Below are 115,343 nucleotides of genomic sequence, written 5' to 3' on the forward strand. Positions count from 1 at the left end.
GCGTGCAGCCAGTTGCCCATGTCGCGCTGGTCCGGCTCGGCCGCGAGTTCGGGCGCATCGACCAGCCGCAACTGGCGCAGGGCGAAAAAGCGGTACGGGCAATCGCGCAGATCCTGGTAGGCGCTGGCCGACAGCGCGCCGGGCAACACGTCGCCGGCGGACGGTGAGGGGCGCGCGGACGGTGCAGATACCAGGGTGGTCGGTGTGCGTGGGTCGATGCCGTTGCGGCCGTGCGCAGCTTGCAGTGCCAACACCCAGGCGCTGGGCATGACGGGCTCGCCGAGCTCCTGCGTTCGCCACAGCACATCCAGGCGCGGCATGCACAGCAGCGCCTGCCAGGCACTGGCCGCTGCCTGTGCCAGGGTCTCGCGGGAGGGCAGGCCCAACAGCTCGCGCTGCGCTGCGGTCCACGAGCCGGGTGGCTCCGGGCTGGGGTTGAGATGCACCTCGTCGCAACCGGGCACCACCGCAGCCGCGAACGAACGGCCGAGCAATTGCGCCATCGGCAGGATCACCACCGACGCGTCGCCGGTGCCATGTGGCATGAAGGTCGCGCCCTCCAGCACGTCGCGCACCCAGGATGTCAATGCCGCGAGTGATCTGCGCCCGGCTGCACGCTGCGCGGCCGGATCGGGCAAGGTCTCGCCGATGTCAGAGAGCTCGCGCGACGCACCATCCTCCAGGCGCAGCACCTGCAAGACCTGCTGCCCCGCCGCGTCCCGTTGCAGCGCATCCCAAAGACCGATGGCCTTCAAGGCCTGCGCCAACGCGTCCAGCCAGGGCACCAGGCCGCGAGGCGACTGCAAGCCTTCCAGAATCGCGCTCAGGCCGTCGGGCAAGGCGTGCTCCAGACTGGCCGTGCGCGCAGCCGCGCGCCATTGCGACACACCGGCTTCGCGGGCGAGCTGCTCCAGCGTCAGCACGGTTTCCTCAGACCAACGCGTGGCCTGCTTGAGCAGGTCCAGCACATCGTCCATGGAGGCATGCGGCGAGGCGGCGCGCAACAAACTCATGAGTTGCGCGGCCGCGTGGGTGGTGGAGAGCTTCCAGCCGGTCTCGTCGCGCACGGCCACACCAGCGCCGTGCAGCAGGGCGCTCACGCGCCGCGTCAGCAGCCGGTCGATGGTCACCAGCGCCACAGGCTGATGACCCTGGTTGATCCGAGCAATCACACAGGCCGCCGCGCGTTGCGCTTCGTCTTCGGCGTCGTCGCAGGCATGCAAGGTCCGGCCCGAGGCTTCGGCGCTCGACGGCTGACCCACGTCCCACGACAGGTTCAGCGCGCGCTCGCCCCAGTGCGCCACCAGAGCGGCGGCCAGCGGATCGGTCTGAAAACCTTGCAGTATCACCAAAGCCTGTGCGCCCGCGCCGGGACTGGCCTGCGGGCTCCACAACACGTCGGTGGCGTACGTGGATGTGCTGGCCCAGGTCAGCGCCAGCGTGGCCACCAGCCCTTCCCATTGCAGCGAGGCCGGGCCAGGCAACAGGTCCAGGCGCACCGATTCGGCCCACGCCATGCGCTGCTCGGGTGGCACGGCCGCAGCCAGGGGTGCGAGTTGTCGCGCGGCCTCCACGAGGCGGACCACCATCACGGAGCGCAACTCGGCGTCGGCCCGGGCAGGCGCGACACGGTCGATGAAGGCGGCGGCCACGAGGCTGTCGCGCGCCATGTCCATGCTCAGGTCGGTGGCGCCGGGCATGAAAGGTTGCAGCGATGCCGCCCAGTTGCGACTCGACTCGAAGCGCGGCGCAAAGCCGTCGGGATGGTGAGTCGACCAGGCACGCCGTCCAACGTCCATGAGTTGCGCGTAGGGCACCAACACCACCGCGCTGCCCGCATCCAGGCCGCGCTCGGCCAGCGCCCGCGACAGGGTCTCGATCAACAAAGACCAATCGCTAGCGCCGCCTTCGATTTCTTGCCCGGGCAAGGCGGGAAGACCGGATTCGGAAGGCGGGTTGGCAGGCGTCATGGAATGGGGGTTTCTGTCACAATTGCTCGGACTGGTTGGCCCAGCGGTGACCTTCAAGCTCTTGAAGCCCGCGCAAGTGCCCAAACTTTAACCTCCCCGTTCAACGTTTTTTAGGATGAATCATGGCGAGCGACCTGATCAAACATGTTTCCGATGCAAGCTTCCAGGCCGACGTGCTGGATGCGCAGGCGCCCGTCCTGGTCGACTTCTGGGCCGAATGGTGCGGCCCCTGCAAGATGATTGCCCCCATCCTCGATGAAGTGGCCGGCTCCTACGACGGCAAGCTCAAGATCGCCAAGCTCAATGTGGACGACAACCGCGACGTGCCGGCCAAGTTCGGTATCCGTGGCATCCCCACGCTGATGCTGTTCAAGGACGGCCAGCTGGCAGCCACCAAGGTCGGCGCCATGAGCAAGGCTCAGCTCACCGCATTCATCGATCAACAGCTCGCCTGATGCGGTGTTGAGGTGTGCCTGGGTGCAATGCCCGGGCACCCTTCTCAGCGGCTTTCTTTTCCTGTCATAATTTCCCGCAGGCGGATCCGACAGACCCCGCCTCTCAATTGCGTACCGTCCGACATCCGGACGCCAGCGCCCCCTCCCCCGGTTCCCGACTCAACTCCCTCCCGGAGTGAATTCCATGCACCTCAACGAACTCAAGGCACTGCACGTGTCTGAAGTCCTCAAGCAGGCTGAAGCGCTTGAGATCGAAAACACCGGCCGCATGCGCAAGCAGGAGCTGATGTTCGCCATCATCAAGAAGCGCGCCAAGGGCGGCGAACTGGTGTACGCCGACGGCGTGCTGGAAGTGCTGCCCGACGGCTTTGGCTTCCTGCGTGCGCCGGACACCAGCTACACCGCCAGCACCGACGACATCTACATCTCACCCAGTCAGATCCGCCGCTTCAACCTGCACACCGGCGACATGATCGAGGGCGAGGTTCGCATCCCGAAGGACGGCGAACGCTACTTCGCGCTCAACAAGCTCGACAAGATCAACGGCCTGCCCCCCGAGGACAACAAGCACAAGATCATGTTCGAGAACCTGACGCCACTGTTCCCCAAGGAACAGATGCGTCTGGAGCGCGACATCAAGAGCGAAGAGAACATCACCGGCCGCGTGATCGACATCATCGCGCCCATCGGTCGCGGACAGCGCGCCCTGATCGTGGCTCCACCCAAGAGCGGCAAGACGGTCATGATGCAGCACATCTGCCACGCCATTTCGGCCAACCACCCCGAGGTGGTGCTCATGGTGCTGCTGGTGGACGAGCGCCCTGAAGAAGTGACCGAGATGCAGCGCACCGTGCGCGGCGAGGTGATCGCGTCCACCTTTGACGAACCCGCCGCGCGCCACGTGCATGTGGCCGAAATGGTGATCGAGCGCGCCAAACGCCTGGTCGAACTCGGCAAGGACGTGGTGATCATGCTCGACTCGATCACCCGCCTGGCCCGTGCCTACAACAACGTGCTGCCCTCCAGCGGCAAGGTGCTCACCGGCGGCGTGGACGCCAACGCCCTGCAGCGCCCCAAGCGCTTCTTCGGTGCGGCCCGCAAGATCGAGGAAGGCGGCTCGCTCACCATCATCGCCACTGCCCTGGTCGACACCGGTTCGCGCATGGACGAGGTGATCTTTGAAGAGTTCAAGGGCACGGGCAACTGCGAAATCCACCTGGATCGCCGCCTGTACGAAAAGCGCGTCTTCCCCTCGATTCAGCTCAACCGCAGCGGCACCCGCCGCGAAGAGTTGCTGCTGCAGCCCGAGATCCTGCAGAAGACCCGCATCCTGCGCCAGTTCATGTACAACATGGACGAAATCGAGGCGATGGAAATGGTGCTCAAGAGCATGAAGTCGACGAAGAACAACTCCGAATTCTTCGACATGATGCGCCGCGGCGGCTGATTTGGACATTCCTGCTAAAATCGCAGGCTTTGCTAATTGCGACAAGTACAGGGAAATGGTTTTCCTGCGGCTGCCGCACCTGAACCTCAAGGACACGTCATGAAAGACGGCATTCACCCCAACTACCGCGAAGTCTGCTTCCAGGACCTCTCCAATGGCTTCAAATTCGTGACCCGCTCCTGCGCGAACACGAAAGAGATGATCAAGATGGAAGACGGCCGCGAGCTGCCGCTGTACAAGCTGGACACCTCCAGCGAATCGCACCCCTTCTACACCGGCACGCAGAAGAGCGTGGACAACATGGGTGGTCGTGTGGAGCGTTTCCGCAACCGCTACGGCAAGGCAACGCCTGCCGCCAAGTAAGCGACTGGCTGGTCAGCGTCCCGCGGGGCGCTGGGTCCTGCACAAGAATGGCAGCTGGTTTCCCGGCTGCTTTTTTTTCGTCTTCAGCTTCCCCACCGTCGGCCACGGGCCCCTTGTATATTCCCCGCAGTGAACCAGCCCACCCCCGCCATCGTCACCCAGTCAGCCGTGCGCCGGTTCCCCCGGATCGCCCTGTTCCTGTTTTGCGCGGCCTACGTGCTGCCGGGATTCCTGGGGCGGGAACCCTGGAAGAACGCCGATGTGTCCGCCTTCGGCGTGATGCTGGAGATGGCCGCTGGCCACAGCGGGTGGTGGAACCCGCAGGTGCTGGGTGTGGCGGTGGAAGAAACCGGGCCCCTGCCCTACTGGCTCGGCGCGATCTTCATCAAGCTGCTTCCTTTCTTCTCCCCCGAGTTCGCGGTGCGCGTGCCCTTCGCGCTGCTGCTGGCCATCGCCCTGACCTGCACCTGGTACACGGTTTACCACCTGGCTCGTCAGCCCGCCGCGCAGCCGGTGCAGTTTGCCTTCGGGGGTGAGGCGCAGCCAACCGACTACGCGCGCGCGCTCGCCGATGCCGGCTTGCTGGCGCTAATGGCCTGTCTGGGTCTGGCCCAGCTGTCTCACGAGACCACTCCCGATCTGGCGCGGCTCGCATTGGTGTCGCTGATGCTCCTGATGGCCTCACGCATGGCGCACACGGGTTACCGGCAGCCTTGGCGAAGCGTGGCCATCTGGGGCGTGGCCGTCGTGTCTCTGGTGTTCAGCGGGGCGCCGTGGATCGCTGTCACGCTCGGTGGTGGCCTGCTGCTGATTCTGTGGCTCTCACGCCGCAGCCAGGACGAGCCCGACACCTCGTGGCTGACCAGCGAAGCGCCGTCACAACGCGATCCCGTGATCTGGTCGGCGGCGTTGCTGGGGCTGGCCGTGGCCGCCTCAGCCCTCAGCGGACAAGTCCCTGTCCCCGGCCTGCAAACCGCGCTGAATCAAGTGGAATGGCAGAGCTGGGGCAAGCTGCTGGTGTGGTTCACCTGGCCCGCTTGGCCACTGGTGTTGTGGACGCTCTGGCGCTGGCGCCACCAGTTGTTGCGCCCCCATGTCGCCTTGCCCCTGTGGGCGGCGCTGGTGAGCGTGGTGGACAGCGCACTCTCACCCGAACGCGACCGGGCCCTGCTGCTGGCCTTGCCCGCGCTTGCCGCGCTGGCGGCCTTTGCCTTGCCCACACTGCGTCGCAGCGTCTCGGCCCTGGTCGACTGGTTCACGCTGATCTTCTTCTCGGGTTGCGCCCTGGTCATCTGGGTCATCTGGTTCGCCATGCAGACCGGCATACCCGCCAAGCCGGCGGCCAACGTGGCCAAACTGGCTCCCGGATTCGTGTCCGAGTTTTCCTGGATGCTGTTTCTGGCGGGGGCTGTGGCCACCGGCGCATGGCTTTGGCTGGTGTCCTGGCGCGTCGGAAAACACCGGCAGGCGCTGTGGAAAAGCCTCGTGTTGCCTGCGGCGGGCAGCACCTTGTGCTGGTTGTTGCTCATGACGCTCTGGCTGCCTTTGCTGGACTTCGGCCGCAGCTATGGCCCGATTTCACGGCGCATTGCGACCTTGGTCCCAACCGAGGGCTGCGTGCTGGCCGACGGGCTGACTCAGGCCCAGATTGCTGCCCTGCAGTACCACGGATCGCTGAAGCTGGTGCGCACCTCGCACCGTGGCGCTGGAGCCGATTGCCAGAGCCTGGTTGTGGCTCCGGCGAGCCAGGCCACGCTGCACCAACGCGTCGAACTCACCCATTGGGCATTCAAGTCCACCGTGAGACGGCTCACCGATACCAAAGAGAGCTTGCTGATCTACCAGCGCGTGGGCAACTGAGAACGGCTCACCCGGTAACGCGCTCTCGCACCCTATTGGGCGGCAAGGCAATCGCAAACCGGGAGCCTTCTCCGACCACGCTTTCGGCATCGATATGACCACCGTGGCGCTGCGCCACGTGCTTCACGATCGCCAGACCCAGACCGGTGCCGCCGGTTTCCCGCGAGCGGCTGCGGTCCACCCGGTAGAAGCGCTCGGTCAGGCGCGGCAGGTGCTCGGCCGCGATGCCCGGCCCGGTGTCCTTCACGAAGAACTCGCCCCAGCCGTCGGATCGCAAGCGCCAGCCCGTCTGGATGAGGCCTCCACCCGGTGTGTAGCGCACGGCGTTGCTGAGCAGGTTGGACATGGCGCTGAGCAGCTCGGTCTTCGCGCCTGACACCCACATGGATGGCCCTGCCAGGGGATCGATCTGGTGCGGTGTGGCGGAAATTGCCTGCGTCAGGCCTCGGGCCTCCTGCACAACGTGCGTGAGCAGTTCTTCGCTGTCGATCCACTCACCCGGTCCGGGTGCGGGGCTGCCTTCAAGACGCGATAGCGTGAGAAGGTCGCTCACCAGCGTCTGCATGCGGTGGGCCTGCTGGCTCATGAGCCCCAAGTAACGTGTGCGGTCGGCCTCTTCCAGCGGGATGCTCTGCATGGTTTCGACAAAGCCGCTGAGCACTGTCAGGGGCGTTCGGATCTCGTGCGACACGTTGGCCACAAAATCGCGCCGCATGGTCTCGGCCAGCTGCACAGCGGTGACGTCGCGGGTGAGCATGAGCTTGCGCTTCTTGCCGTAGGGGTGGATCTGCAGCGATATCTTGGAAGGCTGGGAGGGGCGTGGCCCGATCCCGTCGATCTGGATCTCCTGGTTGAACTCTCCACCCGCCAGATAAGCGGTGAACGCCGGATTGCGCACCATGTTGCGCACGTACTGGCCCAGGTCGCGCTGCGGATCGAAGCCCAGGTGGTTGGCTGCAGTGAGGTTGGACCATTCGATCCGGCCAGCGGAGTCCAGCAGCACCACGCCATTGGGCGAGGCCTGGATGGCGGCGAGAAAGTCTTCCAGGCGGGCATCGCTGCTTTGCGCCTTCTTCTCCAGCTTCTTGACCAGTTTGCGTGCCCGGTCCACCATCTCGCCCCAGGTGCCCGAGAGGCGGGGCTGGCGGGTCACGTCGGCCTTGTTGAGCCAATGCAGAAAGCTGCGGGCGCGCAGTCCGTCAATGACCGACCAGAACAGCGCACCGACCAATGCGCCAGCAAATGTCCAGCCGGGAGAATCCTGCGTCCAGCCCAGCACAGCCCCAAATGCGACCAGGAGCAGGAGCTCTATCGCGCGCCGGGTCATGCCGCGGAAATGGGGGTGCCTTGCGCCGGTCGCCCGGTGTTGTTCATCGAGGTGAGCCGGTAGCCGGCGCCACGGACCGTTTCGATCATGCCGGAGGCTTCACCCAGTGATTCCCTCAATCGTTTGACATGCACGTCCACGGTTCGCTCCTCGATGAAAACATGGTCTCCCCAGACCTTGTCGAGCAGCGTACCACGGGTATGTACCCTCTCTGCGTGCTTCATGAGGTAGTGCAGCAGCTTGAACTCGGTGGGCCCGACCTTGAGCTCGGCACCGCGGAAAGTGATGCGGTAGGTGGCCGCATCCAGCGCCAGTTCGCCCACCTGCACCGAGTCGTTGACGATCTCGGGCGCACGCCGACGCAGGACCGCGCGGATGCGTGCGAGCAGTTCCTGGGTCGAGAACGGTTTGGTGATGTAGTCGTCGGCACCGGCGTCCAGGCCCTGCACCTTGTCGCTCTCGTCGCTGCGCGCGGTGAGCATGAGGATGGGCACGGTCTTCGTGCGTTCGTTCTTGCGCCATGCTCGAGCCAGCGAAGCGCCGCTTTCGCCGGGCAGCATCCAGTCGAGCAGGATCACATCGGGCAGCACTGCGTCCACTTCGCGCTGCGCGGCAACGCCGTCAAACACCACCGTGGGCGCAAATCCGTTGTGGCGCAGGTTGACCGCGATCAGCTCGGCAATGGAGGGTTCGTCCTCGACCACGAGGACTCTTGGAAGCTTCCTCATCCGACCACCGACTCTACCTGAGACATGGGGGTGTGGCGAACGTCCTCACCCTTCACGATGAAGATGATCTGCTCGGCAATGTTCTTGGCGTGGTCGCCCACGCGCTCGATCGACTTGGCCAGGAACAGCAGGTCCAGGCTGGGCGAGATGGTGCGTGGGTCTTCCATCATGTAGGTGATGAGTTTGCGCAGGAAGCCGTTGTATTCGTTGTCGATGGCGTTGTCGCCCTTGATGATGGCCACGGCCATGGTGGTGTCCAGGCGCGCGAACGAGTCGAGTGTCTTGCGCAGCAAGGCAGAAGCCAGGTCGGCGGCCATGCGCAGCTCGGAACTGGGCAGGTTGCGCGGTGAGCCATTTTCAATGATGGACTTGACCATGCGGGCAATGCGGGCGACCTCGTCGCCGGCGCGCTCCAGGTTTTGCGTGGTGCGCGAGATGGCCATCAGGAAGCGCAGGTCGCGCGCGGTGGGCTGACGCCGGCCGATGGTGGAGATGATCTCGTGATCGATCTGCATCTCCATCTGGTTGATGCGGTTCTCGTTCTCGATCACCTGATCGGCCGACTCCATGCTCATGTGCACCAGCGCGTACACCGCCTGGTGCAGCTGGGACTCGACCAGGCCACCCATTTCAAGGACCTGGGACGAGATGGAGTTCAACTCGGCGTCGAACTGGCTGGATATGTGTTTGTCACTCATGAAATATCTCCCGTGATGGCTTGGAACTGGTCGATTTTCAACCCGCGGCGAATCAGCCGAAACGCCCGGTGATGTAGTCCTCGGTCTCGGTCTTGGCTGGCTTGAAGAAGATCTGCTCGGTGGAGCCGAACTCCACCAGTTCGCCCAGGTACATGTAGGCGGTGTAGTCGCTGCAGCGCGCTGCCTGCTGCATGTTGTGGGTGACGATGGCGATGGTGTAGTCCTGCTTGAGCTCGTGCACCAGTTCTTCCACCTTGCCGGTGGAGATCGGGTCCAACGCCGAGGTGGGCTCATCGAGCAGCAACACCGAGGGCTTGACCGCCACGCTGCGCGCGATGCACAGGCGCTGCTGCTGACCACCCGAGAGCGACAGGCCGCTCTGGTTGAGCTTGTCCTTCACTTCGTTCCACAGCGCGGCCTTGGACAGCGCCCATTCCACACGGTCATCCATCTCGCTGCGGCCCAGGTTCTCGTACAGCTTCACGCCGAAGGCGATGTTGTCGTAGATGGACATGGGAAACGGCGTGGGCTTCTGAAACACCATGCCGATGCGCGCGCGCAGCAGGTTGATGTCTTGCTTGTCGTCCAGGATGTTCTGACCGTAGAAGTTGATCTGCCCTTCGGCGCGCTGGCCCGGGTACAGGCTGTACATGCGGTTGAGCGTGCGCAGCAGGGTCGACTTGCCGCAGCCCGAGGGACCGATGAACGCGGTGACCTTGCGCTCCTCGATGTTCATGTTGACGTTCTTCAGGCCCTGGAACTTGCCATAGAAGAAGTTGAGGTTGCGCAATTCCAGCGCGTTCTTCGCGGCGACTGCGGGTTGGGCTGCGAGGGCGGCATTCGGCATGGTCATGTCCATATCTTTGAAAACTGGGAGGATGGGGAGCGCCGGGATCAACCCAGCTTCTTCTCGCGCAGGAACACGCGGGCCACGATGTTGAGTACCAGCACCGACAGGGTGATGAGCAGCGCACCACCCCAGGCCAGGCGGATCCAGTTGTCATACGGGCTGAGCGCAAACTGGAAGATCACCACCGGCAGGTTGGCCATGGGGGCGCCCATATCGGTGCTGAAGAACTGGTTGTTGAGCGCCGTGAACAGCAGCGGCGCCGTTTCACCGCTGATGCGGGCCACGGCGAGCAGCAGGCCGGTCATGACACCGCTCTTGGCCGCGCGCAGCGTGACCAGCGTGGCCACCTTCCAGCGCGGCGCACCCAGGGCGAATGCCGCTTCGCGCAGGCTGCCCGGCACCAGACGCAGCATGTTCTCGGTGGTGCGCACGACCACCGGCACGGCGATCAGCGACAGGGCCAGACTGCCGGCCCAGCCAGAGAAGTTGCCCACCGTGGCCACGGCAATGGCGTAGACGAACAGGCCCAGCACGATGGAGGGAGCCGACAGCATGATGTCGGTCACGAAACGGGTGAGTTCGGCGGTCTTGCTCTCGTCGCCGTACTCGGCCAGGTACACCCCGGCAAAGACGCCAATGGGGGTGGACACCAGCACCGAGAAGCCGACCATCATCAGGCTGCCGACGATGGCGTTGGCCAGGCCACCGCCTTCGCTGCCCGGGGCTGGCGTGGACTGGGTGAACATGTTCCAGTCGAGCGCAGCCAGGCCATTGGTCAACAGCACGCTCAGGATCCAGAGCAACACCACCAGGCCAAGAACCATGGCACCCATGGACAGCGTGAGCCCAATGGCGTTGGCGCGCTGGCGGGCTTTATAGATTGGGTTGTTGAATTCCATGTCAGAACCCCTTGGCCTTCTCGGCGCGCATCATCATGATCTTGGCCGCCGAGAGCACCAGGAAGGTGATCACGAACAGCAGGAAGCCCAGCGCGAACAGCGTGGAGAGGTGGAAGTCCGCGGCTTCACCGAACTCGTTGGCCAGCGTGGAGGCGATTGAAGTACCCGGTGAAAACAGCGAGGTCGGCATGCGGTTGGCGTTGCCGATGACGAAGGTGACCGCCATGGTCTCGCCCAGGGCCCGGCCCAGGCCGAGCATGATGCCGCCGATGACACCCTTTTGCGTGTAGGGCAGCACCACGCGACGCACCACCTCCCAGGTCGTGCAGCCCAGACCGTAGGCCGATTCACGCAGGATGGGTGGCACGATCTCGAACACGTCGCGCATCACCGCGGCCACGAAGGGCAGCACCATGAAGGCCAGCACGATGCCGGCGGCCAGGATGCCGAAACCGTTGGTGCTGCCTCCAAACAGAAAGCCCACCAGCGGCATGCCGCCAAGCACGTTCTGCACCGGCACCTGGAAATGGTCGGCAAACAACGGGGCAAACACGAACAGGCCGAACATGCCGTAAATGATGGACGGCACGGCCGCCAGCAACTCGACCGCAGTGCCCAGCGGGCGGCGCAGCCACACGGGGCATGTTTCGGTGAGGAAGAGCGCGATGCCGAAGGCCAGCGGCACGGCAATCAGCATGGCGATGGTGGCGCTGGCGATGGTGCCCACAATGGCAATGGCGGCGCCGAATTCTTCGTTGATGATGTCCCACTCGACCCGCCAGATGAAGTTGAAACCGAACTTCTGGAAGGTGGGCCAGGCGTTGATGAACAGCGAGACGATGATGCCCAGCAGGGCGATCAGCACCAACAGCGAAAAACTCTGGGTAATGCGGTGAAACAGGACGTCCTGGAAGCGTTGCCGCTTGGCAATCGACGCCATGTTGGGGTTGTCCAGATGCACGGACACAGGTTGCGAACTCATGGTGGTTCCCAGGCTCATGGTGACTCCGATCCGGTTGAAACCGGCCCCACAAATCAACATCCGCCGGCCCGACTGAACCGACCGGCGGATGCGACTTGCAAAGCAGCCTAACTTACTTGGCGATCTGCGTCCAAACCTTGGTGCGGATCTGAGCGGTCAGCGCGTCGGGCAGTGGCACGTAGTCCAGCTCGGAAGCCAGGCCTTTGCCGTTCTTGAAGGCCCAGTCGAAGAACTTCAGCACTTCGGCGGACTGCGCCTTGTCGGCCGGGTCCTTGTACATGAGGATGAAGGACGCCGTGCTCACGGGCCAGCTGGCAGCGCCCTTGGCGTTGACCATGGAGATACCCATGCCTGGCATGCTGAACCAGTCGGCGCTGGCGGCTGCAGCTGCAAAGGCCGAGTCATCAGGGCTGACGTACTTGCCTTCTGCGTTCTGCAGTTGCAGGAAGTTCATCTTGTTCTTCTTGACGTAGGCGTACTCGACGTAGCCCAGCGCGCCCTTGACGCGGTTCACGTTGGCTGCAACACCTTCGTTGCCCTTGCCACCGACGGAGGACGGTGCAGGCCATTTGACGGCAGCGCCCTTGCCCACGGTGTCGGCCCAGTCTTTGCTGACCACGGTCAGGTAGTCCGTCCAGTTGTAGGTCGTGCCCGAACCGTCAGCGCGGTGCACCACGGTGATGTTGGCGTCAGGCAATGCCTTGCCAGGGTTCAGGGCGGTCAGCTTGGGGTCGTTCCACTTCGCAATCTTGCCCAGGAACATTTCGGCCAGCACGGGGCCCGTCACGCGCAGCTCGCCAGGAGCGAAGCCTTCCAGGTTGATCACCGGGACCGTGCCGCCGATGATGGCGGGGAACTGGACCATGCCGTCCTTGTCGAGGTCGGCGCCGGGCACGGGCGCGTCGGAAGCACCGAATGCCACGGTCTTGGCGCGAATCTGGCGAATGCCGCCAGACGAACCGATCGACTGGTAGTTCAAACCGGTGCCGGTTTCCTTCTTGTAAGCCTCGGCCCACTTGGCGTAGATCGGGAAGGGGAAGGTGGCGCCGGCGCCGGTGATGTCGGCGGCGATGGCGGAGCCCATGCCGGCGGTTGCCATGGCGGCAGCGGCCACGGCCTGAAGGAAGATGCGTTTGTTGATCATGTCGAGACTCCTTGCGGTTGGTAAGAGGAACAAGAGCGACTCTAGGTAGCCAATGTGACAACCCCGTGACAACTCGCAAATGTCACAGAGCCTGCGGTGCAGGGGCGCCCTCCGATTCGGGGTACTGGCCCGGGCATGCGTCACAATCCGGGCTCGCCCCGCCGTCCTCGTTTCCCCTGAGCCGTCCAGGCTCACCGCTCCCCCTTCGCATGCAAAACGGAACCCTCCTCGCCGCCATCGACCTCGGCTCCAACAGTTTCCGGCTGGAAATCGGTCGGTACCACTCGGGCCACATCGAGCGCATCGAATACCTCAAAGAGACCGTGCGCCAGGGCAACGGGCTGGACGAAGAAAAAAACCTCAGTCAGGCGGCGATGGAACGCGGCTGGGAGTGTCTGGCCCGCTTTGCCGAGCGGCTGCACGGCTTCAAGCGCCAGCAGGTGCGCGCCGTGGCCACGCAAACCCTGCGCGAGGCCAAAAACCGCGACGAATTTGTGCGCCAGGCCCAGGCGATCCTGGGATTCCCGATTGACGTGGTGTCCGGCTACGAAGAAGCGCGCCTGATCTACCAGGGCGTCTCGCGCCTGCTGCCACACTCCGACGAAAAGCGCCTCGTGGTCGACATTGGTGGGCGCTCCACCGAGATGATCCTGGGCCAGGGCTACTCGGCCCGCACCATGGAGTCGTACCGCCTGGGCAGCGTGGCCTGGTCCACGCGCTATTTCTCACGTGGCCAGCTCACCGCCGCCGCCTTCAAGACGGCCGAAGTGGCGGCCAAGGCCGTGATCGACGAAGCGCTGGACAGATTTCCCCCGGCCGACTGGACCGTGGCCTACGGCTCTTCCGGCACGGTGGGCGCCGTGGCCGACATGCTGGCCGCCAACGGCTGGGCCTCCGGCGTGGTGACCCGCTCAGGACTGGACTGGCTCACCGATCGCATGATCAAGGCCGGCAACGTTGACCAGTTGCGCATCGAAGGCCTGAAGGACGACCGCCGCCCCGTGGTGGGCGGAGGCGTGAGCGTTTTGCGCGCGATCTTCGACCTGTTCGGCATCGAGCAGATGTTGCCCGCCCAGGGCGCGTTGCGCCACGGCGCGCTGTACGACCTGATCGACCGCGACACCGACGGCGGCGACGTGCGCGAACGCACCGTGAACTGGCTGACCCACCGCTTCTCGGCAGATGAAGCCCAGGGCAAACGCGTCAGTGCGGTGAGCACCGCCCTCTTCTCGCAGATTGCCGCGCTGGATGCACAGAACGAGCGCTACTCGCAGAAGCTGGCCTGGGCCGCGCGGCTGCACGAGATCGGCACCCACATCTCGCACGAACGCTCGCACCACCACGGCGCTTACATCCTGGACAACGTTGACGCACGCGGTTTTTCGCTGCCCGAACTGCACCGCATGAGCCAGCTGGTGCTCGGCCAACGCGGCAAGCTGCGCAAGCTCGAAGAAGCGCTGCAGGACGAACTGTTCGCCAAACAGCTCATGGCCCTGCGCCTGGCGGTGCTGCTGTGCCACGCACGGCAGATGCCCGAGCACGAGTCGGTCAAGCTGAGCTACAAGCCGCGTGCTTTCAAGCTGGCCACCAACCCGGGTTGGGCCAAGCGCTACCCGCAGTCGGCCTGGTTGCTGGGCGAAGAGGTGGTGGCCTGGCAGAAATCGTCGTGGAAGTTCACTGCTGATATCAGATAGGGAACACCCCCGTCGCTTGCTCACTGCGTGTAGCCGCATCCCCCCTCAAGGGGGCAATGCCTGTGCCCCGGCAAAGCCGGTTGCACGGCATTTCTGGCTTGCGTTACGTCACGCGCCTGTCATCATACTGTCATAACCGTATAAACGATTTATACGGTTTATACTGCCCTTCCTTTTTTCCACCAACGGAGTGCATTCATGGCCAGTCAGAGCAGCAAGATCAGCAGCAAGAAACCCAAGCTCGTGCGCGACAGCTTCACCATCCCAAAGACGGAGTTTGCCGCCATTGAAACGCTGAAGACGCGCGCCATCGCGCTGGGCACCAGTGTGAAGAAGAGCGAGCTGCTGCGCGCTGGCCTCATGGCCTTGCAAGGTCTGAACGACGCGGCCTACAAAGCTGCGCTGTCCGCCGTGCCCACGCTCAAGACCGGCCGTCCCACCGGCACCGACAAGAAGCCCGAAGCACCAAAAAAGCCCGTGAGCAAGCCAGTGGTCAAGGTTGCGGCCAAGGCTCCTGTGAAGGCTCCAGTGAAGGTTGCCGTGAAGACAACCGCCAAGCCAGTGGCCAAACCAGCCGCCAAGAAGCTTGCTGCCAAGCCAGCAGCCAAAAAGGCCGCTCCAGCCAAGAAGGCAGCGGCAGCCTGAAGCCCACGCGCAGCGCCGTGTGCGGCGGCTCCGTTCAGATCAATTCCGGTGTCTGAACGGTCACCACGACGGTCTGGCTGCCACTGGCGCGCTCGCGGTGGCGCAGCCACCACAGCGCTCCCTTCTTCACCGAGCAGTCGTCTTCGGCCAGATTGAGCAGGCGCGCGATCACCCGGCCCAGCGTGGGCTGGTGGCCAACCACCACCACCGGTGACTTGCCATGCGGCCACTGCACCAGCTCCAGCAGGGCCAGCGGATCGCCCTCGGGCAACAGATCTTCGCGCATCTTGAACTTGCGACCCAGGGCCAGCGCGGTCTGCTCGCACCGCAAGGCGGGGCTGCACCAGATGCGAGCTCCCTCGGGCAATTGCCGGTCCAGCCAGGCGGCCATGCGCGCGGCCTGCTTCTCGCCGCGTGGGGTGAGGCGTCGCGCCAGGTCTTTGGCGTCGCCCGGCACACCGGTCAGGAGATCGGGATGCTCATGCGCCTCGGCATGTCGCCAGAGAATCAGGTCCATGCTGCGGCTTTCCATTGCGCCCCTTCCTATCCCTTGCTGCCGTAGCGAGCCATCAAGCTGGCTTGCGCCGAATGCATCACCGCGCGGGTGCGACCACTGCCGGTGATGCTGGCCCGCACATAGCGGCCATCGGGCTGCAACAGCCAGGCGTCCTTGGTGTCGTACAGGTAGGCCGACAGGCACTCGTCCATGATGCGGTGGCGCAGCACGTTGTCGGTCACGGGCCAGGCCAGTTCGATGCGGCGCAGCATGTTGCGGTTCATCCAGTCGGCACTTGAGAGCCACAGCTCCTCAGCCTCTCCCATGCGGAAATAAAACACCCTGGAGTGCTCCAGCAGGCGTCCGATCACCGAGCGCACGCGCACGTTGTCGGTGAAGCCCGGCACCTGCGCGGGCAGGATGCAGGCCCCGCGCACGATCAGATCGATCTTCACGCCCTGCTGCGATGCCGTGGCCAGCGCACGCGCCAGTTGCTCGTCGGTGAGGGCGTTCATCTTCACGATCACGCGCGCGTCTTGCCCCGCCTTGGCCGCAGCGCCTGCGGCTTCGAGCTTGTCGAGCATGGCCTTGTGCAAGTGGAACGGTGCGATCAGCGCCTTGTTGAGTTTGGGCAGCCGGTTCTGGCTGGCCAGGTGCAGGAATATCTGCTCCAGGTCGCCGGTGAGCGCGTCGTCGGCGGTGAGGTAGCTCAGGTCGGTGTAGAGCCGGGCCGTGCCCGGGTTGTAGTTGCCGGTGGACAAGTGCGCATAGCGCTTGAGCCCACTCTCCTCGCGGCGGGTGACGAGCAACATCTTGGCGTGGGTCTTGAGGCCCACCACACCGTAGACCACCTGGGCACCCACCGATTCCAGCCGCTCGGCGTAATTGATGTTGGCCTCTTCGTCGAAGCGCGCCTTGAGCTCCACCACGGCGGTCACTTCCTTGCCGCGTCGCACCGCCTCACGCAGCAGGTTCATCAGTTCCGACTTGGCACCGGTGCGGTAGATGGTCTGCTTGATGGCCAGCACGTCGGGGTCTTCCACCGCCTCGCGCAGAAAGGCCAGCACGGCATCGAAGCTTTCGTATGGCTGGTGGATCAGGACATCACCCTGCTGCAAGCGCTCGAAGTACGACTGCCCGGGTGTCAGCTGCGCCGGCCAGCCAGCGTTGTAGGCTTCGAAGCGCAGCGCGGGCGCGTCCACCTTGTCGATCAGCTGGTTCAGGCGCACCAGGTTCACCGGCCCGGGCACGCGGTACAGCGCCTTGTAGGGCAAGGCAAACTGCTCGAGCAAGAAGTTGGACAGGAACTCCGAGCAACCCGCCGACACCTCCAGGCGCAGGGCCTGGCCGTAGTGGCGCTGCTGCAGGCCCTTGCGCAGCGCGGTGCGCAGGTTCTTCACCTCCTCCTCGTCCACCGCCAGATCGGAATGCCGCGTGATGCGGAACTGTGAAAACTCGGTGACCTGGCGGCCCGGGAACAGATCACCCAGGTGGGAGCGGATCAGGCTGGAGATGGAAACGAAATGCGTCTGCCTGGAACCCTTGATGGGGGGCATGCGGAAAAACCGCGGCAGGATGCGCGGGATCTTCACGATGGCGATCTCGTTCTCGCGCCCGAAGGCGTCCTTGCCCGCCAGGCGCACGATGAAGTTGAGCGATTTGTTCGCCACCTGCGGGAACGGGTGCGCCGGGTCCAGCCCCACCGGCATCAGCAGGGGCTGCACTTCGTTGACGAAAAACTCCTTGACCCACCGGCGCTGGCGCGGATTGCGCTCGCCGTGCGAGATGAGCTTGATGCCCTTTTTCTCCAGCAGCGGCAGCAACTCGTTGTTGTAGATGGCGTACTGCTGCGCAACGAGTTCGTGGACCTTTTCGGACAACCTCTCGAAGGTCTGCGCGGTGTATTGGCCCCGCTGCTCGTTGGCCTGCGCAGCCGTCAGGTGGGGGGCGACGCGGACCTCGAAGAATTCGTCGAGGTTGCTGGAGACGATGCTGAGATAGCGCAGGCGCTCCAGCAGCGGAACGTCGGGGCGACGCGCCCAGTCCATGACGCGTTCATTGAAAGCCAGGATGCTGTGATCGCGATCCAGGAAAGGAAACTTGCTGTTGGAGTTGTTGCCGCTCATGTCTGTTGTCGTTGTTGTCGCCGGGTGCGTCTGCCCAGTGGCGCAGGACGCCGTGCCTTGCCCAGTGTGCCCGGCCGTCACCCCCTGCCTTGTGACGATTATTCAACGACAGGATGACGTTTGTGTGACAGTTTCGTGATGCCCCCGAGTTCGTGACTCTGCATGCCAAAGCCCGATCGCAGTCGCTGCCGCCGGTGCCTCGGCAAGACCACCAGATGCGACAGAAACGACGCACTCGAGCGACCCCAGCCGAACAGCAACGCGCGGTCGCGCGCCTGGTGTCGTTGCACCTTGAGCGCTTCGAACCAGGCCTCACGCAAATCGCCGTGCAGCGCGCCTGCGCGGCTCTGCCCCACCAATTGCAGCGGCCCGTCCACCGGGTAGGCCGCCACCGGTACGCCGCAGGCCATGGCCTCCAGCATGGCCTGGCCCTGGGTTTCTCCGCGACAAGGAAACACAAACACGTCGGCCGATGCGTACACCTGCGCGAGTTCGTGCCTCGGCAGCTCGCCGAGCCAGTGCACGTTGGGGTAGCGTGCGCGCAGGCTCGATGCCATGGGGCCTGCGCCACACACCACCTTGCTGCCGGGCACATCGAGCGACAGAAAGGCTTCGACGTTCTTCTCGGCCGAGAGCCTTCCGACATACAGGCTGACCGGGTGGGCCAGCGGGCCGAGCGAGGCGAACGACCGGGTGCTATCGCTCAGCGCAAACAGGTGCGTGTCCACGCCCGGCGTCCACAGACGCAGGTGCGGAAAGCCGCGCGCTTGCAACCGGTCGAGCAAACCCTGGTTGGGCACCATCACGCCGCTGGCCGGTCGGTGAAACCAGCGCAGCAAGGCATAACCCCAGGACAGCGGCAGCTTGAACGAGGTTTGCAGCGTCTCGGGAAGCCGGCTGTGAAACGCGGTGGTGAATGGCAGACCGCGTTTCAAGCAGTGCCGCCGAGCCGCCCACCCCAGCGGGCCCTCGGTGGCAATGTGGATCGCATCGGGATCGGCCGCATCCATCAGCGAGCGCAGCCGCGCACCGGGAAACAAGGCGACCTCCAGGCCAGGATGGCCCGGACAAGGCCGTGTGCGGAACTGCCCGGGCTGGATCACCACCACCTCGTGGCCACTCACCTGCAACTGGCGCACCAGCGCCACCAGGGTGGAGACCAACCCATGAACCTGCGGCTGCCAGGCGTCGGTGACGATGAGGATCTTCATGCGCGCATCAGGCCCTCAGGAAGTGCTTGCGGTAGCGCGCGGGCAGGTCGGAGATGCGCATGAGCATGGGCAGGTCGGCGGCGTTGAAATCCGGATCCCAGGCCGGCGGGCCCAGCACCTTGGCGCCCAGTCGCAAATAGCCTTTGATCAGCGCGGGTGGCTCCACGTCGAGCGTGTCGTCCAGCCGCTCCACCGGCAGTGGCAGGCGCGGGCGCACGTGGAAGTCGATCGGCGCGAGGTGCGTCTGCCGCACCTGGCGCCAGATGCTCGCCGCGGCGTGGCCGCCGCCCACCACACCGTGCGGGCCTTCGTGCTGCATCGGAATGCTGGCGCAGCCGATCATGGTGTCGAGCTGATTGCGCTCCATGAACTCGGCCAGCGCGCCCCACAGCGCCATGATCACGCCACCATGACGGTGGTCGCGATGCACGCAGCTGCGGCCCAGCTCCACCATGCGTTCGCGCACGCCGCGCAGGCGGGTGAGGTCGAATTCGGTGTCGCTGTAGGTGCTGCCCACACGCAGGGCCTGGGCGGGGGTGAGCACGCGGTAGGTACCGATCACCTGGCGGCTCGCGCTGTCGCGCACCAGCAAGTGCTCGCAGAAGTCGTCGAACAGGTCCACGTCGTAGCCCGGCACCGTGTTGGGCAGGCGGGCACCCATCTCGGTGGCAAACACGCTGTAACGCAGCTTCTGTGCCTCGCGCACTTCGCTCTGGTGCCGGGCCCAGGAAACCTCGATGCCGTGCGCGATCGGTTGCGCTGGCACAGGGACGAACGCCGTCGCTGACGGAATGGCGTGAGAGATGAAGGCTGTGGTCATGACCATGCAGTGTGAAAACCGGTCATGACCCATTCAAGGCAGTCGCATGAAGTTTTGGTGACACGCCTTGGCCGCCCATTATTTCTATATTTCAACTATCATTGAACTATATGAAGGGCATTTGAAAGACATGAACCTCGCCGACACCCTCAACCTGGGCTGCGCCTGCCAGACGCTGTCCCTGCCCCGCTTGCGCGAACAGCTCGAAACCGGTCCGGCGCTCGACGGCCTCGCCGCGCGGCTGAGCGTCAGCCACCCGCACCTGTTCTCGGCCAGCGCCGTGTTCCTGGACAGCGGCGTGGCGCAGCAGATCCGCGAAGCGGTGGCGGCGATCGAACGCGTGATCGCCCTGCCCGCCTGGCGCGATCAGGCGCTGGCGAGGGCGCCAAGCATCGCCGCACGGGACCACGGCCCGGTGGGCGCGTTCATGGGCTACGACTTCCACCTCAGCGACGCGGGACCGCGGCTGATCGAGATCAACAGCAACGCCGGCGGTGCGGTGCTCAACGCCGCGCTGGCCCGCGCGCACAGCGCCTGTTGCAACGCTTTCGGCCAGGTGCTGGACCCGCACGATGCGCTTCGGTCGCTCGACACGGTCTTCGTCGACATGTTCCGATCCGAGTGGGCATTGCAGCGTGGCGATGCACCGCTGCGCACCGTGCTCATCGTGGACGACGCGCCCAGGCAGCAGTACCTCGCGCCCGAGTTCGACATGGTTCGGGAACTGTTCGCTGCGCACGGCCTGACCGCCCTGGTGGCCGACGCGGCCGAGCTGCAGTGGCGAGACGGCCAGTTGCACCACCCGGCCCTGCCTGTGGGCACGGCGGTGGATCTGGTCTACAACCGGCTGACCGACTTCTACCTGCAGGACGACACCCACCAGGCATTGCGACTGGCTCACGAAGCCGGTGCGGTCGTGTTGACACCGCACCCGCGCACCCATGCCCTGTACGCCGACAAACGCAACCTCATTGCGCTCTCCGACACCGATCTGCTGGCCCGTTGGGGCGTGAGCGAGTCAGACCGCGCGCTGTTGCGGGCAGTGGTGCCCACCACGCAACGCGTGGGCATCGACAACGCGGACGCACTCTGGGCGGGACGCCGGGGCCTGTTCTTCAAGCCGGCCGCTGGCTTCGGCGCACGCGCGGCCTACCGCGGCGACAAGCTCACGCGCCGCGTGTGGGGCGAGATCATGGCCGGTGACTACGTGGCGCAAGCCCTGGTGCCACCGAGCGAACGGCTGGTGCGGGTGCAAGACGACACGCACCTCCTCAAGCTGGACCTGCGCGCCTACACCTACCGCGGTGAGGTGCAATTGATGGCCGCGCGCACCTGGACCGGCCAGACCACCAACTTTCGCACCGAAGGCGGCGGCTTCTCGCCGGTGGTGGTGTTGCCCACCGTGCCCGCGCCACTGTCACAGGTCGGTCACGAAGCTGCGCAACAATTCAACACACATTGAATTATTGGGGCGTGCCGCGCCCCCACCCCACAGGACGACCCACATGAAAGTTGGCATCAACGGCATGGGCCGCATCGGCCGCCTGGCCCTGCGCGCCGCCCTCGGCGCAGCCGAACGAGAAACCACCGACCCGCGATCCGGCAACCGGCTGCAGGTGGTGCACCTCAACGAACTCAAGGGCGGCGCTGCGGCCACGGCCCATCTGCTGGCCTTTGACAGCGTGCAAGGCAAGTGGCGGGCCGACATCGCCGCCGAGGGCGAAGACGCCATCCGCATCGACCAGCAGCGTTTGTCGTTCAGCTCGCACGCCACCGCTGGCGATATCCCATGGGGCGACCTGGGCGTGGACCTGGTGCTGGAATGCACCGGCAGGTTCCTCACACCCGAAACCCTCCTGGGCCACCTGGACCGTGGCGCGAAACGCGTGATCGTGGCCGCACCGGTGAAGGTGGGCGGTGTGCTCAACATCGTGGTGGGCGTGAACCACACGCTGTACGAGCCGGCGCGCGACCGCATCGTGACCGCCGCCTCGTGCACCACCAATTGCCTGGCGCCGGTGGTGAAGGTGGTGCATGAAGCCATCGGCATCCGCCATGGCCAGATCACCACGCTGCACAACCCGACCAACACCAACCTGGTGGTGGACGCGCCGCACAAGGACCTGCGCCGTGCGCGCAGCGCGCTGATGAGCCTGGCGCCCACCACCACCGGCAGCGCTACCGCCATCGCGCTGATCTACCCCGAACTCAAGGGAAAGCTCAACGGCCACGCGGTGCGCGTGCCGGCGCTCAATGCTTCACTCACCGACTGCGTGTTCGAGCTGCAGCGTGAAACCACGGTCGATGAAGTCAACGCCTTGTTTGCCACTGCGGCACAGGGCCCGCTGGCCGGCATTCTGGGCTACGAGACACGCCCCTTGGTCAGCGCGGACTACGCGCGCGACACGCGGTCGAGCATCGTGGACGCGCCCTCGACCATGGTGACCGACGGCACGCTGCTCAAGGTCTACGCCTGGTACGACAACGAGATGGGTTACGCCTGCCGCATGGTCGACCTGGCCTGCCACATGCAATCCGTCGGTATCTGACCTCACCGTTCGGGCTGAGCCCCCACCGTTCGGGCTGAGCCTGTCGAAGCCCTCGCACACACATGAACACCGCCGAACGCAACTACGCCATCGTCACCGCCGCCTACTGGGGCTTCACGCTCACCGACGGCGCGCTGCGCATGCTGGTGCTGCTGCACTTCTACCGCTTGGGCTATTCACCGTTCACGCTGGCCTTCCTGTTCCTGCTGTACGAAGCCGCGGGCATCGTGGCCAACTTCGTCGGTGGCTGGCTGGCCACGCGCTACGGCATCACGCGCATGCTCACGGTGGGCCTGGTCACGCAGATCATCGGCTTCACCGTGCTGTCGTTCCTCGACCCGGGCTGGAGCGCGGCGATGTCGGTGGCCTGGGTGGTGCTGGCGCAAGGCATCTGCGGCGTGGCGAAAGACCTCACCAAGACCGCCAGCAAGTCGGCCATCAAGGTCACGGCCGACCAGGCGAAGCACCAGGGCTCGGGCCAGCTCTTCAAGTGGGTGGCCTGGTTCACCGGCAGCAAGAACGCCATGAAGGGCATCGGCTTTTTCCTCGGCGGCCTGCTGCTGCAGACGCTGGGCTTCCAGCACGCGCTGTGGGCCATGGCTGCGCTGCTCGCGCTGGTGCTGTTGGGTGTGGTGAGCGCGCTGCCGCGAATGATGGGCAAGAGCAAGGCGTCGAAGTCGGCGAAGGAACTGTTTGCCAAGAACACAGGCGTGAACGTGCTGGCCGCCGCGCGCGTGGTGCTGTTCGGTGCCCGCGACGTGTGGTTCGTGGTGGGCGTGCCGGTGTACCTGTATTCGCAGGGCTGGACCTTCACCATGGTCGGCACCTTCCTCGCCGTCTGGACCATCGGCTACGGCGCGGTGCAGGCCATGGCGCCGGCCTTTGTGAAACGCAGCACCGACGGCCTGAGCACTGAAGTGCCCGCGGCCCGGCTGTGGTCGGCCTTGCTGGCGCTGGTGCCCATGGCCTTGGCGCTGGCCGTGGCGCTGGACGTGCCGCACCTGCCCTGGGTGGTGGTGGGTGGGTTGGGCGTGTTCGGCTTCGCGTTCGCGGTGAACTCGTCCGTGCACTCCTACCTGGTGCTGGCCTATGCCGGCTCGGAAAAGGCGGCCGAAGACGTGGGCTTCTACTACGCCGCCAACGCGCTGGGCCGCTTCAGCGGCACGCTGCTCTCGGGCCTGCTGTACCAGTGGGGCGGGCTGCTCCATGCGCTGCTGGGCTCCGCGCTCATGTTGGTGGTGTGCTGGTTGGCCACCCTCAGGTTGCCCAGCCAACCGTCCTTGCAACACACACCTGTCTGAAGGAGATCCCATGGATGAAACCCAAGCCGTCAAAGCCCTCGGCGCCCTGGCGCAGGAGACGCGCCTGCGCATCTTCCGCGCGCTGGTGGCACAGGGCCCGCAAGGCCTCAACCCGGGCCACCTCAGCGAAACACTGGGCGTGGCGGGCACGGCGCTGTCCTTCCACCTCAAGGAGCTCAGCCACGCGGGGCTGGTGTCGCAAGAGCGTGATGGCCGCCACCTGATCTACCGCGCGGAGTTCGGCGCCATGAACGACTTGCTGCAATTCCTCACCGCCCACTGTTGTCAGGGTGAGCCCTGCGAAGTGACGGTCCCGGTTTCTGCCTGCACCACCTGCTGAAAGGTCTTCCATGACACCTCACTCATACAACGTCCTGTTCATCTGCACCGGCAATTCGGCGCGCAGCATCATGGCCGAGTCCATCCTCAACCAACAAGGCGCGGGCCGCTTCCGCGCCTGGAGCGCGGGCAGCCACCCTGCCGGTACGGTCAACCCGCACGCCATCGAACTGCTGGAACGCAACCGCTTCAAGACCACCGGCCTGCGCAGCAAGAACTGGGAAGAATTCGCCGCGTCGGATGCGCCGCGCATGGACTTCGTGCTGACCGTGTGCGACAAGGCCGCCGGCGAGGTGTGCCCGGTCTGGCCGGGGCAGCCCATGTCGGCCCACTGGGGCGTTGAAGATCCCGCTGCGATCAAAGGCAGCGAAGAAGTCGTCCAGCGCGCCTTCAACGACTGCTTCATCCTGCTGAACCGGCGCATCGCGCTGCTGACGGTGCTGCCGATTGAAAAGCTCGACAAACTCGCGCTCAAACACGAGCTCGCCGGTATCGGACGGGTCAAAGTCTGATGGGACTCTTTGAACGGTATCTGACGGTGTGGGTGGCGCTGGGCATCGCGGCCGGCGTGGGTCTGGGGCTGGTCGTGCCGTCGGTCTTTCAGGCGGTGGCTGCGATGGAATACGCGCAGGTCAACCTGATCGTGGCCGTCTTCATCTGGGTGATGATTTACCCGATGATGATCCAGATCGACTGGCACGCCGTGCGCGACGTGGGCAAGAAGCCGCAGGGGCTGGTGCTCACGCTGGTGGTCAACTGGCTGATCAAGCCCTTCACCATGGCCGCGCTGGGCGTGCTGTTCTTCCAGCACATCTTTGCGCCCTGGGTCGATCCACAGTCGGCCAGCGAGTACATCGCCGGCATGATCTTGCTGGGTGTAGCGCCGTGCACCGCCATGGTGTTTGTGTGGAGCCAGCTTGTCAACGGCGACGCCAATTACACGCTGGTGCAGGTGTCGATCAACGACCTCATCATGGTGGTGGCCTTCGCCCCCATCGCGGCCTTTCTGCTCGGCGTGACCAACGTGACCGTGCCGTGGGAAACGCTGCTGCTGTCCACGCTGCTGTACGTCGTGCTGCCCCTGGTGGCCGGCATGCTCACGCGCCAGCTACTGCTGCGGCGTGGACCGGCGGCGGTGCCGGCTTTTGTGGCCGCGCTCAAGCCGTGGTCGGTGGTCGGGTTGATCGCCACGGTGGTGCTGCTGTTCGGTTTTCAGGCCGAGACCATCGTGCGCCAGCCGCTGGTGATCCTGTTGATCGCGGTGCCGCTGGTGCTGCAGAGCTACGGCATCTTCTTCATTGCATGGTGGGGCGCACGTTGGCTCAAGCTGCCGCACAACGTGGCCGGCCCGGCCTGTCTGATCGGCACCTCCAACTTCTTCGAGCTGGCGGTGGCCGTGGCCATTTCGCTCTTCGGATTGAATTCCGGCGCCGCACTGGCCACCGTGGTCGGCGTGCTGGTGGAGGTGCCGGTGATGCTGTCGCTGGTGGCCTTGGTCAACGCCTGGCGCCCCGCTGACACGCCCCTTCGAGCGTGACCCTGGACGCGGCAGAGTTTGGGCCGCTCTTGATCCGGCTCAAGAAGAACGCACGTTGCTGTGCCTGACCCCTTCACACCGCCCACTGGTTTTCGATAATGAAACAAGTGAAAGGGCGTGCTTGGTATGGAACTGCTCCTGAAGATGATCCACGGTGGGGCCGGCAGTCTGGCGGCTTACCTGGCGGCGCACGTCCTGTTGTGCCTGCTGCCTGCGTTTTTCATCGCCGGGGCCATGGCCGCCCTGATTCCCAAGGCCAGCATCACGCGGTGGCTGGGGCGCAACGTGCCCGCCTTTGTTTCCTACCCGGCAGCGGCGGCGGCCGGGTCGCTGCTGGCGGTGTGCTCCTGCACCATCGTTCCTTTGTTCGCCGGCATTTACCGCAAGGGTGCCGGCATTGGCCCGGCCATGACCTTCCTGTTCTTCGCGCCGGCGGGAAACATCATGGCGCTGGCCTACACGGGCAGCATCCTCGGGCCGGAGTTCGCGGTGGCCCGCTTGGTGCTGTGCCTCGTGTTCGGCATCGGCATCGGCCTGCTGATGGCGCTGATCTTCTGGCGCGACGACGCAGCCCACGACGCCCAGACCGACCAGCTGTTTGCCGACCGCGCCAGCATCTCACCGGCCGCGCTGGGCGTCCTGGTGTCGCTGGTGGCGCTGCTCATCGCGGGCACATTGAAGCTGTGGCCTCTGACCGCCTCGCTGGGTTCGTTCGTGCTGCCAGGCTCGTGGGCGCAGAGCTGGCAGACCACGTTGTTCGGCTGGGTACCGTTTGACCCAGCCAAAGGCGAAGAAGGCGTGAGCTTGCACGGCTCGCTGCTCATCGTGCTGCTGTTGCTGGTGGCAGCCACCGCGGGCAGGGGCCTGGAGAACATCATCGAGGGGGCCAACCGCTGGACCTGGCTTGTGCTGGGCCTGGCGGCGAGCACGCTGCTGGTGGCTTCGATGAGCTTGACGCCCGGTGCCAACGGGCTGGAGATCGCGATCACCGGCCGCGCTGTCGGCGTGGCGCTGGCCATGGGATCGGTCTGGTACCACGCAAGGCAATTGCCCGCCGACGACTGGCGCTCGTGGCTGTGGGAAACCTGGCGCTTCGTGAAGCAGATCTTTCTCGTGCTGGTGATCGGCGTTTTCATCGTCGGCATGGTGCGCCAGGTGATACGGCCCGAGTGGATCGAATCCCTGGCGGGCAGCAACACGGTGCAGGCCAACGCGGTGGCGGTCGGCTTCGGCGTCTTCATGTACTTCCCGACGCTGGTGGAAGTGCCGGTGGCGCGCATGTTCTTCGACCTGGGCATGCACCCGGGCCCCTTGCTGGCCTATCTCATGGCCGACCCCGAACTCAGCCTGCAGAGCATGTTGATGGTGGCAGCGGTCATCGGCTGGACCAAGACCGCGACCTACGTCGCCTGGGTGGCGGCCTTCAGCGTGTGCGCCGGACTGATCTTCGGCGCCTGGTCCGATGGCGCCGGCCTGCCCTCGCTGGCGGCTGTGATGGCGATCCTGCTGGGCGCACTGTCCCTTGGTGTGGGCAGGCTGAGGCGGCGCCAGCGCGCCATCGTGCCCATTTGAGCCCATGCATTCCCCACAGGAGAAAACCCATGTTGACCGTGAAGATCCTCGGCTCCGGCTGTGCCAACTGCAAGAAGCTCGAGGCGGTGGCACGTGAAGCCGCCAGCGCAGCCCGGGTCGAGGCGGAGTTCGTGAAGGTGACTGACGTGACACAGATCATTGCCTACGACCTGATGTCCACGCCGGGACTCGTCATCAACGAGAAGCTGGTGAGCAGCGGCCGCATTCCGACCGTGGCCGAGGTGCAAGGCTGGCTGGTGTCGACCGCCGTCACCTGAGCCTGAAAGGGCACAGGGGCCTGAGAGAATACGGCCCTGTGAACCTTGACGCGCGCCCCAACCTTCACTCACTGAAATGCCATCCCGCCACACCGGCGGGCTTGCCGCTGGATGTGTCGGTGTCGGTGAGCTTGAACCACGAAGGTTTGCGACTGGTGTACACGGTGAGTGGCGACACTGCCGGGCTGCGCATTCCGCCTGCCACCGAACCAGGCCCGGCCGATGGCCTGTGGCAACACACCTGCCTTGAGGCTTTTGTGGCGGCGCAGGGCGATGTGGCCTACCGCGAATTCAACTTCTCGCCCTCGGGCCAATGGGCGGCCTACCGCTTTGCCGGCGAGCGGCAACGGGACACCGCCAACGAAGGCCCGTCTGTCCCGCCTGCGATGCAATCGATCGTCACGCCGACCCGACTGACGCTGGACGTCCACCTGCCCACAGTGGCCCTGCCCTCGCCCGCCGAACTGTTTCACTTCGCGCTGAGCGCCGTCATCGAAGAACACGACGGGCGCCTGAGCTACTGGGCACTGCAGCATCCACAAGAACGCCCCGATTTCCACCACCCCGCCGGGCGCACACTGCGTCTGGCCCTGCCCCAGAACTGAATCTCATGCAATTCGGCCTCGATCGCTTCCTGCAAGATCCCGCCCTGCGCGCGCCGCTCAAGGGCCGCCGCGTGGCCCTGCTGGCCCACCCAGCCTCGGTCACGCGCGACCTCACCCACGCGCTCGATGCGCTGGCCGCTCGGCCCGATGTGACGCTGTCGGCAGCCTTTGGCCCGCAACACGGCCTGCGCGGTGACAAGCAGGACAACATGGTCGAGTCGCCCGACTACCTCGATCCCCGCCTGGGCATCCCGGTGTTCAGCCTCTACGGCGAGGTGCGCCGCCCAACCGACGCCATGATGGCCAGCTTCGACGTGTTACTGGTCGATCTGCAAGATCTCGGCTGCCGCATCTACACCTTCATCACCACGCTGCGCTATGTGCTGGAGGCGGCCGCACAGCACGGCAAGGCGGTGTGGGTGCTGGACCGGCCCAACCCGGCCGGCCGACCCATTGAAGGCCTCACGCTGCGCGAGGGCTGGGAGAGTTTTGTGGGCGCGGGCCCCATGCCCATGCGACACGGCATGACCATGGGTGAACTTGGCCACTGGTTCATCGCCACGCTGGGCCTGAGCGTGGACTACCGCGTGATCACCATGGCGGGCTGGCAGCCCGACTCGGCCCCCGGCTTTGGCTGGCCGACCGAGCGCAGCTGGGTCAACCCCAGCCCCAACGCCGCCAACCTGAGCATGGCGCGCGCCTATGCCGGCACGGTGATGCTGGAGGGAACGACCTTGTCGGAAGGGCGCGGCACCACACGTGCGCTGGAGTTGTTCGGCGCGCCCGACATCGACGTGCCCCGCCTGCTGGCAGACATGCGCCGCATCGCACCGCAATGGCTGCTGGGCTGCGTGCTGCGCCCGTGTTTCTTCGAGCCCACTTTCCACAAGCACCAGGGGCAGTTGTGCGCTGGCGTTCAGATTCATGTGGAAGACCCGACCCACTACGACCACGCCGCCTTCAAACCCTGGCGGCTGCAGGCCCTGGCGTTTCGCGCGCTGCGTCTGCAGGCACCCGACTACCCGCTGTGGCGCGATTTCGCTTACGAGTACGAACACGAGCGGTTGGCCATCGACCTCATCAACGGTGGGCCACTGCTGCGGGAGTGGGTGGACGATGTGTCGGCAGACCCCGACGTGCTGGAAGCGGCGGCTGCCGCCGACGAAGCGGCCTGGGCAGAGGCGCGCAAACCCTATCTGTTGTATTGAGGGGGAGTCGTCTCATCGAGGGCCACCGCGGAACCGGCTTTGCCGGGCCCATGGTGGCGCCTCCTTGAGGGGGTGACGGGCGCGTCAGCGCCCGGCGCGGGGGTGCTTCCTGTTCATAACCACTTCTGGAAGAACCGGGCGGTGCCCATAGCCGGGTCCAACTGGTAACCGGCATAACCGATGCGCTCGTACAGGCGGACCGCGCCATGGTTGCCCGACAGCACTTCCAACGTCATCTTCACCGCCCCACGCTCCTTGGCGATGATTTCGGCCAGGGCCAACATCTGCTCCGCAATGCCGCGCCCCCGGTGGCTGGCCAGCACGGCCACGTCGTGCACGTTCACCAGCGGCTTGCAGGCGAAGGTGGAGAAGCCTTCGATGCAGTTCACCAGCCCCACCGGCTGCGTGCCATCAAACGCCAGCACGCTGTAGGCCTGCGGCCGCGCCGCGAGTTCACGCACCAGGTGCTGTTTCGCGAAGTCCGACAGACCATCGCCACCGCCCGCCGGATCGCTCGCATACGCGTCAAGCAGGGCCACCAGAGCGGCTGCGTGGCTGGCGTCGGTGTAGTCCGCGCGAAAGATGGCAACACCGCTCACGCGGGCACCTGCGCTCGCACAGCGGCCACCAAACGTTCGGCGCAGGCCAGCGCCTTCTGCGCGTCACGCGCCTCCACCATCACGCGCAGCAATGGCTCGGTGCCGCTGGCACGGATGAGCACGCGGCCAGTCTCGCCCAGCTCGGCCTCCACCGCCTGCGTCTGCTGCGCCAGGAAGGTGTTGGTCTTCCAGTCCTGGCCGGGTTGCAGGCGCACGTTGATCAGCGTCTGAGGAAACAGCGTCACGTCGGCGAGCTGCTGCGCCATGGTCTTGCCACTGTCCACGCAGGCGTGCAGCACCTGCAGGGCCGACACCAGGCCGTCGCCCGTGGTGTGGCGATCGAGCACCAGCAAATGCCCGGAGCCCTCGCCACCCAGGATCCAGCCATTCTTTTCCAACTCTTCGAGCACATAGCGGTCGCCCACCTTGGCGCGCACGAACTTCACGCCGCGCGCCTTGAGCGCCACCTCCACCGCCATGTTGGTCATGAGCGTGCCCACCACGCCCGGCACGTCGTGGTCGCGCGCCAGGCGATCGGCCACGATCAGGTACAGCAGTTCATCACCGTTGAACAGGCGCCCGTCTGAATCCACCATCTGCAGGCGATCGGCATCGCCGTCGAGCGCGATGCCGTAGTGGGCGCCGTGCGCCTTCACCGCCTCCACCATGGCCTGCGGATGCGTGGCACCCACGCCGTGGTTGATGTTCAGGCCGTCGGGCGTGCAGCCGATCTTGATGACCTCGGCACCCAGCTCGTGGAACACGGCGGGTGCGATCTGGTAGGCCGCACCGTTGGCGCCATCCACCACGATCTTCAAGCCCTTGAGCGAGAGGTTGTGCGAGCAGGTGCTCTTGCAGAACTCGATGTAGCGGCCGGCCGCGTCTTCCATTCGGCGCGACTTGCCAAGTTCGGCCGATGCGGCCCACACCGGTGGCTCGTCCAGTGCAGCCTCAACCGCTTGCTCCCAGTCGTCGGGCAGTTTGGTGCCCAGGGCGCTGAAGAACTTGATGCCGTTGTCCGCAAACGGGTTGTGGCTGGCAGAAATCACCACGCCCAGGTTGGCGCGCTGGGCCCGGGTGAGGTAGGCCACGGCCGGTGTGGGCACGGGGCCGAGCAGCACCACGTCCACGCCGGCTGAGTTGAAGCCCGACTCCAGCGCCGCCTCCAGCATGTAGCCAGAGATGCGCGTGTCCTTGCCGATCAGCACCGTGGGGTGCGACTCGGTGCGGCGCAGCACGCGACCCACCGCATGGGCCAGGCGCAAGACGAAGTCGGGGGTGATGGGGGGCTGGCCGACTGTGCCGCGGATGCCGTCGGTGCCGAAGTATTTGCGGGGCATGTTGTGTTCTCTGTGTTGTTATGGATGCGGCGCTTCGCCACACCGGCTCAATGCTGGTCGGCGCGCGGCCGCAAAACGTCGATTATCGCGGTCATCCACCCACTCAAACGGGCTGGATGGCCTGCCAGACCCTCAGTGCGTCCACCGTCTCGCGCACGTCGTGCACGCGCACCACGCGGGCTCCGCGCTCCACCGCCAGCAAGGCGGCCGCCACACTGGCTGCCACCCGCTCGGCGGGCACCTCTCGCCCCGTTGCGGCTCCCAGAGACGACTTGCGTGACCACCCCGCGAGCAAGGGCCAACCAAGAGCCATCAGCTCGCTCTGGCGCGCCAGGAGGCTGAAGTTCTGCGCCACGGTCTTGCCAAAGCCCACGCCGGCATCGAGCACGATGCGCTCGTGCGCCACGCCACGGGCCATGAGCGCTCTGGCTCGCTCGCGCAGGAAAGCGCTCACCGCTGGCAACACGTCGCCCTCCATCGGTGCCACCTGCATGGTCTGGGGATCGCGGTGCATGTGCATGAGGCACACACCGCAGCGCGGATGCGCGGCAACCACGTCCAGCGCGTCGCCGCGCCGCAGTGCCCAGATGTCGTTGACGATGTCGGCGCCGGCATCGAGCACGGCACGCATCACCTCGGGTTTGTAGGTGTCCACCGACACCGGCACACCCAGCTTCACCGCCCCGCGCACCACGGGCAACACCCGAGCAAGCTCCTCGTCCAGGGGCACGGCCGGGCTGCCGGGGCGCGTCGACTCACCACCGATGTCCAGCATGCACGCGCCCTCCTGGACGAGTTGCTCGCAATGTTTGAGCGCGGCCAGGCTGCCGGCGTGCTGGCCGCCGTCGGAAAAGGAATCGGGCGTCACGTTCACGATGCCCATGACCTGCGGCGTGGCGAGGTCGATGTCAAAACGGGTGGTCTGCCAATGCATGAAGAAGATCTTGAACGGAAACAACAACGGGGCCGAAGCCCCGTGTATCCAAAAAACCCGAGTCGCTCAGGCGGCCGTGGGTGCAGGATCGGTCGCCACGGCGGGCGACCCACCGCTGCCACCGCCACCACCCACCGAGGGGTTGCGTGGCGTCCAGTCCTTGGGTGGGCGGGGTGGTTTGCCGGCCATGATGTCGTCGATCTGGTCGGCGTCGATGGTTTCCCATTCCAGCAGGGCCTTGGCCATGGCGTGCATCTTGTCGCTGTTCTCTTCGATCAGATCGCGCGCCAGCTTGTACTGCGCGTCGATGATGCGGCGCACCTCGGCGTCCACCTTCTGCATGGTGGACTCACTCATGTTGGTGGTCTTGGTCACCGAGCGGCCCAGGAACACTTCACCTTCGTTTTCGGCGTACACCATTGGGCCCAGGGCATCGGTCATGCCGTAGCGCATCACCATGTCGCGGGCAATCGTTGTGGCACGCTCGAAGTCGTTCGAAGCCCCGGTGGTCATCTGGTTCATGAACACCTCTTCGGCGATGCGGCCACCGAACAGCATGCTGATCTGGTTCAGCATGTAGTCCTTGTCGTAGCTGTAGCGGTCCTGCGCCGGCAGGCTCATGGTGACGCCCAACGCGCGGCCGCGCGGGATGATGGTGACCTTGTGCACGGGGTCGCACTTGGGCAGCAGCTTGCCGATGAGTGCGTGGCCCGACTCGTGGTACGCCGTGTTGCGGCGCTCTTCCTCGGGCATGACCATGCTCTTGCGCTCGGGGCCCATGAAAATCTTGTCCTTGGCCTTCTCGAAGTCCTGCATCTCGACCACGCGTGCGTTGCGGCGCGCGGCCATCAGGGCAGCTTCGTTGCACAGGTTGGCCAGGTCGGCACCGCTCATGCCGGGCGTGCCGCGCGCGATCACGCTCGGGTTCACGTCGGTGCCCAGCGGCACCTTGCGCATGTGCACGTTCAAGATCTGCTCGCGGCCCCGGATGTCGGGCAGCGTCACGTAGACCTGGCGGTCAAAGCGGCCCGGGCGCAGCAGGGCGGCGTCCAGGATGTCGGGGCGGTTGGTGGCCGCGACCACGATCACGCCGAGGTTGGTTTCGAAGCCGTCCATCTCGACCAGCATCTGGTTCAAGGTCTGCTCGCGCTCATCGTTGCCGCCACCAAGGCCCGCGCCACGCTGGCGGCCGACCGCGTCAATTTCATCGATGAAGATGATGCAGGGTGCGTTCTTCTTGGCATTCTCGAACATGTCGCGCACGCGAGCCGCGCCCACGCCAACGAACATTTCCACGAAGTCCGAGCCCGAGATGCTGAAGAACGGCACCTTGGCTTCGCCCGCGATGCCCTTGGCCAGCAGGGTCTTGCCGGTGCCGGGAGGGCCGACCAGCAGCAGGCCGCGCGGGATGCGCCCGCCCAGTTTCTGGAACTTGGCCGGGTCCTTCAGGAAGTCCACGACCTCCTTGACCTCTTCCTTGGCCTCGTCGCAACCCGCCACGTCGGCGAAGGTCACGGTGTTGTTGTTCTCGTCAAGCATGCGGGCTTTGCTCTTGCCGAAGCTGAACGCCCCGCCCTTGCCGCCGCCCTGCATCTGTCGCATGAAGTAGATCCACACGCCAATCAGCAGCAGCATCGGGCCCCAGCTGACCAGCAGGGTCATGAGCAGCGAGCCTTCTTCGCGCGGACGCACGTCGAACTTCACGTCGTTGTTGATCAGGTCGCCCACCAGACCGCGGTCGAGGTAGGTGGCTGTGGTGCGCACACGACGATCATCCTGCGTGACGGCCACGATCTCGGTGCCGCCCTGGCCTTCCTGGATGGTGGCACTCTTGATGCGCCGGGCCTTGACTTCGTCGAGAAACTCGGAGTAGCCCATGTAGCCCGACCCTGCGGCAGAGCGCGTGTCGAACTGCTTGAAGACAGTGAAAAGCACCATGGCGATGACCATCCACACGGCGATTTTCGAAAACCACTGATTGTTCAAGTGCAGCTCCTGGAGTCGGTATTGGCGGTTATGCGCATGTGGGAGTCATTCTAGGACTTTCAAGCGCGCGTGCCTCATGCGGGTGACGAGGCTGTGTCAGTGAAAGGGTTGGCTTTTCTCTATGAGAGGCCCCAACAGGCCGTACTCAGCCCCGTACCGTGGATTTGAGACCCAGGCCGACGAGAAAGGTTTCAGACGATTTGTCGCGCGACGCCTTGGGTTTAACGGCCTTGACGGTGCGGAATGTCTGGCGAAACAGGGCCACCATGGGGTCGTAGGCGCCGCCATGGAACAGTTTGACCACCAGCGAACCATCGACTTTGAGGTGCTTGATTGAAAAATCCACCGCCAGCTCCACCAGATCGGTGATGCGCGCGGCGTCAGTCATGCCGATGCCCGAGAGGTTGGGCGCCATGTCGGAGATCACCACATCAACCTGGTGCACGCCGCGGTCGGTCAGGGCTTTCTCCAGCTCTTCCAGCACCGCTGCCTCCCGGAAGTCGCCCAGAATGAAATGCACGCCTTCCACATCATCCATGGGCAGCATGTCCAGCGCGATGATCGTGCCATGCAGTTCGCCCACGGCCGCGCCCTGCGGACTCAGGCGACGGCGCGCGTACTGGCTCCACGCGCCAGGCGCCGAACCCAGGTCCACCACGCAGTCGCCCGGACGAATCAAGCCGAGGGTTTCGTCGAGTTCCTTGAGCTTGTAGGCGGCGCGCGCGCGGTAGCCGTCTTTCTTCGCCAGGCGAACGTACGGGTCGTTCACGTGCTGGTTGAGCCAGGCCTTGTTGACCTTTTTGCTCTGGGTTTTGACTTTCATGCCCATGAGGGTCGCCTAAGGTCTGTGTAAACGATAATTGTCCCATGCCCCAGATCACACTCACTCCCGCTCAGCGCAAAGTTCACCGCGCCGAAGCCCACCACCTCGATCCCGTCGTCCACATCGGAAACGACGGATTGAGCCCCGCCGTCAAGAAAGAGATCGCCGCTGCGCTCAAGGCGCACGGCCTGATCAAGGTCCGGGTGCTCAGCGACGACCGCGCGGCACGCGAGGCCATGCTGCACACCCTGGCCGACGAGCTGGACGCCGCTCCCATCCAGCACATCGGCAAGCTGCTGGTGCTCTGGCGCCCGTTGGTCGAAAAGGTGAAGGTGGTGGACGAAGACCGCATGCCCGGGCCACGCGACGTGAAGGTGCTGAAATTCAGCAAACGCGGCGGCCAGCGTCCAGAGGTGAAGGTGGTGCGCGTGCTGGGCAACCAGCGCCTGACCACCGGCGGGCAGATCAAGCGTGCCAAGGTCATGAAGAAGAGCGTGAAGAAGAGCGCCCAATCGCAGTCATAGCCTTCCCGACGTTCGTTCGTGGCCTCGCGGCTTGAACTTCACCCACAGCGCCACATCTGAGAACGCATGAACGACCGCACTGCCCCCTTCGACCAGAACCCGCTGCTCAACTTCGACGACCTGCCGCTGTTCGACGCCATCACACCGACGCTGGTGGGTCCGGCGATCGATCAATTGATGCAGGCTGCCAGCGTCGCGCTGGAGACCGTGACGGCCAGCAGCTTCCCGCCCGACTGGAAGCGCATCTCCGAAACCCTGGACGTACCCACCGAGCGCCTGTCGCGCGCGTGGGGCGCCGTGAGCCACCTCAACAGCGTGGCCGACACCCCCGAACTGCGCGCCGCCTACAACGAGGCCTTGCCCAAGGTCACCGAGTTCTGGACCCGACTGGGCGCGGACGAGCGCTTGTACGCCAAGTACAAGGCCATGGACCCCACCAGGCTCAACGCCGAGCAGGCCCGCGCCCACCACAACGCGATGCGCGGCTTCGTGCTGGGCGGTGCCGATCTGCAAGGCGAGGCCAAGACGCGGTTTGCCTGGCTGCAGGAGCGACAGGCCGAGCTGGGCCAGAAGTTCAGTGAAAACGCGCTCGATGCGACCGACGCTTTCGCGTTGTACGTGACCACCGAGGAACTGGCCGGTGTGCCCGACGATGTGATGCAGTCCACCGCCGCAGCGGCCGCAGCCGAGGGCAAGTCGGGCCACAAGCTCACGCTGAAGATGCCGTGTTACCTGCCGGTGATGCAGTTCGCCCACAGCAGCCCGCTGCGCGAGCAGCTCTACCGTGCCTACGCCACGCGCGCCAGCGATCAGGCCGCAGGTGACGCGATCAAGTTCGACAACGCCGCCATCATGGGCGAGCTGCTCGCCTTGCGCCATGAAGAGGCGCAGTTGCTGGGCTATCGGCACTATGCCGACGTGTCCCTGGTGCCCAAGATGGCCGAATCGCCCGAACAGGTGATGGCCTTTCTGCGCGACCTGGGCATCAAGGCCCGCCCCCATGCCGAAAAAGACCTCGCTGACCTGCGCGCTTTCGCCGCCAGCGACCTCGGCCAGACCGACCCGCAGGCATGGGACTGGCCCTATATCGGCGAGAAGCTCAAGGAGGCGCGTTACGCTTTCAGCGAGCAGGAAGTCAAACCCTACTTCACGGCGCCCAAGGTGCTGGCAGGCCTGTTCCAGATCGTCGAGACGCTGTTCGAGGTGGCCATCCGCCGCGACCAGGCGCCGGTGTGGAACCCAGGTGTCGAGTTCTACCGCATTGAACGCAGCAGCCCGAACGGTACAGAGCTCGTGGGCCAGTTCTACCTCGACCCGGCCGCGCGCAACGGCAAGCGAGGTGGCGCCTGGATGGACGACGTGCGCGCCCGCTGGCTGCGCCCCGACACGGGCTCGCTTCAAACGCCGGTGGCGCACCTGGTGTGCAACTTCGCCGAAGGCGTGAACGGCAAGGCAGCCTTGCTCACCCACGACGACGTCATCACCCTCTTCCACGAGTTCGGCCACGGCCTGCACCACATGCTCACCCAGGTGAACGAGCGCGACGTGTCGGGCATCAGCGGTGTCGAATGGGACGCGGTTGAACTGCCCAGCCAGTTCATGGAGAACTTCTGCTGGGAGTGGGACGTGCTCAAGCACATGACCGCCCATGTGGACACCGGCGAACCGCTACCGCGCGCGCTGTTCGACAAGATGCTGGCTGCCAAGAACTACCAGAGCGGGCTGCAGACGCTGCGCCAAGTGGAATTTTCGCTGTTCGACATGCTGCTGCACAGCCAGCCACAGCCCGCCACCAGCGGCGAGGCGATCCTCGCGCTGCAGCAGCAGGTGCGCGACGAGGTGGCGGTGCTGCAGCCGCCGGCCTACAGCCGCTCGCCGCACACCTTCAGTCACATCTTTGCCGGCGGTTACTCGGCCGGCTACTACAGTTACAAGTGGGCCGAAGTGCTCTCGGCCGACGCGTACGCCGCGTTTGAAGAAGCGGCGCAGCAAAATGGCCACAGCACGCTGGACGTCGCCACGGGCCGCCGCTATCGTGAAGCGATCCTTGAGGCGGGAGGCAGTCGCCCCGCCATGGAGTCGTTCAAGGCCTTCCGGGGCCGCGAACCCAGCATCGATGCCCTGCTGCGTCATCAAGGCATGGCTTGATTTGTTTTGCTGATTGCCGATAGGAGTCGACATGAACATCCCCACATCCACTTTCACCCCAGCAAGCGCGTCCTACCTGCGCTGTGCAGCCTTGGGCCTGGTGGCGGGCCTGGTGTCCGTGTCGGCCCTGGCCCAGGGCGTGTACCGAATCGTCGGACCCGATGGTCGTGTGAGCTACTCCGACCAACCACCGCCAGCCACCAACGCCCGTCCCGTGACAGCTGCGACAGGTTCTGCCAACAGCGCCAATGCCCCGTTGCCCTTCGAGCTGCGACAGGTCAGCAACCGGTACCCGGTGACGCTCTACAGCAGCAGCGAATGCGCCCCTTGCAACAGCGGGCGCAACCTGCTCAACGCGCGAGGCATCCCCTATGCCGAAAAAACCATCAACACCAACGAGGACGCCGAAGCCCTCAAACGCCTCAGTGGCCAGGCCTCCCTGCCCTTTCTGACGATCGGCAGCCAGCAGATCAAAGGCTATTCCGACAGCGAATGGACCCAGTTCCTCGATGCGGCCGGCTATCCCAAGCAGTCGGCCCTGCCCACAGCCTACCGGCGAGCCGCCCCCACGCCGTTGGTAGCCGTCCAGGCCCCGGCTACGGCTGCGGCGCCCGGGCAAACCACGGCCCAATCGCAATCCGTCGAAGCGCCTGCAGCGCCATCGGTGACACCGCCTGTCACCAACCCTGCCGGCATCCGTTTCTGATCGGGCGCCGGACGCGGGTCTAAAAGGTCAGCGTCTTCACGCCACTCGGCGTGCCCAGCAAGCACACGTGGGCTTTCTGGTGGGCGAACACACCCACCGTCACCACGCCCGGCCACTGGTTGACTTCGCTCTCGAACGCCAGCGGATCGGTGATGTGGAGACCGGTCACGTCCAGGATGTGTTGCCCGTTGTCGGTGACCAACGGAGCACCGTCCTTCACGCGCACGCTGGCGTGTCCGCCCAGGGCAGCAAACTGCCGCACCAACCGCGCGGTGGCCATGGGGATCACCTCCACCGGCAACGGAAAGGCACCCAAGGCCTTCACCAGTTTCGATTCGTCTGCGATACAGACGAATCGACGCGACTGCGCCGCCACGATCTTTTCACGCGTGAGCGCAGCACCTCCGCCCTTGACCATGTGGCCGCTGGCATCGATCTCGTCGGCGCCATCGATGTAGACCGACAGCTCGCCCACCGCGTTGGCCTCGAACACCGGGATGCCCAGCGCCTTCAGGCGCACGGTGGAGGCTTCGGAGCTGGAGACGGCACCAGCAATCTGGTCCTTGATGCTGGCCAATGCATCGATGAACTTGTTGACGGTGGAGCCGGTGCCCACCCCGACGATCTCACCGGGGGTCACATATTGCAGGGCGGCTTGGCCGACCAACGCTTTGAGTTCGTCTTGGGTCATTTGAGACAATCGGTGAAACAACAGCCCTGGATTATCCGATGTCGCTTCTCCCCTATGCCGCCGCCCGCCCCTTCCTGTTCGGCATGGACCCCGAAGCCGCCCACGATCTGACCATCAACGCCCTCGCACGGCTGCAACATTCGCCGCTGACCTGCCTGTACAGCGAACCCCGGGTCCACGATCCCTACACGCTGGCGGGCATCCAGTTCCCCAACCGCGTTGGCCTCGCGGCTGGACTCGACAAGAATGCCCGCTGCATCGACGGCCTGGCGGCCATGGGCTTCGGTTTCGTGGAGGTCGGCACGGTTACCCCCAAGGGCCAGAGCGGCAACCCGAAACCCCGCATGTTCCGCCTGCCCAAGGCCCATGCCTTGATCAACCGCCTGGGCTTCAACAACGAAGGCCTGGATGCATTTCTGATCAACGTGCAGCGTGCCCGTTTTCGAAACCAGAGCGGCGCGAGTCCCATGGTGCTGGGTCTGAACATCGGCAAGAACGCCAGCACGCCCATCGAGCGTGCCACCGACGACTACCTTGCCTGCCTGGACGGCGTGTATCCGCACGCCGACTACGTCACCGTCAATGTCTCCAGCCCCAACACGCAAAACCTGCGCAGCCTGCAGAGCGATCAGGCGCTAGACGCCCTGCTCGGCGCGGTGGCCGAGCGCCGCGAGTTGCTGGCTCAGCGTCACGGTCGACGGATCCCGATCTTTCTGAAGATCGCCCCAGATCTGGACAACACACAGATCGAGATCATCGCGGCCACGCTCATGCGCTATGGAGCCGACAGCGAAGGCCATGCGACCCAGGCTCTGGGCGTGATCGCCACCAACACGACACTCAGCCGCGAAGCTGTGAAGGGCATGGACCACGCCGCGGAGACCGGCGGGCTGTCAGGCTCACCGGTGCTGCACATGAGCAACCAGGTGATCCGCCAACTGCGCGCCTGTCTGGGCAAGAGTTTTCCCATCATCGGCGTGGGTGGCGTGCTCAGCGCGGCGGATGCGGTGAGCAAGATCCAGGCGGGTGCCAATCTGGTTCAGATCTATACCGGGCTCATCTACAAGGGCCCGTCCCTGGTGTGGGAGTCGGCCCGGGCGATCCAGGCCCAAGGCGGTTCAAAGGGTTCGTGAAACTGTAATCACCTGGTCTGCAAGAGCCAGGCAACTGGTCAGGCCGGGTGACTCGATGCCAAAGAGGTTGACCAGCCCTGGCACACCATGATCGTCGGGCCCCTGGATCCAGAAATCGGCAGCGGGCTCGTGCGGGCCACTGATCTTGGGCCGGATTCCGGCGTACCCTGGTTGCAGCGAGCCGCTGGGCAATTCGGGCCAATAGCGGCGCACCTCGGCATAAAAGACGTCTGAGCGGGAAGGATCCACCTGCAGGTCGTCGGCCGAAGAAGTCCACTCCACATCCGGGCCAAATTTGGCTTGTCCACCCAAGTCCAGGGTGAGGTGGACACCCAACCCGGCCAGATGCGCATCGGGCTCGGGTGCCGGGTAAATCAGATGGGAAAAAGGGGAATGACCCGTGAGTGTGAAGTAGCTGCCTTTGGCATACCAAGCCTTGGGGATGCTTCTCGCATCCAGACCGCGGGTCTTGCGAGCAAGATCGCAAGCGTACAGGCCCGCTGCATTGATCACGGTCCGGGCCAGCAAACGGGTCCCATCCAGGGACTCCACTTCAATCCCTCGCGATGTCACGGCGAGTTCGCGCACTCCGCTGTGACACACCACCAACCCACCTTGATTCTCCAGATCCCCCTGCAGCGCCAACATGAGCGCGTGACTGTCCACAATGCCGGTGGAGGGCGACCGAATCGCTCCCAGACACTCAAGCTCAGGCTCGAACAACTGCGCTTCATTCCGACTCAGCAGAACAAGATCGTCCACTCCGTTGGCTGCCGCCTTCGCCAGAATCGCCGGCAAGGCCGCCAACTGCGATGGCGTGTTGGCGACGATGAGCTTGCCGCACCGCCGATGAGGAATGCCGCGCTCGGCGCAGTACGCGTAAAGCGCCTCACGCCCCCGCACACACAGCGTGGCCTTGAGCGAACCAAACGGATAGTAGATACCCGCATGGATCACCTCGCTGTTGCGCGAGCTGGTGCCGGTCCCGATCGCGGCTTCACGCTCGAGCACCATCACCTCTCGACCAGTCAGGGCAAAAGCGCGTGCCACCGCCAGTCCTACAACGCCAGCCCCGATAACGAGGGCATCCACGTGCTCCATGACTCTGTTCATTGCTTGAAGATGCTCACGTGACTGACACAGACTCGATGCGCCATCAGCGGTGTCGATCCAGCAATTCCTGTATGTGCGCGCTGGGAATGGCGTATGAAATACCGGAGGGTTGGCTCAGAGCGGACTCCCGCGTGCCCTTGATCAGGACCATGTTCATCACACCCACGACCTCACCGGTATTCGGATCAAAAAGTGGCCCTCCACTGTTGCCCGGATAGGCGGTTGCATCCAACTGGAAAATCTGGAACGTACCGCCGCGCAACCCACGAATGGCCTGTTCACTCAACCGTCCTGCGGAAGGGCTCGGCAGGGCCGCAGCGGTGATGCTGGAAACTGTCGCTCGATGGGTCACTACCGAGAAGCCCAGTACACCCCCGATGGGAAATCCCATGAACGCCAAGTCCGCACCTTCCCGCACTGCTGCCGAGTTGCCCAAGCGCATGGCCGGTCCAGCGGGACCGTCCATGCGAAGCAAGGCGAGGTCTCGGGCTACGTTGGTACCCAGTACTCGAGCAGATCGCATCTGCCAGTCACCAGATGGCTGACGGATCTGAACCACCAGCGCTGGCGCATCGGAAACCGGCGGGTCGGTTGGCAAGACGTGCGCGTTGGTCACCACCATCTGCCCATCCCCGACAACGAACCCCGTGCCTCTGAGCTGGAAACGCGGACTTCCCGTGGCCTGGTATGTGCCGATCAACAGCACCGACGGCTTGAGGCTCTCGATGGTGTCGGACAGTCCTGCCCAGGCAAGGCCCGGTGAAGAGAGCACAACACCGAGGCACAAGAGCAAGGTCGCCGCGCGGCGCCTGGGGGGGTCAGGTAGGCGCATTCATGCTTTCTGTTGAAGGACAACTTCATCTTTTCCGCTATGGGGGAATTGCCGCATCCAGGCCTTGCGCAAAAGATGCGGGATCACAAGCTGCAAGGGCATTCGAAGCATGTGTGAGCGCACATACAAAAACCACCGAGCCACACCGGTCAACGGCAGATCACAACTGGGATGCATCGGCCTCAGCGCAAGCCCCAGCGACCAGGACATCAGAGCTCGCGCCAGCTGGTTGGGCCCCATCGTCTCAATGCGTGACAACAGATGGGGGGGCGCCTGGGAGCCAAACAGACGCCCAATGTGCCTCAGAGCATGAAACAAGGGTGTCTGCAGCCCAAGCTCGTCCGCACGCGCAACGAGCTCGTCCCAAAAACCAGACGTCGGGCCGAAGCGAATCAGCAAATCATTGAGGTCCAGCAAGTCCCGAAGTCCATGACCAAAGTCGCCCTCTTGAAAAAGGTGTACCGCGCTGTGCAAAACCATATCGACAGGCGCCAACACAAACAGCATCGGGTAATCCTTCACCGGAACAACTCGCTCCAGCAACTTGCGCCCATCAACGTGGAAGCGTGACGTCGGCGGCGCAATGGTGTGGTGCAGATCGATGAAGGTATTGCGCTTCACATGGCGCAGAGGCGGTATCTCGTGCATCCATTCCCGGTAGTAGCGCTGGTTGTACGCATCACGCTCTTCGCAGATCCATCCACCGCCCAACAGACAATTCTCGGCGTCTTCAAGGCGATCTTTGTCCACCAGGATGTCGATGTCCGAGAACAAGCGACCCTGGGCTTGCGGCAGCTCGTGCATCACATACGCTGCACCCTTCAACAGCACCACAGGGGTGTTCAGCTCCAACATGGTTCGAGCGATGCAATTCACCTCCCAGCGCACCTCATGTTGCTGGCGTTCGGCAAGCCTGATGGCGCCTTCCAGATGGCGACGTGGACCAGCGGGCACGTGTTCGATCCAGCCTCTGTCGATGTACAGATGTGCCAACCGGGGCAACAAAGTGGTCTGCCGTGCCTGCCCCAACATCACCGACCACTGCCGCAACGTGAGTTCGGGTTGAGCCGGGGAAGTCCAGACAGCGGACAGCAGATCAGTGTTCACCGGCTCTCCCGGCAACCAGTTCGTCGAACACCGATACCGCGTCGTCGAGCTGGCTGTATTCGAAATCGAAACAGTCGCAACAGGCGACCACATCGGCCAGTACGTCAAATCCTTGCTTGCCCAGGATGAGATAGTTGAAAGAGTTGCGCCCGAGTTCAAGCAGGCTATCGGCCTTGGAGCGCTTGGACAGCACGGGCTTCGCTCCAGCTACATAGCGCGGAAAGATCACCCAGCAAGGACGCGCGGGGTCCTTGATGCGCGCCAGGTGCTCCGAACGCACCTTCATGTGACTCACCGTACCTTTGGACGTGTCATGGACCACTCGGCTGAAGACCGCCTCCGGCACATAATTCCGAATGATGTCGATGGACTGGTTCTTGAGACTGATGGGGCGTCCGAATGGGGTGATCGAAAGGTCCTTCAGAGAAATCAAAGCCAACTCGTCTGACAGCAGCCGCCATCCGCGGTTGACAAGGCCTGCACATAAAGTGCTTTTTCCCGACCCAGGAGGCGCCGGCATGATCACCGCGCACCCCTCCCGCTCGATCACAGCTGAGTGCAGCAACAAGTAATGGTAAGTGTGCATGGATACACACCAATTCATGGCCCATTCAAGCAGCGGAAATGCATGCCGCTCTGGCAAAGGCACGAACGGCTCAAGGCCGTCAAAAGTGAAGATGGCCTGCCTTCTAAACCAGCGTCGCCACCCCTTGCCCCTGGAAATGCAAACGCTGAAGTCCACAAATTCGCCGCGATCCAGGACTGGGTAGTCGGCATAAAGACGCATAAGTGCCTCAGCTACTTGGGTCAAAGGGCATGACAACTCAAAGGAGAAGGGACCCACTCCAAGAATCAAATCCCCCTTGGACAGCCGTTCGCGCAGTTCATTGGGCTTCAGGTCAGAAAGAATCACGCTTCTGCGACCTCAACCAAGCCTGCGCCATGCAGCTCTTCGAGGATGTTGTGCACAAGCGGAGGGATTACCGTGGCATCCACCGAACCCAAGTGTTCCACCACTTGAAGGACCAAAGATGCTTCGCTATGGTGGCCTTGGGCAAGTACGTCCAGCACGAACGCCTTCAACACATCAAATCGATAAGTGATGCCAGAAAGCTGATCGAATACAACGAACTCTTCCTCAAACGAGCGCCAGTGCAAGACCACCAGTGGATTCTGAAAAAACAACTTTCCGCCCGGCATCAGCCCGCTGGCCTCAGGGAATGCGAATGCAGACGCTGGACTCAAGCCTCACCATGAGTCTCCAGGTACGTCGTCACCAGTTCGTAGAATTTGGCTCGTTTCACACTGTCCGCAGAGTTGTAGAAGCTCATGACTTCTGCGCCGCTGTAAGGAAACGGATTACCCGGAGCGCCCCCAGACAATCCGTTGAGGTAAGCCCCGATCCAGTGGCGCGTCTTGGTCGACGAGTATGTGGAATTGCTCATCACCTCGAACAAAGTCTTGTTGCTCAACGAGCGCCCCGGATCGTCTGACTCACACCGACTAAAGAGGTACTTGCATTTAACCGTATAGTCAGTTGGCCACGAACGCCGGGGGGTGCCGTCACTCTTTTTCTGACCCCACCAGCCTGGGCTGTACCCGCCGCAAATCAGGGCATCGTTGGGGATGTTCGAATTTGCCACCTTCGACTGCATTCCCGAGACCGAGCAACGGAGATTGGGAGTACCGCCGTCACCTTTGGGCGTAAGGAGGGTGGTGCCCTGCGCCAACGTCGACAGCGGCAATGCTGCTGCAGCCATGACCGCAGAGCCCTTGCCCAATCCTCTCAACATGATCAACCGCCGAGACGCAGCCTCGGCAGAAAGCTTTCGGGCATTTTCGGGCGGATGTGACGGAATGTTTTCTGACATGTGAAACTTTCTGGCAACTTGATTCAGGGTTGCGATGGCTTGTTATAAGCAATTTTCAGACCCGAGAGAACATGTATCTGAAAGTTGTTCTCTTTCAACGCCTTAAGCAGCCTTTGGACCGATGCTTTCGCGCCGACGGCAACCGCTGCGCATGGTTCGTAAAAAAACCCGACACCTACCATGGAACATTCTGCACATACGATCCTGTGCCGATTGCCACAAAAGCAATGCGGGAGCCTCAGAGCGACTTCTTCACCGCTGCCACTTCGTTCTGCCCTCCAAACTTGGCACCCATGGCTTCCAACTCATCGAGCAACACGCGTGCAGTGGCCTTATCGCCCGCAGCCACGTGTATCTTGGCCAAATTAAGTTTGAAAGCCGGCGAATTGGGCTGTGCGGCGACCACCTTCTTCTGGATATCCAGCGCCTTGGCGTGTTCTCCCTTCTCGGACAGCAGCATGGCCAAAGTGTCCAAGAACGCGGGTTGGTTGGGTGCCGTTGCCACCGCCCGTTCAGCGATGGACACGGCATCGACGCGCCCCAGTTTCCCAGCCACCCATGCCAGGTTGTTCAACGCCAAGCCATTCTTGGGCTGAAGCTCGACCACCCGCTCGTAGTGGCGTTGTGCATCCTGAAGCTTGTTGACACCCAGCGCGCGATCACCCAGGAAAAGGCGGAACCCTGCATCGTCCGGATGGCTCTTGATCCATTCCGCAGCCGTGCGATCTGCATCAGCAGCCTTGCCGGCCAAGCCCTGCACTGTGTGGAGCTTGATGGCCAATTCGGTACTGGGCGCGGCCTTGAGCCCGGCACTGTAGGCCGCGACTGCACCGCTCCAGTTCTTGGTAGCGGCGTGAACATCTCCCTCCAGCAGAAAGCCCACCGCTTCCTTGGGTCGCTGCTTCTGCACGGTTTTGCTCACGGCAAGCGCATCTGCTGGCTTCTTCGCTTGTATGGCCAGTTCCGCCAAGCCCCGCTGCGCGACCAGCAAGTTGGGTTGAATGTCCAATGCTTTGCGCAGACTTTGCTCAGCCGCCGCAAGGTCTTTCATCACGGCATGCACGGTCGCCATTCGCACATGTGGAAGTGGGGACTGCGGCATCAGACCAGCCATCTTGTTGAAGCTGCTCATGGCCTGGTTGTTCTCACCATTGGCAGCCTGCGCCCGCCCCAGTACGTCCAGCAGTTCGGGGGTGTCAGGAATCGCAGACACCGCCGTTTGCGCATTTGACAACGCGGCCGCGTTGTCCTTTTGCTGCAAGAGGTATTCGACCAGCATCAATCGAGGCAACTTCTCGGTGGGTGCAGCGTCGATGGCCTTGCGGATTGCGTCCAGCACTTCTGCTTTTGGAGCACCGTTTTTGGCCTTTATCTCAGCCAGGGCCATGAACGCTTGCGCATTCTTGGGTTCACGCTGAACCACCCCCTCAAACCGCTTTTGAGCTTCCTGCGCCTTGCCGTCAGCAACATCCAACGTCGCAAGCGCAGTCGTTGCGGCCATGTAAGTCGGAGAAATTTCCAGAGCGCGCTCCAAGGCCTTACGAGCGCCGGCCCGGTCATCGCGCACCAGCAAGGCTCGCCCCCGAAGCAACGAAGGCATCGGGTCATTGGCTCGCTTCTTCTCCAGGTCATCAATGGCGGCCAACGCCTTGTCCACGTCTCTTCTGCGCAGATGTGCGTTGATCAATGCCATGTCGGCCACGACACCCTTGTCGGATGCTGCGATGTCCTGCAAGGACTCCATGGCCAGCTCGGTTTTTCCAGACATCAACTGACTGACTGCCAGCGAGGTCTGCTTGGCGGGGTCATTGGGATCGAGTTTGGAGGCGCGCGCAAAGAAGGACTGCGCCAACTCGAGTTCGCCCTTGACCATGTGCACCTGCCCCGCAACTGAAAGCAAGGCGGGATCAGAATTATTTGTCGCGATGTCGGGTGGCAAGGCCGCAAGAGCCTTGTCTGTCTGACCGGTGCGCAGCAACGTGAGCACCAGCGCGCGGCGCGCAATCTTCAGCTGCGGAGCGGCTGCCACTGCGCGCGTCAGGTAGGCCTCCGCTTGAACCATTGAATTCAGTTGGAGTTCGGTCGCCCCCGCCATCTCCAGTGCCGTGGGGCTATTGGGCGCAATCTTCAGCATTTGTTGCGAAAAATCGCGTGCCGCCGGATAGTCCTTTTTCTGAAACGCAAGAAGCGTTTGCAAGTACAAGGTCTGCGGAGTTCCTTTAGCGATTTTCGCCAAGGCATCCAGTTCCGTGGATGCCAGATCCAGTTGCCCCTGACTCAGCAAAACCCGGACAATCGCTGCACGGGCATCTGCAAACTGCGGATTGGCTTCACTGGCATCGCGAAAAAGCGCCAAAGCGTCTTTGACATCTCGCTTGCTGTACAAAAAGATGTCGCCCTTCAGCTTCAAGGCCTCTTCGTTTTTGGGCGCGGCAGCCAGAACCTTGTCCAGAACGGCGATAGCTCCTTCAAAGTCGCGCTGAGCCCCCTTGAATCGGGCTTGCTCGATCAGCGCTGGGGCATGATCCGACTTGGCCGCAAGTGCCTGCTGGAGGCTGGCCTCGAAACCCTCCTGTTTGCCTTGCTGGCGCCATGCGATCGCCAGCAAGGTTTTCAGATCGGCCGTCGCCTCGGGCGTGGCGAGCTCAACCTTGTCGAAATCGGTGGTGACTTGTTTGTACTCGCCCAATGCGAGCATGCTGCGCACCAGCAACGGAGTCACCTGCTCAGAAGCGAATCCGAGATCGCGCGCCTTGCGCAGCTCGGCTTTGCCACCCACCGGGTCGCCGTTGAGCGACAGCGCCTTGCCCAGAAGAAACCGCGCCTGCGCCAGGTTCGGGTTTTCCTGCAAGGCGTTCTTGAGTTGAATGATGGCCGCAGCGTTGTCCTTCTTGTCCAGGTATTGCTGCGCAGAATCCACCATTTTCTGGGGATCCTTGTCTGCGCAACCGGTGAGGACAAGCGTGACGGCGAGGGTGACAGGTGCAAATCCGAAAAGGCTTCTTGCGATCTTCATGGGTTCCTCCGGAATGGTGTGATGAGCTTCACTTGAGGCCCAGGCGATGCATCAAGTCGTACAAGGTGGGGCGGCTGATTCCAAGCAGTTCGGCCGCTCTGAGCAAATTGCCGTTGGACCTGGCCACCGCAGCGATGACGGCCCTTCTCTCGGCCTCGTCCCGAACCGCTCGCAAATCCAGTGATTGCTCGGCGGCACTCTCCAGGATGGCCGGCAGGCCCAGATCGTCCGCCGTCACTTGCGAGCCATCGGCCATGATGGTGGCACGCTTGATGCAATTTTCAAGCTCTCGGATATTGCCGGGCCAGGAGTGCGCCTCGATCGCTCTGAGCGCGTCGTCCGATAGAGACAGGTTGCGGCGGTTTTGTTCCTGCGCAAAACGCTTGGTAAAGGCATGGGCCAGCAAAGCGGCATCCCCCACGCGTTGCCTCAGCGGAGGAATATTGACCACGATCTCGGCCAGACGGTAGTAGAGATCCTCGCGAAACCGCGCCTCCGTGGTGAGTTGCTTCAGGTCTTGATGGGTTGCGCAGACGATGCGCACATCCACCGGAATCTCCTGGCGTCCGCCCACACGCTCGATGACGCGCTCCTGCAGAAACCGCAAGAGCTTGGCTTGCAACGGCATCGGCAGATCACCGATCTCATCGAGCATGAGCGTGCCGCCGTTGGCTGTCTCTATCTTGCCCAAGGTGGTCTTCGCCGCTCCAGTGAAGGCGCCCTTTTCGTAGCCAAACAGTTCGCTCTCGAGAAGATTCTCGGGAATCGCTGCGCAATTGATGGCAACAAACCGCCCGTTCTTGCGGTTGGAAGATTGGTGCAAACCACGGGCCAGCACCTCCTTGCCCGTGCCACTCTCGCCCAACAGCATCACGGTCGCGCCACTGTTCGCCACCTTTTCGATGGTTCGGCAGACGCGAAGTACCTCCGGGTCCCGCGTGATGAGGCCAGCCAAGGTGTCGGGCTGACGCATGGACTGCAGTCGCGCATTCTCCGTCTGCAGTTCGTGGAGACGGAAGGCTCGCTCCACGGTGAGGTTGAGCATCTCTGGTTCAAACGGCTTGGCGAGAAAGTCGTAGGCGCCCATGGCCACGGCCTTGAGTGCATTGGCCTGACCGTTCTGCCCGGTGAGCACGATCACTTTCGTGTCTGGTGCGGCGGCGAGCATCTGGTCAAGCAACTTGAATCCTTCGGATGTGCCGTCGGCGTCAGGCGGAAGGCCCAGATCCATTGTGACCACGGCAGGCGCATGGCGACGGAGTTGGACCAGCGCAGTCTCGCAGTCATCGGCGGTGACCGAAGCGAATTGGTCGAGTGACCACTTGATCTGTTTTTGCAGCGCGAGATCGTCTTCGACGATCAGCAATTGCGGTCCTTTATCTGAGCTCATGCCTCTCCCAATTGATGCCAGTCCGATTCGCGGAACGATTCAATGAGCGGCAACAGCAAAGTGACGACGGTTCCCGCTCCTTCCTTGCTGTCTACCGACATCTTTCCGCCCAACTCCTGTACGTATTGAAAACTTTCGTAGGCGCCGATGCCCATGCCGGCCTCCTTGGTCGTCTGGAACGGTTTGAACAGTCGCTCCTGCACAAACTGCTCCGACATGCCCAGCCCATTGTCCCCGACTTCCACCCGCGCATGGCTGCCGTAGCGCTCTATCTTGAGCCAGACCCGCTGCTGAGCTTCAGTGGCATCCAACGCGTTGTTCACAAGATGCCCCATGACACGCTCCAAACGATCTTCATGCCCTCGCGTTGCTACGCGAGGCTCCACCTGAAGTTCCAGTTGCCGCCCACGGCGGGACACGCTGGATGCGAGTCCATGAGCAATGCGACCGAGGTCCACTCCCACCGCTGCGCCTCCTGGGGCAGCCCCCTCCCGCAACTGCAACATCAACTGGCGCATTCGCTCCAGGGAGTTCTCGACAGTCATCAACATGTCCGCCTGAAATTCGGGGTTATGACTCAGCCGTTTGGCGTTCTTCACCATCAGAGAAAGCTGGGTCACGATGTTCTTCAGGTCGTGCACGACGAATGCCGACATTCGACTGAAGGCCTCAAATTTTCGAGCCTCCAACAGAGCTTCAGTCGACTGCACTTGCGCCAGAAAACTGGCGGCCTGGCGCCCTGCCGTCTTGAGCAAGTCGGTCACCTCCCAATTCACGTCCAATCGCGTGCGCGGGCTGCTCAGCACCACAAAACCCAACAACTCATGACCCAACCACAAGGGCACCAACAACCAGGCTTGCGACTGGAGCACAAGCCACTCTGGCAACTTCAAGTGTTCGTACCGATCCGGCTGCAGTCGGTACTCATCAAGATTGACCACCCAGCCTGTTCGCCGCATGAAGGTCAACAACGCTGAATCCACCGGTTCGGTTTCGGACACGTGCGGGAAATTCCAGCGCGCGACCTGGCGATAGAGCTGCTCATCCGGACGCCGCAGCCACAGCACTCCGGCGGGACTCTCGAGCATGTCCGCCAGGCCCCGAATCACATTGAGACCCATCTCCCCCGGCACGGTGTTGGCCGACAAGGTTTGGGTGAACTTCAACCACTCTTCGCGATAGTCGTACCGGTAGCTGAAAAAGTGCTTGCCCAACATCACCCGCACCCGGGCACGAAAGGTTCGCGAGAGGGCGAGTGCCATCAGCAACACGAGTGCCAAAAACACCATCGCCAACTGCAGCGATCGGCCCCATTCACTACCGAAATAGCGGACGTAATAACCGACGCCGGCAATGAACAGGAGATAGCCGCCGGCCATCAGCAATGTGGCCGAATGGAACACCACCTTGCGCGAGACGCGGATCTTGGAAATCCAGTCGCGATGCCGGGTGGTGGAGAGCAGCAGCAGCGGCATCAACGCAGCATGCACGAGGCCACGGATGTTCCATGCGTCCTCGTCGATGCCGCTGAAGAGCACCGCCTGAGAAAACAAGTAAAGATCAAAGAGGAATGTGCCTGCAAGCCCCAGGCAGATGGGCTTTGCACTCCAGAGTGCGTCTTCGGGCAGGTTGCGAAACAACTGCTCCACGAGAACCAGCCCCATCACGGCCAGCAACATCAACGTGAGAAACAGACCGACTGGCGCACCGGTGGTTCCCTTGAACCAGATCGCGGAAAACATCAGAGCCAAAAGACTGAGGACCGGCAGCGCCACGGCCAGGGGCGACATCCAAGGCGCCTCCTCCAAAGTCCGCCCTCTTTCCGTGCTCGCGCGAAACAGGTGAACCACAAAGGCAAACCAAGCCGCATACCGACAGATGTCGGCCACGGCTGCCCAGCCCCACCACACCGGCAACGCCAAAGCGACAAGGCTCAGGCATGCCCATAGTGTGGTGAGCGCAGCCGCCAGCAGGATGGCGATCCCTGGTTTGTTGGCGGGGGGCTTCCAGTAGCCTTGTTTGCCCACCATCACAGCGAGCAAAGCGTAGCAAAGGGCCGCAGCACCAAAGCCCCAGGCCATGAGCGAATTGCCGATGCCGTTCATGCCGCTGGCCCCGCAAGCATGATTCGGAAAAACTTACTGGGCACCTTTGCCCGTCAACACAACCCCGATGGTCTCGAAGAGCACCACAAGATCAAGAAAAAGCGAGTGGTTCTTGACGTAGTAGAGGTCGTATTGCAGCTTCTCGACGGTGTCTTCGCGAGAAGCCCCGTACTGGTAACTCACCTGTGCCCAGCCCGTTACGCCAGGCTTGACACTGTGCCGCACTGCATAAAAAGGGATGTCTTGCGTGAGCTTGTCGACAAAATATGGCCGCTCAGGGCGAGGCCCTACCAGACTCATGTCGCCTTTGAGCACGCCAAACAACTGCGGCAACTCGTCGATGCGGAGCTTGCGGATGATCCGCCCAACACGCGTCACTCGGCTGTCAGCGGCGGTCGCCCACTTGGGCACACCGTCTTTTTCTGCGTCGGTGCGCATGCTGCGGAACTTCACGACGCTGAACGTCTTGCTGTTGAGGCCCACACGCTCCTGTCGGTAGAGGACAGGACCTGCGCTCTCCAGCTTGATCGCCAACGCAGTGATCATCATGATCGGGAACGAGATCAATATCAGAAAGATGGCTCCTGCAATATCGAAAAGCCGCTTGACCGATGTGCGAACGAACCCCTGGTTGAAACCTTCGCCAAAAATGAGCCAGCCAGCCGAAGCTGACTCCAGGCGGATTTGTCCCAGATTCTGTTCAAAGTAAGTAGCAATGTCGGACACTCGCACGCCTTGCAGTTTGCAATCAAGCAGTTCGCGCATGGGCATGCTGCCTCCGCGGCGCTCACTCAACGCGACCACGATCTCGTCGACCCCGGCCCGCTGGACCAGATCGTTGAGGCGCTCGCCGGGCGCAAGCGTGGCCCAGGAGGTCACCTTGTGCTCCGTCTCGTTGGGGCTGGCGAAGTAACCGACGAGTTCAACGTTCGCACTGGCGTGGGTCAATGACTTTCCGACCATCTGGGCACGTTCACCGGTGCCATAAACCAGAACCTTGCGGCGCGTGATCGATTTGGGCAGCATTTCGCCCACGAGTACTCGGTGGGTCAGCATGAAGCCCGTCGTACCCAGCACGATCAAGGCCACCCACTTGGCGTCGTAGGACGGCTCCAAAGGCAACAACCAAAGTACGGCGAGGGCGATGACGCCCGACAGTACAAAAGACAACACGGCCCGTGCACGCATCTGGCCGGTGGTCTTGCTCCGGGTGCGTTCATAGAAACCCAGGGCTGAATTCACGGCCAGCATGCCCAGCGCCATCAACACTCCACGGGACAATCCTTCGGTCACCACAGAGGCGCCCAGCAACGCAGGATTGGACTGAACGAACAGCGCCAGCATCAGCGCACCAACCACCAGCCCCATGTCAAGCATGACCTGGAGCACCGTTCTTCGATGGAAATAGTGGTTAAAAATCTTGATCAAAACGGAAGTCCCTGTGTATTTTCGAGTGACAGCGCTGCGGGACGGACAACGTCGTCGACGACATTACAGCGTAATGCAAAGGACTACAACCTGTTACACCGTGAAACATCCTCTATTTGTCCACGAAATCCGCCACTTGACCACAACAAAATCATCAGTATCAAGGTCACACGCGGCACTTCCGTGACACTGATCACGGCTCCAAGACTCAACACGCCCACCATGGAAGCGGCCATGGCCCATGCCACCGAGTCGCCTTGCCGCAGCTTTTCCCAAAGACCGAGCAAAGCCCACAAGACCCAGACAGCAAGGATGACAAGGCCCAACAACCCTCTCTCGATCAGCACATCAAGATAAAGATTATCGATGTGCCAAGGCTCAAATTGTCCTTGAGCCATCGGTAGCCAGTGTTGCAGGCCTTTGGAAAAATTGGTATTGCGAAGGCGCTGCCGACCGCTCGAATCCCACAGTTCAACACTCTCGATGCGAATGGCCTTCCTGACCTGCATGGATGAGAGTGCAAGCACGCTCTCCCGCAATCCGGCGACGCCGCTTCTTCCTTCAAAGAGGCTTCTACCCATCCTCAACTCGATCCAGCCATTCCCCGCGTCTGACTGCGGCTTCAGCGAGACCCATCGCCTTTGGCATGAGAAATCGTAGAGCAAGTGTCGCTCGCACAGGCTCACCAGCAGCGTCGATGGACGCTCACCGGTTGCCCGCAAGCGTACATGAATGCTGCCTGCCTCCGTCAGATCGACGCGTTGTGTCAACGCAAACAAGTCAGCGTGCTGCCCACTGTCGTGCCGACCCGAGAGCAAGACATGGGTCTGATTCCCTGCATTTCCCTGCCACAAGGCTTCGCCTGGATAGTGCCCAGTTGGAACTTCGCGGCTGTAATGTGCGGAAAATCGCCCAATGCCCAATCCGGTCATCCACGCATCGGGTGACTTCAGCAGGCCAAGGCCAGAGCGCCAATGCTCCATTCGGCCGACGAGGTCCGAGTCAGACTGCGCCAGGCGATCGGCCATGAACGAGCCGCCGCTCAAAACGAACGCACTTTCAAGAATCAGGGTTGACACCATGGCCAGCAGAGTCCGACGACCCCAGGCCAGGCCGGCGGCGGGCGCCAGCTTGAATCGCCAAGCTGTGATGCCCATGAACAGCAACGCGATCAACACCGCCATGTAGACGCCCCGCGAATATGTAGTAAGCACGACGTAGACCGACAGCACCGTCAAGATGTTGGCGCCAACCCAGCGCCGCGTGGTTGTTGCCGTCCACATCGCCCAGACCGCAAACGGTACCGCCATCGCCAGGTAGGCGTCGATCGCGCCGCCGCCCACATGCATTTCCCAGAACCACGCGCTGGTGCGATAGGCATGGCTGAAATCAAAGAGGCCGGCGTAGACGGCGCGCTCCCAGATGGCAATCGCGCCGACCAGTCCCAAACCCACGACCATGCCGCGAGCCACCAGACGAGCAGACCCTTGCCTGTCTGCGGCACCTGGCGCATGCAAGAGCAAGGCGATGAGCAATGCCCAGACCAGGCTCTTTGCGACGCGCCAGGTGTTCCATGCGCTGTCGTAGCCGGCATACATGGCTTCATTCCAGACCGGGATCGTTGTCCAGTCGACCCCAGCGTCTTCTGCACCGCGCAACACGCCCACCAACAAGGACAGGGCAACCGTACCCCACACCGCCGCAAGTGACCCGCGCAAGGGCTTGCACACCTCACTCCGACAGCGCTGAACATCGATCCCCCAACGAGCGAAAGCGCCAGCCAGGCACGCCAGCACCAGTACATCGGATTCATCAAGCAGCCACCACCCGGTCCAGGGCGTGAAACTCATCACTGGCAAGGCCGCCGGGAGAAGGAACCACAAGGTCTGAGGGCAGGTGGCGTTCCACAAGATGAGCAACAGGATGGCCAGCGGCAGCGCCAGTGGCGCGACGGGATGCTGCACCGCCAAACCCAACGAGGCAAGCGCAAGACAGGCGCTCAGCAACAGCAGCAGCCCTGGCATGGCGACGTTCCAACGCGCCTGCCGCAAGGCACTGCGCACCTTCAAACCAGGACTTCCGCGCAGCGTGGATGGCCGAGAAAGGCCTGTGGGCTGGCGCTCGGTCCGTAAGCGCCTGATTGGTAGACCACCACCAGATCACCGGGGTGAGCCGGGGCAAGCTCGGCTCGATCGGCCAGCATGTCCAGCGGCGTGCACAGGGGTCCGACGATGGACGCTTTTTCGCGCTCTGCGGAGTCCATTTGCGTGCCGATGCAGACGGGGTAGTTGCGACGGATCACTTGTCCGAAATTGCCAGAGGCCGCAAGGTGATGGTGAAGGCCACCGTCTGTGACCAGAAACACCTGGCCGCGTGACACCTTGCGATCCAGCACGCGGGCCACATACACCCCAGCCTCGCCCACCAGGTATCGCCCGAGTTCCAGCACCAGCTGGCCGCCCGGCAACTCGCTGGCCATGCTGTTCTTGATGCCCATCAGTGCTTCGGCCACCGGCGCCAGATCCAGCGCCTTTTCGCCCGGGAAATATGGAATGCCCCACCCCCCTCCGAAGTTCACCTGCCTCACCGGCGCCGGCGCAGTTGCGGCCAGGCGCACCACGAGCTGGTGACATTGGCGAAGCGCCTCCGCGATCGATTCGCCATTGAGGTTCTGCGAGCCCGGATACAGATGGAAGCCTTCAAACTGCAAAGCCGCATCGCCGATTGCCCTGAGCACCAGTGGCACCTGCTCGGCATCCACCCCGAAAGGCTTGGCACCACCGCCCATGCGCATGCCGGCACCGCGCAGATCGAAGTCGGGATTCACGCGAACGGCCACGCGGGCGGGCAGCCCCAGGCGTTGTGACGCACGCGCCAGCAGCTCGACCTCCCGGAACGACTCCAGATTGACGAGCACGCCCGCAGCCACGGCTTGGGCGATCTCCGGCTCGCGCTTGCCCGGGCCAGCGAAGCTCACGTGCACCGGGTCGGCGCCCGCATCGAGCGCCACGGCCATCTCGCCAGCGGAGGCCACATCCAGGCCATCCACCAAGGTTCGCATGAATCCCACCAGCGCGGGCAGGGGATTGGCCTTCACGGCGTAGTGCAATCCGATGCCTGCAGGCAAGGCTTCTCGCACAGACGCCACGCGCTCGACCAGCAGTCGGCGGTCGTAAGCATAAAAAGGAGTCTGCCCAACGCGTTCGGCCAGGCGCGACAGCGGTACGCCCCCCACACACAGCTCACCGCGGATCGTCTCAGAAGGTCTCATCGTTCTTCTTTCCTTCAGTGCTTTCCCAGTCCGCTTTCCAGCGGGCGCGGTCGAGCTTTCCATTGGCGTTTCGCGGCAGGGCCTGCGCATGCCAATGCACACCTGCCGGCACCATGTAAGCGGGCAAGGTGCTCTTGCAGTGCGCCAGCAACGCGGCGGTGTCTTGCGCTTTGGCAGCCACCGCAGCCACGAGAATGACCTGCCCCAGCTGGGCATGCGGCACACCCACGGCCAGCACTTCGTGCACCAAACCGCTCGCGTACACAGCCTCTTCGACTTCGGTCGGGCTCACACGGTAGCCCGAGGTCTTGATCATCTCGTCCCGGCGAGCAACGAAATACAGAAAACCGTCGGCATCGCGTCGCACGGTATCGCCGGAGAAAACGGCAATCTCGGGACGGGCGAGCTTGTCGCCCCCCGCCCTGAGTCCATCAGGCAGCGCGCGGAAGCGCAAAGCCGTTTCTTCCGGCCTGCGCCAATAGCCCAACGCCACCAGCGGCCCACGGTGCACCAGTTCGCCCGGCTCGTCCACCTCACACTCAGTCCCGTCTGCTCGCAGCACACGAATGTCTGCGTTCGGTATGGCCTTGCCGATTGAGTCCGGTCGCCGATCCACTTCGGAGGGCGGCAGGTAGGTGGAGCGAAACGCCTCGGTCAATCCGTACATCAGGAAGGCTTGCGCAGCAGGCACCATCTGCCGCATGCGATCCAGCGTCGCCCGGGGCATGCGCCCACCCGTGCACGCCCAGTAGCGCAAGTGCTGAGAGGCTTCAGCAGGCCAGTCCAGCGCCGCAAGTTGCATGAAAAGCGCCGGCACGGCCGTCAAGCCCGTCACGCGCTCTTTGGACATCGCCGTCAACAGATCGCGTGGCAGCAGGTAGTTGAGCAAGACGACGCGCGCTCCCACCAGAAACGCGGTGGTCAACTGACTGAAGCCCGCATCGAACGACAAGGGCAACACGGCGAGCAGTGTGTCGTCGGGTCGGTTGTGCAGGTAGCTGGCCACGCTGGTGGCTCCCGCCACCATATTGCGGTGCGAGAGCACCACGCCCTTGGGCTGCCCCGTGCTGCCCGAGGTGTAGAAGATCGCAGCCACGTCGGTCTCAAGGCCATGGGGCAACACCTGCCGGGGGGCGGCCAGCGCATCGGTCCAGGCATGGAGCTTGAAATGCGCTACTTGAGGCGAATCGATGTCATCACAGATCACCACGTGCTGCAGGGTTGGACATTCGCTCAGCGCGGGCCACAAGGCGTTCAGTCGAGACGCTGACGTCACCAACACCCGCACACCAGCGTCTTGAAGAATGTGAGCAACCTGGGCCGCCTTCAGGAGCGGGTTCACCGGCACCAGAATCCCACCCGCCGCTGGCACGGCAAAGCTGCTTACCACAGCCTCGACGCGCTTCTCCAGAAACACCGCCACGCGGCTTGCGCTGGGCAATCCCAGGTGCAACAGCCCCGACGCAAGATCCGACACCGCATCGCCCAGCTCGCCATAGGAAAGCCGCACCGCTCCTGCCGTCAAGGCTTCCCGCGCAGCCCAGAAGGCGGCTGCCCGAAGCGGCAACTCGTGCAGCAAAACCGGGGGATAGCTTTCGCTGGATTCTCTCTCTGTGGGCATGCGGCGCATGTTAAGGCATCAAGCCAGACAGGCCGACCACGCTCATGGGCCAGTGGCGCGCAGTTCTTTAGAATCGAGTGCAATTCTGCGCACACATTTCGTTCCCCAACCAGGCCTCAATTCCATGAACGTGTACGAACAGGTCTTGCGCGTGCTGGACGACGCTCTCAACCTCCAGGGGCGCACCGCCGCCTTCGGGCCCACCACACAGCTTCTGGGCTCGCTTCCCGAACTCGACTCCATGGCTGTGTTGGCACTGATCACCGATCTGGAAAGCCATTTCGGCATTGCTTTCAGCGATGACGATCTCAACGCAGAAGTATTCGCCACCGTGGGCAGCCTGAGCGACCTCGTTCAACACCATCTGGCCGGCCAGGCCACATGAGTCAGCAAGGGCGCACTGCCCTTCCCCACGCTTTTTTTCTGCCCGTTGACCCGCAGGCACCCAGCGCCGGTCAGCGTTTTTGCCTGTTCCACCCGGCCAGGGGGAGCGCTCGACGCGGACGCATCCTGTATTTGCACCCCTTTGCCGAAGAGCTCAACACCACCCGCCGCGTGGTCGCACAACAAGCGCGAGCGCTGGCGGCTGCCGGGTATGCGGTCCTGCAGATCGATTTGACCGGCTGCGGCGACAGTTCGGGCGATTTTGCAGACGCCACCTGGGCCACCTGGTTGGAAGACGCCGCACTGGCGCACCGGTGGCTGAGCCAATCCGCCAGCGGTCCACTCTGGATCTGGGGCATGCGCGCGGGCGCCTTGCTGGCCACGGAATTTCTCCAGACACTGACCGAACCAGCCAACTTGCTGCTCTGGCAACCCGTGGTGAGTGGCCAGCAGATGCTGCAGCAATTCACCCGCCTGCACACTGCGGGACAATGGCTTGGTTCAGGCAAACCTGACGAACAGTCACCAGCCCAACGCCTCGCGCAAGGCCAGGCCGTGGAAATCGCTGGATACACCATCAGTCCAGCAATGGCTCAAAGCATGGCGCACGCCCGCCTTCTGCCTCCCGCCACAAAAGCCTGCGGCCGAGTGATATGGATTGAACTGGCCAAACAGGCAGACACTGCAATGAGCCCTTCGTCTGAAAAAGAACTGTCTGCGTGGCGAATCGCCGGCTGGCAAGTGAACGCCCAGGCGATCAAGGCCCCTGCCTTCTGGCAGACAGTGACCACGGAAGACGCCCCGGCCTTGATCAGCACCACCTTGGCGACCATGGCGGCAGACTGAGCTCGATCGAACAACACCCAGCCGCCATGAATGTCCACGAGAAAGCCATCGGCATACCCGGTCCACAAGCCGACATGCTGGGCATCGTCAGCATGCCGGACTCCCATGCAGAACGGCAACACACAGCCGTGGTGGTGGTGGTGGGTGGTGCTCAGTACCGAGTAGGCAGCCACAGGCAATTTGTGCAGATCGCACGCCACTTGGCCGGCGCGGGCTACCCGGTGCTTCGCTTTGACTTTCCCGGGATGGGCGACAGCCCAGGTGAACCGATATCGTTTGAAGACACCTCGACGCACATCGCTGCCGCCATCAACGCCATTCACGAGCACTGTCCCGACGTGAGTCAAGTTGTGCTGTGCGGACTTTGTGACGGTGCGTCGGCCAGTCTCCTTTACACACAAAGCACGAACGATCAGCGCGTGGCTGGCCTTGCTCTTCTCAACCCTTGGGTGCGCTCCGAGGCAAGTCTTGCCCGAGCACAGGTCAAACACTACTACTTGTGGAGACTTGCGGAGCCTGCGTTCTGGCGCAAATTGTTCGGCGGCCAGGTCGGGTGGCGGGCTGTGCGAGAGCTGGGCAACAGCTTGCGGACCATTCGAGCGAAGAATACTGGCCCGTCCAGTTTTCCGGATGCCATGGCGCAAGGCTGGCGGACCTTTACAGGCCCGATCCTGCTCTTGCTGAGTGAACGAGATCTCGTTGCGAAGGAGTTCGTTGAACACGCTCAAAGCGACGCACGGTGGAATGGACTCCTTGAACGGCCGGTCGTGTCCAAGTCGACCATTGATCGCGCCGATCACACCTGCTCATCTTCGACCGCCAGTCGCCAGACAGAGTCATTCGTCTTGCAATGGCTCAAGGGAATAAGGTGAACGGGTTACGCTGGCTTCGCACATGGCAGTGCCGTTAAGTAGATTGGAAATCCCCGCCTATTTTGGCCTTACATTTCGGCGGCTGCAGTTACATTTCAGCGCCCGCAAAGCACACCTCATCAAGGTATCGTCGCTGCGTTGGGGATGCGAGTGCAACCTATATAAATCAGGTGCCTTCGGGCGCACTGCGGAGAACATCGATGCTGGCGCAAAAATATAAATACTCGGTCGTGAGCCCAGGTACCGAGGAGTACGAAGAGTACTGCGCTCTGAGACATGAAGTTTTCTGCGCGGAGCTCGGTCGCTTGCCTTCTTGCGAGGACAGAGCAGGCAAACGCCCGCTGGAGACAGACGATTTCGACGCGCACAGCGTTCACGTGCTGTGCCGCTCGGTGGAAACGGGTGAAGCAGTGGGGTGCGCACGCCTCATCCTGCCGAGCCCACGCGGACTCAATGTCCTGTCGCGCTACAAGCTGCACAGCAAGCCGAGTTCGGAAGTAGATCTGGTGGGTGAAATCGGCCGTCTCGCCATCTCGAGCAAACTGCGCAGGTATCGCCGCGACACCCAACTGGTGGGACCAGCCCTGCCCTCAGGCCCAGCCGACGACCTCACCAAAGAAATCAAACGCGACGGACCCACCGTTGCCCTTGGTTTGTATAGGGAAGTGTTTCGCTTGGCCAGTGAGCACGGCATCACTCATTGCTACGCAGCCATGGAGCCCTCGCTGTCGCGGATGCTCAACCGCCTCGGTTTTCCGTTTCACGAGGCGGGGCCGATCAACACGGCGGTCCAACCCGCGCGTCAACCATACCTCATCGGCGCCAACGCCTTGCGCTCCGGACTCGCGAGCCGCAACTCTTGCCTGTACAAATTCCTGTTCGGCATGGAGGAGGCAACAGTCCTTGGCGATACGGATACGATCACTTGGCGGGAGCCGAACAAATCCTCGCTGACTTCATCCTCATTCGGAGCTCTTCTTCCTGAGCTGACCTGAAGCCATTCACCGCTGCCGAACCGACGAAAAAAAACCGCGCAGATCCTGCGCGGTTTTTTTGGCAAACCTGAATGGTTATGCGTTCTTCTTGCTGCGGCGCACTGCACCGATGGCGGCCAGGCCGAGGCCCAACAGAGCGAGTGCGCCTGGTTCTGGCACTTCGGTGGAATCACCGGTGATGTTTGCCGAACCCAGATGGGTCTTGTCGCCGATGGCAACGGGCAACGGGGTGAATGACGAGGTGTAGTTGAAGTCGGCACCGAACTGGCCGTTGGTGTCGAAGTAAGGTGCAGCAACACCACCCACAACGTCCAGGAACCCAGAGCCTTCACCGTTGAGGATCACGCCAAGGGCGCTCACGCCAGTGATGGAACCAGACAACGTGTAGCCAGCACCCAATGGGTCAGCTCCTACCAAACTCAACCACAGAGCGCCGTCGGAGAACGTTGCCGGGTTGTCAAAGACAGAGTTGGCCGCCGACACATAGAAGTCCAAGGTGCCACCGCTGAAGAAGAAATCCTCACCAACTGCTGGGGTGAGATCATTCAACAGGGTGTAGCCCGAGAACACATAGGTCAACTCGCAACCAGAAGGGCAGAACGACGAACTGGCTTCAGTATTGATCGTTGTGATGCGGCCCCAACCAGAAATCGTCTGGCCGATATCGACTGCGACGTTTTCAACCAGCGTGCTGTTTGCGGAAAAATCAAACATTGAGTCGGTATCCCAAACGATACCGCCCACGTTGACCACACCAGCGTTGGCGGCTCCAGATGCGATCAGCAGTGAGGCTGCGGCGAGCACCGATGCGGCGGACTTCTTGAATTTCATGATTAAGCTCCTTGAGGATGTTGGGCGAAAAGCGTCGGACCTACTGCAAACTAAGCAGAATGCGTGCCAGAGGTAAAAAACTTAAAAGAAACAAAGCTCAAGTTGAGAAGCACACTTTTCGCACGCATTAGCTGTAAAAAAACCCGACAAACTCCCATCTCCATCCACTCGTTGGTTCCAGCTTGCGTGTCTGCCTATCCTCATGCCCGAGGTGGCACCGCCAAATGGTGCCACCATATGCACAAACACAAGGAGGTCACTTGTCTCACTTCAACTACGCAGACGCCTTCAGCCGCAACATCGGCGTGGTCAGTACCCCAGAACATGATCGCCTGCGCAACTGCACGGTTGCCATTGCCGGCATGGGCGGCGTGGGTGGCGACTATCTGATCAGCCTCGTCCGTGCAGGCGTGGGCGGTTTTCACTTGGCGGAATTCGACGAGTTCGAAGTGTTCAACTTCAACCGTCAGTACGGCGCCAACACCGAGACGATCGGCCGCCGCAAGCTCGACGTGATGGTGGAGATGGCGCTCGCGATCAATCCCGAGTTACGCATCAAGAAATTCAGTGATGGCATCACCGCGGGCAACATCGACGCCTTCCTGGAGGGCGTCGATCTGGCCGTGGACGCGATCGATGCCTTCGCTGTCGACATGCACCCCCTGCTGGTGAACGCGGCCACCGCCCGGGGTCTGAGCACCATTGCCGCCGTGCCGTTGGGCCTGGGCGCCGGGGTCTTGGCATTCGGCCCCAAGGGCATGTCGTACACGGACTATTTCGCCATCAAGCCTGAGATGTCGGACGACGAGAAGATCGTCCAGTTCATGCTGGGCTTCGCGCCAGAGCTCCACCACTTGAAGTATCTGGACCCGAAGACGATCAATCTGAAAGCGCGCAAGGGGCCCAGCTCCATTGCGGGTTGCAAGCTGTGCACGGGTTTCATCACCACGCAGGCGCTCGTTGCCCTCCTCCACCCGCAAGACCTGCAGTGTGTGCCTTGGTACACCTACCTGGATGCGCGCCTGTCGCGCTTTCATCACCGGCGGCTGTGGATGGGCAACCGCAATCCGCTGCAACGTCTCAAGAGCTTCGTGGCCAAGAAACGACTGGAAAAAATGTCGGCGGACGCTTGATTTCGGGATGTTTCCTTTCGACACCATGGCACCAGGCTGGCAGCAAAGTGCCTGCGTTAGACTGGCCGCCTGACAGACAAACGGAGGGGGCGAGCATGGCAGCAACGGTCTGGTATTCATGGCTCGGATCCTTGTGGACAGCACCGGGTGGAGCGGGAACTGAGCAACGGGCCGCCTGCCGGCGCGCGATGGGGCTCGTCTTTCTGACCGCGCTGCTGCTCTCCTCAGCCGTGTTGGCCGACGATGGCGCCAAGCTCGCTCAGCGCGTACATGACCGCCCTGACGGCAAGGACTCAACGTCTGCAGTGACCATGTCCCTCACGGAGGAAGGCAAGCCGGCGCGAATTCGTGGCATGGTGGTGTTTCGCGCCAGCGCGGCGGGTAGCCAAGTGTCGACTCTGATCAGGTTCACCGATCCCGCGGATATTCAGGGCACAGGGCTGCTGACCATCGATGGCGCAGGCGGCGTGTCCAACCAGTGGATCTACCTGCCGGCCATGCAGCGCGTGCGACGGGTCGACTCCAACCGCAAAGGGGGACGTTTCGTCAACTCCGACTACTATTTTGAAGACCTGCGCGACCGCAAGCCGACGATGGATGCCCATCGGTTGCTGGGCCGGGAGCGTGTGGGCGACACCGACTGCGAGATGCTCGAGAGTGTGCCGGTGGACGCCAGCAATTCCGTCTACGTTCGCCGCGTGAGCTGGATTGACCCCAAAAGCCTGCTGCCCTTGCGAATCGACTTCTTCGAGCGCAACGCCGATCAGCCGAGCAAGCGCCTTCTGGTTGTAAAACGCGAACAGATTCAGGGGTACTGGACGGTGATGGACAGCACACTGAACGACCTCGCAAGCGGTCACCAGACCCGCTTGACGGTGGGACGTGTGCTGTATGACCGGAATCTGCCAGAGTCGCTGTTCACGTCACGCGCGCTGGCAGAAGAACGGGTGGAACGAGAATTTCGCCCTTGACAAGCTCGGTTTGCAGATGCGTGGCGATTGCAGCGTCAAAAACAACACCCAAACTTCAATCAAAGTAGGAGCAATTTCCATGAGGGGTCAGCAAATGCGCAACGCCTGGGCGACGACCGGGCTGGTGATGCTGGGGATGATGGCAGCCATGCCGACAAGGGCTCAAGATCAAGGCCTCAAGGTGGACGCGCTGCGGCTGGAAATCGGCGGGTTTACCGACGAACCTGGCGCATCGGGCAGCGTCCTGGCGCATGGGGCCGTGAGCCTGCGCGGCGACTCCGGGGACTGGAGCTATGCACTGGGCGCGCGACTCGATGCCCATTCGCAGAACGGGAGCAGCGATTTCGAACGCGTTCGGCTCGACTACACCGAGAACTACCTGCGCTGGCAGCAAAAAGATCTTCGCGTAACCTTGGGAACTCAAAACGTCCTGTGGGGACGGGTTGACGAGATCTCACCAACCGATCGCATGAGCCGGGTGGACTTTTCACGAGGCGTTCTCGACAAACTGCCCGATCGTCGACGTGCGGTGCCCGCAGTGCGCACGGAGTACTTTGGCGAAGGCTTCAAGCTCGATGGCGTGCTGCTCCCCGTGTTTGATGATGCAGTCATGCCGCACGCCAATAGCGTGTGGAACCCGGTGGACACGGTCAACGGTCGGATTCTGGGCATTGGAAACCTGCCGGGCATCGTGGGCGCGCGCGTGGTCAAGGCGGACATCAACGGGGCCGGTGGCGCCGGCCTGCGTTTGACAGCCGAGGGCCAGGGCTTCGACTATGGCTTCAACGTCCAGCGCGTGCGGCAGTCACAGCCCTATTACAAAGTGATTCCCGGCGCACCGGTCGTGCTGCAGGCGGTGCACCCGTTCAGCACCGTGCTGGGTGCCGAACTGGAGACAGAACGCATGGGTGCCACGTGGCGCATGGAGGTCGCCGTGAACAGCGCCGTGCCCCTGACGACACAGACCTTTCAGTACCGAACCGACCCGGCACTCGACATCGTGATCGGCGCTGAATTCTTCCCTGGTGACAGCGAAACGCGTGTGACGCTGCAACTGGCAGGCCATCGAACGTTCACCAACCAGCCCGTGCTGGATCGCACCCGGATCTACAGCTTCACCGGTGAGATCGAGCATCCTTTTGCCAATGGGCGCTGGCGTGCCGATCTGCGTTTTGCAATGGGGCTCAACGACCGCGATCTGTATATCAATCCACGACTGAGCTACACCGGCATCGATCAGCAGGAAATCTATCTGGCAGCCCACTTGTTCAGCGGAGCCAACAACACCTTGGGCGGTTTCTTCAGGCGCAACGACTCCGTGGTTGTCGGCTGGCAGGGGAAATTCTGATTGCGACGACGTTCAACGCACCGAGGCATTTCGAAGGACCTTGCTGCGCTGCAGGCAGAAGATGACTGAGGATCTCACTTGATCGACCGACTGCGAACCCTGCTGTTCAACGTCACGCAAAGCGCCCTCTTCCTGCGTGTCACGCAGCCGCGCATCCTCCGAAGGAAAACCGCGGTTGCCATCATCGTGCTCATCCATGTGGTGGGCGCAGCACTCCTGTTGAGGCTGAACCTCAACAACGCACCCGAGCTGTACTTCCCGGCCGACGCGCCAGCCACCGTGCTCGAACGCGAACTACGCGCCGAGTTTCCCAGCGACGAGATCCTCATCGGCCTGTTCCAGGGTGAGGATGTGTACACCGCGCCCGTGCTGAGTGCGCTCGACCGCGTTGCAGCCAGCATGGACAAGCACCCCGATGTCGACCGGGTGTTCTCCGTGACCCGGGTGGACCACATTGCCGGCAGCGCGGACGGTTTCGTGGTCGAACCGCTGATTGACGTCGCGAAGCTCGAGCAAGAGTCACCGCAGGATCGAACCGCCCGCGTCCTGGGTGATCGGTTCATGCCGCGCTGGCTGGCGTCCACAGACGGAAAATCGCTGGCAGTCGTGGTGCGCACCAACAAGCTGAGCGAGAGCCGCCAGCGCCAATCGATCGAAGACACGTTCCGGGCCGCCGTTCAAGATCAGAAGCTGGACAAACACCTTGTGGCGGTCGCAGGCACAGTGGCCCTGGACGCCGCCGAAATGCGGTCGATGCTGCGCGACACGATCGTGTTCACGCCATTGGTGATGGGATTGGGCCTGGCCCTGCTGTACTGGGTGGTCGGACGCGTGATCCCCGTGATCATCGGCGCCGTGGCCATGAGCACCTCGGTGGTGGTGTGCGTCGCGCTCATTGCGCTCCTCGGCAAGCCTTACACGCTGGTGACAGCCATGGTGCCGACCCTTTTGTCGGCCTACACGGCCGCCAACCTGCTGCACTTCTATGCAGCGCTCAAGCGCATGCGCGATGCGGGGTTTCACCGCCCCAAGCGGGTCGTCTTCGCGCTTCAGGAGATCAACACCCCCGCGATGTTCAACGTGCTGACCACTGCGGCCGGCATGATCAGCCTCGTTCTTGTGCCCATTCCGCCTGTGCAGGTTTTCGGCTTCGTGGGCGCCGTGGGTGTGGTGGTGATCTATTTTGTGGTGTTCTACCTCGTTCCACCCTTGCTCGTGAAGTACGACCACGGGCCTTGGGCCAAAGACGGTGGTGGCTTTGGATGGACGCGGCGCCTTTCGTTCGCACTGGCACGCTTCGGCATCCGCCATGCCGGTTGGGTGGTGGGAGCGCTGCTGGCCGTGGGGGTGGCCGGGACGGCCTTGGTGCTCAAGGTCGAAGCCGAGTCGGATCTGCTGAAGTTCTTCAGCCAATCGCACCCGCTGACACAGTCCACCGCGCGGGTGGAGACGTCCCTGGTGGGAGTGACAGCGCTTGAAATCGTCGTCGACGGACCCGGTCGTGATGCGTTCAAGAGTGTGGCGTTGCTCAAGCAGATCCAGGCGTTGCAGGCCCAGGTGGAAGCTTTGCCAGAGGTGGACCGGTCCATGTCGATGATGGACATCGTCGAAGAAATGAACTGGGCCTTCAACGAGGAGGACAAAAGCTTCCGTGCCCTGCCAGCCGACGATCGCATGTTGGCCCAGTTGCTGCTGATTTATGACGGGCGAGATCTGCAGGAACTCGTGAACAATGAATTCCAGCGCATGCGCATCTTGCTCAATGTGAACGTGCATGGCGCCAATGCGATCCAGGAGGTCATAGCCAAAGTGGAGGCCCTGATCACCAAGACCGACGCGCCCCAGCTGAAATGGCAGATCGCAGGTTACGGACGCCTCTTTGCCGATCAGGAAGACCTGCTGGTGACGGGACAGCTGCTCAGCTTCGCGGGCGCATTCGGACAGATTTTCATCATCATGCTGCTGCTGTGGCGAACGGTCCCGGCCGCCGTGATCAGCATGTTGCCCAATCTTGCGCCGTTGTTTTTCGTCTTCATGCTGATGGGGACCGCCGGCATCTACCTCGACATGGCCACGGTGCTCATCGCGGGCGTCGTGTTGGGCATCACCGTCGACGACACCATCCACATCTTTTACAACTACCAGAAGCGCCGCGACAAGGGACTGGGCGTGGTGTTCTCGATCGCGCGAAGCATCGAGGCCTCGGGCAAGGCCGTGCTCGCCACCTCGGTGCTCCTGGTCTCGCAATTCCTTCTGCTGAGCACGTCCAGCTTCGTGCCCACGTCCAGCTTCGGCCTGCTCACCGCCATCGGCCTGATATCCGGCCAACTGCTTGAGCTCCTGCTGCTGCCCGCCCTGGTGGTGCTGTGGAGCCGCATGAATCTGCGCCACCCACTGCTGAGGCTTTAGCGGTTTCCCATTCGATCTACGCCATTGGCATCCTTTGCGCTCCGTCAAACTGCTGCGCATGACCGGCGAGCATAATGAAACGAGCCACCGCGAACGAAGTGATAGGGTTGATCATGAGTTCTCAAATGACCACCCATCCATACAATATTCGTACAAACGCAGGCTTGAGGAGGGAAAAGACGATGTGTGCTCACCTTCGCATCCAGAGATGCTGCTTCCTGATCGCCACCGCTGACGGCGAGGCAAGCAGAGCATGAACACCGGTTCATACCAATTCGAAGCGCTCAACGACGCGCGTTTTCAAACACAACGTTTGCAGCAGCAGGCCCAGGCCGTGCGCGGCATGGAAGCCGCCATATTGCGGGGAGCCGGTATCCAGCCCGCGCACGACGTGCTGGAAATCGGCAGCGGCCCGGGCTTTGTCTCCGATCTGCTGGCCGAACTGGCGCCCGAGGGCAGCCTGCACGCGGTGGAACCCAGCCCGACCTTGATCGCCGAACTCGAAGGCAATGTGCGACAGAAGCCCGCCCGTGGGTTGTTTGCCCATCAGGCTTACGGCGACGCCTTGCCCCTTGCGGACCAGAGCATCGACTTCTCTTACACACGGTTCGTGCTTCAACATGTACCCAAGCCCGACGCGGTTGTGCAGGAGGTGTTTCGTGTGACACGCCCGGGTGGGCGCTTCTGCGCGGTCGACTCCGACGATGGCCTGGTGCTCTTTCACCCTGAGGAGCCGCGCGTGAGCCATGTGCTGAGCAGCGCGCAGGCGATTCAATCAAGCCAGGGGGGTGACCGTTTCATAGGTCGCAAGATGCAGGAGATGATGCTCAGAGCCGGCTTCACGAACGTCAAAACGCGGGTCATGATGCTCACCAGCAGCGAGCTCCCCTTCCCGGTCCTGTTCAACATCCTGCTCGGCTACAAGGCGTCGCTGCTGGGTGACCTTGTGGATCTGCCCCGGCTGTTCGACGACCTGTCCGCCGACGTGGCTGCTGGCAGGCGCCTCGTCTCTGCCGGCGTGTTCATCGTCTCCGGCGAGCGCGCATAGGATCAGCACCACAGAGGCGTGCTATGGAAACCGTGTACTTCTCCTTCTACGAAGTCATTCCAGGCACCTCCGATTTCGAAGACTATCTCGAAGCTCGGTACCTGGTGTTCTGCGAAGAGCTCGGCCGCGTCGACGCGCCAGGCATGTTTTCCAGCCGCGGGCATCCCATCGAAACGGACCCCTATGACGTCAACAGCCGGCACTTCATCGCGCGCCACAAGGCCAGCGGCGTGGTCGCGGGCTTCATGCGGATCATCATGCCCAACGAGCACGGGCTGAACGTCGAGCAACGCTACGTGATCGATCGACCACTCCCGTACGCAGGTGCGACAGGAGACAAGATTGGAGAAATCTCCAGACTGGCCGTGACACCTCATTTCCGCCGCCGTCACTCAGACGAGGGCAAACCGATTCAAGGTGACCCCGAGAGCGAGATGACCCTCAAGACCGATGGTGTGCGGCATCACCAACCTGAGCTCGTGCTGGGCATGTACCGCGAGGTGTACCAACTGTGCCGCCAGACCGGACTTGACTACTGCATGGCCGCCATGGACAACCTCTTCAGCCGACTTCTGACCCGGTTGGGGTTTCCTTTTGTGGCAGTGGGCCCGATGAATCCGAACGTCCAGCCCGCGCGGCGCGTCTACATCATCAGCGCCACCGAAATGGAGCGCATGCTCGGCGCGCGCGAGGCCACGATTCTCCAGTTCATGCAGACACAGTTGAGCACCAACGAAGAGCCTGCACCAACGTCCTGAGCGCCTGTCTCTCCGCTTGATCAGGTCGTCGCCAAGATCGATTTCACCGAACGGCGCCAGCGCCCCAGCACATGACGCCCAGCGGCCAACCAGCCTCGCCAGCGGCGCATGTCACAAGCCAGCAACCCCACCCGCTCGCGCCGTGAAGCCATCCAGTCGGCCTTGTAAGCATCGTCTCCAATGAGGTAGTCGACTTCCTGCACACGATCAATGTCCATCACATGCTGCATGAGTGCTGCCGTGAGCACGGACCCGGCCGACAATTTCTCGAACCCCTCAACGTACGCCAGCTTGTAGATGTTGGCCTTGCTGCCGTGCGCCAACCAGAGCTGCGCGGCCAGTGCCCGACCATTGAGCCGGAGCACCCCCAGACGCAACCAACCTTCACGAGCCGCCGTGCGGATGAGGCCCGGCATGAAGCCGGGGCAAGGTTCGGGTTGTTTCCAGCTCTGGGCATAGACCGCTTCATAGGCTTCGATGGCGGCGTCCAGGTCGTGTTCCTCGCTGGTGCTGATCTCGATGCGCCAGCTGCCTGCTTTGTCCAATCGACGGCGACCGCGCTCCACGCTGTGTCTGAGGGCAGAGGGACGTTCGGACCAGTAGGCGGCGAAGCCACCGCCAGGAACTGGCTGGTACCAGTTGCCGAAACAGAAAAAACGAGAAGTCAGATAACCCTGCGCGCGCAACCCACTCTCCAGCTCGCGCAGCCACTCGGCATCACCATTGAGCGGTTGCAACTGAATCACGGCACTGCCGGGAAGTGATCGCACTTCTTGCACCAGGGATGTCCACCCATCCTCGTGCAGCGCGTGTGTCGGGCCAACCGGACCGTAGAGACAGCTGTAATAGTTGGATTGAGCAGAGAGATGGCCCCCTGGTGTCAATTGCATGAGGGGCAGCTGAACAGCCCCCACGTTGGTATCTGCAACGGCCCGATGGCAGGTCGGCGCCTGAGTGAATCCATGCGCACAAAGGTTGTCGAACCAAGCCTGGCTGTAGAACAGATCGTCAGGGGCCACAAGGGGTGTTGATTCGCTGAAGGTCAATGGATGTGGGCTCGCCGTTGTATCGGAGGCTTCAGGGCAGATGTGAAGCGCCAACCGACGTGTTGAAGCAGGGCCAGGCCACAAGCCAATACCGCGAGCACGAACACGAAACGGATCCAGAGCGCCGCACCCGTCACATACTGAGTCCGGTCGGTGCTCAGCAAAAATTGCAGCGCTGAAAACACCTTCTCGTACTTGATGACGTTCTGCTCCAACCCCGCCAGGATCGCAAAGGGCGCCACGAGCGTTCCAACGACCATCGTTGGCACCAGACTGCGCCAAAGGCTGGGTACCGCAATCAGCACCGACAGCGAAGACGCCGCGAGACAAATTCCCAACGCACCCATCGCCAGCCAAGAGGCCGCAGAGAAGGCCGCTTGGCTGGCCATGAGCTCGATCAGATTGTCGGTCGCCGCCTGGTCCACGACGACCCAATACAGTGGGTAGGCCAGCACGGCGGACACCAACAGACCATTGACAAAGGCAGGCAATCGGCGCGGGTCCATGAGCATGGCTACAAACAGGCAGGCCAACCCTACCTGAATTCCGATGGACGTCCACAGGGCCATGAAACGCAGCAACCGCTCCCACTCCCAGGGCCAATCCAGGACTGGCGATCCCACCACATCGTGAATGCTCTCCAGAGGCACACCCAAACGCAGCAGTCCATAACAAAGTGCACCGATGAGCGGCAAGCCAAGGGGTGCCGCGAAGACCCACAACGGCGAGCGGTTCAAGAGCAACAGGGGGGCATTGGCCAGGAGAAACAGGCAGATGGCCATGGCCATTGAAGACACCAGACCCAACGGGCCAACGGCGATCAGTTCGCGCACGTTGTAGGGCACACCCGGAAGGTTCACGGCCACAGAGAGGGCAACCGCCAATGCCAGGACAAACCCCACGTGGAGGCGCACGCCACCACGGGCAGGACCCGCTGCCAGCGGCGCAGGGGCTCTCGCGCGCACGGCCGGCACGGGAATGGATCGAACCTCGGCCAGGCGAGGCAGCGAGGGAACCGTGGACACCGACCAGCGAGCCAGTCGAAAACCCAGCACCCCACCCAGAAAGGCCAGACCCGCATCGGTCAGGTCAGCCACCTTGCCAGGCAGGAAGACCTGTCCAGCCTCCACCACCACAGCCACCAGCAACAGCAAGAACACGGTGGCCCCTGAAAGCTTGGCGACTCTCCCTCGGACCCGGGCATTGAGGGTCAGGAACCAAAGCACCCCGCCGGGAAGAAAGAACCCGATCCGCCGGAGGACTTCGTTGATGGCGCGGTATTCGTCAGCCAGCTGGTAGGTGGTGAAAGGAACCCGCAGCCAGGACATCCATTCGTCGCCAGAAGGCATGCGGAAACTGAACGGATACCAGAAGACGACCAACACCAGCAACAGCCACGCCACCCAGGTACTGAGCCAGCGCCCCGCTCCAATGCGCTCGGTGGCTTGCACCGAGGCCAGGCTCCAGAACCGGGCACATCCACTGCCCAGGACCACACCCATCCCCGCCAGCAACACGTCCGTGACGTCGGTGACCCGGGTGAACACGAACAGTTGAAGCCCCTCGATCACTGCTCCCATCAAGAGGCCGCGCAGCAAGGTTTTTCGCAAGCTCAAGGGGCCCGACAGATACAGGAAAACGCCAACGGGAAGCCAGATGGCGATGTCGGACACGCACTCGTAAACACGCTCGGAGACATCGCCAGTCAAGCCCGCAAACGGCATCAGGATCACGCGTCCCTCGGCCCACTTGTGATAGATCTCCACGGGATTGATGGTCAGATCCAGTGGAAGCAGGCTGAAGCCCAGCAGCACCGCCAGATAGGCCTTGAGCGCACGGCTCAAACGCGCGGAACTGCGCTCGCGGCGCCACCAACCCAGCAGCCATTCGGACACCGCCGCACCCCATCGATGTTGCGCCGTCAATCCAATGACCGTGCCCAGATTCTGCGCAACCACATCGCTCCAGGACATCGTGCGCGGGGGAAAGAACTGCTGTGCGAACTCAACACCCACAGCCATCAACAGAATGCCCACCGCAATCACGCCCCGCAGCATCCAGGTACCCATCCACGAGCGCCCGGGCAACAGGCACTGGGCCGCAGCAAAAGCCACTGGAATGGTCAGCAGCACATTGCTGGCCTTGTCAACGCGGGAGCCCATGCCCAGATCGTCGGCCCCAAACGTCATGAACCGGGCGACGGCTTCAGCCCACGGCAAGGGCTGAAAGTTCAGCGGCACCAGGCTGCCGTACACGACGAACAGAATGCTCGCCAACAGCAACCACCGCCAAAGCCGCACGACCTCGACAGAACCGGCAACCCGCGGACGAAGGAGCGGCACCTCGCCGCCACGATTCGCTGCGTTCACCTGAACAAACCTATGTGGCTATGCTTCGTCACAACTGTTGGCAAGTGCGAAAGGGGTTGCAGAAATACGAACATAGTACCCTTGCCACCTGCTCAAAACCTTCTGACAGCCTTGTCAGGCCCCAGATGCCCACTCCCCCCCGCCACGTCGTTCACCTCATCTACCGTTTCACCACCGGCGGTCTCGAGAACGTCGTCGTCCAGCTCATCAACAACCTGCCCCACGGTGAGTTCCGGCACACCGTGGTGGCCATCACCGATGCGGACCACCAGTTTGTCCAGCGCATCGAACGCAAAGACGTCAACGTCATCTGCCTCAACAAGCCACCGGGGCAGCCCTTCGCCCTGTACCCCAAGACGTACCGTCTGTTGCGCCGCCTCAAACCCGACGTGGTGCACACCTGCAACCTGGCGGCCCTGGAATTCATGCCCATGGCGGCGCTGGCCGGTGTTCCCCTGCGGGTACACGCCGAGCACGGCATGGACATGGGCGAGATCAACACCAAGGGCTCCCGCTACCTCACCTTGCGCAAGATCTACAAACCCTTTGTGCATGAGTTCATTGCCGTGTCCAAGCCACTGCAGGGCTACCTGCAGCGCAAGCTGGGCGTGGCGCCAGCGCACGTCCACCTCATTCCCAACGGGGTGGACACGCACATGTTCCGGCCACCCCATGCGCAAGATCCCGCGCCACCCGGTTTTCCTTTCGAACGCGATCGGCATTGGGTCATCGGCACCGTGGGGCGACAGGTCCATATCAAGAACCCCTTGATGCTGGTGGACGCATTCATCGATCTGGCCCAGTCCAGCATGGACGGCACCGAGCGCCTGCGTCTGGCCATGGTGGGCGACGGCCCCTTGCTCGGCGAGATCGCCAAACGCGTGCGTGCCGCAAACCTGGAAGACCGGGCATGGCTGCCAGGCGTGCGCGGCGATGTGGCCGACATCCTGCGCTCGCTGGACTGCTTTGTTCTACCCTCGCTCTCCGAAGGCACCTCATGCACCCTGCAAGAGGCGATGGCCACCGGTTTGCGCATCGTGGTCACCGATGTGGGCGGCAATGCCGAATTGCTGGAGCACGGCGCGTGCGGAAGTCTTGTGCCCTCGGGGAATGTTGAGGCCCTGAAATTGCAACTGCTCCAGCAGCTCCGGGGTTCAGGGCACGATCAAGCCGCGGCCGCCCTGAACTCGGCACGCGAGCGCCATGGCCTGTCCGTCGTCATGCAGCAATACCGAGAGCTGTTCCTCGGCCGTCCGCGCTCCGTGAGCGCTGCAGCAGCACGCCATGAGCCTTGATTCACCCAGCGTTCCCGGCATGACATCTTCCCTGCCCAGCAACGAGGCTTTCGCCCGCCGGCATCGTGTGGTCATGAGCGGGCCGCTGCCGCCCGCCATCGGTGGCATGGCCTCGGTCGTGGGCGCGCTCAGCCAGTCCCTGCTCGCCAGCCAGACCCACCTGACACTGTTCGACACCGGCAAGAAGACGGCAGCCAACCGGACCCTGCTGCAAGGCATCCGGGCGCGCCTGCAGTTGATGCGCGATTGGTCCGCCCTGCTCGCTGGCCAACCCGGAACCATTGCCCATATTCACACCTGCAGCGGCTTCACCTTCTTCCTCGACGGCCTGCTCGCCTTCGTGGCCCGCTGGCACGGCTGCCGGGTGGTGTTGCACGTGCATGGCGGACTTTTCGACGCCTTTCTCGACGGGCTCAACCCCGCCATGCTGCGCATCGCACAACACATCGCGCGCCGGGCCGATCTCGTGCTCGCCTTGTCGGAGGACTGGCGGGAGCGATTGGGGCAACGGTTGCCAGGAAGCCGCATCGCCGTTTTGCAAAACGGCGTGGCCGAACCCACCTGCGAGCCTCAACGCGGAACCAACGCACGCACCACATTCCTGTTCCTGGGCAATTTAAGTCACCTCAAAGGTGTTCCCGTGTTGCTGGATGCACTGGAGCTGGCCCAGGCCGACTGGTGCGTTCAGCTGGCTGGCAACGAAAGCGAGCCTGGCTACAGGGAGCGGCTCGGCGATGAGATTGAGCGCCGCGGGCTGGCGGAGCGCGCCACCCTTCTGGGGCCTGTGGTGGGCGAGGCCAAGCAACAACTTCTGGCTCGGGCTGACGCGTTCGTGTTGCCCTCGCTGGCCGAAGGCTTGCCCATGTCACTCCTCGAAGCCATGGCTGCGCGCCTGCCGGTGGTGGCAACGACCGTGGGCGCCATTCCGGAAGTCATCGATGAAGGCGTTGAAGGACACCTCGTCCCACCGGGTGAAGCGGCTCCTCTGGCACAGGCCATGGACAGGTTGGCGGTGTTGACGCCGTTGCAACGTGAGTCCATGGGCCGCGCTGCGCATGCCAGCTACACGTTGGGCTACAGCGTGGATGCGATGGCGCAGACGCTGCTGGGCATTTACGAACGCGAGTTCGTTGTCAGTGCGACATCCAGCACCGCGCAAATGCCCTCAACATCGGATTGACTCATACCCGGCCTGCAAGGCACCCCCAGCAACCGCTTCGCCATGGCCTGTGCCTTCGGCGCCTCGGCCCCCGGTGCAACATGAGCCGCATAGCCCGTTCGCGTCTCAAGGCCGCGGCTCCTGGCTTCGCGCCGAACGCCTTCGAGGTCCGTGCCTTCGGGCAGAAGCAGCATCACCCTTGCAAGAAATCGCCCCGGCGCGAACTGCGGAAACCGCAGAAGGGGGTAAGCCTGCAAGGCTTGGTGATAGGCCTGCGCGATGCGCACCTTTTCCAGCAAGAGCGCATCTAGCCGGCTCAACTGGGCCAGCGCAAGGCCCGCCTCAAGGTGGCTGATCTGCGTGGCCCGCTGGTGGGCCACTGGCGACCGTCCCAGCACGGCCAGCGCACGGCCCAGGTAGTAGCCGGAGTGGCCGGTGTGAACATGGCCGACATGGTTCCAGAGAAAGTCGGCCAGCGGACCGAGCCGGCCACTTGCCGGTGGCAAAGCGGCGCAAGCCTGGTTGGCCTGCTCAGCCCATGTCGGCCGGTTGACCAGCAACACGCCACCAGACCCCCGAATGCCGGTGACGATGGTCTTGGACTGCGCAAAGCTGATCAGGCCCGCGTCACCAAAAGTGCCCAGCAGGCGACCGTCTTGTCGCACGCCCACCACCTGGGCTGCATCGTCAATCAGGAACACGTTTGCCAAGTCGCACAAGGCTTCGATCTCACCCATGCGCGATGGGCAGCCATACATGTGCGGCGCAATCACCGCCAGGGTGTCGGCACCCAGCGCAGCCTTCACATCGGCGGGGCTCATGTTCAGATCGTCCTGCACGTCCACGCTGCGCACACGCAGGCCGCAAGCTTCCACGGTCTGGATCACGCTCGGGCAGATATAGGCCGGCACGATCACTTCCACGCGCTCAGGACGTTGTCGTTTGAAAATGCCCAGCGCGATGTCGATGGCGTGATGGCCGTAGTTGGTAAGGTGCACGGCAGACGGCGCATACATCTGCGCCAGCCGCTCCCTCAGCAAGGCGGGGTGGGGCCCTTGATGCACTCGGCCACTCAGCAGGCAGCGCGCGATGGCCGTGTATTCGCGACCCGACCAGTCGGCAAAGGCAATGGGCTGGCGTTTCAAGGGCGGGGCCTGACGTGAAACGACGGCTCAGCGCTTGAAGCGCTGCACGAGCCGGGAGCCCACGTGGTCCAGCCAGGGCATGGGGTCGTTCCAGCGGCGGTAGGCGTCAAACACATCGTGCGAACGCGATGCCGTGTCTGGCGGGTCACCACTCTCCTCCTGGGACCACCGGTCGATCTGCGAGTCGCGCCAGACGCGGGGCGGATGGACAGGATTGACCGCTGGCGCCGGCAAATCCAGCTCATGGCAGTACGCGGCCAACGGCAGGTTGCATCCGTTGAGGGTGGCCACCTCTTCCTGAAAATCGGTGCGGGCGACGGTGGGCTCCACCATGCAGAAACGCCCATCGCGCGCATCGCGCTTGTATTCCATGCTGCCGATGCCGGTGAACCCCACCTGCCTGAAGAATGCCGCCGTGGTGTCGCTGAGTTCCTGCGCATGTTCCCAGGCGGCTGTGCAACTGGCGGTGCCCCCAATGCGGGGCGGCCAAGAGCGGATCTTTCGACCTGGAAACGAGCTCACCACCTGCCCCTGCCCACCGATGTACTGAAGACAGAAATAGATGTCGCCATCCCCGCCTTCGATCCACTCCTGCACCACCATGTCGGCCAGCACCGGCTCAATCTCGCGGTAGAGCGCATCCACCTCCTCGGCCGACGCCACCTTGTAGGCCTTCTTGAAGCGCGCGCCGTACTCATAGCTCTTCTCGCTGGGCTTCAACACGCAGGGGTAGTTCAGCGTGCGCACCTTGGGGAGATCTTGAGAACCTTGCAGTCTCACCGTGCGCGGCACCGGTGCGGCCAAGGCTTCTGCCAGCTCCTGAAAACCCTGTTTGTGCATGAGCGCCATCAAGCGCTGGTGTTCGGGCAGGCGGATCAACAACGAGGCCGGCAGGCTGGCGCGGCATTCGGAGACCGTGTTGACCGTTTTTTCCTCGGTCAGAAACAGCACCACCTGGGGCCCCAAGCGGGCTGCCACGCGCTGAAGCTCGGCCATGAATGCCGACCCATCAAGCGAACTGACCACGTGCGCGGCGGCGAAGCGCGAACGCATGGCCGGCGAGCGGGGGTCTGTATCAAGCACATGCACCGGCACACCGGCCTGTCCAAGACTGCGCACCACCCCCAGCGCATTGAGACCACCGCCCACCACGATGGCTGGTGGCTTCGCACCGTATGTGTTGTGAAAATTCATTTCAGAGGGACACCTTGGCAAAAGCGGACGATTCGCTCCACCTTGTAACTCCTTCTCAGGAACCCAGGCAAGTAATCCAGAAAGTCATTGCGAGTCAAAATTTCGTTGGTGACAACGCCGTCCGACCAAGTCACCCCACGAAATTTGAGGCTGTATTCCCAAACGCTTCGGTTCTTGTGATACCGGCTTGGAAACAGCGTTGTATCGATCTCAAGGATCGAACCGAGAATACTGGAATGCGTACGATTGGTGATGATCTTCTTCGCGCCAGCATGTACTCTAACCCAATGCAAGAAATCTCGACAAAAGTAGGCAGGGTCCATTCGAACACCCATTTTATTCACCGCAAAGCTTTTCTCCCCCGATTCGTTGTCCAAGCGAAATCCATAAAGCTGATAGCCTCGACTCACTTCTCCCACTGTTCTCAGTATTTCTTGCTTGGTTAAACGAAAAGCCGTGTCATGCGATATCAAAATTTGATGACAAAAGGGCCGCAGCAACTCCAACGCCAGGTGATAGGAGGTCAATTCACGGGCAAGGAAATAAAAGCTCCTGTCAGTGTGACGATGCAGGATAGGTATCATGACTTCACGGATATAGTCACGATCCTCTTCCAAGGTGCAAGGACCCTGAATCACAGAAGTTGCTTCGGAACGCAATGCATGCTCAAGCGCTTGAATCACTGCTCCAGAGCACCATCTATTATAGCCGCCACCCCCATGAATGTAGACAACCTCACCGCTTACAGCTTGGTGAGCGAGAAACTCCTGAATGCTCAAGGTTCGAAAGGATATGCCTAGTTGCTGGGCAAGAAATTCTGCACCCCAGTAGATCAAATGATCGCCGAAATTCCCACCTGGTTCCACAAATAGAAAATCGAGAGCGTTGTATTTCTTGAAAAGTATCGCCAGCTCATCCACCTCCCATTGATTATTATTCATCGAATTTTCCCCAGTTTGAATTTATTAAAGATAAGTCTCAAAATTCTTTTCTCTGGTCCATCGGCACAACCAGCCAACACCCAGAGAACCACCACACTGAATGCATACGACAGCACCCCCGCAGCAAGCAATGCAAATAGCATAACAACTTCAATCACCCCATTTTGATAAAGAATGATTGACGCCCAATACAAACAGACAGTCATTATCACAGCACCTCCCAGTGGGCGCGCAAAGACTCGCAAAATTGAATAAAATGGAATTTTTAGACCAAAGCGAATCAATCCACTGGAAACGAAAAACACCGCAATGGATGTAATCAGAACCGCCTGCGCAACGCCATTCAAACCCTCTATGGAAGACAGCCAATAAATCATAGGGATCAGAATGACCACTCGCAGCATACCCATCAGAGTTGAAACACGGGGGCGCCCCAACGCCATGAACACTGCACCCGTGTTTGAACTCATGGCAATCAGAGCACCCGACAAAGCAAGATACTGTACTAACGACACCGAGGATAGCCACTTCGGACCAAGAACGACTGGAACCAAGACATGTGCCAACATCGCGATCCCAACACCTGCGGGTAACACGAAGAAGGCTATTGATTCCATCACCACGAGATACATCCTCCTTAATTCGACTGGCAAGTGAGAAATTTTGCAATAACCAGGATAAGACGCCGCAGTAATATTGGCCGCGAACTCGGAGGTCGGCAACGTAGATATCTCTTGAGCGATTGCAAAGAATCCAGCGGCTTGCGGTGAAAGAATTTTTCCAACAATCATTTCAGGCGAACGATTGTTCAAGAAGTAGAAAACATTATTGATCATCAACCATTTTGAAAAACGAAACAAATGACGCCACTCAGAGAATGTAAATCGAGGTCGAAAATCGTGCAACAAATAACCGTTGATCAACACCAACAACTTCCAAATCAATGAACCAAACACAAGCGCCCAATAATTCTTTAACCAGAAGGCCAACCCCAGCGTGGAAAAAAAACTGACCAGTTTCGGCAATAATTGATAGCGAAACTCTTTGTCAAATGTCAAGTTTTTTCGAAATTCCACGACACCGATGTTCTGCAATCCACTGATCAAGAACAGTCCCGACAATACCAGCATCACCGATTTAATGCGTGCATCTCCGTAAAATTCCGAAACCCAATCAGCACCAAATGCAACAATGATACAGGCCACAATACCAAAACTCACATTGAAGGACCATGCGGTATTGTAGTCAGCAGGCGTAGCATCTTGCTTTTGAATCAACACTGTATCAAAACTAAAATTGCCGAAGATATCAATCATCGCGAACAGCGCCATAATGATCGCAATCAGCCCGAAATCCTCCGGAGACAAAAGGCGTGCAAGAAAGACGGTACTCAAAAGACCGATCGCCTTTATAGAAGCTTTCAGGGCGATCATCCAAATTGCGCCTTTTGCAACTTGTCTATTTAATGTGCTCACGCGTATACTTTCTAGACTATCCATTGCCTTGCATCTGCAAGTACGGTAAACTTCCCACGGCCGATCCAGATTCTATGCGGCAGACGTTCAAAGCTGTTAAAAGTCATACTTGATATCATGCATCAATCCCAGCTGACAGTCATTATCCCAACACTGGCCGACACCAAGCGATCTGAATCATTACTCAGAGCAATAGCGAGTGTAGTAGATCAACAAGAAGCTGGCGTAGAAATTATGGTGGCCGTCAACGGGCAGCGCTTTGATCCAGAATTGGTGAGTCATCTCCAATCTCGCCATGATCTCTGTGTGATGAAGCTTGCCACCCCATCCCTAACCAATGCCATTTACCAAGGGCGTCTTGCCGTAACTTCACCATTTTTTTCATTTCTAGACGATGATGATGAATATTTACCCAACTCCATTCGCTACAGGTTGACAAAGCTTGAGGACAATCCTTCCTGCGTCATGGTTGCTTCAAGTGGATTCCGAGATAGCGGAGGCCATCGCACAACCAGCGCGCACAATTTAACTAGCGCGTTAAGCAATCCCTATCATGAACTTTCGGTTAACAACTGGATGACTTCTTGTGGAGCCGTGTTTCGAAGTGACCTTTTGGGCCCCGAGGTCTTCAAAAATGTTCCCCCTCACCATGAGTGGACGTATTTAGCATACAAAATTCTTTCCACCGGTTCATTCTGCGTGGTGGAGGAGCCATGCTACGTCATCCATGACACGCCTGGCTCGCTGTCCAAGTCGACTGCATATTCAGAAGCGCCTGCCGCAGTGCTCCGTGAAGTACTCAAGCTAAATTTGCCCTCAATTGCTCGCCAATCCGTTCTGGCCCGGCTGGCAAAGGCAGAACATGATCTCGCGTCAAAGGCGCTTTCGAATGGACTTAGGTCGAAAGCAGTTAAACATCACCTCAAAAGTCTGATTCTTCCGGGAGGATTAAAGTATTTTTCGTTCAGCAGACATTTGTTCAAATGACAAGCATTAATATCCTCAAGGCATTTGTTATCGCACCGTGAATGTTGCCTTACGCTACATCAATGATGCGGTAATTTGGAGAATCCTCACCTTCTCCTACGTTCATTGCGAGCATGGTGTAGTACCAACGGCGACTATTCACCGGTGTGAGCAATATGAGCCCCGCAGGACTCATTCCTTGGGGCAGCAAGATTGAACCGTATCGACTGACGCCCGCGCGAGGTTTGGGCGCATAAGGCAGGCCAAGGCATTGGCGCCATTGGCGGTCGTGCCCCCGAAACCACAGGGCCGCCTCTTCACGGGTGTCTTGAAGCCGTCCGGGCTCGAACGTTGTCTGGATCATGGCGGTGCCATCGGTGAATTCACAGGCGGCGTACGCCGGGTTGCCGATGGTGGCCAGCACGGTGCGTCGGGCTTCTGCAAAGTCGTAACGGTAGATAAGGTTGATGGCGTCCGCCGGTGCGTCCTTGCCGGCGTCCATGCCCCACTCCATGCCGGTTTCATCAAACAGCAGGGCGATGGCGCGCCAACTTTGGTCGCCCCCAGCAAAGCGGTGTACGGAGGCAAATTCGTCGTCTGTGTAATAGAAGGACGACTCATGATCCTGATCGCCGGTGCAGATCCACAGGCGGTTGCGGAAGCGGTCGTAGTGAATGGCATGTATGTGTTTGATTTCGCTGCGTGCGAACGACCAGCAGGCTTGCACTTTGCGGGCCCGGGCGTCCACCCGGCAGACCCGGATGTCGCGCTCGTGCCCATTGAGGTACTCACCAAAGTAGACGCACTGGCTTGTGGGGTGCACTGCAATACCGCCGCGCAAGGGGGCGGCCATCGGCGGTTCGACGTCGGATGACAGCACCTCCGCACACGAGCCGTGAAGCTCGGGTGAGAACCAGTAGATGCGGTCGTATATGACGAGGACATCTCGTGCGGGCAGCTCCACCAACGCCTGGATGCCGGGGCCAGGCCGCAGCGTGCGCTTAAGCCAGCTGCGCGCCATCCAGTCCTTGATCCTGCCTTGCCAGCTGTTGGACCTGGGTGGAATGCGGAAGACCTTGCGCAGCGCCCTGGTCTGGTAGTCAAACCAATAGGCCCAATGGTCATGCGTGCACCAGCAACCGTTGGCGCTCGACCAGTGCGCCAACATCTCTGGGTGCACGGGTGTCAAGCGGGTGGTGCTGGCATCGTGATTCACGGTGCAACGCGCGCGACGCGATCAAACAACCGACCCAGGCTGCCGGTCTGCGAGCTTCGTGAATAGGCCTGCACCAAATGCCGGTTGAGCGCCAAGGCACTTTCATTTTCCTGGCTGGAGTTGGTGTGCATGGACAGCAGCAGCGATTCGCGAATGGAGTCCTTTGAATGGATGTCCGCAATGTGCACACCATGGAATTTGCGCAACTGGCCAGCGGTTCCGCCTTCGGGGTCGACCACGGCCAAAATCGGTCGCTCAGACCGCAGGTATTCGTAGATCTTGGCTGGTATCTGGGTATTGAAGTTGCTGCCCTGAAAAACGAGGAGCAGATCCGAGCCCATCATTTCTTCGATCGCGCGGTGATAAGGAATGGGTGGCCCCACCTCAACGCAGTCGGTCAGGCCGTGGAGGTCGGCACAGGCCATCACTTCTTCACCGTGGTGCGGCGCACGAAAGCGGATACACAGGCGTTCCGGGTCGATCTGCCCTTCGTCGATCAGCATCCGCACCGCGGCAAAAAAGGTGGAAGGGTCCCTGTCCTTGGGATAGATGAGACCGCTGTGCAACAAAAGGAGCGTTCCGTCAGCAACGCCCTCACGCGAAGGCACCACCTGCTCAAAGGCCTCTTCGTCGTACCCGTTCTCGATCACCTGGCATTTGGCGGCATGGTCGGGGTAGCGCCGCTGGTACTCCTGCGCAGCGCTCGCGGTGGTGAACACGCAGGCCGATGCATGGCGCAAGACACTGGCCTCCAGCCACTGCCAGAGGCGGCGCTGTGTTTTGTCGAAGGGGTAGTCGCGGTTCACCATGGGGTCGCGAAAATCGGCCACCCAGGGTATGCCGCTGAGGCGCGACAAGGTGCCACCGATGAGATGCGCGGTGGAGATGGGGTAGGTGCTCCAGATCAGCCACGGGCGCGCACGCCTGATCTCCCTCATGCCCATCCACACAGCAGGAAGCCACCATGTCGACCAACGGTCGGGCAATGCAAACAGCCTGGGGTACTTGCCCTTGATGGACAGGTGTCGCGCGGCGTCCAGCGCCGTGGCGCGCACCACAGTGGTCTGTGCTGGTATGGAGGGCACGAGATCGTTTCGCTGCTCCTCGAAAGCCCGAGGGGTGGCCGCAAGAACCGACGTGGCCCAGCCCTGCTGGGGCAGGTACTTCACGAAATTGAGGGTCCTCAGAATACCGCTGCTGCCCGCCTGAGGCGGGAAATGAAAGGCCACCATGAGCGCCCGCTTTTCATTGGCGGCGCTCTCGGCCAGCATGGGGGAGCGCTGCATCATGTTGCGCATGAACTGAAGGTTCATGCGCCCAGCGGTGGGTCCCCAGGGTGTGAAGCGGGGGATCTGGAGCAAGGACGTGTCTGCAGACGCCACGCCACGCAGGGTGGTGAGCGCATAGCGGTAGCCTGCGCGGCGCACCATCTCGATGTGCTCCGGACCAAAGTCTTTGCCAGGTGCGCCATTGGGATAGGCAAAGGCTGTGACCTTGCCGCGAATGATGGATTCGATCTGCTCGCGCGCGCCGGCAATCTCTTCGTAGGCCTGGTTGGGCGTGCAACGGCTCAGGATCGGATGGGTGACCGAGTGTCCCCCAATGCCAAAACCCCTCGAGTGCAGTTCTCTCAGGTCGGCCACGTCCATCACGGGAACGCGTGTTCGCTCGAACCCGGTGTGCTCTTCCAAAGCCGTCAGGAGCCTCTCTTTCTCCGCAGGCTCCTGGTATTTCAGGAAATCATCCAGCCGGCGAATGGTGTTCTGCCGCTCGATCGGCTCGTCAAACTTTGAAGGCAGCAAGTCCACACCCGGCCATTCCAGTGCCGGAGTGCCCACAGGCGCTTGCGCTACGGCATGCAGGATCCGCTCGTTCCACATGGGCAGGCCCGCGTACTGGCCAGAGGTGACGAAGAACGTGGCATGAACACCCAGACGCTCCAGCACAGGCACCACGCCGTCCAGCCAGTCCGGATAGCCGTCGTCGAACGTGATGCAGGCCGCGTTGGGGGGAAGGTTGCCGGCACGCAGAGAAACCAATGCTTCATCCAGCGGCAAGATTCGAAACCTGCGCATGGTCGCCTGCAGCACGGCGGTGAAATCAGCCAGATCCAGTTCTGCGGGGCACAGCGGGTGGTGCGTCTGCGGAATCTTGTGAAAGACGAGCGTGGTCAGTTTTCCGCTGGAGAACAGCTTAAACATGGACCACGCCCCCCTGCGGCGCCGACACCAGCTCCTTCTTCTTCGCGCTCTCAAGAACCAGGATGCGGTGGATGGCCGGCAGCATCATGATGAACAGGTAGACCAACTCGAAGTAGGCCAAACTCACGCCCGCTCCGCCTGCCATGAAGGCGACGAGTGAGAGGTTGATGGCAGTGGCGAGATCGGTTGCCCAGGCTGTGTCGGTCTTGGATTTGGCAGCCACCGCCTGGATTTTCCAGCGGTTGACGAAGGCGGAGGCGAGCAAGGACAGGAACAAGATCAGTCCGATGTAGCCCAGATCACCGAGTACCTGAAAGTAGTTGCTGTGTGCCGCCTTGGCCTTCATCGATGGGATGTTGTAATCGATAAAATTCGGGGTGTCTTTGTATCGATTCCAGATCCACTGCATTTGCACCGCATGAAACCCCCCTCCGAGCAAGGGATTGTCATTGCCAATGTTCACACTAACCTTCCAAGCGGCGACCCTACCAAGGAAAGACTGGTCCTCCGACGCAACCTTGATTGTTTCGATACGCTCAAACCATCGTTCGGGAGCAAACTGCATCACCCCTAAAGCGACGACGGAGACAAAGACGAGCGCCAGCATCTTTCTGGAGCTGGTAATCCAATACCAAACACCTAAAATCGCCAAGGCCAAAAATCCTCCTCGAGAGTTAGACCCTAAAATGGTCAGCACACACAATGCAAAAGCGATGGATGCAACCCATTTCGCGTAGCGATTGGCACTGTATTTAGCCAGATACAAAAATATAGGTAACAACATCACCATGGCCAAGGCGTACAAGTTGTTGTCAGCAAGTGATGAGTTGGGGATCCCATAGATGTTGTGCCCTCCCCCCGAGGCAACTACCTTCAAGCCATCCAGCACTCCGTGAAATCCCAAGCCAGCAGCCAACACAATCAACGTCAAATGAATTCGCCAACGCGAGGTAAGAAAAAATGGTGCTGCAAAAGCGAGCACCATTCCCTTGAGAAAGACATCGACGCGAAACCACACCAAGTTGTTCGGTTGCATGGCAAATGCAGATGACAAAAGCGCATGGAGCACGAATAGCGCCAGCAACACTGAAGTACCTTCCAACTTGAAACTGCTGGGCTCGCGCTTCTTACCCTTATATATCCAAAACAACAGTAAAGCGAGGCCTGCAAAGACAAAAACATAGCGAAAGCCCTGCATGAACCCGTAGAGATACAACTGCGGAGAGAACACCGTTGCAAAAACCCAAAGCAAGAAGGCGACAAATGGACTTCGGAACGCCATGGGTAACACGCTCAGCATTACGCCGAACATGAACAGATCTCTCATTTGTCGATGTCCTTTTTGGTTTCTTTGAATGCGAAAAAACCAAGATCGGAAACCTTGACCTCCGGCTTCTTGCCTGCTCGAAATGCAATCCAGCAGCAGTAAGACACAAGCACCAGATCAAAAGCAAACAAACTGGATTCAATCATGAGGCCTCCCTCGCAAAATCACCGCAGCACACCCTTGGTGTCGATCACGACCTTGTCCTTGATGACCTGTGGATCGATCGCAGTGAACTCGGAGTGGTCAACCAGCAGCAGCAGGATGTCGGCTTCCTTGAGCACTTCCTTCAAGTCGTACAGAGGGAACGAGACCTTGTCCTTGGCCACGTTCGGGTCGCAGGCCATGACCTTGCCGATGCCCGACTTGAGCAGGTGCTCGACGATGTCCATGGACGGCGACTCGCGCATGTCGTCGATGTTGGCCTTGAAGGTGAGGCCCAGGGCGCCAATGACAGGATCCTTGAAACGCTGTGCCTTGGCACGCACTTTTTCAATCACCCAATGCGGCTTGGAGTCGTTGACCTCCCGCGCCGTGCGGATCAGGCGCGCCTCTTCAGGTGCGCTGGACACGATGAACCACGGGTCCACCGCGATGCAGTGCCCGCCCACGCCAGGACCTGGCTGCAGGATGTTGACGCGGGGATGGCGGTTGGCCAGGGCGATGGTTTCCCACACGTTGATGCCCAGGCGGTCGCAAATGATGGAGAGTTCGTTGGCAAACGCGATGTTCACGTCGCGGAACGAGTTTTCGACCAGCTTGGACAACTCGGCTGTGCGGCTGTCCGTTTCCAGGATCGCGCCGTTGCAGAAGGTCTTGTAAAGCGTCCTCGCCTTGGCAATGGCGGCCTTGGTGGTACCACCGATGATGCGGTCGTTGTCCACCAACTCACGCAGGATGTGGCCCGGCAGCACACGCTCAGGGCAATGCGCCGTGTGCACCTTGCCCGCCAGCTCGGGCCGCTCGGTGGCAATGATCTTTTCGATCACCTCGGTGGTGCCCACCGGCGAAGTGGACTCAAGAATCACCAGGTTGTCTTCGCGCAGGTAGGGCACGATGGCCCGCGTGGCAGCCTCCACATAGCTCAGGTCGGGCGCCTTGGGGTTGCCGCCCTCCTCCTTGAACGGCGTGGGTACGGCCAGGATGAAGGTGTCGCCTTCTTCGGGCGTCAGCGATGCGCGCAGGTTGCCGCTGTTGACAGCGGAGCGAACGAGGATGTCCAGGTCGGGCTCGACAATGTGAATGCGGCCCGAGTTGATGGTGTCCACCGCTTTGGCATTGACGTCCACACCCAGCACCTGGTGCCCTTTGGTGGCCAGCATGGAGGCGGTGGGCAGACCAATGTAGCCCAGGCCCATGACGACGATCTTTTGCAGTTCTCTTGCCATTTCAGTTCTCTTTCGCGTTGTTTGAATTCTGTTTCAGGGCGGTCGCCGCGGCTTCCATGAGCAGCGCCACGCCGATGCTGTTGAAGTGTTGGTCATACGGCCCGACGTCCAGGCGCAAGGGCGACTGGCGCTGATGCTCACGGTAAATGGGCTCTCCCTGCACCACGCTTTGGCCGCGTGCGCGCAAGCGCTGGGCCAGATGGTAGCTCTCGTCAGGCAGGCGCACGCCTGAATCGAGGTTTCTCCGGTTCATGTCGATGACAAACACCACGCGAACGCCCTCCAGGGTGTCGAATTTCTCAAAAAATGCATCCACTGCCGCATCAACAATCCTCTTTTGCTCCACTGCGAGGGGCTCCAGGGCCGTCTGAACCGGCGCCGGACCGGGCTTTCCCGACTCGGGGGGCGTGCCCGACCGCCAGAAATCGGGCGAGTTCATCCGCGCCGTGTTGAACTTGAGCTGGCTGTTGAGATATTGGGCCAGGGCCGATTCACGAAGCACGTTTTTGAACCAGCTGGACGCTGGTCGCCTGCTGACGGTTGGCTCCAGGGTGTCGGGCGACAGGCAGCGGGCGTGCACGTTGGCCGAATTGCACAAGGCCTGACTGGCGTCCGTATGCTCCATCAAGACCACGAATGTGTTGAGCCCCAGTGCCCGATGCGCCCACTCGATGCGCTCGGCATAGTCCAGCAGCGAAGAACCGGGCCCACCCATGGCATAGACCCGCCGCCCGCCCAAAGCTCGCTCCAGCTGGGCTGCGGGCCGATCCGCCATCGGCAGCATGGAGGCTTCGACATAGCTGTCGCCGATCAACCCCACGGCGTCGCTGCCCGCCACGAAGTCGTGCTCGGCCGCGAACCCCATGTTGTTGCTGCGCAGGTGCTGCACATTGCGCAGATCCCATCCCGTGGCCATGGTCCATTCGTGGTTGGGTGGGTAGTTGAGGATGTTGGGCGTGAGGTGATAGTCGGTGTTCGTGGCGGTGGACACGGGCAGCACGCGCAGGATCAACTCGGCCGCGAAGACTGCGGCCATGGCACCGAACAGCAGAAACAGTACGCGCTGGATCACGTCAGAAGTTGAAGTAAATGAAAGCACCAGCCACGCCACGGCTGTTGTTCAGGAGGATCAACAACGCAATAAGGGTAACGCTGGCTCCCGCAACAAATGCCACCCGTGCCTCACGGCCCAGCACCAGGGCGCGCAGGCTGATACCCAGATCATTGCTGTTCCTGGGCCAGAGTGCCACCAGCGTCAGAAAGGCGCAAATCCACCAACCTGTGGCCGCATGCAGCCCGGCATTCCAGAGCACTGTGCCGAACTCGGTGTGCACCAGACTGAGCATGGAAGCATAGATGGCGGTGGCGCCCTCCAGCGACGGTGACCGGAACAGCACCCAGGCAAACACCACGCACAACATGGTGAGCGCCCACGACAACACCTTCAAGGTCAGGGAGCCGGCAACCGACGGCTGAGCGCGAGGGGAGGCGCTGGTGCCGCGCAGCCTGGCCCCCACCTGCTGGATCACGAGATAGAGGCCGTGCAGCGTGCCCCACAGCACAAAAGACCAGCTCGCACCGTGCCAGAGCCCGCCCAGGATCATCGTGGTCAGCAGGTTGGCGTACCGGCGCACGTCTCCGCGACGGTTGCCGCCCAGGGCGATGTAGAGATAGTCGCGAAGGAAAGCGGAGAGGGACATGTGCCAGCGCCGCCAGAACTCGCTGATGTTGGTGGCCAGGTACGGCGAATTGAAGTTGAACGGCAGGCGGATGTTGAGCATCCAGGACAGACCCACAGCCATGTCGGAATAGCCCGAAAAGTCGAAGTACAGCTGCAATGTGTAGGCCAGAGCCCCCAGCCAGGCCTCCTCCATGGTGGGTACGCTGCCCTGCTCTGCTCCATCGAACACGGCATCGGCGTATGGACTCACACCATCGGCAAGCACCACCTTCTTGAACAGGCCAAGCGCGAAGATGCCCAGCCCGATACCCAGGTTGTTGAAGTTGAAGCGGTAAGTTTCGGTGCGCGCGAACTGCGGCATCATCTGCGCGTGGTGGAGCACCGGACCGGCCACGAGGTGCGGAAAGTACGTCACGAACAGGCCGTAGTGCACAAAGCTCGGCTCACGCACACCCTTGGCGTACGAATCCACCAGAAAGGCGATCTGGGTGAAGGTGAAGAACGAGATGCCGATGGGCAGCACGATCTGACCCAGGCTCCACTCGGTGCCCGCCAGCGCATTGATGTTCGACAGCAGAAAGCCCGCGTACTTGAAGTAGGCCAGCAGCAGCAGGTTGATGGTCACACCGACGGTGAGCCAGGCTTTTGATCGCAGCGCGCCGATGCGCTGCCCAACCACATAGTTGAATGTGATCGAGACCAACAGCAACAGCGTGAACTCGGGCATCCACGCTGCATAGAACACCAACGAGGCGAGGAAAAGCCACAGCGCCGCGCCGCGCTCCGACCATTTCCCGATGACGAAAAATCCGGCCAACACGATGGGCAGGTACACCCAGGCGAAAAGAGCGGACGTGAACAGCATGGGCCTGGAGCAGTGGTCCGCTCAGGGGCTCAGGGCTGGCAAGCCGCAGACGGTCTGCACGATCCGCTGCACCGCCTTGCCATCACCATAGGGGTTGTGCGCGCGTGACATGGTGGCATAGGCATCGGCATCCACCAACAAGCGGCGCGCCTCGGCCACGATCTTCTCGCGTGATGTGCCGACGAGTTTCACCGTGCCGGCTTCCACCGCTTCGGGTCGCTCGGTGGTGTCCCGCATCACCAACACGGGCTTGCCCAATGACGGTGCTTCTTCCTGAATGCCGCCCGAGTCGGTGACGATGATGTACGAGCGGTCCATCAGGTAGAGGAACGGCAAATAGTCCACCGGCTCAATGAGGTGGACGTTGGCCAATCCGCGTGCGGCCAGAATGTCTTTCACCGGTTGGCGCACGTTGGGGTTCAGATGCACCGGGTAGAGGATCTCAACGTCGTCGTGCTCGGCCGCTATGTCGGCAAGAGCTTCGCAGATGTGCTGGAAGCCCTCGCCGAAGTTCTCGCGCCGGTGACCGGTCACCAGGATGAGGCGGCGCTGCGGATTCAGAAAAGCGAAGCGTTGCGCCAGCTCGGCTTTCAGCGCCGTGTCATTGCGCAGTTTGTCCACCACGGCCAACAAGGCGTCGATCACGGTGTTGCCGGTGACGTGGATGGCGTCAGCGGAGATGCCTTCACGCAGCAGGTTGTCGCGCGAGGCCGCGGTGGGTGCAAAGTGGACGTCGGCAATCGACCCGGTGAGCTTGCGGTTCATCTCCTCCGGAAAGGGCGAGTGCTTGTTGCCGGTGCGCAGGCCGGCTTCAACATGCCCCACCGGCACGCGGGCGTAGTAAGCGGCGAGGCTGGTGGCCAGCGTGGTGGTGGTGTCGCCATGCACGAGCACGAGGTCGGGCTTCTCCTGCTGCAACACGCCCTTGAGGCCAAGCAGGATGTTGCTGGTGATGTCAAAGAGATCCTGACCGGGCTTCATGATGTTCAGGTCGTGCTCGGGCACGATGTCGAACAGCTTGAGGACCTGGTCGAGCATCTCGCGGTGCTGCGCCGTGACGCAGACCACCGTTTCAATCTCACCTGCCCGAGCCTGCAGACCTTTCACCAGCGGTGCCATCTTGATGGCTTCTGGGCGGGTGCCGAATACAACCATGACTTTCATTGGGTTCCCTTGGAGAGCAATGCCTTGTAAGGCGCTTCGTAGTTGGCGACGCTGTTGCGCCAGTTGCGCACGGATTCCACGAACTGGCGGCCATTGGCGCGCAGCTCGGGCCATCGGGCGCGATTCTGGAGCATGTCCAGGATGGCATCTGCCAGTGCACCGACGTCGTCGGCCTTGAACAGCCAGCCGGTTTCACCATGGCGGATGAGTTCTTTGTGGCCGCCCACATCGGAGGCCACAAACAGGTGCCCCTGGGCCATGGCTTCCAGCGGTTTGAGTGGCGTCACGAGTTCGGTCAGGCGCATGGAGTGGCGCGGGTACGCGAGCACATCGATCAGGTCGTAGTACCGATTGACCTCGGCATGCGGCACCCGGCCAGTGAACGCCACGTGATCGCCCAGACCCAGCGCCTGAACCTGCGCCTTGAGGGCCGCGTCTTGCGGTCCACCGCCCACCAGCAGCAGAAAGATGTCCGGCCGGGATTTCAGCAGCAGAGGAAGTGCCGCCACCAGAAGATCGAGCCCTTCGTAGGCATAGAACGAGCCGATGAAGCCCACCACCGTGCGTCCCTTCAGACCCCAGCGCGCCTGCAGCGCAGGTTCGGGGGCCTGGGCCAACTGGAAACCTTGTACATCGACCGCATTGAGAATCACCGTCACCTTGGCGGACGGCACGCCCCGGGCGACGATGTCGCTGCGCAGTCCTTCGCAAATGGTGAACACATGTCCAGCCTGGCGAATGGCATGGCTTTCCAGCGCCCGCGTAGCCCGGTAGCGCAGGCTGCCCTCGCGGGTGCTGCCGTGGTCGACGGCGGCGTCTTCCCAGAAGGCACGGATCTCGTACACCACGGGAATGCCGTTGCGCCGACCCACCTTGAGGGCGGGCAAGGCATTGAGCACCGGCGAGTGGGCATGAATGATGTCTGGGCGCACTTGGTCCACGACGGTCTGCAACCGGCGCGCCAGCGCGCTCATCAGCTGGAGTTCGCCCACCAGAGGAAGCTTCACGGAGGGCTGAGCGTGCGGCGTGCGAAAGAAGTGCAGTCCGTCGACGCTTTCTTCAAGCTGCTCGGCGGCGCCATGCTTGGGCGAGGTCAGATGAAAGGTCTGCCAGCCCCGCGCTCGCTGTTCACGCAACAGGGCCGCCGTGCGAAACGTGTACCCGCTGTGCAGCGGAATGGAATGGTCAAGGACATGAAGAACGCGCATGGTCAGACGTCAAGGGTTCCGTGGCTGTATTGGCAAAGACGGGCAGATTCGCTCATGTCCAGCTCCTGTTGAAACCGGGCCGAGCCACAAAAAACAACGACCCCAATCGCAAAGCCTGCAACGACCGGTCTACCATTTGCACATGACTCTTCACACACGCCTCATTTCCGACCTGATCTTTCCCCTGCAGGAGCGCCTGAAAAAACACACCACGGTGCGTGTGAAGCGGGACATGGAAGCCAGTCAGTACTGGCCCAGAGACAGGCTGGAGGAACTGAGGGTGGCTCGCTTGAAGAGTCTGCTCGTGCACGCCGGACAGCACGTCCCCTACTACCGCGACCTGTTCGGCAGGTTGGGCTTTGATCCGCAAGCGGTCACCAGCTGTCACGATCTGCAGCGCCTGCCTTTTCTGACCAAGACCGAGATTCGTGCTCATACCGAAGCCCTGAAATCAGAGGGCGCGAGCGATCTGGCGCGCTTCAACACGGGGGGATCCAGCGGGGAGCCATTGGTATTCTTCATCGGCAAGGAGCGCGTGAGCCACGACGTGGCGGCCAAATGGCGTGCCACCCGCTGGTGGGATGTGGACATTGGTGACCCCGAAATCGTGTTGTGGGGCTCTCCGATCGAGTTGACTTCGCAGGACCGGGCACGGTACTGGCGCGACGCGCTCATGCGGACGCAGTTGCTGCCAGCGTTCGAGATGTCGCCAGAAAAGGTGGCAGGTTTCATCGAGAAGATTCGCACCACGCGACCGGCCATGTTGTTCGGGTACCCGTCTGCCTTCGCCCACATTGCGCGGCACGCAGAGGCACACAACATCCCGATGGGCGATCTGGGCATCAAGGTGGCCTTCGTGACGTCGGAGCGCCTGTACGACCACCAGCGCGAGTTGATCCAGCGGGTATTCAACTGCCCGGTGGCCAACGGATATGGGGGAAGGGATGCTGGCTTCATTGCACACGAATGTCCGTCAGGCGGAATGCATCTGACCCACGAAGACGTGATCGTGGAAATCGTGGATCCGCAAGGCAACGTGCTGCCCGACGGTGAGAGTGGCGAGATCGTGGTGACTCACCTTGCCACGCGCCATTTCCCGTTCATTCGGTACCGGACGGGGGACATTGGCGCACTGGGCACGGAATCTTGCGCCTGTGGTCGCACGCTGCCCTTGCTGAAGGAACTGCAAGGGCGAAGCACCGATTTCCTGGTGGCGCGCAACGGCACCGTGATGCATGGCCTGTCCCTGATCTACATCGTGCGCGATCTGGCGGGTGTCAAGCAATTCAAGATCGTGCAGGAGAGCCTGGATCTGACCCACATTCTGCTGGTCACTGACGAGCGCTTCGACCGGGCACTGGTGCCCATCATCGAAAGCGGTGCCAAAGCCCGCCTGGGCGCTGAAGTCGCCGTGAATGTCCGTCTGGTCGACGAAATTCCACCGGAGAAATCCGGCAAATACCGCTACGTGATCAGCCACGTGGCGGTGCCGGCGCTCTGATGGACGAGCAGTTGAAGAACGGGCGTGTTCCATGATCTCAAGGGGCTTCGCGCGTTTGCTTCAGCGCAGCCTCAAGGCTGGCACCGTGAATTCGGACGAAGTCCTGCAGAGCCTTGTCTGAGGCTGCACGGGCCTCACTCTCGGGCAGATTGCCATCGAGCGGGGTGTAGAACACGACGATGGCGCCGTCATCGCCCCGCCCCATCAAACGTGACAGGGCGCCCTGCAGCTTCGCCTGCACGTCACTGGCCGTAAAGCGGCCATTCACCCAATACAAGCGCCACGCTCGCAGTCGAGCCGCATTGCCGGACAGCACCGACGTTTTCTGTCGCAGTGTTGCCGCAGCCACCTTGAGGGGCTGACCCGCCAGCTCGGTGTCGGCGCTTCCGCCCGACACTTGAGCCCAACGATCGTCCTGGCTGGTCACAAGCATGTTCAACGAACTGACCAGCTTGCGTTCGTAGTCTTGCAGGCGGTAGTAGCTCAGATGCAGTCCCACGGCCTGGCCTTGCGGGCCCCTGTAGCCGCTGTGGCTGGTAGCAACCGGAAACTGGAACGCAGGCACCCAGTCGCTGGAAGGAGCGGCGGCGTCTTGCCAGGGCGTCTGCGCCGCGGGTGCGTTCAGAACCACTGGGCTGGTGTTGACGCCCAACGCAAGCAGGCGCTCCAGCGCGTGGGGAGAAGCGACGATCACCAGTGCTGCCATCGCAGCGATGGCGGTCGACCAGCGCGGCTGGGTGGCAACCAGCCGGGCCATGTCGGCTGCACCCAGAGGCTTGGCGCTGGGCTCAGGCGCGTCGGCCCAACGGGCCCCCACAAACAGCATGGCCAGAATCACCATGCCAAAGAACACCCAACCGTAGATCAGATGGTCCACGCCCGTGGCGAGCTCATTGCCCGAGAGGTGACCCAGCATCACGATCATGTAGGCGCGCAGCCAGTTGGCCACCAGGGGCACCAGGATGGCCACGCCGACGAAGATCAGGCGTTTGGTCAGGCTCTGGTAGCTCAGGTAGGCAAACAGGCAGCCCACTGTGACGGAGGCGATCATGTATCGGATGCCGCTGCATGCCTCCACCACCGACCATGAGCCCGACGGAATGATGAACTGCAGGCCTTCGCGGTAGACAGGTATGCCGCTCAGACGCAGTGCCAGGACGGTGAAATCGGCGGTCCACTCCATGAACTGGGGCAGCATGAAGTCGCCAATGGGCACGGCAAAAAACAAGAAGCCCAGCGGAAAAGCCATGGCCCAGGCCAGTTGCCAACCCAGGACTGCCGGCACTGCCAACACCAGCAACATCACCAGTGCCAGTTGGGTTGCGGCGTTCACAGCGACCAGATCACCGGCCAGCCACAGGCCCGCCGCGCCCAGGAGCATCAGCCAGGCCAGCCAACTGGGGCGTGGCTGCAACACCGCCAACGAATGGCGAATGCGCCAGATCAGCCACAAGGAGATGACGGGCACAACAAATCCGTGTGCGTAGGTGTCGGAGCGCGACCAGATGGAGACCATGCCCAGGAGCGTTTGCGAGTACAGCGCCAGGATCGCCAGCAGCAGCAGCAACAGCGAAGCCAGAGGAAGGCGCCAATGGGCAGGAATGCGTGTGGCTTCAGACATGAACGGCGGCCTCCGCAGGGGTCAGGGCGTCGGTTTCTGGCAAGCCGCCGAGGCATTGGTCGATGCCGCTGAGATGGGCGTGCCAACTGAAACCTTGTTCTACATAGGTGCGGGCACGCACGCCCAGCTCGGCCGCGTGACCGGGGGTGTCCAGCAATGGCAGCAAGGCCTGCACGAACTCCTCGGGGGTTTCGGCGCGCAGCAGGCCCTGCTCCGCCGTCGCACCAATGGCATCGGCGCAGCTGTTGACCGTGATCACAGCTTGCTCCATGGCCATGGCTTCGAGAATCTTGTTTTGAATGCCTCGCGCCACGCGCAAGGGCGCGACCACGGCCGCAGCGTGCTGCAGGTAGGGCCGCACGTCGGGCACCGTGCCGGTGACCACCACGTGTTCACCGGCCAGGGACTGCACCAGCGCCGACGGGCTGCGCCCGACGATGTAAAACCGCGCGCGTGGCCAATGGACACGCAAGCGCGGGAGCATGTCGGCCACGAACCAACTCACCCCATCGATGTTGGGCCAGTAGTCCATCGCACCGGTGAATACCACGGCCTGCTCGCCCGCTGGAAATGGGCTGGGTCGCTGCGGATCGGGCGAGAAGAAGTCGGCATCCACGCCGTTGCTCAAGGACTGCACCTTGTCGCGGCATTCCGGGGCCTGGGAGACGAACAACGCGGTTTCGTTCGGTGTGACGAAATAGGAACGACGAGATTGAGCCGCCACCACGCGCTCATAGGTCAGCAGCCTCTGGCCTTCGCGTCGATAGAGCATCGACAGCGGCCAGCGGTGCGCCGGCGCGTATTGCGTCCATTTGGCCGAGTCCACATCCACAAAGTCCACCAGCATGGGCACCTGTGGCAGCAAGGGCTGCGCGTACTGCGCCATGGCCGAAGAAAACACAACGCTGGCCTGCAGTCGGTGTTGGCTGGCCATCTCCTGCACCCACCGCTGCATGCCTGCGTTGCGGTAGTAGGCCAGCGTCAAAGCTTCACCCGTGAGCAGGCCGGTCAGGCTTTTCAGCTTGGCACTGCGCGGCACGATGCGCTCCACGTGCAGATCCGGGCACAGGGCCTTCAGCGTCGAAAGGTGTTGCTCGTCGTCCGGGTCGTCCATGAAGGTGCCGAGAAACACCCGATGGCGCTGCAGCAGGTGGCGCAACAGGTGGTACGAGCGCACCTTGTCGCCCTTGTTGGGAGGGTATGGCAAGCGGTGGACAAGGTACAGCAGGTTGGCCATGGATGCCTGCTCAGCCGAGGTTGCGAACAATGAAGGGGCCCAGCCAGTTGGCGAGGCCCAAAGGCATGCGGCGCCATGTGGCGATCAACAGCTTGTACTTGGCGTTGGCCGGATTGTTCTGAGGGATGCTCTCGCGCTTGTAGAGCCGGTATTCATAATTCAGCGGCGTGGGCTCAAAGCCCCAATTGCGCTTGAACGCATAGGGCCCGGTGCCCTCTTTGCTGCGGCCGTAGTCAAACGACTTGAGCCCACGTGCGCACGCCATGCGCATGAGCTCCCAATACTTGAAGTCGTTGGCCGCCAGGTCGCGCGCCGCCTCGTCGTCGCCAGCGTAGTACGGCAACACTTCGTCGCGAAAGTAAAAGCTCAGCACGCTGGAGAGCGGCCGACCTTCAGCCGAACACACGGTCAGCACTTCGCAGTCATTGCCAAACGTCTGCATCAAGGTCTGAAAGTAACGTTTGGGAAAAGCGGGTGTGCCGTGGCGGTGCACGTTGTCGGCGTACAGGGCAAAGAAGCGATCGACATTGGTGTCCACCTGGGACGTCAGGCCGTTCTTGATGCCCTTGCGCACCATGGCGCGTTGCTTGCGTGGAATGGCGAGCATGTTGTCTTCTTCCTTGGGCAGGATGGCCTTGCGGAAGGTGACGTAGAGCTCCTGCACCGGCCAGTCGGTGTGGCGGCGGTCAATGTGGCGAAGCTCCAGATGATCGGTGCCCAGTTCGATCGCCAGGCGCTGTGCTTCGGATTCGAGTGCGGCCGCGACAGCCTCCGATTCGGTGGCCACGCCGCCGTACACGGCAAAGGGCAACCCGGTGAGCGCATTGCCAAAAAGCCGGCTCTTCACATGGGCCAGGGGCAGAACACCTTGGATCTCGCCATCTTGCTCGGCAAAGAGGAAATACGTGGGATGCCTGAACACATCACGAATGACGGTTTGCCACCCCGCTCGGTGGAAGAACGTGGCATTGGGACATTGCGCAACGAAGGCCTCCCATTGGGCGACCTGGTCGTGGTGGGTGCTGTCCAGGCGCTGAATCTGCAGGGCGCCGCGGTCAGACAACGGGCACCCCTGTCAAGCGATCTGACGCCCGGTCTTTCAGGAAAATATCGTCCATGCGGCCCCAGCGGAAATCCTTGAGCAGGCGCGCCAGACGTTGCTCGGTTCGACCGATGTTCACGTAGTGGCGAAAGCGCGTCTTCAGACCAATGCCGGGCACGCGGGGCTGATCGGGGTCGATCTCCCAAGGATGAAAGTAAAAGATCGCCGACTCTGCATCGCGCTGGTTGACCTGTTGCAGCATCCAGCGTGACAACGCATAGGGCAGCAAACGGAAATAGCCGCCGCCACTGGATGGCAGATTGCGATTGAACAAGCGCAAGGTGGTGGGCGGCACCTCCATCAATCCTTCTCGGATCTGGTGCGCGAAACGAGGGGCGTCGGGCATGCCGTAGTGGTCGTGCTTGACGGGATAAATGCTGGAGCTGTATCGGTGGCCGGCGCGCAGCAAGACGTCGAGCGCCCAAAGGTTGCCCGTGCCGATGGAGAAACTCGGCGCACGGTACCCCTGCACCCGTTGCCCGCCGATGTCCTCAAGCAGCGCCTTGGCGTGCGACACGTCCTGGAAGAACTCTGCTTCCGTCAGATCGGAGGCGCGTTGGTGGCCATACCCGTGACTGGCGAGCTCGTGGCCTTCGCTCACGATGCGGCGCACCATCTGCGGGTAACGCTCGGCTACCCACCCCAACGTGAAAAAAGTTGCCTTGGTCTGTTCGTTGTCCAGCAGTTTCAGGATGCGGTCGATGTTGTGCTCGACGCGGCATTCACGATTGTCCCAATCGGCGCGATCGATGTGAGGTGCGAACGCAGAGACCTGGAAATAGTCTTCGACGTCGATCGTCAAGGCGTTGGTGATGGGCGAGCGGGCCAGCATGGTGCTACTTGGGCAAGTCCGTGGACGGGCCATTGGCGCGTGGCTTGCGGGCAGCAGCAACGATCTTCTTGAGCGAACTCAAGATTTCGAGACTGATGCGCTCCTGTCGCAACACGCTGCGTTCCATCCGAAGCAAGCGGGTGCTGAGCTGCTCGGCCGACACACGGGTGAGCTGGTCGCTCATGCCGTCCACCAGCGTGGGATCCAGCCCCAGCTCGGTCAGATCCATGTCGTCGGCCATCCAGGTCGGGGCCGCGCTCAAACCCGCGTTGGGCAGGTGCGCCCAGCGCTCTTGGTCTTCAGCCACGCGCGAAGGTGCTCCGGCGTTCTCCACCTGCATTTCAGCGACCACTTCGTTGAGTGCGTCCAGCGTGAGGTGCGTCATTTCAGACAGGTAACCCAACAGCAGCAACCGATCACACAAGGTATTGATGCGACGCGGTATGCCCCCGGAGTGCTGGAAGAGCGCCGCAAACACAGCCGGGTCGAAGGTGGGCTTGTCGGTGGCACCTGCGCACTTGAGACGGTGCTCCACATAGGCGCGGGTGTCTTCCTCGTCCAGTGGCCCCAGATGGCAGCGCGCTGTGACGCGTTGCCGAAGCTGCAGCATGCTCGGGCCCTGCAGGATGTCCCGAAACTCGGGTTGACCCACCAGGAAGGTTTGGAGCAATGCCTGATCGCCAAACTGGAAGTTGGAGAGCATGCGCAACTCTTCCACCGCCAAAGGCTGCAGGTTCTGCGCTTCATCCACGATCAGCAAGCAGCGTTTGCCTTGTGTCGTCTGGGTGATGAAGAAAGCTTCGAGCGCCATCAGCATGTCGGCCTTGCCGGTGCCGCGCACCGCCACACCAAACGCCGCGCACACCAGCTTGAGCGCGTCTTCAGCACCCAGCTGCGTGCTCACCAGATGCGCTGCCACCACCGATCCGTTTTCCAGGCTGTCGAGCAGGTCGCGGACGATGGTGGTCTTGCCTGCGCCGACTTCACCGGTGATGACGATGAAGCCTTCACCGCGCATGACACCGTAGACAAGGTAGGAGCGCGCACGCCGGTGGGGCTTGCTGCTGTAATAAAAACGGGGGTCGGGGTTGAGTTGGAACGGCTTGTTGCTCAGCCCGTAGAAAGCTTCGTACATGGGTCAGAACCGGTGGTTGATACGACCGGAGATTGCAGTGTCGCTGTAGGAACCAGCGGTGTTGTTGAATCGCCCGAACCGCAGTTGAACAATGCCGTTGGTCCGAGGGGCCAGGCGGGTGCTGAGCCCCAGCGAGACGGACTGACGCTTGCTGCTGGCACCCGAGCTGCCGACGCTCTCCTGATCCAGATAGGCGGCATTGAACGAAGTCAGAGGAGTGACCCGGTGTGCATAGTTCACACCCCAGGATTGCTGATCGATGTTGTCGTTGGAATCGAAATCATCCCCCAAGGTAGAGAGGGAATTGAGGCGACTTGTACTCCCACGCGTGACGTTGAATGTGACCACACTTCGAATGCCGCTCAAAGCAACCGACAGTTGCTGGGTCCGGTTCAAGGTTGCGGAAGAACTCAGGAAGTCCTGAAAGACTTGGGCATCGTCAGGCAGGCCCAGTTCAAACAGCCTTGTGCGAATGATGCGGTCGCGCTCTATCGGGTCTGTCACCCTGGGATCCAGCAGCGCGTCCAGCAGGTCATAGACGGAGCCGCGGGAAAAGGATCCCGACTGGGTGGGACTGTCAGATGCAGATCGAGAAGCGACGTATCGCCAGACGGTTCGCCCCGTGCGGTGCTCGAACGCGACGTTGTACCCGGTGCCGAAGTACCGGTTTTCTGCCGACACCGACAAACTCGTCCGCAGAGAAGGTCGCCATTCGAAGCCCGCGCCCGTGATGTTGTAAGACTCTCGCTGCAGGGTGATTACGTCGTTGGTTTCAACACCCGCGCTTAATGTCACATTCAATTGTGGAGACACTGAAATGATCACCCCTGCCCGCGCGATGTCGGAGCTCGTGTCACGGCCAACCGTGTAGTCGGTCTCCTGCGCAGAGGCGTCAAGATACCAGCCCAGCAACTGACCCACAGGTCGGCTTCCCAGACGCCCCGACAGCACTTGAGATGTCGAGTCCGATCGACTCGATGTGTCGGTATTGAGGGTCTGCAGGGCGTAGCGTGCCTGGTAATCGACGGCTCCGCCAATGCTTCCGCGAATGTAGGGAGAGACTCGGAAACTGGACGTCTCGGACCGGTTCGTGTCTGACAGACTAGTGACCGACTGAGGACCAAAAGCCGAAACCGCCTGATCCGATACCATTCCGGACACATCCACAAAGGCACGCTGATCCCAAACCTCAAGCGTCCCATTCGCATTGAGTCTGTTGCTGAGACGGTTGCTGGAATTACCCTGCAGGTAGTACAGAGCGCTCAAGGAATAGTCGACAAAGCCCTTCACCCTGGCCGTGTTCAAAAGCGCGCGCACGCTCGGGGTGACTTCGAGCGACAACTGACTGCGCGAATTGCTGCTTGAGGCATTGCCGTTGGACGACAGGGTGGCCCCGACGGATATGCTGGGCTCAATCCAGACCGTTGCCCTTGCGGCACCTTGGTCCACCGTTTGCGCCCAAGACTCAACCGTGAGCACGCTCAAGAACGCCGCGCAACCCAACATGGCCGCCGTGCGCTTGGGCCTCCGAGATGTTCTCGCGTGCTTGTTCCTCATCAAACTGCCCCCCGCCCGCTGGTGTTCATGATGCAACCGACACGCTCGCATTGGATTCGGCGGCCTGGCTGACCGACTGACCATATCCAAAGCCATAGCCATAGCCATAGCCATACGCATCCTGATCGCCACCTCGCGCCTGATTCAACATCAGGAGCTTGACCGGGCAGGCATCGATCGTCGTCAATGCATGAAGCACCTGGGAACGAAGCGTTTTCTCCGCATGAACCACCATCAGGATCTGCCCCATGTGGGAAGCGAGGACTCGCGCCTCCGTCGTGAGAAGCAAAGGTGGTGAGTCAAAAATGATGATGCGGTCTGGGTATCGCTGGCCCAGCTCCTCGATCAATACAGTCATCGCATCGCTGGCAAGTAACTCCGTGGCCCTGGGATGTGGTGTTCCGCTCAACAGCAAGCTGAGCTTGTCCACATTGGTTCTCAAGAGCACGTCGGCCATCTTGAGCTTGTTGTCGATCAACAGATCCAACAGACCGGGCCCGGCAGGCAGATTCAAGGTCTTGCGCAGAGATGGACGGGACACGTCGGCATCCACCAGCAGGACACGGTAGTCCAGCTCCATGGCGATGCTCATCGCCAGGTTGACGGCGGTGAAGCTCTTGCCTTCACCGGGCATCGCACTGGTGACCATGATCAGATTGCCGTTGGCCACGGGCGCCGCCCCTTTGCCCGTTGCATTGGCCAGCAAAGGCCTTTTGATGACGCGGAACTGGTCGGCAATGGCAGCGCGTGGCGCATTGGGCGTCACGTAACCATTGATCGCGAGGCTCTCGACATCAAGGCGCACTGCCCTGGACGTGCGTTCAACCTCGCCAACTGACTTCTGCACGGGGGCAGTGGGCGCAGCCATAGTTGTTGCGGCAGCCGCAGAAGGGGCGGACGCTTCAACGACGTCTGGAGGTGCGATATCAACGCCTGCCTGACGGAGTTGCTCCAATCGCTGCGCTGCTTTTTCAATCAAACTGGACATGATTCGAACTACCTTCCAAAGCCTGTCTGATAGGCCAGATAGGCCATTCCCACCAGGAACACAACGACCAAGACAACAACAGATGCGAGAAAACGGTACAAGCTGCGCGCCTCACGCCGCTTGACCACATCGTTTTTCACCAAGGTAACCACGCCGAGCAGAGGCAGTTCTGTGGCGGCTCGCAACGAGTTCGCATCAAAGAACACCGGTCTGATCTGGCTCATCAGGAAGGCTACGCCCAGGCCCGCGGCCAATGCCGCCATCAGGCCCGCCGAAAGCAGCAGCACACGGTTGGGCGCAACCGCTTTGGGATTGGCGCGGGGAGGATCAATCACCCGAAAGTCCGCCAGGCTGGATGCGCTTTCGAGTTCACCACCCATGGTGATCGACTCGCGTCGAGCCACCAGGTCTTCGTAGTTCTTGCGGTTGATCTCGTAATCACGGTTGAGCTGCGCCTGTTCCGCCTCAATCTGAGGCGCCACTTTCATGGACTCGCGCGCGCGGTTGACGCGCGACTCGTACTCTGCGACCCGAGCACGCAAAGAGGCCACCTGGACCTCGGCTGCCGAGGAAATGCGCGACAGTTCATACAACGCTGGATTGGTCTCGAGCACCGGCTGGCCAGGATTGGCGGCGGCGGCCTTTTGCATCTCCTCCACTTCCTTGCGCTTCTGTTCCTCCAACTCCTTGATCAGGCGTCGGGTGTTGATCACATCAGGGTGCTGCTCGGTGTATCGCTGAAGCAGGCCATCCAGATTCCGCTTGAGAGGGTCGATCCGGGCGTCCAGTTCGGGTGTCGCGAACGATGAACCACCTTGTGCGGGGGAAGCCCGTTGAGCGGCTCTCGCAGCGTCCAATTGCCTGCGCGCGACGTCCCGCGCACTTTCCGCTTCCCGAAGGTCCAGTTTGGCCTGATTGAGCGTGTTGGTGACCTCGCCAAGCCGACCCGCAGTGTCAAGCCCGCCCTGAGATTGGATATCCAGGTTGCGCAACCGGAACTCCTTGAGCCGGGTCTCAGCCTCGGTCAGGCGAGCTTCGTAGTTCTTGATTTGTTCCTCGATGAAGCGCCGAGCCGAGTCCGAATCGGACTTGGTGCTGCCAAGGCTCGACTCCACAAACACCGTCATCAAAGACTGGACAACGCGCAAAGCTTTCTCGGGGCTCTCCCCTTGGTATGCCAGCGTGTACAGGTTGTCGCGACCCGTCGATCTGATGGACAGCGAATCGGTCACTTGCGTGATCAGCTTGTCCTGCTCCGCTTTGGATTTGGCGCCGAGGTCGAGATCGGCCATGCGGATCAGCTTTTCAACGGTGGGCCGACTGATGAGCGTGCGGCTGAGCATATTGACCTGTTGCTCGATGTTGGGCTGAGCGGCCAGGCCGGACATCAAGGGCCTCAGTATCGATTGCGTGTCAACGTAAACGCGAGCTGAAGCCTCGAATCGATCCGGCATGAGAAGCACCGTTGTAGCAGCACCAGCGGCCACAAGCCAGGCGACCGCGACGCCCAAGCGCCGGTACTTCCACATCCCTCTGAGGATGGTTGTGATCTGCTGAATGAGTTCTTGCATGCAAGCGACTGTCTGTGACAGTGAAAAATGAACGTTCCATCCGCCTCAGGCGGCAGAATTCAGGATGCGGCAAAAGCCGAGATCAGAACCAGCCCTGAGGAATGATCAGGATGTCACCTGGGAGCATTTCCACGTTGGCGGAGATGTCGCCACGCTTGACCAGATCTTTCAGGCGAACGCTGTAGCGTTTGTTGCTGTCGCTGGCCCGGATGATGGTGGCCTTGTTGCCGTCCGCAAAGTCGGTCAGACCTCCCACCGCGATCATCACGTCCATCACGGTCATCTTCTGCTTGTACGGCAGAAACTGCGGCTTGGCGGCCTCGCCCACCACACGAATCTGTTCGCTGTACGGGCCAACGAAATTGGTGACGATGACAGTGACGACCGGGTCACGAACGAACTTCGCCAACGCTGTCTCTACATCGCGGGCGATCTGCGTGGGTGTCTTGCCCTGGGCAACCAACTCATCCACCAATGGGGTGGACACCTTGCCATCGGGGCGAACGGGGACGCTTGAGGAAAGCTCAGGATTGCGCCACACGTTGATATTGAGGCTGTCACCGGGGCCGACAATGTAGTTGTAGTCAGGGCTGGAGGCGAGGGCCGGCGCGGGAGGATTGGCGCTCTGGGTGGCGCAGCCGGTTGCGCCGAGCACCATGGCCAGTGCCGCGACATGGCGAGCGGAAGTACGCATGAGTTCTGAAGTATGTTTTTGCATGGTCCACGTCCTCAAAATCACGGGGAAATGTTAATAAAAGTTAACGGTCTTTTTGAATATACCGCACACCACCGCACGATGACTACCCGCAAAGTGTGACGAAGTACCCAAACTGAGGAAGCGTGCGCACGGCCGTCGATTTAGTTTTGCTTCAGTACGCTGAAGCACAGATGCATCAGGATCACAGAGGGTACGTCTTCACCTTGGGTGGATACAACAAGCGGGCGCTTTAAAATGCGCGGCGACTCTGTCATCAACCCTCAGGAACCTCAGCATGTCCCTCTTCACCGCCGTCGAAATGGCACCGCGCGACCCAATTCTCGGTCTGAACGAACAATTTGCCGCCGACACCAATCCCAACAAGGTGAACTTGGGAGTGGGCGTTTATTTCGACGACAACGGCAAGCTTCCATTGCTGCAGTGCGTTCAAAGCGCTGAAAAGACCATGATGGACAAGCCCACCGCACGTGGCTACCTCCCCATCGACGGCATTGCCGCCTATGACGCTGCCGTCAAAGGGCTGGTGTTCGGTGTCGACTCAGAGCCGGTGAAGTCTGGTCGGGTGGCGACCGTGCAGGCCATCGGCGGTACGGGTGGCTTGAAGATCGGCGCCGACTTCCTCAAACGGCTGAACCCCGATGCCACGGTGCTGATCAGCGACCCGAGCTGGGAAAACCACCGCGCCCTCTTCACCAACGCCGGTTTCACGGTAGGCGCCTACGCTTATTACGACGCCGAAAAACGCGGTGTCAACTTCGACGGCATGCTGGCCAGCCTGAATGCGGCGGCCCCGGGCACCATCGTTGTGCTACATGCCTGTTGCCACAATCCCACCGGCTACGACATCACTCCCGAGCAATGGGACCAGGTGATCGCGGTGGTGAAAGCACGCAACCTCACACCTTTCCTTGACATGGCCTACCAGGGTTTTGGCCACGGGATCGCCGAAGACGGGGCGGTCATCGGCAAGTTCGTGGCTGCGGGTCTGGTGTTCTTTGTCTCTACTTCGTTCTCCAAGAGCTTCAGCCTGTACGGCGAGCGCGTGGGAGCGTTGTCGGTGCTCTGCGAAAGCGCCGAAGAAGCCTCGCGCGTGCTGTCGCAACTCAAGATCGCTATCCGCACCAACTACTCCAACCCGCCCATCCACGGCGGTGCGGTGGTGGCGGCCGTGCTCAACAACCCTGAGCTGCGCACCCTTTGGGAAAAAGAACTCGGCGAGATGCGTGTGCGCATCAAGGCCATGCGTCAGAAACTGGTCGATGGCCTCAAGGCCGCCGGTGTCAAGCAAGACATGGGCTTCATCACCAGCCAAATCGGCATGTTCAGCTACTCCGGCCTCAACAAGGACCAGATGGTGCGCCTGCGCACCGAATTCGGCGTATACGGAACCGACACTGGACGCATGTGCGTGGCCGCGCTTAACAGCAAGAACATCGACTACGTCTGCCAGTCGATTGCCAAGGTGGTCTGAGCAGCCTTCGCTCAACAACAAAGGGCCGCTCTTGAGCGGCCCTTTTCATGGGTCAAAGCCGTCAACCCCAAATCACCGATCGCATTGAGATCGAGACACCCTGGAATCCCTCGTTGAAGAAGCGCGGCTCATCGTCTTCCTGCTCGGCGCCCGCTGCGTACAGCAGCGGCAGGTGATGTTCCCAGCTGGGATGCGCCATCTGCGCCACGGCACCCAACTGCAGAAAATCACAGAGCGCCGGCAGTCGCCATTGAAGAATGTGATCGGCGGTGACGCGATCGAACTCAATAGCCCAGTCGTAAGCCTGGTTGTCGGGCGCGTCGCGGCGCATGGTGCGCAGGTTGTGAACCGCGTTCCCGCTGCCAACGATCAGCACGCCACGCTGGCGCAGCTGTGCCAGCTGGCGGCCGATGGCGAAATGCTCGGCGGCAGGCCGGTTGTAGTCCCATGCTGAGCTGGATCACCGGGATGTCGGCCTGCGGGAACGGGCAAAGGCGCAGCAGCAGGCAAATCACTCCAGATGGCTGTGGGCGGTTCTGACGCGGTGGATCCGGACATGGGGTGGGCGGGTGAATACCGTCTGGCAGGTGGCAGAAATCGGTGATCCAGATTCTTTCACGAAGGTGACAAATGGCCCTTTAAATTAGGTGTTATCACGCTAACGCTCCTGGGTGCATGCTGCTATATTGCACTGCAACATAACGAAATCGGACAACCATGCTCTATCAAATTTACGAGACACAACGCTCCATGATGGAGCCGTTTTCGGACTTGGCTGAGGTGGCCGCGAAGCTTTTCACCAACCCGAGCCTGCCCCTGGCCCAGTTGCCCATCGCCCAGCGCATCTCCGCAGGCTACGACCTGATGCACCGCCTCGGCAAGGACTACGAGAAGCCGGTGTTTGGCATCCACACGGTGGACGTCGACGGGGTGGACGTGGCGATCCACGAGCGCATCGAAATCGACAAGCCGTTCTGCGAACTGCGCCGTTTCAAGCGTTTCTCTGACGACACCAGCACGCTCGCCAAGCTCAAGGGCGAACCCGTGGTACTGATCGTGGCCCCCCTCTCCGGCCACTACGCCACGCTGCTGCGCGACACCGTGCGCACGATGCTCAAGGACCACAAGGTCTACATCACCGACTGGAAAAACGCCCGCCTGGTGCCCTTGTCCGAGGGTGAGTTCCACCTCGACGACTATGTGAACTACGTGCAGGAGTTCATTCGCCACCTGCAAAAAGGTTATGGCAACTGCCACGTGATCAGCGTGTGCCAGCCCACCGTGCCAGTGCTCGCCGCCGTGTCTCTCATGGCCAGCCGGGGCGAGACCACGCCGCTGTCCATGACGATGATGGGCGGCCCGATCGATGCCCGCAAATCGCCCACCGCGGTGAACAACCTGGCTACCCAGCGTGCCCACAGCTGGTTCGAGAACAACGTGATCTACCGCGTGCCCGACAGCTTCCCCGGTGCTGGCCGCCGGGTGTACCCCGGTTTCCTGCAACACACCGGCTTCGTGGCCATGAACCCGGACCGCCATGCGTCCAGCCACTACGACTACTTCAAGGACCTGATCAAGGGCGACAACGAGAGCGCCGAGAGTCACCGCAAGTTTTACGACGAGTACAACGCCGTGCTGGACATGGATGCCGACTACTACCTGGAAACCATCGACACGGTGTTCCAGGACTTCAAACTCGTCAACGGCACCTGGGAGGTGAAGAACCCGCAAGGCAAGCTCGAGCGCGTGCGCCCGCAGGACATTCAGCACACAGCCCTGCTCACCATTGAAGGTGAACTGGACGACATTTCGGGTTCTGGGCAGACGGCCGCCGCGCACGACCTGTGCACCGGCATTCCCAAGACGCACCGGATGCACTACGAAGCCGCAGGCGCGGGCCACTACGGCATCTTCAGCGGCCGCCGCTGGCGCGAGTTCGTGCATCCGGTGGTGAAGGCGTTCCTCAAAGTTCACCAACCCACGGAGGTGGCGGCGCCGGCGGCCCCAGCCACTGCGCCCAAGCGAGCCAATGCCGCGACCAGGGCACCGGCCAAGCAGGCCGTCAAGGCTGTGGCCAAAGCCCAGGCGAAGGCGCCGAAAGTGGTGACCAAACCCGCAGCCAAGGCGCCCACCGCCCGCAAGGCGCGCAACACCAAGGCTTGAGCGGGTTCGCGCCTGAAGCCCGGCGGCCTTCACAGGCGCCGGTATATTGGCCGTCATGAAAGACCTCGCACGGCGCATTGACGCCGCCCTGCCGCAGACCCAGTGCACGCGCTGCGGCTACCCCGACTGCGCGAGCTATGCGCGGGCCGTGGCCGATGGCGACGCCGACATCAACCAATGCCCCCCCGGCGGAGCCGAAGGCATCGAGCGCCTGGCTGCCATCACAGGACGGCTCGCCAAGCCGCTGAACCCCCACAACGGGATCGAAGGCCCGGTGACGGTGGCCGTGATCGACGAGGCCTGGTGTATCGGCTGCACGCTGTGCATCAAGGTCTGCCCGACCGATGCCATCGTGGGCAGCAACAAGCGCATGCACACGGTGATCGAGCCCGTCTGCACCGGCTGCGAGCTCTGTTTGCCGGTGTGCCCGGTGGACTGCATTTCGCTGGAGATCGTCAGCGGCGAGCGCACCGGTTGGCAGGCCTGGACGGCCGAGCAGGCGCGCCAGGGCCAGGCGCGCTACCTGGCAAGGCAAGACCGCCTGGCACGCGAAAAGCTGGAGCACGAGGATCGGCTCGAAGCCAAGGCGAAGGAAAAGTTGACCGACCTGGCCGCGCATTCACGGATCACCGATGAGGCCCTGCTGGACAAGAAACGCGCGGTGATCGAGGCCGCGCTTGCCCGGGCCAGGGCCAAGCGCACAAACCTCTGAACCGGGCCTGAAACAGCGTCTGAATCAGGCGATCTGGCGCGCTGCGGCGGTCTTGTAGACGCCGCAGCCCACATACAGGTCGTCCACCTTCACCACATACGACATCTTGGCCTGGATGCTGCCGTTGGCCGGGTTGCCGATGTCGTACTCGACCCAGCCCGGGCCGGCTTCGGCCTGCGAAACGATGGCATTGAGCAGCGCCTGGCCGTCGATGCCGGGAATGTCCTGCACGCGGCTGCCCACCTTTTCGGGCTTGCCACCAAACGAGCGGTAGACGCCGTTGCGGTCCAAGGCAAACACGTACATGTCGCGGTCGTGAAATCCATTGGCCGGTGTGGTGATCTCGCGCACGAAGGCATCGCGCCCGCGCTGCTGGCGCATGGCCTGCGCCCGATCCACGAGCAGCATGGCCTCTTCGGCGGTGCCCTGCTGCAGCATGAAGGAGGACACGGCTTTGGACAGGTGGGCGGCACGCTGCTCGAGCTGGTCGGCCTGCGCCACGGCGCGCTCAACCATCTGCGCATTGCGCTGGGTGATCTCGTCCAACTGCGAGACGGCCGACGAGATCTCGCTCAGGCCGGTGCTCTGCTCGGCGCTGGAGGCCGAGATCAGCGACATGTTGGCAGCCACGCCGCGCACGCCGTTGGCGATCTGCTGGATGCTGCTGCCGGCGGTGCGAATCTGCACCACGCTGGCCTCCACCTGCTGGCGCGAGGCTTCGATGAGTTGGCGGATTTCCTTGGCGGATGCGGCCGAGCGCTGGGCCAGCGAACGCACCTCGGCCGCCACCACCGCAAAGCCCCTGCCCTGCTCGCCTGCCCGGGCGGCTTCCACCGCCGCATTGAGCGCCAGGATGTTGGTCTGGAACGCCAGGCTGTCGATCACGCCGATGATCTCGTTCATCTGCTGCGCGCTTTTCTGGATCCCCTCGACCGACTCGACCGCGCGGCCCATCGACTTCGCGCCCGATTCGGCCACATCGCGCACCTGGGCAGCCTGGCTGTCGGAGTCGCCGGCGGTCTGGGCATTTTGCTGCACCGTGCTGGAGAGTTCATGCACGCTGGCGGCGGTCTGTTCGAGATTGGCGGCTTGTTGTTCTGTGCGGTCGGCCAGATCGCGGTTGCCGGTGGCCAGGCTCTTGCCGGCGTGGGCCACCAGGGCCGAGTTGCTGCGTACCTCGGCCACCATGGACGAGAGATTGCCGACCATGCTGTCAAGCAGGCGGGTGAGGTCGGCCAGCTCGTCGGCGCCGCGTACCTTCAGCACGGTGCGCAGGTTGCCCGAGGCCGTCTGCTCCATGCTGGCGAGCACCTGCCGGAAGTCGCTCGTGAAGCTGACGTAGAAGCTCAGCATGAGGTAGACCAGCACGCCAGCACCAGCGAGCTCGATGCCCAGCACCCAGGCGCCCGCCGAGGGCGGCCCGGACACCATCCAGGCGACCACCTGGGGCAGCAGAGAGGCGGCGGCCAGCAGCAGCAACTTGCTGCGCAGGCGCAGGCGTCGCATCAGCCAGACGCCGGGGGACAAGGGGTGAATGCCGGACATGCGCGTGTCTCTCCTCTAGGGGTTGTCTATGTATCGGCCTGAAAGGGGCTGGCTTGAGACGCCACTCGTATTCAATGGGGAGCAGAAATGCCCGATTGACGGGCTTCAAAATGCCGGAACAGTTGCACCGCCATCACGCGAAGCGCGTCATCGGCCAGGTTGTGGGGCCAACTCTGCGACGCGTCGCGCGCGTGGCAGATCACCGCGGCGAGCGCTGTAGGTGCGGTTTCTCGCAGTTGTCGGGTCGGGACCTGGCTCATGGCGGGCTCCTTGGGCGGTTGGGCCACCGGTGATGAGAACGTGGCTTCGGGATGCCTCAAGCGTAGGACGACGCGACTGTGCGCATAACCTGGAACAGCGGCCGAAAACCCCGTTTGCTCACCGTTTCGGTGGTGTGCGAGCGCCTGGCGCGCGAAACCTGGAACCTGGTGGTCGCCGCCTCGCCGGCGGGATGACCGCGGCGTGATGGCGCGCGCCGGGCTCAGCCGGGTTAAGCCGCGAGCCTGGCAAACGCGCTGACCACCTCGGGCGGCGCCTGCACCAGCTCGATCAACACGCCCTCCCCGGCGATCGGGAACTCGTCGTTGGCCTTGGGGTGCAGGAAGGTGATGTCGAAACCCGCCGCCCCCGGGCGAATACCGCCCGGCGCAAACCGCACACCTTGGCCGGTCAGCCATTTCACGGCGGTGGGCAGATCGTCGATCCACAGGCCGATGTGGTTGAGCGGCGTGGTGTGCACCGCGGGCTTCTTCTCCGGGTCCAGCGGCTGCATCAGGTCGACTTCGACCTTGAAGGGCCCGCTGCCGATGGCGCATATGTCTTCATCGACGTTCTCGCGCTCGCTGCGAAAGGTGCCCGTCACCTCCAGGCCGAGCATGTCGACCCAGAGCTTCTGCAGACGCTGTTTGTCGGGTCCGCCGATGGCGATCTGCTGGATGCCCAAGACCTTGAAGGGGCGGGCGGGGAAGACCGGTGTGCTCATGCGTCAGTGAAAACCGTTGTGGGTGTGGGAGGACGGGTGGCTGGCCTGCTCCAGCGTCCAGACCGTGGCCGGCGGCAGGTTGGCCCAGATGGAAGCGGCCCGGCGCCAACGCCAGCCGATGGGGATATCGTTGAAGGGGCGCAGATGGGGCGAGGCGTAGGTGTACTGGATGAGGCGCGACCCCGGGCGGCTTTCGATCAGGGCGACCATGGCGTCAATGCAGCCATGCGCTTCTTCGCGGGTCATCGACAGCAAAGGCAATGAAGACACCACCGTCACCGGGCATTGCGCCTCGATGTCCAGCGCGTCGAGCCGGGTGGCGCAATGGTTCAGCACCTCCAGATCGGGGAAATTTCTGCACAGCAACTGGGCGAAGCCGGGGTCGCGCTCGATCACCATGAAACGCTCGATCCGGGCCAGCGCAGGCAGCAAGGCGCGGGTGATGGCGCCAGTGCCGGCTCCCACCTCGATCAAGATCCTGGGATCCGATCGCATGACCTCGATCAGGATGGCCTGCGCCAGGGCTTTGGAGGCGGGGGCGATGGCCCCGACGCGCCTGGGGTGGCGCAGGTAACCCAGTGCAAAAGCCAGACCGTGCCGCATGCGAAGCCCTTCAGAGTCGTTGTGAACGACAGGGTAGCGCAATTCAAACCCCGTTGTCTGTGGGGCACAGGCCCGGCCGGAACTCATTCGAACTCGACGATGGGCTGGTCCACCACCAGCGATTCGCCCTTGGAGGCGAGCACCTTGCCCACCACGCCATCGGCCGCGGCGAACAGCACGTTCTCCATCTTCATGGCTTCAATCACGGCCACCCGCTCACCGGCCTGCACCTTCTGGCCAGGCTGCACCGCCACGTCCACCAGCAGGCCAGGCATCGGCGAGAGCACGTATTTGCTCATGTCGGCCGGCGCCTTGAAGGGCATGAGCGCGTGCAGTTCGGCCATGCGAGGCGAGACCACCATGGTCTCGATGCGGGTGCCGTTGTGCTGCACCACCAGTGCCAGCGGGTTGCGCGGCGTGCCGCGCTCGATCTGCGCAGTGAAGGCCTGGCCGTTGCACTCGCCGGTGATGCAGATGTCGTTCAGCCGCGAAGGGCTGCTGATGGCATAGCGCTTGTCGGCCACCGTGACCACGGCCGAGCCGAGCTGGCCCACCACCTCGTCCACATGCACCGGCTTGTAGAGATGCTCACCGGTGGTACCCAGCACGATCACGCGGAAGTCGTGACCGACCTTGACACCATAGCCGGGCAACTGGCCCGACAGACCCGCCGCGCGTTCGCGCGACTTGCGGCGCACGAAGGCGGCCAGCGCCACCAGGAAATCGGCGTCGTCGTGCGGCACGTCTTCCGCGCGGAAGCCCTGGCCGTAGTGCTCGGCGATGAAGCCGGTGTTGAAGTCACCGGCCACAAATTTCGGATGCGCCAGCAGCGCGGCCTGGAACGGAATGTTGCTGCTGATACCTCGAATGACGAATCCGTTGAGGGCCTCGCGCATCTTGGCAATCGCCTCTTGCCGGTCTTTGCCGTGCACGATCAGCTTGGCGATCATGGAGTCGTAGAACATTGGAATCTCACCGCCATCCTGCACGCCGGTGTCCACGCGCACGCCCAGCAGATCGGCCGTGTTGCCCTGCCACATGCTCTGCGTGGGTGGCGCAAAGCGCACCAGCCGCCCGGTGCTGGGCAGGAAGTTGCGGAACGGATCTTCGGCATTGATGCGGCATTCGATCGCCCAGCCCTCACGCTTGACCCGGTCTTGCGTCAGCGGCAGCTTCTCGCCGGCGGCCACGCGGATCATCAGTTCCACCAGGTCAACGCCGGTGATGCACTCGGTCACCGGGTGCTCCACCTGCAGGCGCGTGTTCATCTCCAGAAAGTAGAAATCCTGGTCCTTGCCGACCACGAACTCCACCGTGCCCGCGCTCTGGTAGTTCACCGCCTTGGCCAGCGCCACGGCCTGCTCGCCCATGGCCTTGCGGGTGGCGTCGCTGATGAAGGGCGACGGTGCCTCTTCGATCACCTTCTGGTGGCGGCGCTGGATGGAGCACTCGCGCTCGTTCAGGTAGATCACGTTGCCATGCGAATCGCCCAGCACCTGGATCTCGATGTGGCGCGGCTCCTGCACGAATTTTTCAATGAAGATGCGGTCGTCGCCGAAGCTGTTGCGCGCCTCGTTGCGGCAGCTCGTGAAACCCTCAAAGGCTTCCTTGTCGTTGAAGGCCACACGCAAGCCTTTGCCACCACCGCCGGCACTGGCCTTGATCATCACGGGGTAGCCGATGTCCTTGGCAATTTCCACCGCGCGCTCTGCACTTTCAATGGCGTCGTTCCAGCCCGGGATGGTGTTGACCTTCGCTGCGTTGGCCAGTTTCTTGGACGCGATCTTGTCGCCCATGGCGGCGATGCTGAAGTGCTTGGGGCCGATGAAGGCCATGCCCTCTTCTTCCACGCGCTTGGCAAAGGCCTCGTTTTCCGACAGGAAGCCGTAGCCCGGGTGGATCGCCTGCGCGCCGGTCTGCTTCGCGGCTTCGATGATCTTGTCGGCCATCAGATAACTCTCGCGCGAGGGCGCCGGGCCCAGCAGCACGGCTTCGTCGGCCAGTTGCACGTGACGCGCTTCCTTGTCGGCCTCGGAGTACACCGCCACGGTGGCGATGCCCATCTTCTTGGCGGTGGCGATCACGCGGCAGGCGATCTCGCCGCGGTTGGCAATCAGGATTTTGGTAAACATCTTGTTGTTCTCCGTTCAGCTCACAGCGGAATGTTCCCGTGCTTGCGCCACGGGTTCTCGAGCTTCTTGTCTTTCAGCATCACCAGTGAGCGGCAGATGCGCTTGCGTGTCTCGTGCGGCAGGATCACGTCATCAATGAAGCCACGCGCGCCTGCCACGAAGGGATTCGCGAAACGGGCCTTGTACTCGGCTTCGCGCAGGGCCAGCTTGGCCGGGTCCTTCTTCTCTTCGCGGAAGATGATCTCCACCGCGCCCTTGGCGCCCATCACCGCGATCTCGGCGTTGGGCCAGGCAAAGTTCACGTCGCCACGCAGGTGCTTGGAGCTCATCACGTCGTAGGCGCCGCCGTAGGCCTTGCGCGTGATCACGGTGATCTTGGGCACCGTGCACTCGGCGTAGGCGTAGAGCAGCTTGGCGCCGTGTTTGATGATGCCGCCGTACTCCTGCGAGGTGCCGGGCATGAAGCCGGGCACGTCCACGAAGGTGATCACCGGGATGTTGAAGGCATCGCAGAAACGCACGAAGCGCGCGGCCTTGATGCTGCTCTTGATGTCGAGGCAACCGGCCAGCACCAGCGGCTGGTTGGCCACGATGCCCACCGTCTGGCCATCCATGCGCGCGAAGCCGATCAGGATGTTCTTGGCGTACTCGGGCTGCAGCTCGAAGAAGTCGCCATCGTCCACCGTCTTGACGATCAGCTCCTTCATGTCGTAGGGCTTGTTCGGGTTCTCGGGCACCAGCGTGTCCAGGCTGATGTCCATGCGGTCGATCGGGTCCCCGCTGGGGCGCACCGGCGCTTTCTCGCGGTTGTTCAGCGGCAGGTAGTTGTAGAGCCGGCGCAGCATCAGCAGCGCTTCCACGTCGTTCTCAAAGGCCAGGTCGGCCACGCCGCTCTTGGTGGTGTGCGTGATGGCGCCGCCCAGCTCCTCGGCCGTCACTTCCTCGTGCGTCACGGTTTTCACCACCTCGGGGCCGGTGACGAACATGTAGCTCGAATCTTTCACCATGAAGATGAAGTCCGTCATGGCGGGCGAGTACACCGCGCCGCCGGCCGACGGGCCCATGATCATGCTGATCTGAGGCACCACGCCCGATGCCATCACGTTGCGCTGGAACACGTCGGCATAGCCACCGAGCGAAGCCACGCCTTCCTGGATGCGCGCACCACCCGAGTCGTTGAGGCCGATCACCGGCGCGCCGACCTTCATGGCCTGGTCCATCACCTTGCAGATCTTTTCGGCGTGCGCCTCGGAGAGCGCGCCGCCAAACACCGTGAAGTCCTGGCTGAACACGAACACGAGACGACCGTTGATCATCCCGTAGCCGGTGACCACACCATCGCCCGGGATCTTGTTGTCCTGCATGCCGAAGTCGGTGCAGCGGTGCTCGACGAACATGTCCCACTCTTCGAACGTGCCCTCGTCCAGCAACACTTCCAGTCGCTCGCGCGCGCTCAGCTTGCCCTTGGCGTGTTGCGCGGCAATGCGTTTTTCGCCACC

General features: G+C 62.1%; 99 protein-coding genes and 1 pseudogene (2 of these 100 running past the window's edge). 37 read left to right on the forward strand and 63 right to left on the reverse strand.

The window, feature by feature from the left end; all coding sequences use genetic code 11:
* Nucleotides 1–1,970, reverse strand: the 5' portion of a protein-coding gene (locus ASE11_RS17720) for a PD-(D/E)XK nuclease family protein (RefSeq protein WP_056274738.1). The gene continues 685 nt to the left of window position 1, outside the view; only the first 1,970 of its 2,655 coding nucleotides appear in the window; its start codon is at nucleotides 1,968–1,970; the stop codon falls past the left edge of the window.
* 122 nt (nucleotides 1,971–2,092) lie between these two features.
* Here ASE11_RS17720 and trxA point away from each other — a divergent pair, with 122 nt between their 5' ends.
* The 4 genes from trxA to ASE11_RS17740 all read left to right on the forward strand — a co-directional run bounded on the left by trxA (nucleotide 2,093) and on the right by ASE11_RS17740 (nucleotide 6,095).
* A complete protein-coding gene (trxA, locus tag ASE11_RS17725) occupies nucleotides 2,093–2,425 on the forward strand; it encodes a thioredoxin TrxA (RefSeq protein ID WP_056274740.1) in 333 nt (110 codons plus the stop codon).
* 184 nt (nucleotides 2,426–2,609) lie between these two features.
* Nucleotides 2,610–3,872: a transcription termination factor Rho gene (rho, locus tag ASE11_RS17730; protein WP_056274742.1), complete on the forward strand. Its 1,263-nt coding sequence runs from the start codon at nucleotides 2,610–2,612 to the stop codon at nucleotides 3,870–3,872.
* A 99-nt stretch (nucleotides 3,873–3,971) separates the two neighbouring features.
* Nucleotides 3,972–4,235 (forward strand): type B 50S ribosomal protein L31, encoded by a 264-nt coding sequence (locus ASE11_RS17735; RefSeq protein ID WP_056274744.1) that lies wholly within the window; start codon nucleotides 3,972–3,974, stop codon nucleotides 4,233–4,235.
* 129 nt (nucleotides 4,236–4,364) lie between these two features.
* Nucleotides 4,365–6,095, forward strand: coding sequence for a hypothetical protein (locus ASE11_RS17740; protein WP_056274747.1), 1,731 nt, complete (start codon nucleotides 4,365–4,367; stop codon nucleotides 6,093–6,095).
* 7 nt (nucleotides 6,096–6,102) lie between these two features.
* On the opposite strand, the gene phoR is transcribed toward ASE11_RS17740, so the two are convergent.
* From phoR to pstS, 7 genes are all read right to left on the reverse strand, one after another.
* Nucleotides 6,103–7,422, reverse strand: coding sequence for a phosphate regulon sensor histidine kinase PhoR (gene phoR / locus ASE11_RS17745; RefSeq protein WP_082585827.1), 1,320 nt, complete (start codon nucleotides 7,420–7,422; stop codon nucleotides 6,103–6,105).
* Entirely contained in the window at nucleotides 7,419–8,150 is a 732-nt protein-coding gene (phoB, locus tag ASE11_RS17750; protein ID WP_056274749.1) for a phosphate regulon transcriptional regulator PhoB, read from the reverse strand. Before phoB ends, phoR begins: the two co-directional genes overlap by 4 nt.
* On the reverse strand, nucleotides 8,147–8,848 hold the full coding sequence (gene phoU / locus ASE11_RS17755) for a phosphate signaling complex protein PhoU (RefSeq protein ID WP_056274751.1): 702 nt from the start codon (nucleotides 8,846–8,848) through the stop codon (nucleotides 8,147–8,149). Before phoU ends, phoB begins: the two co-directional genes overlap by 4 nt.
* A gap of 52 nt (nucleotides 8,849–8,900) precedes the next feature.
* A complete protein-coding gene (gene pstB, locus ASE11_RS17760) occupies nucleotides 8,901–9,707 on the reverse strand; it encodes a phosphate ABC transporter ATP-binding protein PstB (RefSeq protein WP_414842467.1) in 807 nt (268 codons plus the stop codon).
* Nucleotides 9,708–9,742: 35 nt separating this feature from the next.
* Nucleotides 9,743–10,597, reverse strand: a complete 855-nt coding sequence (pstA, locus tag ASE11_RS17765; protein ID WP_056274754.1) for a phosphate ABC transporter permease PstA — start codon at nucleotides 10,595–10,597, stop codon at nucleotides 9,743–9,745.
* 1 nt (nucleotide 10,598) lies between these two features.
* Nucleotides 10,599–11,597 (reverse strand): phosphate ABC transporter permease subunit PstC, encoded by a 999-nt coding sequence (gene pstC, locus ASE11_RS17770; RefSeq protein ID WP_056274756.1) that lies wholly within the window; start codon nucleotides 11,595–11,597, stop codon nucleotides 10,599–10,601.
* A 94-nt stretch (nucleotides 11,598–11,691) separates the two neighbouring features.
* Nucleotides 11,692–12,723 (reverse strand): phosphate ABC transporter substrate-binding protein PstS, encoded by a 1,032-nt coding sequence (gene pstS, locus ASE11_RS17775; RefSeq protein WP_056274758.1) that lies wholly within the window; start codon nucleotides 12,721–12,723, stop codon nucleotides 11,692–11,694.
* Between the two features lie 209 nt (nucleotides 12,724–12,932).
* Here pstS and ppx point away from each other — a divergent pair, with 209 nt between their 5' ends.
* Nucleotides 12,933–14,417 carry an exopolyphosphatase gene (gene ppx, locus ASE11_RS17780; protein WP_056274760.1) on the forward strand — a complete coding sequence of 495 codons (1,485 nt, stop codon included), beginning with the start codon at nucleotides 12,933–12,935 and terminating at the stop codon, nucleotides 14,415–14,417.
* 198 nt (nucleotides 14,418–14,615) lie between these two features.
* Nucleotides 14,616–15,062, forward strand: a complete 447-nt coding sequence (locus ASE11_RS26305; RefSeq protein ID WP_056274762.1) for a hypothetical protein — start codon at nucleotides 14,616–14,618, stop codon at nucleotides 15,060–15,062.
* Nucleotides 15,063–15,096: 34 nt separating this feature from the next.
* On the opposite strand, the gene ASE11_RS17790 is transcribed toward ASE11_RS26305, so the two are convergent.
* The 4 genes from ASE11_RS17790 to ASE11_RS17805 all read right to left on the reverse strand — a co-directional run bounded on the left by ASE11_RS17790 (nucleotide 15,097) and on the right by ASE11_RS17805 (nucleotide 19,715).
* The gene (locus tag ASE11_RS17790; protein WP_056275056.1) at nucleotides 15,097–15,579 is read right to left on the reverse strand and encodes a SixA phosphatase family protein; all 483 of its coding nucleotides are present in this window, start codon (nucleotides 15,577–15,579) and stop codon (nucleotides 15,097–15,099) included.
* A gap of 26 nt (nucleotides 15,580–15,605) precedes the next feature.
* Complete coding sequence (gene ppk1 / locus ASE11_RS17795; RefSeq protein WP_056274764.1) at nucleotides 15,606–17,684, reverse strand: polyphosphate kinase 1; 2,079 nt, start codon at nucleotides 17,682–17,684, stop codon at nucleotides 15,606–15,608.
* A gap of 98 nt (nucleotides 17,685–17,782) precedes the next feature.
* A complete protein-coding gene (locus ASE11_RS17800) occupies nucleotides 17,783–18,895 on the reverse strand; it encodes a glycosyltransferase family 4 protein (RefSeq protein WP_056274767.1) in 1,113 nt (370 codons plus the stop codon).
* A gap of 7 nt (nucleotides 18,896–18,902) precedes the next feature.
* On the reverse strand, nucleotides 18,903–19,715 hold the full coding sequence (locus ASE11_RS17805) for a GNAT family N-acetyltransferase (RefSeq protein WP_235501347.1): 813 nt from the start codon (nucleotides 19,713–19,715) through the stop codon (nucleotides 18,903–18,905).
* Nucleotides 19,716–19,845: 130 nt separating this feature from the next.
* Between ASE11_RS17805 and ASE11_RS17810 the strand changes: the two genes are divergently transcribed.
* The 10 genes from ASE11_RS17810 (at nucleotide 19,846) to ASE11_RS17855 (ending at nucleotide 29,104) form a co-directional block, all read left to right on the forward strand.
* Nucleotides 19,846–21,177 carry a hypothetical protein gene (locus ASE11_RS17810; RefSeq protein WP_056274772.1) on the forward strand — a complete coding sequence of 444 codons (1,332 nt, stop codon included), beginning with the start codon at nucleotides 19,846–19,848 and terminating at the stop codon, nucleotides 21,175–21,177.
* 43 nt (nucleotides 21,178–21,220) lie between these two features.
* Nucleotides 21,221–22,264, forward strand: a complete 1,044-nt coding sequence (locus tag ASE11_RS17815; protein ID WP_056274774.1) for an ArsJ-associated glyceraldehyde-3-phosphate dehydrogenase — start codon at nucleotides 21,221–21,223, stop codon at nucleotides 22,262–22,264.
* A 62-nt stretch (nucleotides 22,265–22,326) separates the two neighbouring features.
* Nucleotides 22,327–23,565 (forward strand): organoarsenical effux MFS transporter ArsJ, encoded by a 1,239-nt coding sequence (gene arsJ, locus ASE11_RS17820; protein WP_056274776.1) that lies wholly within the window; start codon nucleotides 22,327–22,329, stop codon nucleotides 23,563–23,565.
* Nucleotides 23,566–23,575: 10 nt separating this feature from the next.
* Nucleotides 23,576–23,905: an ArsR/SmtB family transcription factor gene (locus ASE11_RS17825; RefSeq protein WP_056274779.1), complete on the forward strand. Its 330-nt coding sequence runs from the start codon at nucleotides 23,576–23,578 to the stop codon at nucleotides 23,903–23,905.
* 10 nt (nucleotides 23,906–23,915) lie between these two features.
* A complete protein-coding gene (locus ASE11_RS17830) occupies nucleotides 23,916–24,416 on the forward strand; it encodes an arsenate reductase ArsC (RefSeq protein ID WP_056274782.1) in 501 nt (166 codons plus the stop codon).
* Nucleotides 24,416–25,441, forward strand: a complete 1,026-nt coding sequence (arsB, locus tag ASE11_RS17835) for an ACR3 family arsenite efflux transporter (RefSeq protein WP_056274784.1) — start codon at nucleotides 24,416–24,418, stop codon at nucleotides 25,439–25,441. Before ASE11_RS17830 ends, arsB begins: the two co-directional genes overlap by 1 nt.
* 126 nt (nucleotides 25,442–25,567) lie before the next feature.
* On the forward strand, nucleotides 25,568–27,013 hold the full coding sequence (locus ASE11_RS17840) for a permease (protein WP_056274786.1): 1,446 nt from the start codon (nucleotides 25,568–25,570) through the stop codon (nucleotides 27,011–27,013).
* A 29-nt stretch (nucleotides 27,014–27,042) separates the two neighbouring features.
* Nucleotides 27,043–27,291, forward strand: a complete 249-nt coding sequence (locus ASE11_RS17845; protein ID WP_056274788.1) for a thioredoxin family protein — start codon at nucleotides 27,043–27,045, stop codon at nucleotides 27,289–27,291.
* A 38-nt stretch (nucleotides 27,292–27,329) separates the two neighbouring features.
* The gene (locus ASE11_RS17850) at nucleotides 27,330–27,896 is read left to right on the forward strand and encodes a DOMON-like domain-containing protein (RefSeq protein ID WP_056274790.1); all 567 of its coding nucleotides are present in this window, start codon (nucleotides 27,330–27,332) and stop codon (nucleotides 27,894–27,896) included.
* A gap of 5 nt (nucleotides 27,897–27,901) precedes the next feature.
* Nucleotides 27,902–29,104: an exo-beta-N-acetylmuramidase NamZ domain-containing protein gene (locus ASE11_RS17855; RefSeq protein ID WP_056274792.1), complete on the forward strand. Its 1,203-nt coding sequence runs from the start codon at nucleotides 27,902–27,904 to the stop codon at nucleotides 29,102–29,104.
* 113 nt (nucleotides 29,105–29,217) lie between these two features.
* Here ASE11_RS17855 and ASE11_RS17860 read toward each other — a convergent pair whose 3' ends face one another.
* The 5 genes from ASE11_RS17860 to ASE11_RS17880 form a co-directional block, all read right to left on the reverse strand.
* A complete protein-coding gene (locus ASE11_RS17860) occupies nucleotides 29,218–29,703 on the reverse strand; it encodes a GNAT family N-acetyltransferase (protein WP_056274795.1) in 486 nt (161 codons plus the stop codon).
* On the reverse strand, nucleotides 29,700–31,043 hold the full coding sequence (glmM, locus tag ASE11_RS17865) for a phosphoglucosamine mutase (protein WP_056274797.1): 1,344 nt from the start codon (nucleotides 31,041–31,043) through the stop codon (nucleotides 29,700–29,702). Before glmM ends, ASE11_RS17860 begins: the two co-directional genes overlap by 4 nt.
* A gap of 103 nt (nucleotides 31,044–31,146) precedes the next feature.
* Entirely contained in the window at nucleotides 31,147–31,977 is an 831-nt protein-coding gene (folP, locus tag ASE11_RS17870; RefSeq protein ID WP_056275058.1) for a dihydropteroate synthase, read from the reverse strand.
* A 66-nt stretch (nucleotides 31,978–32,043) separates the two neighbouring features.
* Nucleotides 32,044–33,963 (reverse strand): ATP-dependent zinc metalloprotease FtsH, encoded by a 1,920-nt coding sequence (gene ftsH / locus ASE11_RS17875; protein WP_056274799.1) that lies wholly within the window; start codon nucleotides 33,961–33,963, stop codon nucleotides 32,044–32,046.
* Nucleotides 33,964–34,108: 145 nt separating this feature from the next.
* Nucleotides 34,109–34,786 carry an RlmE family RNA methyltransferase gene (locus tag ASE11_RS17880; protein WP_056275060.1) on the reverse strand — a complete coding sequence of 226 codons (678 nt, stop codon included), beginning with the start codon at nucleotides 34,784–34,786 and terminating at the stop codon, nucleotides 34,109–34,111.
* Between the two features lie 44 nt (nucleotides 34,787–34,830).
* Here ASE11_RS17880 and ASE11_RS17885 point away from each other — a divergent pair, with 44 nt between their 5' ends.
* From ASE11_RS17885 to ASE11_RS17895, 3 genes are all read left to right on the forward strand, one after another.
* Entirely contained in the window at nucleotides 34,831–35,310 is a 480-nt protein-coding gene (locus ASE11_RS17885) for a YhbY family RNA-binding protein (RefSeq protein WP_056274801.1), read from the forward strand.
* Nucleotides 35,311–35,376: 66 nt separating this feature from the next.
* Nucleotides 35,377–37,458, forward strand: a complete 2,082-nt coding sequence (locus ASE11_RS17890) for a M3 family metallopeptidase (RefSeq protein WP_056274803.1) — start codon at nucleotides 35,377–35,379, stop codon at nucleotides 37,456–37,458.
* A gap of 31 nt (nucleotides 37,459–37,489) precedes the next feature.
* A complete protein-coding gene (locus ASE11_RS17895) occupies nucleotides 37,490–38,164 on the forward strand; it encodes a glutaredoxin family protein (protein ID WP_082585830.1) in 675 nt (224 codons plus the stop codon).
* 19 nt (nucleotides 38,165–38,183) lie between these two features.
* Here ASE11_RS17895 and rpiA read toward each other — a convergent pair whose 3' ends face one another.
* A complete protein-coding gene (gene rpiA, locus ASE11_RS17900) occupies nucleotides 38,184–38,855 on the reverse strand; it encodes a ribose-5-phosphate isomerase RpiA (RefSeq protein WP_056274805.1) in 672 nt (223 codons plus the stop codon).
* Nucleotides 38,856–38,893: 38 nt separating this feature from the next.
* Between rpiA and ASE11_RS17905 the strand changes: the two genes are divergently transcribed.
* The gene (locus ASE11_RS17905) at nucleotides 38,894–39,988 is read left to right on the forward strand and encodes a quinone-dependent dihydroorotate dehydrogenase (RefSeq protein ID WP_056274807.1); all 1,095 of its coding nucleotides are present in this window, start codon (nucleotides 38,894–38,896) and stop codon (nucleotides 39,986–39,988) included.
* On the opposite strand, the gene ASE11_RS17910 is transcribed toward ASE11_RS17905, so the two are convergent.
* The 13 genes from ASE11_RS17910 to ASE11_RS17970 form a co-directional block, all read right to left on the reverse strand.
* On the reverse strand, nucleotides 39,974–41,089 hold the full coding sequence (locus tag ASE11_RS17910) for an NAD(P)/FAD-dependent oxidoreductase (RefSeq protein ID WP_082585831.1): 1,116 nt from the start codon (nucleotides 41,087–41,089) through the stop codon (nucleotides 39,974–39,976). The genes ASE11_RS17905 and ASE11_RS17910 overlap by 15 nt on opposite strands.
* Nucleotides 41,090–41,144: 55 nt before the next feature.
* Nucleotides 41,145–41,933 (reverse strand): S1C family serine protease, encoded by a 789-nt coding sequence (locus ASE11_RS17915; protein WP_056274812.1) that lies wholly within the window; start codon nucleotides 41,931–41,933, stop codon nucleotides 41,145–41,147.
* Complete coding sequence (locus ASE11_RS17920) at nucleotides 41,934–43,040, reverse strand: nucleotidyltransferase family protein (protein WP_056274814.1); 1,107 nt, start codon at nucleotides 43,038–43,040, stop codon at nucleotides 41,934–41,936.
* Nucleotides 43,030–43,953: an HprK-related kinase A gene (locus ASE11_RS17925; protein WP_056274818.1), complete on the reverse strand. Its 924-nt coding sequence runs from the start codon at nucleotides 43,951–43,953 to the stop codon at nucleotides 43,030–43,032. Before ASE11_RS17925 ends, ASE11_RS17920 begins: the two co-directional genes overlap by 11 nt.
* The gene (locus ASE11_RS17930) at nucleotides 43,950–44,285 is read right to left on the reverse strand and encodes a hypothetical protein (RefSeq protein WP_156406403.1); all 336 of its coding nucleotides are present in this window, start codon (nucleotides 44,283–44,285) and stop codon (nucleotides 43,950–43,952) included. Before ASE11_RS17930 ends, ASE11_RS17925 begins: the two co-directional genes overlap by 4 nt.
* The gene (locus ASE11_RS17935; protein WP_156406404.1) at nucleotides 44,282–44,911 is read right to left on the reverse strand and encodes a hypothetical protein; all 630 of its coding nucleotides are present in this window, start codon (nucleotides 44,909–44,911) and stop codon (nucleotides 44,282–44,284) included. Before ASE11_RS17935 ends, ASE11_RS17930 begins: the two co-directional genes overlap by 4 nt.
* 238 nt (nucleotides 44,912–45,149) lie before the next feature.
* Nucleotides 45,150–47,927 (reverse strand): XrtA/PEP-CTERM system TPR-repeat protein PrsT, encoded by a 2,778-nt coding sequence (gene prsT, locus ASE11_RS17940; protein ID WP_056274825.1) that lies wholly within the window; start codon nucleotides 47,925–47,927, stop codon nucleotides 45,150–45,152.
* A 28-nt stretch (nucleotides 47,928–47,955) separates the two neighbouring features.
* The gene (gene prsR / locus ASE11_RS17945) at nucleotides 47,956–49,317 is read right to left on the reverse strand and encodes a PEP-CTERM-box response regulator transcription factor (RefSeq protein ID WP_056274826.1); all 1,362 of its coding nucleotides are present in this window, start codon (nucleotides 49,315–49,317) and stop codon (nucleotides 47,956–47,958) included.
* Nucleotides 49,314–51,422 (reverse strand): XrtA/PEP-CTERM system histidine kinase PrsK, encoded by a 2,109-nt coding sequence (prsK, locus tag ASE11_RS17950; RefSeq protein WP_056274829.1) that lies wholly within the window; start codon nucleotides 51,420–51,422, stop codon nucleotides 49,314–49,316. The genes prsR and prsK overlap by 4 nt, the downstream gene beginning before the upstream one ends.
* Before the next feature lie 33 nt (nucleotides 51,423–51,455).
* Complete coding sequence (locus tag ASE11_RS17955; RefSeq protein ID WP_056274831.1) at nucleotides 51,456–52,850, reverse strand: TIGR03013 family XrtA/PEP-CTERM system glycosyltransferase; 1,395 nt, start codon at nucleotides 52,848–52,850, stop codon at nucleotides 51,456–51,458.
* 83 nt (nucleotides 52,851–52,933) lie between these two features.
* Nucleotides 52,934–54,919: an O-antigen ligase family protein gene (locus ASE11_RS17960; RefSeq protein ID WP_156406405.1), complete on the reverse strand. Its 1,986-nt coding sequence runs from the start codon at nucleotides 54,917–54,919 to the stop codon at nucleotides 52,934–52,936.
* Complete coding sequence (locus ASE11_RS17965) at nucleotides 54,916–56,121, reverse strand: pyridoxal-dependent decarboxylase, exosortase A system-associated (RefSeq protein WP_056274836.1); 1,206 nt, start codon at nucleotides 56,119–56,121, stop codon at nucleotides 54,916–54,918. Before ASE11_RS17965 ends, ASE11_RS17960 begins: the two co-directional genes overlap by 4 nt.
* Nucleotides 56,108–57,751 carry an acyl-CoA ligase (AMP-forming), exosortase A system-associated gene (locus tag ASE11_RS17970; RefSeq protein ID WP_082585833.1) on the reverse strand — a complete coding sequence of 548 codons (1,644 nt, stop codon included), beginning with the start codon at nucleotides 57,749–57,751 and terminating at the stop codon, nucleotides 56,108–56,110. Before ASE11_RS17970 ends, ASE11_RS17965 begins: the two co-directional genes overlap by 14 nt.
* A gap of 115 nt (nucleotides 57,752–57,866) precedes the next feature.
* Between ASE11_RS17970 and ASE11_RS17975 the strand changes: the two genes are divergently transcribed.
* From ASE11_RS17975 to ASE11_RS17990, 4 genes are all read left to right on the forward strand, one after another.
* Nucleotides 57,867–58,127 (forward strand): acyl carrier protein, encoded by a 261-nt coding sequence (locus tag ASE11_RS17975; RefSeq protein WP_056274838.1) that lies wholly within the window; start codon nucleotides 57,867–57,869, stop codon nucleotides 58,125–58,127.
* Nucleotides 58,124–58,972: a hydrolase 2, exosortase A system-associated gene (locus ASE11_RS17980; RefSeq protein WP_056274841.1), complete on the forward strand. Its 849-nt coding sequence runs from the start codon at nucleotides 58,124–58,126 to the stop codon at nucleotides 58,970–58,972. The genes ASE11_RS17975 and ASE11_RS17980 overlap by 4 nt, the downstream gene beginning before the upstream one ends.
* A gap of 26 nt (nucleotides 58,973–58,998) precedes the next feature.
* On the forward strand, nucleotides 58,999–59,844 hold the full coding sequence (locus tag ASE11_RS17985; RefSeq protein ID WP_056274843.1) for a hydrolase 1, exosortase A system-associated: 846 nt from the start codon (nucleotides 58,999–59,001) through the stop codon (nucleotides 59,842–59,844).
* 200 nt (nucleotides 59,845–60,044) lie between these two features.
* Nucleotides 60,045–60,839: a PEP-CTERM/exosortase system-associated acyltransferase gene (locus ASE11_RS17990; RefSeq protein ID WP_056274844.1), complete on the forward strand. Its 795-nt coding sequence runs from the start codon at nucleotides 60,045–60,047 to the stop codon at nucleotides 60,837–60,839.
* 75 nt (nucleotides 60,840–60,914) lie between these two features.
* Here the strand turns inward: ASE11_RS17990 and ASE11_RS17995 are convergent, their stop codons facing one another.
* Complete coding sequence (locus ASE11_RS17995; RefSeq protein WP_056274847.1) at nucleotides 60,915–61,670, reverse strand: PEP-CTERM sorting domain-containing protein; 756 nt, start codon at nucleotides 61,668–61,670, stop codon at nucleotides 60,915–60,917.
* Between the two features lie 260 nt (nucleotides 61,671–61,930).
* On the opposite strand from ASE11_RS17995, the gene ASE11_RS18000 reads away from it, so the two are divergent.
* From ASE11_RS18000 to ASE11_RS18025, 6 genes are all read left to right on the forward strand, one after another.
* Nucleotides 61,931–62,803 carry a ThiF family adenylyltransferase gene (locus tag ASE11_RS18000; protein WP_082585834.1) on the forward strand — a complete coding sequence of 291 codons (873 nt, stop codon included), beginning with the start codon at nucleotides 61,931–61,933 and terminating at the stop codon, nucleotides 62,801–62,803.
* 95 nt (nucleotides 62,804–62,898) lie between these two features.
* A complete protein-coding gene (locus ASE11_RS18005) occupies nucleotides 62,899–63,774 on the forward strand; it encodes an outer membrane lipoprotein-sorting protein (protein ID WP_200959379.1) in 876 nt (291 codons plus the stop codon).
* A gap of 94 nt (nucleotides 63,775–63,868) precedes the next feature.
* The gene (locus ASE11_RS18010) at nucleotides 63,869–65,122 is read left to right on the forward strand and encodes a DUF1302 family protein (RefSeq protein WP_162258063.1); all 1,254 of its coding nucleotides are present in this window, start codon (nucleotides 63,869–63,871) and stop codon (nucleotides 65,120–65,122) included.
* Nucleotides 65,123–65,200: 78 nt separating this feature from the next.
* A complete protein-coding gene (locus ASE11_RS18015; protein WP_200959380.1) occupies nucleotides 65,201–67,531 on the forward strand; it encodes an efflux RND transporter permease subunit in 2,331 nt (776 codons plus the stop codon).
* 253 nt (nucleotides 67,532–67,784) lie between these two features.
* Complete coding sequence (locus ASE11_RS18020) at nucleotides 67,785–68,579, forward strand: methyltransferase domain-containing protein (protein WP_056274858.1); 795 nt, start codon at nucleotides 67,785–67,787, stop codon at nucleotides 68,577–68,579.
* 23 nt (nucleotides 68,580–68,602) lie between these two features.
* Nucleotides 68,603–69,337 carry a PEP-CTERM/exosortase system-associated acyltransferase gene (locus ASE11_RS18025; RefSeq protein WP_056274860.1) on the forward strand — a complete coding sequence of 245 codons (735 nt, stop codon included), beginning with the start codon at nucleotides 68,603–68,605 and terminating at the stop codon, nucleotides 69,335–69,337.
* 20 nt (nucleotides 69,338–69,357) lie between these two features.
* On the opposite strand, the gene ASE11_RS18030 is transcribed toward ASE11_RS18025, so the two are convergent.
* Complete coding sequence (locus ASE11_RS18030) at nucleotides 69,358–70,383, reverse strand: GNAT family N-acetyltransferase (RefSeq protein ID WP_235501348.1); 1,026 nt, start codon at nucleotides 70,381–70,383, stop codon at nucleotides 69,358–69,360.
* The gene (locus ASE11_RS18035; protein WP_156406407.1) at nucleotides 70,380–72,659 is read right to left on the reverse strand and encodes a VanZ family protein; all 2,280 of its coding nucleotides are present in this window, start codon (nucleotides 72,657–72,659) and stop codon (nucleotides 70,380–70,382) included. Before ASE11_RS18035 ends, ASE11_RS18030 begins: the two co-directional genes overlap by 4 nt.
* A 218-nt stretch (nucleotides 72,660–72,877) precedes the next feature.
* Between ASE11_RS18035 and ASE11_RS18040 the strand changes: the two genes are divergently transcribed.
* Complete coding sequence (locus tag ASE11_RS18040; RefSeq protein WP_056274867.1) at nucleotides 72,878–74,047, forward strand: glycosyltransferase; 1,170 nt, start codon at nucleotides 72,878–72,880, stop codon at nucleotides 74,045–74,047.
* Complete coding sequence (locus ASE11_RS18045; protein WP_082585836.1) at nucleotides 74,037–75,227, forward strand: glycosyltransferase family 4 protein; 1,191 nt, start codon at nucleotides 74,037–74,039, stop codon at nucleotides 75,225–75,227. The genes ASE11_RS18040 and ASE11_RS18045 overlap by 11 nt, the downstream gene beginning before the upstream one ends.
* Here ASE11_RS18045 and ASE11_RS18050 read toward each other — a convergent pair.
* The 4 genes from ASE11_RS18050 to ASE11_RS18065 are packed head-to-tail and all read right to left on the reverse strand — an operon-like array spanning nucleotide 75,161 to nucleotide 79,961.
* On the reverse strand, nucleotides 75,161–76,351 hold the full coding sequence (locus tag ASE11_RS18050) for a DegT/DnrJ/EryC1/StrS family aminotransferase (RefSeq protein ID WP_056274871.1): 1,191 nt from the start codon (nucleotides 76,349–76,351) through the stop codon (nucleotides 75,161–75,163). The genes ASE11_RS18045 and ASE11_RS18050 overlap by 67 nt on opposite strands.
* 27 nt (nucleotides 76,352–76,378) lie before the next feature.
* On the reverse strand, nucleotides 76,379–77,545 hold the full coding sequence (locus tag ASE11_RS18055; protein ID WP_056274873.1) for a hypothetical protein: 1,167 nt from the start codon (nucleotides 77,543–77,545) through the stop codon (nucleotides 76,379–76,381).
* On the reverse strand, nucleotides 77,542–78,486 hold the full coding sequence (locus tag ASE11_RS18060; RefSeq protein ID WP_056274875.1) for a polysaccharide pyruvyl transferase family protein: 945 nt from the start codon (nucleotides 78,484–78,486) through the stop codon (nucleotides 77,542–77,544). The genes ASE11_RS18055 and ASE11_RS18060 overlap by 4 nt, the downstream gene beginning before the upstream one ends.
* A complete protein-coding gene (locus ASE11_RS18065) occupies nucleotides 78,483–79,961 on the reverse strand; it encodes a lipopolysaccharide biosynthesis protein (protein WP_162258064.1) in 1,479 nt (492 codons plus the stop codon). The genes ASE11_RS18060 and ASE11_RS18065 overlap by 4 nt, the downstream gene beginning before the upstream one ends.
* A gap of 117 nt (nucleotides 79,962–80,078) precedes the next feature.
* Here ASE11_RS18065 and ASE11_RS25485 point away from each other — a divergent pair, with 117 nt between their 5' ends.
* The gene (locus ASE11_RS25485; RefSeq protein ID WP_082585838.1) at nucleotides 80,079–80,948 is read left to right on the forward strand and encodes a glycosyltransferase family 2 protein; all 870 of its coding nucleotides are present in this window, start codon (nucleotides 80,079–80,081) and stop codon (nucleotides 80,946–80,948) included.
* Nucleotides 80,949–80,997: 49 nt separating this feature from the next.
* Here ASE11_RS25485 and ASE11_RS18070 read toward each other — a convergent pair whose 3' ends face one another.
* The 9 genes from ASE11_RS18070 to ASE11_RS18105 are packed head-to-tail and all read right to left on the reverse strand — an operon-like array spanning nucleotide 80,998 to nucleotide 91,974.
* Nucleotides 80,998–82,143, reverse strand: a complete 1,146-nt coding sequence (locus ASE11_RS18070) for a hypothetical protein (RefSeq protein WP_162258065.1) — start codon at nucleotides 82,141–82,143, stop codon at nucleotides 80,998–81,000.
* Nucleotides 82,140–84,344 (reverse strand): polysaccharide deacetylase family protein, encoded by a 2,205-nt coding sequence (locus ASE11_RS18075; protein WP_056274882.1) that lies wholly within the window; start codon nucleotides 84,342–84,344, stop codon nucleotides 82,140–82,142. The genes ASE11_RS18070 and ASE11_RS18075 overlap by 4 nt, the downstream gene beginning before the upstream one ends.
* A complete protein-coding gene (locus ASE11_RS18080; protein ID WP_056274884.1) occupies nucleotides 84,337–85,671 on the reverse strand; it encodes a putative O-glycosylation ligase, exosortase A system-associated in 1,335 nt (444 codons plus the stop codon). Before ASE11_RS18080 ends, ASE11_RS18075 begins: the two co-directional genes overlap by 8 nt.
* A complete protein-coding gene (locus ASE11_RS25970) occupies nucleotides 85,668–85,817 on the reverse strand; it encodes a hypothetical protein (protein ID WP_156406409.1) in 150 nt (49 codons plus the stop codon). Before ASE11_RS25970 ends, ASE11_RS18080 begins: the two co-directional genes overlap by 4 nt.
* A gap of 18 nt (nucleotides 85,818–85,835) precedes the next feature.
* A complete protein-coding gene (gene wecC / locus ASE11_RS18085; RefSeq protein WP_056274886.1) occupies nucleotides 85,836–87,056 on the reverse strand; it encodes a UDP-N-acetyl-D-mannosamine dehydrogenase in 1,221 nt (406 codons plus the stop codon).
* A gap of 1 nt (nucleotide 87,057) precedes the next feature.
* Nucleotides 87,058–88,128, reverse strand: coding sequence for a hypothetical protein (locus tag ASE11_RS18090; protein ID WP_056274889.1), 1,071 nt, complete (start codon nucleotides 88,126–88,128; stop codon nucleotides 87,058–87,060).
* A gap of 1 nt (nucleotide 88,129) precedes the next feature.
* Complete coding sequence (locus ASE11_RS18095; protein WP_056274891.1) at nucleotides 88,130–89,602, reverse strand: MBOAT family O-acyltransferase; 1,473 nt, start codon at nucleotides 89,600–89,602, stop codon at nucleotides 88,130–88,132.
* Nucleotides 89,603–89,623: 21 nt separating this feature from the next.
* Complete coding sequence (wecB, locus tag ASE11_RS18100) at nucleotides 89,624–90,766, reverse strand: non-hydrolyzing UDP-N-acetylglucosamine 2-epimerase (RefSeq protein WP_200959381.1); 1,143 nt, start codon at nucleotides 90,764–90,766, stop codon at nucleotides 89,624–89,626.
* Complete coding sequence (locus ASE11_RS18105; protein WP_056274894.1) at nucleotides 90,763–91,974, reverse strand: TIGR04063 family PEP-CTERM/XrtA system glycosyltransferase; 1,212 nt, start codon at nucleotides 91,972–91,974, stop codon at nucleotides 90,763–90,765. The genes wecB and ASE11_RS18105 overlap by 4 nt, the downstream gene beginning before the upstream one ends.
* A gap of 142 nt (nucleotides 91,975–92,116) precedes the next feature.
* Here ASE11_RS18105 and ASE11_RS18110 point away from each other — a divergent pair, with 142 nt between their 5' ends.
* The gene (locus tag ASE11_RS18110) at nucleotides 92,117–93,475 is read left to right on the forward strand and encodes a phenylacetate--CoA ligase family protein (RefSeq protein WP_056274896.1); all 1,359 of its coding nucleotides are present in this window, start codon (nucleotides 92,117–92,119) and stop codon (nucleotides 93,473–93,475) included.
* A gap of 37 nt (nucleotides 93,476–93,512) precedes the next feature.
* Here the strand turns inward: ASE11_RS18110 and xrtA are convergent, their stop codons facing one another.
* The 9 genes from xrtA to ASE11_RS18155 form a co-directional block, all read right to left on the reverse strand.
* On the reverse strand, nucleotides 93,513–95,096 hold the full coding sequence (gene xrtA / locus ASE11_RS18115) for an exosortase A (RefSeq protein ID WP_056274899.1): 1,584 nt from the start codon (nucleotides 95,094–95,096) through the stop codon (nucleotides 93,513–93,515).
* Complete coding sequence (locus ASE11_RS18120; protein ID WP_056274900.1) at nucleotides 95,089–96,333, reverse strand: TIGR03087 family PEP-CTERM/XrtA system glycosyltransferase; 1,245 nt, start codon at nucleotides 96,331–96,333, stop codon at nucleotides 95,089–95,091. The genes xrtA and ASE11_RS18120 overlap by 8 nt, the downstream gene beginning before the upstream one ends.
* Nucleotides 96,334–96,343: 10 nt before the next feature.
* Nucleotides 96,344–97,396 (reverse strand): FemAB family XrtA/PEP-CTERM system-associated protein, encoded by a 1,053-nt coding sequence (locus ASE11_RS18125; RefSeq protein ID WP_082585839.1) that lies wholly within the window; start codon nucleotides 97,394–97,396, stop codon nucleotides 96,344–96,346.
* Nucleotides 97,389–98,267 carry an XrtA system polysaccharide deacetylase gene (locus ASE11_RS18130; RefSeq protein WP_056274902.1) on the reverse strand — a complete coding sequence of 293 codons (879 nt, stop codon included), beginning with the start codon at nucleotides 98,265–98,267 and terminating at the stop codon, nucleotides 97,389–97,391. The genes ASE11_RS18125 and ASE11_RS18130 overlap by 8 nt, the downstream gene beginning before the upstream one ends.
* A gap of 4 nt (nucleotides 98,268–98,271) precedes the next feature.
* Entirely contained in the window at nucleotides 98,272–99,402 is a 1,131-nt protein-coding gene (locus ASE11_RS18135; protein WP_056274904.1) for an XrtA/PEP-CTERM system-associated ATPase, read from the reverse strand.
* Between the two features lie 3 nt (nucleotides 99,403–99,405).
* Nucleotides 99,406–100,881, reverse strand: a complete 1,476-nt coding sequence (locus tag ASE11_RS18140) for a TIGR03016 family PEP-CTERM system-associated outer membrane protein (RefSeq protein ID WP_235501357.1) — start codon at nucleotides 100,879–100,881, stop codon at nucleotides 99,406–99,408.
* Between the two features lie 103 nt (nucleotides 100,882–100,984).
* Nucleotides 100,985–101,947: an XrtA-associated tyrosine autokinase gene (locus ASE11_RS18145; RefSeq protein ID WP_056274908.1), complete on the reverse strand. Its 963-nt coding sequence runs from the start codon at nucleotides 101,945–101,947 to the stop codon at nucleotides 100,985–100,987.
* A gap of 8 nt (nucleotides 101,948–101,955) precedes the next feature.
* Nucleotides 101,956–103,518 carry an XrtA system polysaccharide chain length determinant gene (locus ASE11_RS18150; RefSeq protein WP_056274910.1) on the reverse strand — a complete coding sequence of 521 codons (1,563 nt, stop codon included), beginning with the start codon at nucleotides 103,516–103,518 and terminating at the stop codon, nucleotides 101,956–101,958.
* Nucleotides 103,519–103,600: 82 nt separating this feature from the next.
* On the reverse strand, nucleotides 103,601–104,236 hold the full coding sequence (locus ASE11_RS18155; RefSeq protein WP_056274912.1) for an XrtA/PEP-CTERM system exopolysaccharide export protein: 636 nt from the start codon (nucleotides 104,234–104,236) through the stop codon (nucleotides 103,601–103,603).
* A gap of 274 nt (nucleotides 104,237–104,510) precedes the next feature.
* Between ASE11_RS18155 and ASE11_RS18160 the strand changes: the two genes are divergently transcribed.
* Nucleotides 104,511–105,707, forward strand: coding sequence for an amino acid aminotransferase (locus tag ASE11_RS18160; protein WP_056274915.1), 1,197 nt, complete (start codon nucleotides 104,511–104,513; stop codon nucleotides 105,705–105,707).
* Between the two features lie 61 nt (nucleotides 105,708–105,768).
* On the opposite strand, the pseudogene ASE11_RS18165 reads toward ASE11_RS18160, so the two are convergent.
* A pseudogene (locus ASE11_RS18165) lies at nucleotides 105,769–106,192 on the reverse strand (dioxygenase); the annotation flags it as partial.
* Between the two features lie 232 nt (nucleotides 106,193–106,424).
* On the opposite strand from ASE11_RS18165, the gene ASE11_RS18170 reads away from it, so the two are divergent.
* Together ASE11_RS18170 and rsxB are read left to right on the forward strand one after the other, a co-directional pair.
* The gene (locus tag ASE11_RS18170; protein WP_056274919.1) at nucleotides 106,425–107,870 is read left to right on the forward strand and encodes a polyhydroxyalkanoate depolymerase; all 1,446 of its coding nucleotides are present in this window, start codon (nucleotides 106,425–106,427) and stop codon (nucleotides 107,868–107,870) included.
* Between the two features lie 55 nt (nucleotides 107,871–107,925).
* Entirely contained in the window at nucleotides 107,926–108,582 is a 657-nt protein-coding gene (gene rsxB, locus ASE11_RS18175; protein WP_056274920.1) for an electron transport complex subunit RsxB, read from the forward strand.
* A gap of 24 nt (nucleotides 108,583–108,606) precedes the next feature.
* Here rsxB and ASE11_RS18180 read toward each other — a convergent pair whose 3' ends face one another.
* The 6 genes from ASE11_RS18180 to ASE11_RS18205 all read right to left on the reverse strand — a co-directional run.
* Entirely contained in the window at nucleotides 108,607–110,127 is a 1,521-nt protein-coding gene (locus ASE11_RS18180) for a methyl-accepting chemotaxis protein (protein ID WP_056274923.1), read from the reverse strand.
* A gap of 71 nt (nucleotides 110,128–110,198) precedes the next feature.
* A complete protein-coding gene (locus ASE11_RS18185) occupies nucleotides 110,199–110,387 on the reverse strand; it encodes a hypothetical protein (protein WP_056274925.1) in 189 nt (62 codons plus the stop codon).
* Between the two features lie 230 nt (nucleotides 110,388–110,617).
* A complete protein-coding gene (locus ASE11_RS18190) occupies nucleotides 110,618–111,109 on the reverse strand; it encodes a VOC family protein (RefSeq protein ID WP_056274927.1) in 492 nt (163 codons plus the stop codon).
* Between the two features lie 3 nt (nucleotides 111,110–111,112).
* Nucleotides 111,113–111,712 carry a class I SAM-dependent methyltransferase gene (locus tag ASE11_RS18195; protein WP_056274929.1) on the reverse strand — a complete coding sequence of 200 codons (600 nt, stop codon included), beginning with the start codon at nucleotides 111,710–111,712 and terminating at the stop codon, nucleotides 111,113–111,115.
* Nucleotides 111,713–111,795: 83 nt separating this feature from the next.
* The gene (locus tag ASE11_RS18200) at nucleotides 111,796–113,844 is read right to left on the reverse strand and encodes an acetyl/propionyl/methylcrotonyl-CoA carboxylase subunit alpha (protein WP_056274931.1); all 2,049 of its coding nucleotides are present in this window, start codon (nucleotides 113,842–113,844) and stop codon (nucleotides 111,796–111,798) included.
* 20 nt (nucleotides 113,845–113,864) lie between these two features.
* Nucleotides 113,865–115,343, reverse strand: the 3' portion of a protein-coding gene (locus tag ASE11_RS18205; protein WP_056274933.1) for an acyl-CoA carboxylase subunit beta. 54 nt of this gene lie beyond the right edge of the window; only the last 1,479 of its 1,533 coding nucleotides appear in the window; its start codon lies off the right edge, out of view; it ends in the stop codon at nucleotides 113,865–113,867.

It is taken from the genome of Hydrogenophaga sp. Root209, from assembly GCF_001428625.1.
Classification (GTDB): domain Bacteria; phylum Pseudomonadota; class Gammaproteobacteria; order Burkholderiales; family Burkholderiaceae_C; genus Hydrogenophaga.

Coding starts and splice junctions, on each gene's coding strand:
- trxA (WP_056274740.1), top strand. CDS start 2,093: ATGGCGAGCGACCTGATCAAACATGTTTCCGATGCAAGCTTCCAGGCC.
- rho (WP_056274742.1), top strand. CDS start 2,610: ATGCACCTCAACGAACTCAAGGCACTGCACGTGTCTGAAGTCCTCAAG.
- ASE11_RS17735 (WP_056274744.1), top strand. CDS start 3,972: ATGAAAGACGGCATTCACCCCAACTACCGCGAAGTCTGCTTCCAGGAC.
- phoR (WP_082585827.1), bottom strand. CDS start 7,422: ATGACCCGGCGCGCGATAGAGCTCCTGCTCCTGGTCGCATTTGGGGCT.
- phoB (WP_056274749.1), bottom strand. CDS start 8,150: ATGAGGAAGCTTCCAAGAGTCCTCGTGGTCGAGGACGAACCCTCCATT.
- phoU (WP_056274751.1), bottom strand. CDS start 8,848: ATGAGTGACAAACACATATCCAGCCAGTTCGACGCCGAGTTGAACTCC.
- pstB (WP_414842467.1), bottom strand. CDS start 9,707: ATGGACATGACCATGCCGAATGCCGCCCTCGCAGCCCAACCCGCAGTC.
- pstA (WP_056274754.1), bottom strand. CDS start 10,597: ATGGAATTCAACAACCCAATCTATAAAGCCCGCCAGCGCGCCAACGCC.
- pstC (WP_056274756.1), bottom strand. CDS start 11,597: ATGAGCCTGGGAACCACCATGAGTTCGCAACCTGTGTCCGTGCATCTG.
- pstS (WP_056274758.1), bottom strand. CDS start 12,723: ATGATCAACAAACGCATCTTCCTTCAGGCCGTGGCCGCTGCCGCCATG.
- ppx (WP_056274760.1), top strand. CDS start 12,933: ATGCAAAACGGAACCCTCCTCGCCGCCATCGACCTCGGCTCCAACAGT.
- ASE11_RS26305 (WP_056274762.1), top strand. CDS start 14,616: ATGGCCAGTCAGAGCAGCAAGATCAGCAGCAAGAAACCCAAGCTCGTG.
- ASE11_RS17790 (WP_056275056.1), bottom strand. CDS start 15,579: ATGGACCTGATTCTCTGGCGACATGCCGAGGCGCATGAGCATCCCGAT.
- ppk1 (WP_056274764.1), bottom strand. CDS start 17,684: ATGAGCGGCAACAACTCCAACAGCAAGTTTCCTTTCCTGGATCGCGAT.
- ASE11_RS17800 (WP_056274767.1), bottom strand. CDS start 18,895: ATGAAGATCCTCATCGTCACCGACGCCTGGCAGCCGCAGGTTCATGGG.
- ASE11_RS17805 (WP_235501347.1), bottom strand. CDS start 19,715: ATGACCACAGCCTTCATCTCTCACGCCATTCCGTCAGCGACGGCGTTC.
- ASE11_RS17810 (WP_056274772.1), top strand. CDS start 19,846: ATGAACCTCGCCGACACCCTCAACCTGGGCTGCGCCTGCCAGACGCTG.
- ASE11_RS17815 (WP_056274774.1), top strand. CDS start 21,221: ATGAAAGTTGGCATCAACGGCATGGGCCGCATCGGCCGCCTGGCCCTG.
- arsJ (WP_056274776.1), top strand. CDS start 22,327: ATGAACACCGCCGAACGCAACTACGCCATCGTCACCGCCGCCTACTGG.
- ASE11_RS17825 (WP_056274779.1), top strand. CDS start 23,576: ATGGATGAAACCCAAGCCGTCAAAGCCCTCGGCGCCCTGGCGCAGGAG.
- ASE11_RS17830 (WP_056274782.1), top strand. CDS start 23,916: ATGACACCTCACTCATACAACGTCCTGTTCATCTGCACCGGCAATTCG.
- arsB (WP_056274784.1), top strand. CDS start 24,416: ATGGGACTCTTTGAACGGTATCTGACGGTGTGGGTGGCGCTGGGCATC.
- ASE11_RS17840 (WP_056274786.1), top strand. CDS start 25,568: ATGGAACTGCTCCTGAAGATGATCCACGGTGGGGCCGGCAGTCTGGCG.
- ASE11_RS17845 (WP_056274788.1), top strand. CDS start 27,043: ATGTTGACCGTGAAGATCCTCGGCTCCGGCTGTGCCAACTGCAAGAAG.
- ASE11_RS17855 (WP_056274792.1), top strand. CDS start 27,902: ATGCAATTCGGCCTCGATCGCTTCCTGCAAGATCCCGCCCTGCGCGCG.
- glmM (WP_056274797.1), bottom strand. CDS start 31,043: ATGCCCCGCAAATACTTCGGCACCGACGGCATCCGCGGCACAGTCGGC.
- folP (WP_056275058.1), bottom strand. CDS start 31,977: ATGCATTGGCAGACCACCCGTTTTGACATCGACCTCGCCACGCCGCAG.
- ASE11_RS17880 (WP_056275060.1), bottom strand. CDS start 34,786: ATGAAAGTCAAAACCCAGAGCAAAAAGGTCAACAAGGCCTGGCTCAAC.
- ASE11_RS17885 (WP_056274801.1), top strand. CDS start 34,831: ATGCCCCAGATCACACTCACTCCCGCTCAGCGCAAAGTTCACCGCGCC.
- ASE11_RS17890 (WP_056274803.1), top strand. CDS start 35,377: ATGAACGACCGCACTGCCCCCTTCGACCAGAACCCGCTGCTCAACTTC.
- ASE11_RS17895 (WP_082585830.1), top strand. CDS start 37,490: ATGAACATCCCCACATCCACTTTCACCCCAGCAAGCGCGTCCTACCTG.
- rpiA (WP_056274805.1), bottom strand. CDS start 38,855: ATGACCCAAGACGAACTCAAAGCGTTGGTCGGCCAAGCCGCCCTGCAA.
- ASE11_RS17905 (WP_056274807.1), top strand. CDS start 38,894: ATGTCGCTTCTCCCCTATGCCGCCGCCCGCCCCTTCCTGTTCGGCATG.
- ASE11_RS17910 (WP_082585831.1), bottom strand. CDS start 41,089: ATGGAGCACGTGGATGCCCTCGTTATCGGGGCTGGCGTTGTAGGACTG.
- ASE11_RS17915 (WP_056274812.1), bottom strand. CDS start 41,933: ATGCGCCTACCTGACCCCCCCAGGCGCCGCGCGGCGACCTTGCTCTTG.
- ASE11_RS17935 (WP_156406404.1), bottom strand. CDS start 44,911: ATGTCAGAAAACATTCCGTCACATCCGCCCGAAAATGCCCGAAAGCTT.
- prsT (WP_056274825.1), bottom strand. CDS start 47,927: ATGAAGATCGCAAGAAGCCTTTTCGGATTTGCACCTGTCACCCTCGCC.
- prsR (WP_056274826.1), bottom strand. CDS start 49,317: ATGAGCTCAGATAAAGGACCGCAATTGCTGATCGTCGAAGACGATCTC.
- prsK (WP_056274829.1), bottom strand. CDS start 51,422: ATGAACGGCATCGGCAATTCGCTCATGGCCTGGGGCTTTGGTGCTGCG.
- ASE11_RS17965 (WP_056274836.1), bottom strand. CDS start 56,121: ATGAGACCTTCTGAGACGATCCGCGGTGAGCTGTGTGTGGGGGGCGTA.
- ASE11_RS17970 (WP_082585833.1), bottom strand. CDS start 57,751: ATGCGCCGCATGCCCACAGAGAGAGAATCCAGCGAAAGCTATCCCCCG.
- ASE11_RS17975 (WP_056274838.1), top strand. CDS start 57,867: ATGAACGTGTACGAACAGGTCTTGCGCGTGCTGGACGACGCTCTCAAC.
- ASE11_RS17980 (WP_056274841.1), top strand. CDS start 58,124: ATGAGTCAGCAAGGGCGCACTGCCCTTCCCCACGCTTTTTTTCTGCCC.
- ASE11_RS17985 (WP_056274843.1), top strand. CDS start 58,999: ATGAATGTCCACGAGAAAGCCATCGGCATACCCGGTCCACAAGCCGAC.
- ASE11_RS17990 (WP_056274844.1), top strand. CDS start 60,045: ATGCTGGCGCAAAAATATAAATACTCGGTCGTGAGCCCAGGTACCGAG.
- ASE11_RS17995 (WP_056274847.1), bottom strand. CDS start 61,670: ATGAAATTCAAGAAGTCCGCCGCATCGGTGCTCGCCGCAGCCTCACTG.
- ASE11_RS18005 (WP_200959379.1), top strand. CDS start 62,899: ATGGCAGCAACGGTCTGGTATTCATGGCTCGGATCCTTGTGGACAGCA.
- ASE11_RS18010 (WP_162258063.1), top strand. CDS start 63,869: ATGCGCAACGCCTGGGCGACGACCGGGCTGGTGATGCTGGGGATGATG.
- ASE11_RS18020 (WP_056274858.1), top strand. CDS start 67,785: ATGAACACCGGTTCATACCAATTCGAAGCGCTCAACGACGCGCGTTTT.
- ASE11_RS18025 (WP_056274860.1), top strand. CDS start 68,603: ATGGAAACCGTGTACTTCTCCTTCTACGAAGTCATTCCAGGCACCTCC.
- ASE11_RS18040 (WP_056274867.1), top strand. CDS start 72,878: ATGCCCACTCCCCCCCGCCACGTCGTTCACCTCATCTACCGTTTCACC.
- ASE11_RS18045 (WP_082585836.1), top strand. CDS start 74,037: ATGAGCCTTGATTCACCCAGCGTTCCCGGCATGACATCTTCCCTGCCC.
- ASE11_RS18055 (WP_056274873.1), bottom strand. CDS start 77,545: ATGAATTTTCACAACACATACGGTGCGAAGCCACCAGCCATCGTGGTG.
- ASE11_RS18060 (WP_056274875.1), bottom strand. CDS start 78,486: ATGAATAATAATCAATGGGAGGTGGATGAGCTGGCGATACTTTTCAAG.
- ASE11_RS25485 (WP_082585838.1), top strand. CDS start 80,079: ATGCATCAATCCCAGCTGACAGTCATTATCCCAACACTGGCCGACACC.
- ASE11_RS18075 (WP_056274882.1), bottom strand. CDS start 84,344: ATGTTTAAGCTGTTCTCCAGCGGAAAACTGACCACGCTCGTCTTTCAC.
- ASE11_RS18080 (WP_056274884.1), bottom strand. CDS start 85,671: ATGAGAGATCTGTTCATGTTCGGCGTAATGCTGAGCGTGTTACCCATG.
- ASE11_RS25970 (WP_156406409.1), bottom strand. CDS start 85,817: ATGATTGAATCCAGTTTGTTTGCTTTTGATCTGGTGCTTGTGTCTTAC.
- wecC (WP_056274886.1), bottom strand. CDS start 87,056: ATGGCAAGAGAACTGCAAAAGATCGTCGTCATGGGCCTGGGCTACATT.
- ASE11_RS18095 (WP_056274891.1), bottom strand. CDS start 89,602: ATGCTGTTCACGTCCGCTCTTTTCGCCTGGGTGTACCTGCCCATCGTG.
- wecB (WP_200959381.1), bottom strand. CDS start 90,766: ATGAAAGTCATGGTTGTATTCGGCACCCGCCCAGAAGCCATCAAGATG.
- ASE11_RS18105 (WP_056274894.1), bottom strand. CDS start 91,974: ATGCGCGTTCTTCATGTCCTTGACCATTCCATTCCGCTGCACAGCGGG.
- ASE11_RS18110 (WP_056274896.1), top strand. CDS start 92,117: ATGACTCTTCACACACGCCTCATTTCCGACCTGATCTTTCCCCTGCAG.
- xrtA (WP_056274899.1), bottom strand. CDS start 95,096: ATGTCTGAAGCCACACGCATTCCTGCCCATTGGCGCCTTCCTCTGGCT.
- ASE11_RS18120 (WP_056274900.1), bottom strand. CDS start 96,333: ATGGCCAACCTGCTGTACCTTGTCCACCGCTTGCCATACCCTCCCAAC.
- ASE11_RS18130 (WP_056274902.1), bottom strand. CDS start 98,267: ATGCTGGCCCGCTCGCCCATCACCAACGCCTTGACGATCGACGTCGAA.
- ASE11_RS18135 (WP_056274904.1), bottom strand. CDS start 99,402: ATGTACGAAGCTTTCTACGGGCTGAGCAACAAGCCGTTCCAACTCAAC.
- ASE11_RS18145 (WP_056274908.1), bottom strand. CDS start 101,947: ATGTCCAGTTTGATTGAAAAAGCAGCGCAGCGATTGGAGCAACTCCGT.
- ASE11_RS18150 (WP_056274910.1), bottom strand. CDS start 103,518: ATGCAAGAACTCATTCAGCAGATCACAACCATCCTCAGAGGGATGTGG.
- ASE11_RS18155 (WP_056274912.1), bottom strand. CDS start 104,236: ATGCAAAAACATACTTCAGAACTCATGCGTACTTCCGCTCGCCATGTC.
- ASE11_RS18160 (WP_056274915.1), top strand. CDS start 104,511: ATGTCCCTCTTCACCGCCGTCGAAATGGCACCGCGCGACCCAATTCTC.
- ASE11_RS18170 (WP_056274919.1), top strand. CDS start 106,425: ATGCTCTATCAAATTTACGAGACACAACGCTCCATGATGGAGCCGTTT.
- rsxB (WP_056274920.1), top strand. CDS start 107,926: ATGAAAGACCTCGCACGGCGCATTGACGCCGCCCTGCCGCAGACCCAG.
- ASE11_RS18180 (WP_056274923.1), bottom strand. CDS start 110,127: ATGTCCGGCATTCACCCCTTGTCCCCCGGCGTCTGGCTGATGCGACGC.
- ASE11_RS18185 (WP_056274925.1), bottom strand. CDS start 110,387: ATGAGCCAGGTCCCGACCCGACAACTGCGAGAAACCGCACCTACAGCG.
- ASE11_RS18190 (WP_056274927.1), bottom strand. CDS start 111,109: ATGAGCACACCGGTCTTCCCCGCCCGCCCCTTCAAGGTCTTGGGCATC.
- ASE11_RS18195 (WP_056274929.1), bottom strand. CDS start 111,712: ATGCGGCACGGTCTGGCTTTTGCACTGGGTTACCTGCGCCACCCCAGG.
- ASE11_RS18200 (WP_056274931.1), bottom strand. CDS start 113,844: ATGTTTACCAAAATCCTGATTGCCAACCGCGGCGAGATCGCCTGCCGC.